We start from the raw sequence: 113,288 nt of genomic DNA on the forward strand, positions 1-113,288 counted from the left end.
CGCACGAGAAGGCCCCGCGCACGAGAACGCGGGCGCCGTACCGGCTACCTCCCCCGAGGACCGGACGGCGCCCGCGTAGGGCGCGAAGCGATGTGGCAGGACGGACGGACACACGGAAAGGGCGCGCCACACGGGCCACTTGGGCCCGACGAGTTACTTGGCGGGCTTCTTCCCGGTGACGCCGAGGTGGACGAGCAGTGCGAGGTTCGGCTTCAACTCGGCCTGTTTCACGCCCCAGCTGGTGAACCCCTTCTGGTGCGAGGCGACGGCGGCCAGCATGGCGACCAGCGAGCCGGCCATCGCGGCCGGACTGACCTCCTTGTCCACCTTGTTCTTGCTCTGGAGATCCTTGATGGAATCCGTGAGCGAGTTGGTGACGGCGTTCAGGATCTTCATGCGGATCTTGTAGAACCGCTTGTCCCCTTCCGCCGCCCCGAGGTCGACGACGCGCAGAATCGCGTCGTTCTTCCGCCAGAAGGAGAGGAAGCCGTCGACCAGTTCCTCCGCCGCGAGGGCGCCGGACTTGCCGATCCAGGAGCGTCCCGCGACCAGGTCGGTGAGGCTCGCTCCTTCCTTGGCCATTTCCTCGGCGAGTTCGAGGACCGCGCCCTCGACGTCGGGGAAGTACTGGTAGAACGTTGCGGGGGAGGTGCCCGCCATCCGGGCCACGTCAATGACCTTGACGTCCCGGTACGGCGACGTGCTGAGCATCTCGCCGAGGCAGTCGAGCAGCTTCTGCCGCGTCGCCTGTCCTCGACGACCGGCAACACGGCCGTCGACGGTGCGAACTTGTCCTGTCATGCCGTCAGTTTACCGGCGGGTGATCAGCGCGCGATTCGGCCTCCTGCAAATGGGGTCGGCCGGTTTCCGGGTGTGTGCGGGTGCGCTCCCGACCGTGTCGGTAGCGATACGCAGAGCGTTTGTCCGCACGCTTTCCGTCGGCTTTCCGCTCGTATTCCGGCGGATAACCGGCCGTCAGTACTATTCGCGGCGCCGCCGCTGCCGACCGCCTTCGGCCCGACGGAGCGGTGGGCCGGAGAGCCGAACAGGATCGGTTCCTGTCCACCATTCGAGCGAATCATCTTATCAACAGCCTGTGGATAACTTCTGTGGGCAGAGATCGGGGCGGCTCAAGAGTCGCCCCGTAACCGCCCCATAACCGGCCCGCAATCGACCTATAAGTCAGCTATCTACCGGTAAGGGCCACTTGCGGTATGTGTACGGCCTCCGGCGCCGCGCGACACGCCGTCCCGACATCGTTCCCCGTCGATTCGTGAACCCGTGGGCCCGGTCCCGCCAAGGATTCGGGCCGCACCCCGCCCACCACCTCCGGAGTCCGGATTTGGCCTGGTTCGGGCCCTGGCCCTGGCCCGTTCCGGGTCCCGTCCGGCTCCGGTCAGCCGTCCGTCCACACCTGACAGAACCCGGGGTCGGTACCGACAGAATCGACAGATGTCGTGTCGTTACGCCCCCGGGTTCGCAACCGGACCCTTCGCCAGGAAGAATCAGCTTTCATATGGGGAACACCCCACGGGGAGGGACGGGCAGTGGTGGAGCAGCTGACGCAGCACGACCCGCGACGGATCGGCCCTTTCGAGGTGCTGGCCCGGCTCGGTGCCGGCGGCATGGGGCTGGTCTATCTCGCAAGGTCGGCCTCCGGCCGCCGGGTCGCGATCAAGACGGTGCGCGCCGAGCTCGCCGAGGACCAGCTGTTCCGGGTCCGTTTCAGCCGTGAGGTCGAGGCGGCCCGCGCGGTCAGCGGCTTCTACACGGCCGCCGTCGTGGACGCGGACGCCCGCGCGGCCGTTCCGTGGCTGGCCACGGCCTACGTTCCCGCCCCCTCCCTCGAAGAGATCATCAACGAGGCCGGGCCGATGCCCGCCCAGGCCGTCCGCTGGCTCGCCGCCGGCGTCGCCGAGGCGCTCCAGTCGATCCACGGCGCGGGCCTCGTGCACCGCGACATGAAGCCGTCCAACGTCCTGGTCGTGGAGGACGGGCCCCGGGTGATCGACTTCGGTATCGCCAGCGGGGTGTCCAACACCCGGCTGACCATGACGAACGTCGCCGTCGGCACGCCCGCCTACATGTCGCCCGAGCAGGCCCGCGACTCGCGCAGCGTGCGCGGCGCCAGCGACATCTTCTCCCTCGGCTCGACGCTGGTGTTCGCCGCGACGGGGCACGCCCCCTTCCACGGCGCGAACCCCGTCGAGACGGTCTTCATGCTGCTCCGCGAGGGTCCGGACCTGGCGGGTCTGCCCAGCGAGCTGCGGCCGCTCATCGAGTCCTGCATGCGGATGGAGGCCGATCAGCGGCCCACGCCCGCCGAGCTGCAGGCGCAGCTCGCCCCGCACCTCTTCTCCACCGGCAGCGACGACACCGGCACGGCGTCCGCGTGGCTGCCGCCCGGGGCGGTCGCGCTGATAGAGCAGCGGCGCAGCGGCCGGCCGGCCGTCGCCGTCAACGCCAGGACCGCACCGCCGCTGCCCCCGCCGCCGTCGGCGCCGCCGCGCACCCCCGACCCGGTCGGGCACGGCCGGCATGGCGGGGCGGGCGGCCGTCAGGGCGGTGCCGGTGGCTTCAACGGTCCCGACGGCTTCAACAACCCGGCCGGGCCGGGCGGCCCCGGCGGGCTGAACGGTCCTGGCGGGCTGAACGGTCCTGGCGGGGCGAACGCTGCCGGTCGTGCCAACGCGCCGGTCGGTGGACGCGGCGCCGCCGCGCCCGAGCCGCACACCCACGGGCCCGTCCGGCTGGCCGGCTCCGCCCCGATAGGGCCGGGCCTGCGCGTCGCGGACGCCGACCACAAGGCGCAGCCGCCGAACGGCGCCCCCGGCACGGACTGGGTGCGGCGCGGTGGCGCGCACCGGGCCAACGGCCCCGGCGCGCTTCCCGTGCAGCCCCAGCCGGCGACTCCGGCGGGGGAGTGGCGGCCCTGGCGCTTCCGCATGTCCAACGACGTGTGGGGCACGCCCGTCGTCTCCGACGGCCGCCTCTACGTCACCTCCTTCGAGGTGCACGCGCTCGACATCGCCAGCGGGCGGCGGCAGTTCAAGACCCGCGACGTCGCCTGGACGATGGCCGTCGCCGACGGCCGTATCCACGCCTCCGACGGACCCAGCCTCTACGCCCTCGACACGGTCGACGGCGGCGACCTCTGGCGCACCGGCGTCGAGGGATGGATCTACTCGCTGCGCGCCGAACACGGCACCGTCGTCACGGGCACGCGCGGCGGCGGCGTCCAGGCCTGGGACGCCGACCGCGGCCTGCTGCGCTGGGAGCGGGGCGGTGCGCAGACGGAGTTCGAGTCCCCCGAGTCCGGGCCGTCGATCGCCGGCGGCACGGTGTACTTCCAGGGCGGCGGCCGGCTGTACGCCGTCGACGCCGGGTCCGGCGCCGAGCGCTGGTCCTACCCGGTCGGTGCGTCGGGCGTCCCCGGCGCGACCGGCAGCGTCCCGACGCGGCCGGTCGTGGCCGACGGCATCGTCTACGTCACCGCCGGCACGCGGGTGCTCGCCCTCGACGCCAGGTCGGGCGCGGAGCGCTGGCGCTTCGACGCCCCCGCCGTCATGTTCGGTCCGCCCGCCCACGTCCCGGGCGCGAGCGCCGCGGGCGGCGGCGTCTACATCGCCGACCACCTCGGCACGGTCTACGCCCTCGACGCGCACAGCGGCCGCGACCGCTGGCGCGTCGCGACAGAGCCCCGGCAGTCCCTCGAACCGGTGCTCGTCGCCGGCGGCGACGTGCTGCTGGGCGCGGGCAGCGCGCTCTACACGCTCGACGCCGTCACCGGCAATCCGAAGTGGCGCTTCGCGGCACAGGGCGAGATCGTCGGATCGCCGGTCGTCGCGGACGGCCGCGTCCACTTCGGCTCCAAGGACCACTGCCTCTACACGGTGGACGCCGGGGGCGGCCAGCTCCGCTGGAAGCTCGAAACGGGCGGCGAGATCACGGGGTCGCCGGTGGCGGCGGACGGTGTCGTGTACGCCTGCAGCAAGGACCGCTGCGTCTACGCCCTGGACGCGGTGAAGGGCACGGGCGCCGCCGCGCGGCGGCCCTAGTACGGGGCGGCGCGGCGACCGGCGGCACGACCACCGGTGACGACCCGGCCACCGGGGCGCGACGGCCTCAACCCGCCTCGGCGTGCCCGCTACTGCGGGCGTTCGTGCACGGTGGGGGGTTCGGTCGGGCGGCTCGGCGGGGTCCAGGCCGGCTCGGGGGTGATCACGGGCTGGGGGACGGTTCCGGTGATGGCCCCGGTCCCGGTCCCGGTGATGGTCTCGGGTGGCGGGGGCCAGGTGGGGGAAGTGGCCGTGCGGTCGACGGTGCGTACGTGATCGACCTGATCGACGTGATCGAGAAGCCCGACGGGCTCGACGCGATGGACGGGCTCGACACGATCAACGGGTTCGACGGGTTCGACGGGATCGAAGGGCACCGCGGGTTCCGCCTCCCGACGCGCCCGGCGGCCGTACCTCGCCCGCCGGTGGTGGCGGCGGCCCGACATCATGGCGGCCGCGATCAGGAGCAGGACGCCGCCGCCGAGGGCGTTGGCGACGCCGATGCCGAGGCCCTCACCTCCCGCCGTGAGGGAGCCGGCGGACAGCCCCTGGCGGACCATCCACAGGATGGTGATGCCGAGGACGACGACGCCCGAGCACGCGACGAGGAACCGGGAGCGCAGCAGGATCCCGAGGAGCGCGATCAGCGCGGCGAAGAGCATGGGGAGGAACAGTGAGCCCATGACGGCGGCCCGGTCGGCGGTGATCCCGTCGAAGAGGTCCTCCGCGCGGATCTCGGTGCCGTTCCGGCCGGCGTACCAGGCCCGGAAGGGGCTCCAGACGGCGACCGCCGCTCCCAGCAGGGCGATCAGGGACCCGAAGGCGTTGCGGATCATCGTGCCTCGTCCCCTTGCGGCGCCACCATGCGTTTCACGCTAAGCCGGGCGGCGTGAGGCCGCCACGCGGGGCGGCCACGGGTGTGAAGACCGGCGTGAAGGTCCGCGTGAAGGTCCGTCTGATGGTCCGTGTGAAGGTCTGTCGCAGAACGCCGACTCGCGCCGGGGGCCCCGCCACCAGGCTGCTAGCCTGACGCGCTCCTGCCAACGACTGGGGATCGTCAGCCATGCAGCTCCGCCAACTGCGACTTGTCGCGGTACTCGCCGTCGTCGTTCTCGCGCTCACGGGTTTCAGCTCGAGCAAGAGCAAGAGCAAGAGTCACAAGGGGGGCGGTTGCAGCAGCAGCCACAGCAGCAGCTCCTCCAGCTCCAGCTCAAGCTCCGGTTCCAGCTCCGGGTCGTCCTCCGGTTCCACTTCGAGTTCCGGTTCCGGTTCGAGCTACGACTCCAGCCACAGCCCCCGCCCCACCACCACCTACCGCCGGGGCACCAGCTCGCCGACGTCCTCGGGCTCGGCCAGCTCGACGTCGCAGCCCGCCGCGATCGACCAGGTGACGGTCCTGCGGTGCCTGAGCTCCGGAGCCGACCCCTCCCGGCCCACGTCGCAGCTGCGGATCGACAACAGCCGGGGCACCAAGGCGTACTACTTCACCGCCGTGGTGCGCCTGAACGACGTCCAGGGCGGGCAGGTCGGCACCTCCAAGCTCTCCCGCACCCTCGTGAAGGCCCGCTCGACGAAGACGGTCGACGTCACCGGGACCCTGGACGCCACCGCCCAGAGGAGCGACTGGGCCGAATGCGTCGTCACCAGTGCCAACCGCACCACCGGCTGAGCCGCCGACCAGCCACGGATCGGTCAGCGCACCCGGAACTCCCCGCCCCGTGAGGTGAACAGCTCCGCCTGCCGCTCCGGCGGCAGGTTCCCGAGGGCGATCAGGTGCGGGGCCTGCGCCAGCGCGTGCGCGCGGGCCGCCTCGCGGGCGGACCAGACGGCGCGGACCGTGCCCTGCACCGCCTCCGTCGGGTAGGAGGCGATGACGGCGGCGGCGCGCAGGGCCGCGTCGAGCAGTTCGTCGGCCGGAACGACCTCGGAGACGAGACCGGTCTCGTACGCCCGTCGCGCGCCGACCCGCTCCGCGGTCCCCATCAGCGACATCCGCATCACCTCGCCGTACGGCATGCGCTGCGCCATGAGGACGGACTCGTAGGCGCTGACCATGCCGTACGTCGTGTGCGGGTCGAAGAACGTGGCGTGCTCCGCGGCGATGACGAACTCGGCCTCGCCCAGCAGGTAGAAGGCGCCCCCGCAGGCCATCCCGTTGACGGCCGCGACGACCGGTTTCCACAGGTCGTTGGACTTGGGTCCGAGCCGCAGCAGCGGATCGTCGATCGAGTACGGGGACGGCGGCTGCGGGACGTCGACGGAACGATCGATCCCGGTGCAGAACGCCTTGTCGCCGGCGCCGGTGAGGACGATGGCGCGGACGTCGTCCGCCATCCGGAACTCGTGCCACAGGGCGGTGAGTTCGGCGACGGTGTCCAGGTCGATCGCGTTGTGGCGCTGCGGACGGTCCAAGGTGACGACGGCGACGCCGTCCTTCGACGTGGGCATGTCGCACGTGACGCTCATGGCCGCTCCAGCAGCCAGCGCGGCACGGTGACGCCGTCGGCCATCGCGTGGAAGACGACCTTCACCCCGGCGCCGATGCGGAGCCGCGACGGGTCGACGGAGTCCAGCGGCGCGTCGGCCGAGGCGACGAGGTTGCCGACGAGGCGGATCTGCGGGGCGTCCAGCAGCTCCACGACGATGGCGTTGTACGGGGCCTGCGCCGCGTACGCGGGCAGCAGGGGCGGGTGCGGGAAGACGTACGACCAGATGCGGCCGCGGCCGCTCATCCGCCGCCACTCGCTGTCGAAGGACTGGCAGTGCGGGCAGCAGGGGCGGGGCGGGAAGCGCAGGGCGCCGCAGGCGGCGCACGCCTGGACGCGCAGCTCCCCGCGGCGCGCGTACTGCCAGAAGGGCGCACCGTCGTCGTCGACCACGGGCAGCAGCAGTCCGTCGGCGGCGTTCACAGCGTTCGCAGCGTTCGCAGCGTTCGCAGCGTTCATGGCGTTCATGGCGTTCATGGCGTTCAGCTCCTCAGCTTCGCAGCAGCAGCGCGGATGTCGGTACGCCCTCGCCCGCCGTGACCAGGCAGGTCGCTGCGTCGGGGACCTGGGCGGTGGAGTCGCCGCGCAGTTGCTTGACGCCCTCGTTGATGAGGTTGAAGCCGTGGACGTACGCCTCGCTGAGGCCGCCGCCGCCGGTGTTGATGGGGAGCCGGCCGCCGATCTCCAGCGCGCCGCCCTCGGTGAACGCGGCGCCCTCGCCGCGCCCGCAGAACCCGTACCCCTCCAGCGAGAGCGGGATGAGCGGGGTGAACGCGTCGTAGATCTGGGCGACGTCGACGTCGTCGGGGGTGAGGTCGGAGTTCTTCCACAGGTGGCGCGCGGTGGCCCAGGACGGGCCGGTCAGCGGGTCGTCGTTCCAGTAGTTGACCATGCCGTGGTGCTGGGCGGGCAGCCCCTGGGCGGCGGAGTGCACGTAGACGGGCTTGCGCCGGCAGTCGCGGGCGCGCTCGGCGCTGACGATGACGCAGGCCAGTGCTCCGTCGGTCTCCAGGCAGTTGTCGAAGAGGCAGAGCGGTTCACTGATCCAGCGGGACGTCATGTACATCTCGCGGGTCAGCGGGCGCTCGTACATCATCGCGGCGGGGTTCTGGTTGGCGCGGTTGCGGCAGGCGAGGGCGACGTTGAACAGGTGGTCGCGGGTCGCGCCGAACTCGTGCATGTAGCGGCGGGCGAGCAGCCCGATCTCGTCGGCGGGGCGCAGCAGCCCGAAAGGGCGCGTCCACTGGCCGGGGGTGGGGAGCTGGACGGCCGTGTTGGTCCAGGGGCGCTTGCCGCTGCCGCGCTTGCGCGACCGCCAGGCCACCCCGACGGTCGCCTGGCCGGTGGCGACGGCCGCCGCGAGGTGCGCCACGGTCGCGCAGGACCCGCCGCCGCCGTACCCGACCTTGGAGAAGAAGGTGACGTCACCGGCGCCGATGGACTTCGCCACCTCGACCTCGTCGGTCTCCTCCATCGTGTAGGAGGCGAAGCCGTCGACCTCGGCGGGCGTGATGCCGGCGTCGTCGAGCGCGGCGATGATCGCGCGGCAGGCCAGGGTGCGTTCGGACTCCACAAGGTTCTTGGCGAACGGGGTCTGGCCTATTCCCACGATCGCTGTCGCGTCCTTCAGGGCAGCGCTCACGGACACCTCCCGGCATGGTCATCACTGCTGACAGCCAGTCAGAGTACCGCTAATCTGACGGACAGTCAGGTAGCAGGTGGCGGGGTAGTTGTGGGTCGGTGGCGGAGGGAAGCATCATGCGCGGTGACCTGGACTGGGGCAGCATCCCGGAGTTGGTACGAGCGGCGGTGCGGCAGTACGGCGACCGCGAGGCCGTCGTGGACGGCCGGACCCGCGTCAGCTACGCGGAGCTGGGCGAACGCGTCGAACGGGCCGCCGCCGCCACGATCGCGGCCGGCGTCGAGGCGGGCGACCGGGTCGCCGTCTGGGCGCCCAACACGCTCGACTGGATCGTCGCGGCGCTCGGCGCGGTGTCGGCGGGCGGCGTCCTCGTCCCGCTGAACACCCGCTTCAAGGGCGCCGAGGCGGCCTACGTCCTGCAGCGCACCCGCGCCAAGCTGCTCTTCGTCACGGGCACCTTCCTCGGGACGTCGTACGTCGCCTCGCTGCGCCGCGCCGACGCCGAGCTGCCGCACCTGCGCGACGTCGTCGTGCTCTCCGACACCGCGCCCGAGGGATACCGGACGTGGCGGGACTTCCTGGCGGGCGGCGAGGCGGTCTCGCGCGAGGCGGTACGCCGCCGGGCGGACTCGCTGCGCCCCGACGACCCCTCGGACATCACGTTCACCTCGGGGACCACGGGCCACCCCAAGGGCGCCGTCATCACGCACGCCCAGACGCTGCGCGTCTACGGCGTCTGGAGCGAACTGGCGGGCCTGACCGAGGGCGACCGCTACCTGATCGTCAACCCGTTCTTCCACACGTTCGGCTACAAGGCGGGCATCATCGCCTGCCTCATGCGCGGCGCCACGATGGTGCCGCAGCCGGTCTTCGACGTCGACACCGCGCTCGCCAACATCGCCGCCGAGCGCATCAGCGTCCTCCCCGGCCCGCCCACCCTCCACCAGTCGATCCTCGACCACCCGGCCCGCGCCAAGCACGACCTGAGCGCGCTGCGCCTGGTCGTCACCGGCGCGGCCGTCGTCCCCCTCGAACTCGTCGAGCGGCTGCGCTCCGAGCTGAAGATCGCGACCGTCCTCACGGCGTACGGCCTGACGGAGGCCGGCGGCACGGTCACGATGTGCCGCCGGGGCGACCCGGCGGAGGTCATCGCCTCCACCTCGGGCCGCGCGATCCCGGACACCGAGGTGCGCGTCCTGTCCGCGGGGCCGGGCGAGCCCGGCGAGGTCCTGGTCCGCGGCTACAACGTCATGCGCGGCTATTTCGAGGACCCGGAGGAGACGGCCCGCGCCATCGACGCGGACGGCTGGCTGCACACCGGCGACGTCGGCGTCATGGACGCCGACGGCAACCTGCGCATCACCGACCGCATCAAGGACATGTTCATCGTCGGCGGCTTCAACGCGTACCCCGCCGAGATAGAGCAGGCCCTGCGCCACCACCCCGACGTCACCGACGCCGCCGTCATCGGCGTCCCCGACCCCCGCCTGGGCGAGGTCGGCAAGGCGTACGTCATCCGCCGCCCCGACTCCACCCTCTCGGCCGACGACCTGATCGCCTGGTCGCGCCGGGAGATGGCCAACTACAAGGTGCCGAGGGAGGTCCACTTCCTGGCGGAACTCCCGCGGAACGCGAGCGGCAAGGTGATGAAGGCGGAACTGCGGGCGGCGAGGCGGTAGCGGGGCGGCAGCGGGGCGCCGCGCACACCCAGCGGGGATCGGGGCGCCACCTCCCGCCCAGCGGGGATCGGGGCGCCACCTCCCGCCCCGCGGGGATCGGGGCGCCACCTCCCGCCCCGCGGGGACCGGGGCGCCGCTCACGTCCAGCAGGGACATGGGGGCGCCGCTCACGCGCCGCAGGGGCCAGCGCGCCGCCGTGCTCTCACGCACCGCCGTGCCCGCACACAACGCCGTGCGCTCAAGCACCGCCGCGCACCGACGTGTCCCCTACAGCGCCACATGCGTCGGCAGCAGGATGCGCCACACCGCGTCCTCCAGCCCGTGCACCGCCGCGATCCACCCCACGTTCTCCTCCTCGGTGCCCAGCCGTACCGCCTGGGCCAGCTCCGCCACCACGTCCGCGAGGTCCCCGTGCCCCATCGCGGGCTCCAGCCGGCCGCCGGCCGGGCCGTCGTCCAGGTAGCGCTGGTAGCCCGGCGCGGTGCGCAGGACGCCCACCGGGCGCCAGCTCTCCGCCAGCCGCCACACCGGCTCACCGCCGACGAGGGTGCCGTCCGCCTCCACCACCTGCGTGCGGGTGCGGTCCACCGCCAGCGCGGTCCAGCCGTCGCCGCCCGTCAGCACCGCCGCCGGCGCGCAGTGGTCGACGCAGCGGCCCACCGCCGACGTCACCCCCGGCGCGGGCAGCACGAGCGGTATCGCCGTCATCCCCGCGTAGAGGCAGCCGAAGAACGCCCCCGCGAGGTCGGCGCCCTCCGGGTAGGCGAGCAGCACCCGGCTGCCGGGCGGCATCAACTGCCCGAGGCGCGCGGCCACCGCCCGCGCCCGGCGGTCCAACTCCCGGTAGTTGCAGCCGGCGGTCCCCGTCGAGTCGCCGTCGGGGAACGGCAGCGCCGGCACCGACTGGGGGGCCCACGCGGCCCTGCGGCGCAGCCACGGTCCGGGCAGCCGGTCGACGGCCGTCAGGCTTCTGGTTCCGGTCCGGGGGCGAGATCCGGACTTTGAACCGTGGCCGGAATTCGACCCCGAGCCCGAGCCCGGCCCTGAACCGCCGCCCGCACCGGATCCGGTCCCGGAACCTGATCCGGAGCCGCTTCTCGTCACCGCCACCGGTACGCATCGTGAACACATGACTGACCTCTCACCTCCCTCGCACCAGAAAACACACGGGCACCACCGAAATGCACACAGCACAATCCGCGGTCACACACAGACGGAACCTCAAATTCAGCACAACTTTCCCCGTAACGCCGGGTCGGGTGCTAGCACGGGGTGACCCCGGCCCTCCGACACGGCAAACTGGCACGGGACGGCGGGCTGAGTGATTGGCCCCACCCGTCATGCGGACACTGTTCCGGTACGCGATGAACGATAGATATACGCGCGTCGCGCCGATTGACACCGCATCGGCCGGCACGCCTCAGGGGGCAGCATGGACAGCGCGACAGGGCCCGACCAGGGCCTGCGGTTCGCAGTTCTCGGTCCGGTACGGGCATGGCGCGACGAGCAGCCGATCGTCACCGGCTCCCCGCAGCAGCGCGCCCTGCTCGCCGCGCTGCTGCTGCGCGGCGGCCGGACCGCGACCGCGTCGGAACTCCTCGACGCCCTGTGGGGCGAGACGGCGCCCACCACCGCGCTGGCTGCCCTGCGCTCGTACGCCTTCCGGCTGCGCAAGGCGCTCGGCGCCGACGCGCTCGTCACCGAATCCGGTGGATACGCCCTGCATGTGGCGCCGGACGGGCTGGACTTCGCCGCCGCGGAGCGGCTCGCCGCCGAGGCCGAGAAGGCCCGCGGGGCCGGCGACCCGGCGCGCGCCCGCGAACTGCTCGCCACGGTACTGGGGATGTGGAACGGCGAGCCGCTGGCGGGTCTGCCGGGCCCGTACGCGGAGGCCCAGCGCACCCGGCTGGAGGAGTGGCGGCTGACCGTCACCGAGACCCGGCTGGAGCTCGACCTGGAGCTGGCCGCGCACGCCGAGGCCGTCTCCGAACTGACCGCGCTCTCCGCCGAACACCCGCTGCGCGAGCGGCTGCGCTGCCTGCTGATGCTCGCCCTGTACCGCAGCGGCCGGCAGGCCGAGGCGCTCGGTGTCTATGCCGACACCAGACGGCTGCTCGCCGACGAGCTGGGCGTCGACCCGTGCGCCGAACTCAGCGAGCTGCACCAGCGGATCCTGGAGGCCGACCCCGGCCTGGCCGCCCCGAACGGCTCCGGCGGCCACACCGCCGAGGTCGTCCGGCCCGCCCAGCTCCCGGCCACCGTCGCCGACTTCACCGGCCGCGCCGCCTTCGTCCGCGAGCTGGGGGCTCAGCTCACCGAGGCGGAGAAGGACGTCATGGCCGTCTCCGCGCTGGCCGGAATCGGTGGGGTCGGCAAGACCACCCTCGCCGTCCACGTCGCGCACGCCGCCCGTGACGCGTTCCCCGACGGCCAGCTCTACGTCGACCTCCAGGGCACCGATGCCAGGCCCGCGGAACCCGAGGCCGTCCTCGGCTCGTTCCTGCGGGCGCTGGGCCTGTCCGACGGCGCGATCCCGGACTCGCTCGCCGACCGCGCCGCGCTCTACCGCTCCACCCTGGACGGCCGCCGGGTGCTGGCGCTGCTCGACAACGCGCATGACGCCGCCCAGGTCCGGCCGCTGCTGCCGGGCACGCCCGGCTGCGCCGCGCTGATCACCAGCCGGGTCCGGATGGTGGACCTCGCGGGCGCCCACCTCGTCGACCTGGACGTGATGAGCCCCGAGGAGGCGCTGCACCTCTTCACCAAGATCGTGGGGGAGGAGCGCGTCACCAGCGAGCGGCAGTCCGCCCTGGACGTCGTCGCCGCCTGCGGCTTCCTGCCGCTCGCCATCCGCATCGCCGCCTCCCGGCTGGCCGCCCGCCGGACGTGGACCGTCGCCGTCCTGGCCCGCAAGCTCGCCGACCAGCGCCGCCGGCTGGACGAGCTGCGCGCCGGCGACCTGGCCGTCAAGGCCACCTTCGAACTCGGCTACGGCCAGCTCGAACCGGCGCAGGCCCGTGCCTTCCGCCTGCTGTCGCTCCCCGACGGCCCGGACATCTCGCTGGACGCGGCCGCCGCCGTGCTGGACATGGACCCGTACTCGACCGAGGAGCTGCTCGAAGCCCTCGTCGACATCAGCCTGATCGAGTCCGCCGCCCCGGCCCGCTACCGCTTCCACGACCTGCTGCGGCTGTACGCGCGCGAGTGCGCCGACCGCGACGAGACCGACGAGGCCCGCTGCCGGGCGCTGTCCCGGCTGCTCGACTTCTACCTCTCCTCCGCCGCGTGCGCCTACGAGCTGGAGAACCCCGGCGACCGCGTCCTGGACCACCTCGCCCCCACCGAACACGCAGGGCTGGCCTTCGGCACCCGCGAAGAGGCCCTGGAATGGCTGTTCTCCGAGGCCCAGGGCCTGCTCGCCGCCGTGCAGCAGGCCGCGGGCGGCGGCTGCGAGGGCCCGATGCGCCGCGCGGTCGACCTGCTGTGGGCGGCGCAGGACCTCATGGAGTCGGGTGTCTACGCCCGCCAGTACGAGCAGGGGGTGCAGGCGCTGGTGCGGACGGCGGGCGACTGCGCCGAGCACCTGGTCGAGGGCCGGGCCCGCGTGCTGCTCGGCCAGCTCCACCGGCTGTCGGGGCAGTTCGTGGCCGCCGATCGGGAGGCGCAGCGCTCCTTCATCGTCGGCCTGGCCGCCGAGGACCCGCTGACCCGCAGCTACGCCCTCAACCTGCGCGGCGGGATAGCTCTGCAGAGCCGCCGCTTCCACGAGTGCGCCGAGTACCACAGCAACGCGCTGGAGGCGTTCCGCGAGGACGGCAACCGGCACGGCGAGGCCGCCGCGCTCAGCAACCTCTCCCGGGCCCAGCTGGAGCTGGGCGACACGGACGCCGCGGTGTCGGCCACCCAGCAGGTGGTGGCGATCTACCGCGGCCTGGGCGCCGGATTCCGGCTCGGCAACGGCCTGTACGCCATGGGCATCGCCCTGACCGCGACCGACCGGCTCGACGAGGCGACCGCGTGCCTGACCGAGGCGCTGGGCATCTTCCGTGAGGCGCGGCAGCGCTTCTGGGAGGGCATGACGCTCTTCCGGCTCGCCAAGGTCCACCTGGCGGGCGGCCAGTGGCGCCAGTCGGCGTCCCACGCCGAGCAGGCGCTCGTCATCCTGCGCGAGGTGGGCGGCGAATGGCGCACGGCCAACGCCCTGACGGTCCTCGGCCGGGCCCTCGCCGGCTTCGACCAGAGCATCCGCGCCCGTGCCTGCTGGCACGACGCCCTGGGCATCTTCACCGCCCTCAACTCCCCCGAGGCGGACGAGGTCCGCGGCCTCATCGACGACCGGCAGACGCCCGCGGTCGCCATATAACCGCAGGTCGCCGCGAGCAACGTGCTCGTTTATCGGTTGATTATCGCGGGATGCCAGGATTCCATTCATCGCACGAGCCACCCGCCCGGTGGCGCACGGGGGTCGCCACCGGGCGGGTTCAACACAGGACAGACAAAACCTGGGGAGTCCATATGACCACCGAGATCCCGAAGCCCAAGAACGACGGCCCCATCGTCAAGCCGGACAACTGGCACAACGACAGCACCACGGAGCCGATCCCGGACGTCCTCCTCGGCGACGGTGGCACCGAGACGAAGCCGGACAACTGGCACAACGACTCCGAGCCCGCCAGCTGACCGGCCGAGCCGCTCGGGGATCCACAGGGGGAGAAGACGTTCCAGGGCTCGGGGGAGCCCAGGAGCGAGCGGCCCGGGGGGACCGCACACGGGGGTAACACGGGGGAAAGACGTTCCGGGGTTCGGGGGAGCCCAGGAGCGAACGGTCCGGGGGGACCGCCCAGGGTTCGGGGGAACCCAGGGACGCACGGGGCTCGGGGGAGCCCACCGTAGAACGGGTCCGGGGGGACCCCAGCACGAATCCAGGGTCCGGGGGGACTCAGCGGGAGGAACGGGACCGCACCAGGGGGAACACGAGAGACCGACCATGGCGTGGAGGGGGCGCCGTGGCCGGTCTCTCTTCTCGTGCGGGAACCTGCGGTCGCGAGGGAAGGGCGTCGGTATTCCGCATGCCGGCTACTCGTACCAGGTGATCGCGCAGATGTGGATCGCCTCGTGGCGCGGCACAGCGAGGAACGAGAAGAAGCCGCGCCCGCTGAGGATGTCGAACTCGCGGAGTCCGCCCTCACGATCCTCCGGTCGTCCTACCTCGACCGCGTCGCGATCAGCGGCCCGTACGGGCCGACGGGCTGCTCGGTCGTCGCACACCTCCGGTAGGAGCGATCAGGGCGATTCACGGTACCGGTCCCGGCGCCGGTGGACAGCGCGACGGAACCGTCCGCCCGTTCGGTGTCCGACGCGCGCCTGGTCCTGCGGGCGAAAGAAGGGCAAAGCGGGCAGGGTGGTCCGCGTGATCAAGAGCTTTGAGGGAATTGTCGAGCGGTACGTGCTGGCCGGGGACGGGTTCGGGCGGGTGTTGCGGGAGGTGCGGGCCGAGCAGTGGGGGTGGCCCACTCCGTGTGCGGAGTGGGACGTGCGCCTGCTGGTCAACCACATGACGCGGGGCAACCTCAGCTACGTGGGCCTGCTGGGCGGCGGCAGCGCCGCCGACTTCCTGCGGCTGCGGGACGCGGACGCGCTCGGCGCCGAGCCGGTCGCCGCGTACATCCGGTCCTTCGAGGAGTGCGCGGCCGCGTTCCGCCGGCCGGGCGCGCTGGAGCGGTTGCTCGACTACCCCCTGGGCAAGGTCACCGGCGCCCAGGCCCTCGCCGTGCGCAGCACGGACAGCACCGTCCACACCTGGGACCTCGCCCGCGCCATCGGCGCCGACGAGACGCTCGACCCCACCCTGGTCGCCTGGATCGACGACCACCTGGACGCGATCTACGCCGACCTGGCCGAAACCCCCACCGCCCCGGAAACCACCCACCGCTTCTTCGCCGCCCCGGCGGAAGGCCTCCCGGTGACCGCCTCCCGCCAGCACCGCCTCCTGAACCGCATGGGCCGCAACCCTGCCCGCCAAGACTGAACCGCCCACCGGAACGGAACCGCCCACCGGAACAGAACCGCCTGCCGGAACGGAACCGCACGGCTACCGCGTACGGATCTCACACCACACCCCCTTGCCGCCCAACCCGCCGATCCCGACCGGCCCACCCGGCTCCGTACCCCACCGATCCGCGAGAACGTCAACGAGAACGAGCCCCCGCCCGTGCTCGGCGGACGCCCGGCTGCCGCTCCGCAGGCGCGGCGCCGCCGGGGAGGAGTCGTAGACGTGGATCCGGACGCAGACGCTCCGGACGTCGAGCCACAGCAGGGAGCCGCCACGGGGGGCGTGTTGGACCGAGTTGGTGACCAGCTCGCTCACGCAGAGCTGCGCCGTGTCGAGAATGTGCGCGAGGTCGAGCGACCGCAGCACGCTGGCGGCGAACTCGCGGGCGATCTTCGGTGACGTGTCCAGCGGCGGGCTGAACATCGTGTACGAGTGCGGGGCGCTGCGGCCGCTCGGCGGCCAGCTGGGGGCGCACGTGGTCGAGCCCATGGGTGATCTCCCTGGGGTGCGTTGGGGGTTGGTCCGTGGCGTGTCAGCGGGACGGTGGCAACGCCCTCTGCGATCGGCCGTTCACAGAAGGTGCACTTCCGCCCTGCGGGCAGCGCAAAATGGAGGCGAGGCACCCTCGGGTGCCCACTCCGTTCAGTGACTGAAGTGATACCCAAGGTAAGGGCCAAGGTTAATCCGGCGCAACCATAAACCGGAGGTTGCCTCGAACGAGGGGCCTCGTCCATGCTGACGCGGCGTGCTCGATCAACCCCCGCGCCAAGGAAGGGAGCCATGCCCCCGAGGATCAATCCCACAGCTCGGCAGGAGCGGCTGGGTCTCGAACTGCGCAGGTTGCGCGAGCAGGCCGACATGACCGCCCGGGAAGCGGCGGCTCTGCTGGCGATCAACCCGATTCAGATCAGCCAGATCGAGTCCGGCCGTGGTGGCATCAGCGAAGAGCGGCTCCGCCGCCTCGCGGGCTTCTATGAGTGCGACGACCCGGCGCTTATCGATGCGCTGGTCGAGATGGCCAACGAACGTGGCAAGGGTTGGTGGGACGACTACCGGGGCGTGCTTCCTCCCGGATTCCAGGATCTGGCCGAACTCGACTGCCGGGCCTCGTTCCTACGGACCCTCGACATCGTGCACGTCCCGGGGATGATGCAGACCGAGGACTACGCCAGGGCGGTCTTCACGTACGTCAAACCAGATCTCCCGAGCCAGGACATCGACGCCCGGGTGGAGCACCGTATGCGAAGGCGGCTGCTCTTCGACAAGGACCGACCCCCGGAGTTCTCGGCGATCATTCACGAGGCGGCGCTTCGCATCATGGTCGGCTCTCGCAAGCTCGCGCGTGAGCAACTGGACCACCTCCTCGACCTCTCGGAGCGCCAGCGGGTTGCCGTGCGCGTCATCCCTTTCAGCGCTGAGGGCTTTGCCGGTGCGGGCTACTCGATGATGTACGCCGGCGGCCGGGTGCCCCAACTGGACACCGTGGTCATCGATGGCGCGCACCACAGCATGTTTCTGGATACACAGGCGCAGCTCCGGAAGCACCGGGCGGTGTTCGCCAAGGTCGAAGGCTCGGCGCTTCATCCCGAAGCGTCGCGCGAGTTGATCCATCGCATCTCTCAAGAACTCTGAAAGGCAGGACCATGCCCTCCATCACCCACTGGCGTAAGTCGTCGTTCTCGGCAGGGGGCGACGGTAACAACTGCGTCGAACTGGCGAAGATAGGACGGACCGTGCACCTCCGGGAGAGCGACGCCCCCGGCGTCGTCCTCGCCACTACGGCCGCGCGGCTCACGTCGTTCATCAAGAGCGTCAAGGCCGGGGCGTACGACCACTTCGTGGGCTGAGCTCAGGGCGGTGCGGAGGGGGCGTCTGCGGCGCTGCGCGCCTTGACCGGGGGGAGGGGAGGCCCCGGCGCGGTGCGCCTGCCAGTGTGGGCGCCCGCTGCGCGGGCTGAGGGGGCGGAGGGGAGCCGGTCCGCTGCGCTTCCCGGGGCGGGTGGGGGTGGCGCCGACGATCAACTTGGGCGCACGGAGCTGCGTCAGGCGGTGTTCTGTGCGTCCTTCGTGGCGGGCGGGCCTCGGCATGCCGCCTCGTGGGTCACGCATGTCGTCTCTCGTCACACCCGCCTCGCTTCCCTGCGGGGAAGGTGGCTGGAGCCCGCTCCGGCCCGGCGTCGATCTTCCGGCGCGGCCGGCTCCACGCCTTGCTCGGGGTGGAGCGGCGGGCGGCCCCGGCGCCGAGCCGGCTCGGCGCCCGCCAGGGGCCGGCTCCCGGCCCGTACGCACTGCCCGCGTCCCCGTAGCTGACGGATCGTCAGATAAACGCTACCTTGGTGGTTATGGAGACCTTCCCGAAGATCATCTCGGTGGACGACCACACGGTTGAGCCCCCCAACGTCTGGCGGGACCGGCTCCCGTCCAAGTACCGCGACATCGGTCCGCGCATCGTGCGGGCTCCCCTGAAGGAGATGACCTTCCTGGGGGGCAAGTTCGCCCCCGTCATGGGGGAGCAGGGTGACGACGGGCCGATCGGCGACTGGTGGGTCTACGAGGACCTGCACCGGCCGCTGACCCGGCTCGACACCGCCGTCGGCTACTCCCGCGACGAGATCAAGCTCGAGGTGATCACCTACGAGCAGATGCGCCCGGGGTCGTTCAGCGTGCCCGAGCGGCTGGCGGACATGGACGTCAACCACGTCCAGTCCGCGCTCTGCTTCCCGACCTTCCCGCGGTTCTGCGGCCAGACGTTCACCGAGGCCAAGGACCGTGAGCTGGGGCTGCTCGGGGTGCGGGCGTACAACGACTGGATGGTGGAGGAGTGGTGCGGACCCGAGGCGCACGGGCGCCTCATACCGCTCACCCTCGTCCCGCTCTGGGACGCCGAGCTGGCGGCGGCCGAGGTGCGCAGGAACGCGGCGCGCGGGGTGCGGGCCGTCTGCTTCTCGGAGATCCCGCCGCACCTGGGGTTGCCGTCCATCCACACCGACGAGTGGGACCCGTTCCTGCGGGCCTGCGACGAGACCGGCACCGTCATCGCGATGCACATCGGCTCGTCCAGCAGGATGCCCTCGACGTCGGCGGACGCGCCGCCGGCGGTCGGGTCCACGATCACCTTCGCCAACTGCTGCTTCTCGATGGTCGACTGGCTGATGTCGGGCAAGTTCGAGCGCTTCCCGAACCTGAGGATCATGTACGCGGAGGGGCAGATCGGCTGGATCCCGTACATCCTGGAGCGCGCCAACGTGGTCTGGGAGGAGAACCGGGCCTGGGGCGGCGTCGCCGACAAGGTGTTCCGGCCGCCGTCCGAGCTCTTCGCGGAGCACGTCTACGGGTGTTTCTTCGACGACGCGTTCGGGCTGAAGAACCTCGACGACATCGGTGTGCCGAACGTGCTCTACGAGACGGACTACCCGCACTCGGACTCCACCTGGCCCAAGTCCAAGGAGGTCGGCGAGGCGCAGATGGGGCATCTGGCCCCGGACGTGGTCGACCGCATCGTGCGCGGCAACGCGATCGACCTCCTCGGCCTGACCCCGGACGGCCTCTGGGCGGGCTGACGGGTCCGGGGCGCCCGGCGCCGCGCCCGCCCGGTCGCGGGGGCGCGGCGCCACGGCCTGCCCTCCCGGCGGCGCGCACACGGAGCGGGTGCGGGACGGGTGCGGGTGGAAAAGCCGGCCTACCCCTTTACTGACGCATCGTCAGATACGACGATGGGCCGCGGAGCCCCGGGCCTCGGCCCGCCCGTCGACCAAGGGAGAGCCGCGCCGTGCGCTACGGGATGCAACTGCCCGTCCAATCGCTGAGCACGATCTACGCCGAGCCATGGGAGCGGGAGGCCGGCCCCGCCGACCTCGTCGAGATCGCGCGGACCGCCGACCGGTGCGGGTTCGACTACATCGCCTCGTGCGACCACGTCGCCATCCCGCGGCGGCTGGCCGACGCGATGAGCACCACCTGGTACGACCCGGTGGCGACCCTCGCCTACCTCGCCGCCGTCACGACGAACGTCCGGCTGCTCAGCCACGTGGCCGTCGCCGGGCTGCGCCACCCGCTGATCACCGCGAAGTCGTACGCGACGCTCGACCACCTCTCCGGCGGCCGGCTGGTCCTCGGGGTCGGGGCGGGCCACGTGGAGGAGGAGTTCGACGCGGTCGGCGCCGACTTCGCGCAGCGCGGGCCGGTACTGGACGAGACGATCGACGCGCTGCGGGAGGCGTTCACCGACGAGTTCCCCGAGCACCACGGGGAATTCTTCGACTTCGCCGACCTGGGGCAGCGCCCCCGTCCCGCCCAGGCCGGCGGTCCGCCGATCTGGGTCGGCGGGTCGTCGCCCGCTGCCGTGCGCCGGGCCGCCGTCCGGGGCGACGGATGGCTGCCGCAGGGCGACCCGCGCTCCAAGCTGCCGCAGCAGATCGCCCGGATCAGGGAGCTGCGCGAGGAGGCGGGCGTCACCGCGCCGATCGAGATCGGCACCATCGCCGAGCCGCTGCACATCGGGGAGCCGACGTGGGAGGTCGGGCGCCGCACGCTGCACGGCAAGCCGGACGCCCTGGCGGCGAGCCTGCGGGAGTACCCGGCGATGGGGGTCGGGCAGATCCAGGTCCGCTTCCGGAGCCGGAGCAGGGCCGAGCTGATCGAGCAGATGGAGGCGTTCGCCGCCGACGTCGCGCCGCACCTGGACGCGTAGCCGCACCCGTCCGCACGGCCACACATCGACCGAGGAGACAGACATGGGCAAGCTGGACGGGCGCGTGGTGCTGATCACCGGCGCCGCGCGCGGGCAGGGCGAGCAGGAGGCGCGGCTGTTCGCCGCCGAGGGGGCGAGCGTCGTCCTGGGGGACGTGCTCGACGAGCAGGGCGAGGCGCTGGCCAAGGAGATAGGGGACAGCGCGCGCTACGTCCATCTGGACGTGAGCCGCGAGGACGACTGGACGGCGGCCGTCGCGGCGACGACGGAGGCCTTCGGCCACCTCGACGGCCTCGTCAACAACGCGGGCATCCTGCGCTTCAACGAGCTGAAGAACACCCCGCTGGAGGAGTACCAGCTGGTGGTGCAGGTCAACCAGGTGGGCGCGTTCCTCGGGATGCGGGCGGCGATCCCCGCCCTGGAGGCGGCGGGCGGCGGCACGATCGTGAACACCGCCTCGTACACCGCGCTGAGCGGCATGGCGCTGCTGGCGTCGTACGCCGCCACGAAGGCCGCGATCGTCGGGATGACGCGGGTGGCGGCGATGGAGACGGCGGCCAAGGGGATCCGGGTGAACGCGATGTGCCCGGGGGCCATCGACACCCCCATGTCCAACCCCTCCCTGCTCGACCCGGACTCCGACCTGGCGTCGTCCTCGGCGGCGCTGGACGACTTCTACAAGAAGCTCCTGCCGATGGGCCGGATCGGCCGGCCGGCCGAGGTGGCGAAGCTCGCCCTGTTCCTGACCAGCGACGACTCCTCGTACATCACCGGGCAGCCGTTCGTGATCGACGGCGGCTGGCTCGCCGGGATCTCGGTCTTCTAGCCGTCCTCCCGCTGTCGCCCGACCGCCTGATCTGACGCAGCATCAGCTATTGACGCTCCGCCGGGGCAGTGCCAGAGTCGTTCGTATCTGACGGAGTGTCAGAAATACTTCAGGACGGTGAACCTCCTTGGAATTCGGGCTCTTTGTACAGGGATATGTGCCTGTCGCGCGCTCCGCGGTCGACCCCCAGGCGGAGCACAAGGTGCTGCTGGAGGAGACCGAGTACGTCATCCAGGCGGACAAGTCCGGCTTCAAGTACGCCTGGGCCTCCGAGCACCACTTCCTGGAGGAGTACTCGCACCTGTCGGCGAACGAGGTCTTCCTCGGGTACCTCGCCCACGCCACCGAACGCATCCACCTCGGCTCCGGCATCTTCAACCCGCTCGCCCCCGTCAACCACCCGGTCAAGGTGGCCGAGAAGGTCACGATGCTCGACCACCTCTCGAAGGGCCGGTTCGAGTTCGGGACCGGGCGCGGGGCGGGCAGCCACGAGATCCTGGGGTTCATGCCGGGCATCACCGACATGAACCACACCAAGGAGATCTGGGAGGAGACCATCGCGGAGTTCCCGAAGATGTTCCTCCAGGACGAGTACGTCGGGTTCCAGGGGAAGCACTGGTCGCTCCCGCCGCGCAAGATCTTCCCCAAGCCGTACGGGAAGTCCCACCCGGCCATGTGGTACGCCGCCGGCTCGCCGTCCTCGTACGCGATGGCCGCCAAGAAGGGCCTGGGGGTGCTCGGCTTCAGCGTCCAGAAGGTCTCCGACATGGAGTGGGTGCTGGAGCAGTACAAGACGGGCATCCGCGAGGCGGAGCCGATCGGTGACTTCGTCAACGACAACGTGATGGTCACGTCCACCGCCATCTGCGCGGAGACGCACGAGAAGGCGGTGCAGATCGCCGTCGGCGGCGGCCTTAACCGGCTCCAGTCGCTGGTCTTCCGCTACCACGACACCTTCCCGCGGCCCGAGGGCATCCCCGAGTGGCCGGAGCTGCTCCCCGAGTACAGCGAGGAGATCATCGAACTCCTCATCGCCGAGGAGCTGATGATCTGCGGCGACCCGGACGAGGTCACCGCGCAGTGCAAGCGCTGGGAGCAGGCCGGCGCCGACCAGCTCTCCTTCGGCCTGCCGATCGGGATCTCGTACGAGGACACGATGAACACGATCAAGCTCATCGGCGAGCACGTCATCCCGAAGATCGACACGGACCCGGTGCACCGCACCACGCGGTTCCGCCAGGCGGCGGGGCAGTAGCAGCGCGGCAGCAGAGCGGGGGCGGCGTCTTCCCGGACCGCCGCCCCGCGCCTCCGGCCGGGACAGGGTGTCGTACGGCAGCGGCCTGCCGACCTGTCAGGACCGGAGGCGCAACCACGTCCGGACGCCTGAACGTCCCGGCTTCACGACTTCACGACTTCACGACCCGGAGAGGTGAGATCGACCATGCTTGACCACCTGATCAAGGGCGCCACCGTGGTGGACGGCACGGGAGCCCCCGCGTACACCGCCGACGTCGGTCTGCGCGGCGGAAAGATCGCCACCATCGCCGAGCCCGGCACCGTCACGGAGCGCGCGCGGACCGAGGAGGACGCCGCCGGCCTCGTCCTGACCCCCGGCTTCGTCGACCCGCACACCCACTACGACGCCCAGCTGTTCTGGGACCCCTTCGCCACCCCGTCCATGAACCACGGCGTCACCACCATCGCGGGCGGCAACTGCGGCTTCACCCTCGCCCCGCTCAACCCCGCCCGCCCCGAGGACGCCGACTACACCCGCCGGATGATGTCCAAGGTGGAGGGCATGTCCCTCAAGGCCCTGGAGGAGGGCGTCGACTGGACCTGGTCCTCGTTCGGCGACTACCTCGACGCCCTCGAAGGGCGGATCGCCGTCAACGCCGGCTTCATGGTCGGCCACTGCGCGCTGCGCCGGCACGTCATGGGCCAGGACGCCGTCGGCGGGCAGCCCACCGAGGAGCAGCTGGAGCAGATGCTCCGGCTCTTCCACGAGTCCATGGCCGCCGGCGGCTGGGGGCTGTCCACGACGCAGTCCTCCACCCACTCCGACGGCGACGGCAAGCCGGTCGCCTCCCGGCACGCGGGCCGGGACGAGCTGATCGCGCTGTCCCGCGCGGTCGGCGAGCACGAGGGCACCCAGATCGAGGCGATCGTGGCGGGCTGCCTGGACCAGTTCGCGGACGAGGAGATCGACCTCTTCGTCGACATGAGCGCCGCCGCCGGGCGCCCGCTCAACTGGAACGTCCTCACCATCGACGCCTCCGTCCCGGCCCGCGTCCCGCGCCAGCTGACCGCCTCGGAGCGGGCCCGCAAGGCGGGCGGCCGCATCGTCGCCCTCACCATGCCGATCCTGACGCCGATGAACATGTCCCTCGGCACGTTCTGCGCCCTCAACCTCATCCCCGGCTGGGGCGAGGTCCTCGGCCTCCCGGTCCCGGAGCGCATCGCCCGCCTCCGCGACCCGGCCGTCCGCGCCGAGATGCTGCGCAGCGCCAACAGCCCGGAGGCGGGCGTCTTCCGGCGCCTCGCCAACTTCGGCCGCTACGTCATCGGGGACACGTACTCGCAGGCCAACGAGGGGGTCAGCGGCCGAGTCGTCAAGGACATCGCCGCCGAGCGCGGGCAGGAGGCGTTCGAGACCATCGTCGAGATCTGCGCCAACGACGACCTGCGGACGGTCCTGTGGCCGATGCCCACCGACAACGACCCGGACAGCTGGGCGCTGCGCGCCCGCACCTGGGAGCACGAGGACGTCCTGCTCGGCGGCTCCGACGCGGGCGCCCACCTCGACCGGATGTGCGGCGCCCCCTACACGACGCGCTTCCTCGGCGACTGCCTGCGCGGGCGCCGCCTGGTCCCGCTGGAGCAGGCCGTCCGCATGCTCACCGACGACCCCGCCCGGCTCTTCGGCCTGCGCGGCCGGGGCCGGATCGCCGAGGGCTACCACGCCGACCTCGTCCTCTTCGACCCCGAGCGCATCGACGCCGGCACCGCCACCCTCGTCCACGACCTCCCCGGCGACAGCCCCCGCCTCGACTCCCGCGCGATCGGCATCGTCTCGGTCCGCGTCAACGGCGTCGAGACGATCAGGGACGACGAGATCACCGGCGCCGTGCCGGGAACGGTCCTGAGATCGGGCCGCGACACGGCGTCCGTGCCGACGCGGTGACGCCGGGGCCTACCGGACGTCCAGCCAGATCGGGTTGGTCAGCGCCGCTGCCGCTCCCGGCAGCCCGCTCGCCCCGCCGTCCGTCACCGGATGCCGCACCTCCGCGCGGACGTACGCCGCGAGCGACGCCGTCGTCCGCCACTCGACGGAACCCGTCCCGGAGGGAGGAAGCTGCGTGGCGTACATCTGGCCCTCGTCCGTCATCAGCCGGGCCTGCGCACCGAACACGCCGCCCGGGTCCGGCACCCCGGACACCTCCAGCCGCACCGTGACGACGTCCTGTGCCCGCACGACCAGCCGCTCGCCGATCCCCGCGTGCTCCCCGTGCGGTCCGGTGGCCGTGAAGGAGAGCTGGACGGCGGAGGACTCGGCGAGCCAGGAGCGGCCCGCGCGGATGCCCGCGAGCAGGGCGGGCCGGTCGAGGCGGTCCGCGAGGACGACCGTCTGGGGGAGGCCGACGACCTGCGGTTCGCGGTGGGCGTCGGAGTTCCCCATGGCGGGGATCCAGTGACCGTCGCGCGGGGACGCGGTGAGGAGGTTGTCCCAGGTGTTGAGGGAGAGCTCGTCGTCGGGGCCCCAGGGGCCGTTCCAGATCTCGATGGCGTCCGCCTGGTCGTAGCCGAACTTCCACTGGCTGGCCGGGAAGATCCCGTACGGGTGGGCGGGCACCACGAGGCCGCCCGCCCCGCGGATCCTGCGCGCGAACCGCGCGTAGGCGTCGTCGCGGGCGCGGTAGCGCCAGTCGAACCAGACGCCGGGGTCCGTGCCGACCGCCAGGTAGTGGCCGTTGCGGGTGGTGATCTCCTCGCCGGTGAGGACGAGGAGGTCGTCGCCGGCGAGGGGCCCGTAGACGGAGTGCGCGGAAGTGGTGTTGTGTTCACTGGTGTTGATGAAGTCGAGCCCGGCGGCCCGCGCGGCAGCGGTGACCTCCGCCGGGGTGCGCTTCCCGTCGGAATGGACGGTGTGCAGGTGGCAGTCGCCGCGGTACCAGGCCCGGCCGCGCCCCTTCGCGTGCTGCGGCGGGTAGGTGGGCGCCGGGGTGGTGCCCCGGGGCCCGTACCGCAGGGTGACGGTGACGGAGTAGTCCAGGCCCTGGGGCGCGACGGTGTACGGGCCGAGGACGACGTTCCAGGTGCCGGCGGAGACCGGCCCCGCGAGGTACCCCGGCGTGGTCTGCTCGGCGCTGATCGCGAACTCGGTGCGGGCGCCGCCGGACCAGCCGCGGAAGCCCCTGCCGCCGAGGGCGGTGCCGTGCTGGTCGAAGATGCCGATGTCGCAGGCGTTGCCGACGGTCCCGACGGGCACGGCCGGCCGGTCGTACGTGTACGAGACGGCGATCTCGCGGACCCCGCGCGGCACGTTCACCGGCAGGTAGACGAAGTCCGCCACCCCGGTGGGCAGGTGCCCGGTGACGGTACGGGTCTCCTCGGCCGGGGGAGCGCCGTCCGACGCGCCGGAGCCGTCCGCCGCACTCGCCGCATCGGCTCCGGCGAAGCTCACGGGGGCCAGCGTGAACATGCCGGCGGCTCCCGCGAGCGCTGTGAACCTGAGAACTTCGCGTCGTTCCATCCGTCGTGCCTCCTGGGCGAGAAGGGTGGGAGGTGCCGCAGCGAACTGTTCTACTCCGGAGCGTCGGAGGCCGGAACAGCGGGCGGCCTGCGGGTGGCCGGATCGCGTGCAAACGCGCACCACCCGGCCTCCCGGCGGCGGCCCGCACGACGTCGTCCCGTCCCGCTCCCCGATGGAGGCCGCTGATGCGGATCAACACCACGATCTTCCTGACCGACGAGACCATCGGCCCCGTGCGGCTCGCCGAGGAGGTGGAGCTGCGGGGGTTCGCCGGGCTGTTCCTGCCGGAGCACACGCACATCCCGGTGGCCAGGACCACGCCCGCGCCGATGGGGGAGCCGCTGCCGCGGGAGTACGGGCGCACGCTCGACCCGTTCACCGCGCTCGCGGCGGCCGCGGCCGTCACCCGGCGGATCACCCTGGGGACCGCGATCACGCTCGTCGCGCAGCACGACCCGATCGTGCTGGCGAAGCAGATCGCCACGCTCGACCACCTGTCGGGCGGTCGGTTCACGCTCGGGGTGGGGTTCGGGTGGAACGTGGAGGAGGCGGCGGACCACGGGGTGGAGTGGGCCGGGCGGCGGGACCTCGTACGGGACCGGATGCGGGTCATGCGGGCGCTGTGGGAGCCGGAACCGACGGCGTACGAGGGCAAGCTCGCGTCGGTGGCGGCGAGCGAGGCCCACCCCAAGCCGGTGGGGCCGCTGCGGACGCTGGTCGGCGGGGCCGCCGGGCCGAAGCTCTTCTCCCACATCGCGGATTACGCCGACGGCTGGATGCCGATCGGCGGCAGCGGGCTGGCCGACGCGCTGCCGCGGCTGCGGGAGGTGTGGGACGCGGCCGGCCGCGGTCCGGGCGGGCCGCAGGTCGTCCCGTCGGCGGTGCGCCCGACCGAGGGCAAGCTCGCGCGTTTCGCCGAGCTGGGCATCGAGGAGTGCGTCGTCCAGCTGCCGCCGGCCGGCGCGGACGAAGTGCTGCGGGTGCTGGACGACTACGCGCGGTTCCTGTGACCGGCCCGGCCGGCGCCGGCCGGCGCGGATCCTCGAAGGCGCCTGGAGACACCCCCCGGGTGGCCAACGCCATAGCGGGCGCCATGACCGCGCCCACCGGGCAGCGACCTATGCTCGGGAGATGACCATGAGCCTGTCCCGCCCCGAGGAGCCGACCCCCACCGCGAACGGGATGCGGCGCGCGCTCAAGCGCGCCCGGGACGGAGTCGCGCTGGACACCGGCGAGGCGGCGGTCCTGCTGCAGGCGCGCGGTGCCGACCTGGTGGACCTGTCGGCGACCGCGGCCCGGGTGCGGGACGCGGGCCTGGAGACGGCGGGCCGGCCCGGAATGATCACGTACTCCCGGAAGGTCTTCATCCCGCTGACCCGGCTGTGCCGCGACAAGTGCCACTACTGCACCTTCGTGACGGTGCCCGGCAAGCTGCGCCGCGACGGGCACGGCATGTTCCTGTCGCCCGACGAGGTGCTGGAGATCGCGCGACAGGGCGCGGAAATGGGCTGCAAGGAGGCCCTGTTCACGCTCGGCGACCGCCCCGAGGACCGCTGGCCCGAGGCGCGGGAGTGGCTCGACGCGCACGGGTACGACGACACGCTCGCGTACGTGCGGGCGATGTCGATCCGGGTGCTGGAGGAGACCGGGCTGCTGCCGCACCTCAACCCCGGGGTGCTGTCGTGGCAGGACCTGCAGCGCCTCAAGCCGGTCGCGCCGTCCATGGGCATGATGCTGGAGACGACCGCGACCCGGCTGTGGTCCGAGCCCGGCGGCCCGCACCACGGCTCGCCCGACAAGGACCCCGCCGTGCGGCTGCGGGTGCTGGAGGACGCCGGGCGCTCCAACGTGCCGTTCACGACGGGCATCCTGATCGGGATCGGGGAGACGTACGCCGAGCGCGCGGAGTCGCTCTTCGCGATACGGAAGATCGCCCGGCAGTACCACGGCATCCAGGAAGTGATCATCCAGAACTTCCGTGCCAAGCCGGACACGGCGATGCGCGGCATGCCGGACGCGGAGCTGGAGGAGCTGGCGGCGGCGATCGCGGTCGCCCGGCTGATCCTCGGCCCGGCGGCCCGCGTCCAGGCGCCGCCCAACCTGGTGGACGGCGAGTACGCGCGGTTCATCGCGGCGGGCATCGACGACTGGGGCGGGGTGTCGCCGCTGACCCCGGACCACGTCAACCCCGAGCGCCCGTGGCCGCACATCGACGAGCTGGCGGCGCAGACGGCCGCCGCCGGATTCGCGCTGCGCGAGCGGCTGACGATCTACCCCGAGTTCATCCGGCGCGGCGAGCCGTGGCTCGACCCGCGCCTGCTGCCGCACGTCCGCGCCCTGGCGGATCCGGCGACGGCACTGGCGGACGAGAACGCGAAGCCCAGCGGCCTGCTCTGGCAGGAGCCGGACGAGGCGTTCACCGCGACCGGCCGTACGGACCTGCACGCGACGATCGACACCACCGGGCGCACCGGCGACCGCCGCGACGACTTCGACGACGTCTACGGCGACTGGGAGTCGCTGCGCGAGCAGGCGGCGCCCGGCATGGTGCCGGACCGCGTCGACGGGGACGTGCGCTCCGCGCTGGCGACCGCGGCCGACGACCCGACGAAGCTCACCGACGAGCAGGCCCTCGCGCTGCTGCACGCCGACGGCCCGGCGCTGGACGCGCTGTGCCGGATCGCCGACGACGTGCGGCGCGACACGGTCGGCGACGAGGTCACGTACATCGTCACCAGGAACATCAACTTCACCAACGTCTGCTACACCGGCTGCCGCTTCTGCGCCTTCGCGCAGCGCCGCACCGACGCCGACGCGTACACGCTCTCCCTGTCGCAGGTCGCCGACCGCGCCGAGCAGGCGTGGGAGGTCGGCGCGACCGAGGTGTGCATGCAGGGCGGCATCCACCCGGACCTGCCGGGCACCGCGTACTTCGACATCGCGCGGGCGGTGAAGGAGCGCGTGCCGGGCATGCACGTGCACGCCTTCTCGCCGATGGAGGTCGCCAACGGGGCGACGCGTACGGGGATGTCGATCCGGGACTGGCTGGCGGCGGCCAAGGAGGCGGGGCTCGACTCGATCCCCGGCACGGCCGCCGAGATCCTGGACGACGAGGTGCGCTGGGTCCTCACCAAGGGCAAGCTGCCGACGGCGACGTGGGTCGAGGTCGTCAAGGCCGCGCACACCCTGGGCCTGCGCTCGTCCTCCACGATGATGTACGGGCACGTGGACCAGCCGCACCACTGGCTGGGCCACCTGCGGCTGCTCGCCGAGATCCAGCAGGAGACCGGCGGCTTCACCGAGTTCGTGACGCTGCCCTTCATCCACACCAACGCGCCCGTCTACCTGGCCGGCATCGCCCGGCCCGGCCCGACGGCGCGGGACAACCGGGCGGTCACGGCGATGGCCCGGCTGCTGCTGCACCCCCATATCCCCAATATCCAGACGAGTTGGGTCAAACTGGGTGCGGAGGGCGCGGCGGAGATGCTGCGCTCCGGGGCGAACGACCTGGGCGGCACGCTGATGGAGGAGACCATCTCGCGGATGGCCGGATCGAGCTACGGCTCCTACCGGTCGATCCAGGACCTGGTCGCCATCGCGGAGGCGGCCGGCCGGCCGTCCCGCCAGCGCACCACCCTGTACGGCGAGGTCTCCGAGGAGCGCCGGGCGGCGGGTCTCGCCTCCGACGGCCACCTCCCGGAGCTGCTGCCGGTGCTCGACGCATAGCCGCGGCAGGGGGTGCGACGGGTGTCGGACACACCTGGCCGGTGCACCCCCTGTGGTGCGGACGACACAGGACGTGAGCGGCAATGTCGACTATCGTGCCTGCGACTGACAGCTGCTGACCGAAGGGGCTCGCTTTGACGGCGGTTTGGGGACGTGCGCAGCAGCAGGATTTCCGCAGCCGCGTGCGCGGCTGCCTGCTCGGCGGAGCCATCGGTGACGCGCTGGGCGCGGGCATCGAGTTCGACTCGCTCGCGGCCATCCGGGCGGCGCACGGCCCCGACGGCGTCACGGACTTCGTACCGGCGTTCGGCCGCCGGGGCACGGTCACCGACGACACGCAGATGACGCTCTTCACCACGGAGGGCCTGATCCGGGCGCAGGTGCGGCGGGACAGCGGCGCCTGGCACCCGCCGACCGACGTGCACCGCGCCTATCTGCGCTGGGCGGCCACCCAGAGCGACTGGGGGCCCGACGAGCGCCGCAAGGACACCGGCTGGCTGGCGCGCGAGGAGTGGCTGTACGCCCGCCGGGCGCCCGGCCGGGCCTGCCTGAACGGGCTCGGCGACGACCGGATGGGCACCGTCGAGCACCCGAAGAACCCCGGCTCCAAGGGCTGCGGCACGGTGATGCGCTCGGCGCCGTTCGGACTGCTGGTCGGCTGGGAGCCGGAGCTGGTGTTCCAGCTCGCGGTCGAGTGCGCGGCGCAGACCCACGGCCATCCCACCGGGCAGCTGGCCGCGGGAGCGTTCGCCGTCATCGTGCACGGGCTGGCGCGCGGGGACGCGCTCGACGGCTCCGTGCAGCACGCGCTGGGGCTGCTCGGCCTGCGCCCGGACCACCAGGAGACGATGGACGCCCTGAAGCGGGCGCTGGGCGCCGTCCGGCAGGGGATGCCGTCGCCGGAGCGGGTGGAGTCGCTGGGGGAGGGCTGGACGGCGGAGGAGGCGCTGGCGATCGGCGTGTACTGCGCGCTCGTCGCCGAGGACGTGCGGCACGGCCTGCTGCTGGCGGTGAACCACGGCGGCGACAGCGACTCGACCGGGTCGGTGTGCGGCAACCTGCTGGGCGCCCTGCACGGCGAGACGGCGCTGCCGCCGTCGTGGACGGCGGAGCTGGAGGGGCGCGGCACGATCCTGCAGCTCGCGGACGACTTCGCGATGGAGATGACGCAGGCCCCGGCGCTGCACGGCCCGCAGGGCTCGTCGCCGTCCTGGCTGGAGCGCTACCCGAACGCGTAGCGGAGGGGCGGGCCCCCGGCCGAGGACCCGCCCCTCCGCTACGCGCGACGTGTCAGTCGGTGGCGGGCACCGCCGCCACGTCCTGCGGCTTGGCCGGCTCGGGGACGGCCGCGGCCGCGGCGGAACCGCTGTCGCCGCCGCCGTCGGTGTTGATCTTCTCCAGCAGCGCGTCCCGCTCCGGGGTGTCCTCGGGCTTGACGTAGCCGATGAGGATGTAGAGGACGAGCGAGACCGCGAGCGGCACCGAGATCTGGTACTCCAGGTTCACCCCGCCCGAGACCGCGTCGTTGATCGGGTAGTTCAGCAGGTAGAACGCGATGAGGCCCATCGCCCAGCTGGTGAGCGCGGCGGTTGGCCCGGACTTACGGAACGGCCGCAGCAGGCCGAGCATGAAGGGGATCGCGATCGGCCCCATCAGGCCCGCCACCCACTTGATGACGATGGTGATGATGTCCTTGAAGGTCGGCGAGTTGACCTGGGTGGCAATCGCCATGGACAGGCCGAGGAAGGCGAGCGTGGTCAGCCGCGCGGCGATCAGCCCGGCGCGCTGGGTCCAGGCCCGTGCCGTCTTGGAGAACGCCGGGGCGATGTCGCGGGTGACGACGGCGGCGATGGCGTTGGCGTCGGAGGAGCACATGGCCATCGTGTGCGAGAAGAACCCGACGACGACCAGGCCCAGCAGCCCGTGCGGCAGCAGCTGCTCGACCATCAGGCCGTAGGAGTCGGAACCGTCGGGCTTCTTGGCGGTCACCAGCAGCGGGGAGACCCACATCGGGAAGAAGAGCACCGCAGGCCAGACCAGCCACAGGACCGCGGAGAGCCGGGCCGAGCGGGTGGCCTCCTTGGCGTTGGCGGTGGCCATGTAGCGCTGGGCCTGGTTCCACATGCCGCCGTTGTACTCGAACGTCTTGATGAACAGGTAGGCCAGCAGGAAGATCAACGTGTACGGACCGGCGGTGCCGCTGGTGTGGCCCTGCAGCTTCGGGTCGTCCCAGACGTTCCAGATCCCGCTGATGCCGCCGATCTTGCTGAGCGCGGCGACGAGCATCGCGAGACCGGCCAGCAGCTGGATGACGAACTGGCCCAGCTCGGTGAGCGCGTCGGCCCACAGGCCGCCGACCGTGCAGTAGACGGCGGTGATCGCGCCGGTGATGACGATGCCCTGGGTGATCGTGACGCCGGTGAAGACCGACAGCAGGGTCGCGATGGCGGCCCACTTGGCTCCCACGTCGACGATCTTCAGCAGCACGCCGGACCAGGCGAGCGCCTGCTGCGTGGTGAGGTTGTACCGGTTCTTGAGGTATTCGAGCGGCGAGGCGACGTGCAGCCGGGAGCGCAGCCGGCTGATCCGGGGCGCGAAGAGGTTGGCGCCGATCGCGATGCCGATCGCGATCGGGAAGGACCAGGTGACGTAGGACGTCACGCCGTACTTGTAGGCGATGCCCGCGTACCCGGTGAACATCACCGCGCTGTAGCCGGACATGTGGTGCGAGATGCCCGCCAGCCACCACGGCATCTTGCCGCCGGCGGTGAAGTAGTCGCCGACGTCGTCGATGCGCTTGTGCGACCACAGTCCGATCGCGATCATCACGCCGAAGTAGGCGATGAGTACAGCCCAGTCGAGATTGTTCATGTCCCCTCCAGGGGGTCCGCCTTGTGAACGTGAATCGCACTTCGCTGTGACGTTCGCTGCGGCGGGCGCCCCCGTGCGGGAGTGGGGACTTCCGGGATTGAACCCCCTGGCGGGGCAGTCGGTCAAGGGCATCAGCGTTCAAGAGTCTGAACGCAAATCAGAAAGCCGAACGATTTTACTCGTTCTTGACCTTCCTTGGCATTGTCGTGAACGTGACGGCGAACACACGATGAGCGGGCACTTCGCTGGACGTCCTGCAGGGCATGACGAAGTACCGCGCGGGAACGGGATCCCGCGCGGTAGAGAGAGGAGGGGCCCGTACGAACCAGTCAGAAGTCAGAACCAGTCCGCACCAGTACGAGCCGGTCCGAACCGCCGGCCCGAACCGGTCCGAAGCCTGTCGGGCCGACGGGTGCCGCGCGCTACCGCATCAGCTCGCCCGCGTTCACCAGCAGCGACTGCCCGGTGATCGCCCTCGCCCGGTCGGAGGCCAGGAACACCGCCGCCTCCGCCACGTCCCCGTCCGTCGCCAGCTCCGGGAGCGCCATCCGCTCGGTGAGCCGGCCCAGCACCTCGTCCTCGGACACCCCCTCCGTGTGCGCGGAGAACTGGACGAACGCCTGCACCGGCGGGCCCCACATCCAGCCGGGCAGCACCGTGTTCACCCGGATCCGGTACGGGCCCAGCTCGCGGGCGACCGAGTACATGGCCGACGTCAGGGCCCCCTTGGACGCCGCGTAGGCCGCCTGCCGCACCTGGGAGGGCGCCGCGACCGCGGACTGCGTCCCGATGATCACGACCGAGCCGCCGTGCGCCTTCAGGGCCGGCAGGCACGCCTTGGTGAGCCGCAGCGTCCCCAGCAGGTTGACGTCGAGGACGCGCTGCCACGTGGCGAAGTCCGCGTCCTCCAGGCCGCCGAAGTAGCCGTCCATGGCGGCGACGTGCACGACCGCGTCGATGCCGCCGAAGCGCTCGACCGCCAGCGCCGCGAGCGCCTCGCACTGGTCGCCGTCCGCGATGTCCGTGGAGAGCCACGCGGTCCGCGACCCGTCCGCGTCGATCTCGCCCGCCACCTTCACGAGGTTCTCCTCGGTGCGGGCCCCCAGCACCACCCGCGCGCCGTCGCGCACCGCGGCCGCCGCCACGCGCTGCCCCAGCCCGGCGCCGACCCCGGACACGACCACGGTCTTTCCTGACAGCAACATGCGGGCCTCCGGTGCGGTTCCGATGCCTGACGGGTCGTCAGGTTAGGGCCCGCACCGGAAGAACGCCAGCCTCGCGTTCGCGGCGGGCGGTCAGCCCAGGGCGGGCGCCGTCGCGGCGGACAGGGCCGCGGACAGGCGGCGCAGCCCCTCCGTGATCTCGGTGGGGGTGTGCGTCGTGAAGGACATGCGCAGGGCGGCCGGGTCGGCGGGGCCCGCGAAGAAGGGGGCGCCGGGGACGTAGGCGACGTCGTGCGCGACCGCGACCGGCAGCAGGGCGGTGGCGTCGAAGCCGTCGGGCAGCCGGACCCACAGGAACATCCCGCCGTCGGGGCGGTTCCAGGTGCTGCCCGCCGGGAGCGCGGCCGGCAGGCCGGCCAGCAGGGCGTCGCGCCGCAGGCGGTACGCGCCGCGCACGCGGTGCAGATGGGCGTCGAGGTCGCGGTCGGCGAGGTAGCGGGCCGCCGCGGCCTGGTCGACGGTGGAGGAGTGCAGATCCGCGGCCTGCTTGGCGATGACGCAGGCGCGGCGCAGCGCCTGCGGCGCCCGCAGCCAGCCGAGCCGCATGCCGGGCGCCATGATCTTGGAGAACGAGCCCAGCAGGACGGTCCGGTCGGCGGCCGCCTCCAGGGAGGCGATCCACGGCACCGGCTCGCCGTCGAAGCGCAGCTCGCCGTAGGGGTCGTCCTCGACGATCCACAGCCCGTGCCGCCCGGCGACCTCGGCCACCGCCCGCCGGCGCGCGAGCGGGAGCGTGCGGCCGGTGGGGTTCTGGAAGTTCGGGATCACATAGAGCAGTTTCGGCCGTTCGCGGACGACGAGCTCCTCCAGCGCCGCGGGATCGATCCCGTCCCCGTCGGACGGCACCGGCAGCACCCGCGCGCCCGTGAAGCCGAAGCACTGCAGCGCGGCCAGGTACGTGGGGTCCTCGACGAGCACGGTGTCGCCCGGCTCCAGCAGCGCGGTGGCCAGGAGCGCCAGGGCCTGCTGTGAACCGCCGGTGACCAGCAGGTCGTCCGGGTCGGTCGGCAGGCCCCGGGTGCGCAGCCGGGCGGCGACGGCGCCGCGCAGCGCCGGGTCGCCCTCGGTGGTGGAGTACTGGAGCACGCGCTCGGGCGCCTCGGCGAGCACCCGGTCGTAGGCGGCGCGGATTCCCTCGGCGTCGAAGAGCTCGGGGGCCGGCAGCCCGCCCGCGAAGGAGATCACCTCGGGGCGCGCGGTGAGCGCGAGGATCTCGCGTACCGGCGACGCCCCGACCGAGGCGGCCCGGGCGGCGAGTGCGGGGACGGCGGCTCGGGCGGCCGGTGCGGGGACGGCGGCTCGGATGGCTTGATTCGGACGCGTCATGCGCGAAGCCTACGAATAATCCGTGGCCTGTCCACCTATTTCGCCGGAGAAGCCCGGGGAGCCGGAGAAGCCCGCGGAGCCGTCCGTGACCGACCCCTCCCCATCTGACGTATCGTCAGCTACACCTGTAGGCATGACAGAAGAGACGCGCAGCGAGGTGTACGCGGAACTGGCCTCCGTCGGGCCCTACGGGGTGCGGGTCGGGCACGCCCTGATCACCATGGTCGAGCCCCTGCCGGGCCACGAGTACGCCTACAACCGGTGGTACGAGGACGACCACTTCATCGCGGGCGCCATGGCCATGCCCTGGATGTACGCCGGACGCCGCTGGGTCGCCACCCGCGATCTGCAGCTGCTCCGCTACCCGGAGAAGTCCGCCGTCGCCCAGCCCGTCACCGCGGGCTGCTACATCTCCACCTACTGGGTCACCGCCGGCCGCTACGACGACCACATGAAGTGGACCGTCGGCATCAACAAGCGCCTCAACCGGGACGGGCGGGTCTACCAGGACCGCACCCACGTCTTCACCGCGTTCCAGGACCACGCCGCCACCGTCTACCGGGACGGTGCCGCCGGCCCCCGGGACTTCCACGCGCTCGACCACCCCTACGCCGGGCTGGTGGTGGAGGTCATCGACGCCGAGTCGGCCGAGCAGCGCGAGGAACTGCTCGAATGGCTGCGCTCCCGGCACCTGCCCAAGCGCCTCGCGGGCTCACCGGCCGCGATGGTGACGGTCTTCAAGCCGACGCCGCTGCCGGGCGACCGGATGACGTACGTGAAGCAGGTGGAGGGGGTCGACACCCGCCTGACGCTGCTCTGGTTCCTCCAGGAGGACCCGCGCGAGGTGTGGGAGGAGCACTTCACCGGCCTGGACGACGAGATCGCCGCCTCCGGACTGGGCCGCGTCGAGCTGGTCGCGCCCTTCGTCCCCACCATCCCCGGCACGGACACCTACGTGGACCGGCTGCGCTGACCGACTGCGCCGGCCGACTGCGCTGACCTGCTGCCCTCACGGGCTGAGCCGAGGGGCCGGGTCGACCGGCTGCCCCGGCAGCCGGTCGCGGACCTCATCCGGTCCGCAGCGAGCCCCCTCGGCCAGGACGGCGGGCCGGACGAGAGGGCTCTTCTGCACTGCTTAACGGCACGACTGCTCCCATCGGGATCAGTCGAGGTCGTAGGAACCCCGGCCGACATCGGTGACGAACGCGGCCCAGGACTCCGGGGAGAAGTCGAGGGTCGGCCCGTAGGGGTCCTTCGAGTCACGGACGGCGACGGCGCTGAAGGTGGGTGAGGCCACCTCGACGCATGCGCCGTTTCCCTGCGACCGCGAGGACTTCGTCCACGCCTTGGTGTTGCCCAGCTGAATGGCCATGATCGCTCCGAGCTATTCGGTAGTGCGGCTCTGACGCGATTGAAGCTACTCGCCAACATCACCCACCGCAGGGTCTATTCACTCGACCGGATGGCATATTCCATGGGACTCTTCCGTATTGAGCCGACGTGGGTGTACTCTCCCGCCTTTTGCGTTGCAGGACGGTTCCGAGGCCCCAGTTGTGGCCCGCTGTCGCACAACTCCGGTCAGCGCGCGTATTCCTTCGCGGCGTCTGCGATGAACTGGCGGCTCGCCTCGGCGCTCAGCGCCTGGGCGCGCAGATGCTCGTACATCACGCTGTATCCGTGGACATCGACCGGCTTCTCCAGATACAGGTCGGACGTCACGCCTTCGATGTACACCACACTGGAATCCGTCGCGTCCGGGAATTCGAGAATCGCGAAGTTCCCCGACATGCCGGGGTGCGCGCCGGCCTCGTACGGGAGCACCTGGACGGTGACGTGCGCCTGCGAGCCCATCTGCACGAGGTACTCGAGTTGCTCGCGCATGACGTCCTTGCTGCCGACCACCCGGCGCAGCGCCGACTCGTCCATGACGACCCAGAACCGGAGCGGCGAGGCGGGGTCGGTGATCCGCTCCTGGCGCCGCAGCCGGATGTCGATGCGCTTGTCGACCTGCTCGGGGGTGGCCTCGGGGAGCGTGCCCTCGATGACCGCCTCGGCATAGTTCCGGGTCTGCAGAAGACCCGGCACCACGAGCGAGTCGTACACCCGGAGTGACTCGGCCTCGGTCTCCAGCCCGATGTAGACGCTGTACGGCACGTCGCCGAACGCGTGCCACCAGCCCTGCTGGCGGGACTCCTTCGCCATGTGCATGAGGGAGTCGACGATGCGCTGGTCCTCCACGCCGTACACGCCGCACAGGTCGCGGACATCGCGCTGGCTGATGCTCCGTCGGCCGTTCTCCAGCCTGCTGATCTTCGACTGGGAGACGAGCAGGCGGGCCGCCACCTCCTCGGCGGTCATTCCCTTGGTCTCGCGGAGTTTTCGCAACTCCGAACCAAGTCGGCGTCGCCTGACGGTGGGATTAACGTTGGCCGCCACGGGTGGTGCACCTCCGGCTCCGGACTACTTCTCGTACTGCTTCTTTTTTCCGCACTGTGCGCATTTCTCCTACCGCGTGCGTACTGCTGGTCAGCAGCCTGCCACTACCGGTCATCGGCGCGCTGGCGAATGGTCGTACGAACGGCGGAAACGCAACGCGCGGGGCGGGGGACCGGTGTTGACCGGTGCCCCACCCCGCGCGTCGCAGCAGTTCCTGTCGTCCCCGCACCGAATGCCGGGGAAGGTCGTTGAGAGGGTGGGCCTGCGCTGTCCGGTCCCTGCCACCGGACACCGTGCCCTGGCCCACCGCCCTCGTTGTCTGCGTTGTGCTTCCTGCGTACCGCTGATCTGCTGGGTACTGCTCACACCTCTCCGGGGCGCCGCTAACGCGCTCCGGCCCGGGCCATGCTGCTGTGCCCGGCCGGCCCCACCGCTGCGGGCCGTCCCTGCACGGGAGCCCGCTTCGGCTGTGCCGCGGCGCCGTTCTGCACGTCCATGACGGCGTGCGCGACGAGGCCGCCCATCGGGTCGTATCTGATCAGGTCCCGCAGGCGCGATCGTGACGACCGGCCCTCGTTCCCCGGATACAGATGCTTGCCGAGGCCCACCGCGTGGGCGAGGGCAGCGAGAGCCGCGGTCCGCGGGTCCGGCGGGACGCCGGTGCGGATCGCGTTGTCGAGCCGGGCCCTGATGTCCCGGCTGACCTCGCTGTCGCTCGCCTGGTAGCGAGTCGTCGGCAGCACCCCGCACATCTGTCCCGCTACGGCATGCACCATGCCGCACCGCTCCAGATGCGCGAGATACGTCTGGCGCAGCCCCAGGCGGGGCCCGCCGATCCAGTGGACCGCGCGAACCGGACTGCCACGACGGCGCAGCAGTTCCAGCGCGGAGTCCAGTGTCGGATCTCCTGTCGGCCGTGGGTGTACCACGGCGATACGATCCCCATCAGGGGCTATCCGTCCAGCCAGGGCCAGCTCGACGAGCTGTGCCCCGGCGAGGCCGAGGTCGAGCGATTGCGGCTGCGCTGTGGTCCCGGTCGTCGGGTCCAGAGCGAGCAGCAACAGCTCTTCCGGAATCGTTCTGCGGCTCTTGCCCATCCATGCCTCCCCGCGTGGATGAATGACAGGGTGACGCCTCTCACATTCATCTGTCGAGAGCGCCTGGAGTGTTCGGGAGGGAACCGACTGGTATGTCGTTCTCGTCTAGGGGGTGAGCGGTGGTGTCGCAGACGGGCCGCGATCGGTTCCGGCGGGTCTGACGGTGGCTTCCAGGCCGGGAACTGGAAACTGGTGGAGTGAGATGGGGCGTCGTGCGTCGCGTACGAGGACGCCCCTCGTGATGTGTGGAGGAGGTCTGCGTGGCGGGCGAGTCCCCCGGCAGGGAGCAGCAGCAGGAGTCGTCGGGGGTGGCGGCCGAGCAGAAGGCGCTCGACCCGAGGCTGACGGTGTTCCGTGGGCCCGATGTGGTGCCTGAGGCCGCACGCGAGGAGCACGGCGGCCTGCCCGACGACCCGGTCCCCGGCAGCGACCCCCGACCCGAAGATCACCCGGTGACCGACGAGGCCCCCGAGGGGGCCGGCGGCGAGGGCGCGGACGGTGGTGCCGGGAGCCTGCCGCGCCAGTCCGGCGCGTCTGCGCCCGGTACCGATCCGGCTACGCCGGATGACGTATCCGATCCGGACGACCCCCCTGCCGAACCTACGGTCCCCGAGGACGCGCACGACGGGCCGGATGACGCAGCGCCCGCCGCCGCGACCGTCTCTCCGGAGGTGGACACCACGGCGGATTCCGTGACGGAACCGGAGCCCGCCGACGGCGTGCCGGTTGACGAACCCGTGGCCGAGCCTGCCGACGAGCGCGACGACGAGCGTGTCGCGGAGGCCGCCGGGGATTCCGCCGAGCCCGAGGACGCGCGCCCGGCGGACGGATCCGGCGCGTCCGGCGGGTCCGACGCGCCGGACGCGGCTGCCGCGCCCCCGGCCGAGCCGGCGGCCGAGCCCGAGGACGAGCCCCGCGACGCTCCGGTGCCCGCGCCGGCCGAGGCGCCGGCGAAGGAACTGCACCGGACGGTCGCGGACCCCGCCGAGGCGCCCGGCGACCGCAAGGCCGAGTGGAAAGCCGCCAGGAGCGCCCCGGCGGACGCCGTGGCCGCCCCGCGCACGGAATCGCCCGCTGAGCCCTCGCGGGCCTCACAGGAGCAGTCAGCGTCTCCGTACGCCCTCGCGTGGCCGGAGGTGGAGCCTCCGGTACGCGGCTCCGCTCCCGCGGCGGCGGCCCCCTCGGCATCGGCAGCTCCGGCGGCCCCGTCCGCCTCGGCCGCCCCTCCGGCATCGGCTTCGGCGCCCGCGCCGGCGCAGACCCCCGCCGCCGAGGAGCCCGAGGCCGGACCGCAGGGCACCCGGCAGATGCCGTTCCCGCTGCCGCCCGCGCCCGCGCAGCCGCTGAAGCTGCTGGCCGAGCTGACGAACACCCCGCCGCCGCCCGAGACGAAGATGCGGACGGTCGTCCGGCGGTTCAAGATCTGGACGCCGCTGGTGGTGCTGCTGCTGATCGGCCTCGCGGTCGCGCAGTCGCTCCGCCCGCTGCCCGCCCCGGCGCTGACCCTGAGCTCGGCCCCCTCGTACACCTTCGAGGGCGGCCAGCCGTCGCTGCCGTGGCCCGTGATGGGCCAGTCGATCGTCGAGCTCGAGGGCATCGGGACCATGGGGGTGCGCGGGGCGCAGACCCCGGTGTCGATCGCGAGCGTCACGAAGGTGATGACCGCGTACGTGATCCTCAAGGACCACCCGCTCAAGGCGGCGGAGACCGGCCCGAAGGTCAAGATCGACCAGACCGCCGCGGACGAGGCGGCGTCGCTGGACGAGTCCACGGTGCCGGTCAAGCTCAACCAGGAGTTCACCGAGCGGCAGATGCTGCAGATGCTGCTGATCCCGTCCGGCAACAACATCGCCCGCGCGCTGGCCCGCTGGGACTCCGGCACGCAGGAAGCTTTCGTCCCGAAGATGCAGAAGGCCGCCGCCGACCTGGGCATGAAGAACACCACGTACACCGGGGCGAGCGGGTTCGAGGAGACGACGAAGAGCACGGCCGTCGACCAACTGATGCTGGCGCGCGCGGTCATGAAGGACGAGGTCTTCCGCTCCGTCGTGTCGATGGAGCACGCCGTCATCCCCGGCGTGGGCACGATCTACAACAACAACGGGCTGCTGACGACCACTCCGGGTGTCATCGGCATCAAGACCGGCTCCAGCACCCCGGCGGCCGGCGCCCTGATGTGGGCGGCGCGCAAGACCGTCGACGGCAAGCCGCGGATGATCCTCGGCGTGGTGCTGCAGCAGCGCAAGGGCTCGACGCCCAACGACATGCTGAAGTACGCCCTGTCCACCAGCGACCCCCTGATCAGGGGCGCGCGCGCCGCGCTCACCTCGGCGGTGGTGGTCAAGAAGGGCGAGGTCGTCGGCTATGTGGACGACGGTCTCGGCGGGAAGACGCCGGTGGTCACCACCAAGGACCTGACGGCGATCGGCTGGTCGGGTCTGAAGTCCGACCTGAAGCTGTCGGCCCTCGCGGCCGGCGTCCCGCACACGGCGAAGGCGGGCACCGAGATCGGCACGCTGAGCCTCGGCACCGGGACGGGCGAGACGAAGGTGCCGGTGGCACTCAAGTCGGACCTGGCGGAGCCGTCCTTCGGGGACAAGCTCATCCGCCTCGGCTGATCCGCCGGGCGGCACGGGAGAAGACGGCGGCCGGGTCCAGGTGACCCGGCCGCCCTCGTGTCAGCGGGTAGCAGGCGAAGCCGAGCAGCACGGCGGTGAAGTGGCCGACGTCGGTGAACGTCCGGCCGTGCACCAGGGCGAGGCCGTAGAAGCCGAGCACGCAGAAGCCGTAGAAGAACCGCCAGCGGAAGGCCAGGAAGTACGTCAGGACGGCCTCGACCACCGCCAGGCCGTAGCTGACGCCCACGTCCAGGGTGTCGACGGAGGTCTCCGGGGCCCTGCCCTGGTGGATCGCCCAGAGCAGTACGCCCTCGCTGATGTAGGTCGCCGCGACGTGGCCGATGAGGACGACGGTCAGCCAGCGCAGGGTGCCGAGCCAGCGCTCGGCGGTGGCGTGGAAGACGGTGTAGAGGAACGCGTAGAGCAGCCAGCCGCCGCCGTCGATCCACAGGGCGCTCCTGATCAGCGCCCTGACTGGTTCCTCCGAGAGGTTGTGCAGGTTGGTCGACCGCTCGCCGAGCATCTCGTCCATCCGGGACGGCGAGACGTGGTGCATGACGACGGTCGTCACGAAGAGGACGGCCAGCCAGAGGTAGGTGCCGGGGGCGCTCCGGACGTAGGACCCCACGGCGTGGAGGAGCGTCGAGAGGCGCGACGTGAGGCGTGACCGCGGGAAAGTGTCCACGATCGGATTGTGTCCGTTAAGTGGCTTTTGTTCATTCCCGGCGCGCCCCGCTCAGGCCGACAGCTCCCGCTCCAGCGGTGTCCGGAACCGCGGCGTCACGCGAACGTCCCCCAGCCATCCGCCGAGCCGCTCCGCCTCGGCGGCGATCGCCGCCACCGCCTCCGTGCCCGGGTCCTTCCCGTCGCCGGGCAGCAGCCGCCACACGATCTCCCCGTCCGGGCGCTGCGCCCAGCCGCCGACGACCCGCCCGTCCCACCACACGGTCGGGCCGACGTTGCCGGTCCTGTCGAAGAGCGCGGGCCGGTGGGCGTCCGGCAGGAACCAGTCGCGCTGCTGCCAGCCCATCGGCGTCGGGTCGAGACCCGGCAGCAGGGCCGCCCACGGGCCCCCGTCCGGCACCGGGTCCACGTCCTCGGGGAGCACGTACCCCGGGGTATCGGTCGCCTCCAGCGCGACCTGCCGGGCGCCGACCGCGGCGAGCGCCTTCCGCGTGTCCGTCAGCGTCCACCCCGTCCACCACTTGAGGTCCGCCTCGGTGCCGGGGCCGTAGGCCGCCAGCCAGTCACGCGCCAGCTCGGCCCGCGCCCCGGCGGCGGGCAGCTCGTCGAGCGGCTCGGCCACCGCCCACCGGAACTGGCTGCTCGTCCACGACCCCACCGGTCTGCGCCGGGTGATCCGGCCCTCGGCCGCGAGCACCCTGACGATGCGGCTCGCCACGTTCTGCCGCGACTCGTACGGCTTCCCGGCCGCCAGGACCACCTGCTCGCGCAGCCGCGGCTCGTACCCGCCCAACTGCGCCGCGGTCGACTCGCCGTGCGCCGCCAGCGCGGCGACCACGGACTCCTCGACCTCCGCCAGCCACGCCGCGTCCCAGCCGCCGCCCTCCGCCAGGTACTTCAGCAGCCCCGCCCGCTCCTTGACCGCGATCGCGCGGGCCGCCGCCGCGTACACCACCGGCGCGAAGTCGCGGGGGACCACGAACATCGTCCGCCGCATCGCCAGCAGCCGGACCAGCGAAACCTCGTCGTACAGCGCCCGCTCGACCTCGGCGAAGCCCGGCTCGGCCAGCCGGGCGGCGGTGGAGAGGTACACCGTCCCGGCATCGGTCGCGTGCAGCGCCACCAGCGAGCGGGCGACGTCCTCCGCGCAGTGCGCGCGCAGCCCCGGCAGCAGCCGGTGCCGCGCCCCCAGCCGCGCCCGCCGCTCGTCCCCGCCGATCCGCCGCACCGCCCCGTCGACCGTCATCCGCCCATGCTCACACGTGCCTCTGACAGCGCCTCGGCGCGGCGCGTGGCGGACATCACAGCGGTCGGAGGCCGAGGCGCGTGATCCCCGGACCGATTTCCCGGTCTAGCAGAGGACTGGATACCACCCAGCGGGAGAGGGACACCTCATGCTGACCGTCATCGACCAGGCCCTTCGGGCCCGGCTCTGCGCGTCCCCGGCGAGGGACCGCGTCATCACCGCCACCTTGATCTACCAGTGCGACGACCCGCTGGCCGCGCGGCTCGCGTTCCCCGCGTCGGCGACGCTCGACGGGGCCGAGGTCACCTGGGCCTTCGCGCGCGACCTGCTGGCGGCGGGGCTGCGGATGCCGACGGGCGACGGCGACGTGCACGTCTGGCCCTGCGGCCGGCGGCGGACCATGATCGAGCTCTCCTCGCCGGTGGGAGTGGCGCTGCTCCAGCTCGACACCGAGGACGTCCAGGACTTCCTGACGCGCTCCTACACGGCGGTCCCGCCCGGCGAGGAGAGCCGGTACCTCGACCTGGACGCGGCCCTCGCGGCGCTCCTCGCGGAGGAGTGACGGGGGAGGGGCGCCCCGCGGGACCGGCTCGGGCGGGACCGTCCGGCGTGACCCCGGCTCAGGCCGCCTTGAAACCGCGCAGCCGCAGGCTGTTGCCGACGACGAAGACCGACGAGAAGGCCATGGCGGCGCCCGCGATCATCGGGTTGAGCAGCCCGGCGGCGGCGAGCGGCAGCGCCGCCACGTTGTAGCCGAAGGCCCAGAAGAGGTTCGCCTTGATCGTGCCGAGGGTCCTGCGCGACAGCCGGATGGCGTCGGCCGCGACGCGCAGGTCGCCCCGTACGAGGGTCAGGTCGCCCGCCTCGATGGCGGCGTCGGTACCGGTGCCCATCGCCAGGCCCAGGTCGGCCTGGGCGAGCGCGGCCGCGTCGTTGACGCCGTCTCCCACCATGGCGACGCTGCGGCCCTCGGCCTGCAGCCGCTTGATGACGGCCAGCTTGTCCTCGGGCATGACCTCGGCGATGACGTCCGTACCGGCGATCCCGACCTCCTCGGCGACCGCCCGCGCCACCGCCTCGTTGTCGCCGGTCAGCAGGATCGGGGTGAGGCCGAGGGCGCGCAGCCGCGTCACGGCCTCCGCGCTCGTCGGCTTGACGGCGTCGGTGACGACGAGGACGCCGCGGGCCGCCCCGTCCCAGCCGACGGCCACCGCCGTACGGCCCTTGGCCTCGGCCGCGGCCTTCGCCGCCGCCAGGTCCGCGGGCAGCGGCTGGGTCCACTCGTCGAGCAGCTTCGCGCGGCCGACCAGCACGGCGTGCCCCTCGACGATGCCCTGGACGCCGAGCCCCGGAACGTTCGCGAAGTCCTCCGGCACCGGCAGCGGTTCGCCCGCCCGCTCCGCGGCGGCGGTGGCGACGGCCCGGGCGATGGGGTGCTCGGAGGCGTGCTCCAGGGCGCCGGCCAGCCGCAGCACGGTCTTCTCGTCCTCGCCCGCGGCCACGTGGACCTCGGTCAGCGTCATGACGCCGGTGGTCACGGTGCCGGTCTTGTCGAGGACGATCGTGTCCACCGCCCGGGTGGACTCCAGGACCTCCGGCCCCTTGATGAGGATGCCGAGCTGGGCGCCGCGCCCGGTGCCGACCATGAGGGCGGTGGGCGTCGCGAGCCCCAGCGCGCACGGGCAGGCGATGATCAGTACGGAGACGGCGGCGGTGAAGGCCGCGGAGGCGCCCTCGCCGGAGCCGAGCCAGTAGCCGAGGGCCGCGACGGCGAGCGCGATGACGACGGGCACGAAGACCGCCGAGATCCGGTCGGCCAGCCGCTGCACGGCGGCCTTGCCGGTCTGCGCGTCCTCGACCAGCCGTGCCATGCGCGCGAGCTGGGTGTCGGCGCCGACACGGGTCGCCTCGACGACGATCCGGCCGCCCGCGTTCACCGTGGCGCCGGTGACCCCGTCGCCGGGGACGACCTCCACCGGCACGGACTCGCCCGTCAGCATCGAGGCGTCGACGGCGGAGCCGCCCTCGCGGACGGTGCCGTCGGTGGCGATCTTCTCGCCGGGGCGCACGACGAACAGGTCGCCGACCGCCAGTTCCGTGGTGGGGACGCGCACCTCGCGCCCGTCGCGCAGCACGACGACGTCCTTCGCGCCGAGTTGCAGCAGCACCTTGAGCGCGGCGCCGGCCTTCCGCTTGGAGCGGGCCTCGAAGTACCGCCCGGCCAGGATGAACGCCGTCACCCCGGCGGCGGCCTCCAGGTAGATGTTGCCGCTGCCGTCACCGCGCGCGACCGTGAACTCGAAGGGGTGCTTCATGCCGGTCATCCCGGCCGTGCCGAAGAACAGCGCCCACAGCGACCAGCCGAACGCGGCGAGCGTGCCCACCGAGATCAGCGTGTCCATGGTCGCCGCGCCGTGCCGCAGATTGGTCCAGGCGGCCCGGTGGAACGGCCAGGCCGCGTAGACGACGACGGGCGCGGCGAGCGTCAGCGAGAGCCACTGCCAGTTGTCGAACTGCAGCGCGGGCACCATCGCCATCGCGATCACCGGCACGGCCAGCACGACGGAGGTGAGCAGCCGCTGCCGCAGGGAGGTCAGCTCGTCGGACCCCGACGGCCCTTCCCTCCCCTCCGGTCCTTCCGCCCCGGCGGATTCCGCGGGCGGGGCGGGCAGCGCGGCGGTGTACCCCGTCGCCTCGACGGTGGCGATGAGGTCGCCGACGGCGACACCGCCGCCCTCGATGCTGACCCGGGCCTTCTCCGTCGCGTAGTTGACGGACGCGGTGACGCCGTCCATGCGGTTGAGCTTCTTCTCGATGCGTGCCGCGCAGGAGGCGCAGGTCATGCCACCGATCTCCAGCTCCACCTGGTGCCCGGCAGGCGCCGTGGTCATCGCCACTCCACTCCACTCCTTCGATCGAGGCCGCACCTACCGCACGTCCTGACGTGTGTCCGGGTGTCCGGGTGTCCGCGTATCCCCTGTGTCCCGTGTGTCCCGTGTACTCCGTGTGCCCTACATGCCCTGGTGCGAGACGGGACGGGGCTCGGGGGCGGCCGGCCCGCCGTCGTCCCCGCGCAGCGCGCGGCCGAGGCCGAACGCGGCGCCGAGGACGACCAGCAGGATCAGCAGGTAGCCGCCGAGTCTGACCGGTGCGGTCACGCCCGGCCGACCAGTTCGTAGCCCGCCTCGTCGACGGCGGCACGGATCGTCTCGTCGTCCAGCGGGCGCTCGGACGCGAGGGTGACCAGCCCGGTGGCGACGTCCACCTTGACGACGGTCACGCCGGGCAGCGTCGCGAGTTCCTTGGTCACCGCGGACTCGCAGTGCCCGCACGTCATGCCCGAGACCGAGTAGACGACGGTGGCCGCGGCCTGCGACTCGTCGGTCGCGCCGTCGGTGTGGCAGGTTCCCTCGGGGGAGCAGCAGGACATGGCGTTCTCCTCGTGCGTCTCGTGCGGTGACGGCTGTCGCCGTCCACTCTCGCCCACCATATACCCCCCTAGGGTATCAAGCGAAGCCCGGATGCCGCCGCGCGCGCCGAGCGCCGTTAGGGCCGCCCGCACGGGGTAGACGACGGCCCGACGGATGCGGACAACGTTTCGGACGACGTCCGGAGCAACCGGAGGTGACTCGGATGCTGTTCCTGGGATTGGTGCTTCTTGCCGCGACCGGAACTCTCACGGCCCTGTTGATCGCCGACAACCTGGGCGGCGGCCCCGACTACACGGTGGCGCTGCTCGGACACGACCTGGTCAGAATGAACTCGCTCGCCATCTTCTGCGCGGGCCTCGCCCTCGCGCTGGTCTTCTGCCTGAGCCTGGCGATGGTGGGCGAGGGCGCGGTGCTGCGCCGCCGCAAGGCCGTCCGGCTGCGGGAGGCGCGCAAGGACGCCGACGCGGCGGTCGCCGAGCGGGACGCCCTCGCCGCCAAGGTCGAGCGCCAGCGCGCCGAGACGGCCCGGCGGACCCCGGCCCCGACTCCGGCGCCGACCGCGGCCCCGACGGCCTCGACCCCGGCCCCGGCGGCTGTCCCGGACAAGCCGCTGCACCAGCCCCGGACGCAGCGCGCGCCGCACGCGTTCGGCAGCTGACCGCGACCTGCGCCCGGTCCCTCCTTCGAGCGCGCGGGAAGCGCGTGGGAAAGGGGGACGGGGGCAGTCGTAGGAACGTGGCAACCGCGTGGCGGGGGCCCGGCTCGGAGGGGAGAGTGAGCGATGGACTGGTGGATCTGGATCGTCGTCGTTGTGGCGGTCCTGCTGGTGCTGGCGGGTACGGCGGCCGGCGTGCAGGCACGGCGCCGCAGTGGCGGCGTGATCGCGGTACGGCGCGGCGCCGTCGGACGGCGGAGCGGGAAGGGGCGCGTCAAGTGACCGTCTCCGACTCCCCCTTCCCCGACACTCCGGCCCCGGACGCTCGCGCCCCGGACATTCCCGCCCCGGACGTTCCCGACGTTCCCGCTCCCGACGCTCCCGTCTCCTCCGCGATGATGCTCGCCTCGGAGATCACCAAGCGGCCGGTCGTGACGCTGACCGGCGAGGCCGTCGCCCAGGTCAAGGACCTGGTCTTCGACGGCACGGTGGGACGCGTCGCCGGCTTCACCCTCAGCGGCCGCGGCCTGCTGTCGGGGCCGCTGCGCCACAGCCTGCCGTGGTCGGGGGTGCACGGACTCGGCCACGACGCCGTGATGATCAAGGACGAGACGGTCTTCGAGAGCAAGGCCGACGTCCTGGCCCGCGGCTCCGGTGACCGCGGCGGCGATGTGCTCGGCTCCCGGGTGCTGACCGACGGCGGCACCGACCTCGGCCGGATCTCCGACGTCGTCGTCGAGGTCGTCGACGGGACGTCGGCGCACGTCGTCGGCTACGAGATCGCCTCCTCCGACGCACTGGAACGGCAGGGCCGCAAGGTGTTCATCCCGCTCTCCGAGACCACCGCCGTCTCCGGCGAGGCGCTCGTCATCCCGGCGGCCGCCTCCGAATTCATCGCCGACGACCTGCCGGGCTTCGCCGCGGCGGTCCAGGCGTACCGCGCCCGGCGCGGAACGGAGGTCTGATGCTCTTCTCCGAAACGGTCGGCCGCCACGTGGTGAGCGCCGCCGAGGCCCGCACGGTCGGCATCGTCGACGCCTTCGTCGTCGACCCGGCGAAAGCCGCGGTCGTGGCGCTGCGGCTGAAGAAGACCGACGGCTCCGGCGACACCCTCGTCTGGGACCACATCCACGCCATCGGACCCGACGCCGTCATCGTCCGCTCCGGCGCCACCCTCGGCACCCCCTCGGGCGACCTGGCCCCCCTCGCCGACAAGCACCGGGCGCTCCCCGGCAAGCGCGTCCTCGACGAGCGCGGAGACGCGCTCGGCACCGTCTCCGACGTCGACTTCGACCCGGAGTCCGGCGCCCTGCTCACCCTCCACACCACCACGGGCGACCACCCGGGCCCCCAGGTCCTGGGCCTGGGCTCCTACGCCCTGATCCTCCGCCGCCCCTGACCGCGCCCCCCGGCGCCGCACACGCGAAAGGCCCTCCTGTCACTGCTGACGGGAGGGCCTTTCCGGCGGTGTGCGCCTCCGTGACTCGCTTTCGAACCCCGGTAAGCCCCTGACACGGCTGCTGAAGGCGCTGGAACAGGCTGGTGAAACGGCGTTGCCGCAGGTGGATCCGGTGTCGACTGGCCCGGCAGTAGTGACGGACATCCGCGAGTGCCGGATGCTGTCACCCGACGAGGTAGCCGAGCTGGTGGAGGCATACCGACACGGGGTCGAGATGAACGAGCTGGCTCGGCGGTACGGTGTCCATCGCCACACGGTCGACCGCCACCTCGAACGCGCCGGCGTCAGTAAGCGGCCCATGGTCAAGATGACAGCGGAGAGAGTAACCAAGGCGAAGGAGCTCTACGAACAGGGCTGGAGCACGCAGCGAATCGGACGAGAGCTCAGCGCCAGTCAGAGCACGATCTATAAGGCGTTGAAGCGGGCGGGAGTCCGGATGCGACCGCCGGTGGCGTAGCGTATCCAACGACCCCGGATATGCCGCACGAACTGGAACTCGCAGCGTAGGGCTCAAGCTGGCGCTACCCAGAATGATCCCGCGCCGTCCTACGGTGTAGTTGCAAGCCCGACCCGAACGGGTCGGGGCAGTAGGGTGCCGCATTTAGTCGAGCGTACAAGCTGTGCAAAGTTGCGCCACGTCTCTTTGCGGACCCCCTCCGGGTCGAGCACATGAATCTGGGCAAGAGCACGTTCGACGTCATCTACCTTGCCGGGGCGGCGACCCTGGCCACTGGACCTGTCGCCGAACGGATGGTCGGTCTCCGGGAGGACCCGGTCGAGCGGCAGGCTCGCCAGTAGCTTGGGCTTCCGCAGCATCGAAGCGTTGACCGAGAAGTAGCAGCCAAGCTCGACCGCCCGCTTGGTCTGCGCTTCGTTGCCAAGCCACCAGTGAAGCACCGGACCGTGGATCGGTCGGGCCGTCAGGCACTCCAAGGTGACATCGATGGCGGCGAAGCTGTGGATACTTGTGAGTCGGGGATTCTGTTGCAGCGCAGCCAAGACCGCATCCAGGGTCGCCTGTTGCGTGTCCAGAGGCACGCGGGACTTGCCATCCAGGCCAACCTCACTGACGTACGGCGTTCGGGCGATCAGCTCGGCAAATCGAGCTGCGTCGAAGGCCTTCTGCGCGCCGACGAGGCCCGGGTGGCAGCCCACACCCCAGATTGTCCACGGATCAGATCGTTTGAGCACACGCTCGGCTTCATCGAGCGAACGAGTCGCGGCGAAGATGAGCGAACCAAGCTCCAACAGATCGCCAGGCGAGATGTCCGGCTCGATGTGGGCGTGCATGTCGATCGGTGGCAGGCGTCTCATAGATAGAGGCTCCGTAGCTCTTGGATCCCACGCTGGCAAAGGTCAATCGCATCGCGCATTAGGTAGTCGTCCGGAAGGCTCAGCGTGGTGAGGTCCCGTGTCCTCGCGCCCCGGCGGATGAAGTTGCGAACCGGCTGCTCGACCGATTTGCCGTCCAGCCACCTCTGCACAGCAGGATCGCTGCTTGGCGCGATGTAATCGCTGAAGTCGTAGACCCCAGAGGCGGTGAAGGATGCCCGCCGCAGCACACACCCGAAACAGACGCCACAGGGCCGGTCGGCTGAAATGCCGTGGGCTCGCTGGCCAGTCAGTGCGCACGAGTGGGTGGCACTCAGAAACGAGGAGGCTTCGTCTGGTCCGACGAGGTCCACAACCCGCCTGTACATCTCGCCCTTGGTGATATGCGCGAAGGGGTTCTCGATGACCGCGTGGGCACCGACTTTGGTAAGCACAGCCGCCAGATCCTGCAGGAACTTGGGATGCGTGGTGCGTGTCGACAGGCTGCCGAGGCGTTCCGGGCCCAGCGGCGGATTGATCGAGGCGAAGCCGTTCTCGGGTATCCACAACGGCACTTGGTGGATGGACGCCACCGCCAGGCCGAGAGCCAGGAAGAGAAGTGAACGCGATCGGGTGGTTGACTCGGACGGATACGACGTGCCGTCGATGCGCTCACTGCGGCGTCCCAGGTGCAGGACCATGTGTTCCTGGCTCGGGCCGGGGATGAGTCGTTCGAGTTCGGCAGCGATATGTCGCTGGATGGGTGCCAACATCGTGTTGTTATAGTGCGACAGCAGGACGTGATGCTGGTCCGCGGCAAGCAACGAGCGGGAGTACAGCCCGCCGATCGCCGAGTCGGCACCGCCGCTGAGTAGGACAACCCGCTGGGGCGTGACGCCAATTTCGTTGGGCGCCTGGGCCTCGGCCGGTTCCGGCTGCTGCGTGAACGACAAACTCCAGCGGTCGCCGCTGAGGAACCCAAGCACACCAGCAAGCTCATCGGCCACGCCGTTCCAAGCTGCCGCGTCGGAAACCGGGATCTCAAGATCGAACGGGCGCCGATTCCAGTTCGCCCCACGGCCTTCGCGCAGCACAGAGCGGTCGGCAGCAAAGGCGGTTAGCGCAACCCGAACCACATCAACGTTCAGGGGCGGAACCGGGCCGAGTGTGGCCAAGCTGGGGCTGAAGCCTCTGGTGAATGTCGACCGCTGGTCGGACAGCCAATAGAAAGATGAGGCGGCCTGATCTGCCGGAATATCGTCGGTTGCACTCAGGCGCAACGTGAACCGGGACATCAGCTGCCACCTCCGACGATGCCACGGATGGTCTCTAGGCCCGCCTCGACGGCGCGGCTGACTTCATCCTCGGTCGCGCCGTCGACCGACAGATTGGCCTGAGCGGCAATCGCTTCCGCGGCGTCACGGATGTCGCTCTCGGCAACGTCGGCCAGATCGTGATTGTTGACCAGATCACCCGACTCAACCAACAAGGTCTCTGCGATGATGACTGCAATGGTCTGACGGACCATCTCTTCTGGAGACAGCCGGTAGCCATCCCGTTCCTGCTCCATCACCCACTCTGCCACCTCGGCGGCCACGAACCGCTGCTCGTGGTCTTCGATGCTGCTGTCCGGCGTGCTGCAGGCCATGTCAACGATGCGGCGCACCACTTCGATGTCGTCCCCGAGACCGCGCAGCTCGTTGTAGTCCAAGCCCAGACGTTGCAGGGTCGCCGTATCACCCGTGCTGTACGCATGAGCCGCTGCCGCCGCGCGGCCGGCAGTGCGAGCTGAGCCAGCGGCCGTACGTTGCGGACCGCCGTTGCTACGCGATCCACCCCCACCGCCGGAGGCGCCTCCACCTCCGCCACCACCCGGGCCGCCTCCACCTCCGCCGCTCGCCACGCGGGGACGGATCAGGTTGATGACTCGCCCGAGTGCAGCCGGATCGAGCGGCGGTCGCTGCCCCTTGGAACCCGACCCGTCCGAACCCGACAGGCCATCCAGGTAGTCGCTGATGCGATCGCGAACCGTTTTGCCGTCCTTGCCACCACTGCCGGAGTAGGCGCCGCTGGTGCCCATCAGGCAGTCCCTCGATTGCCCAGTGCGCTGTCGACTGCCCGCTTGACCTGGCCGTCCAGCAGCTTGCCTTTCCAGGTGGTGAGCACACCGCGAACCGGCGTGGAATCATCCGCCTTGAACTGCATCGGTGTCGCGATGGTGATCTCGCTGGGCGGCAGCATCAGAAGGGCATCCCGAGCCGAAGCCGCGACACTGGGACGGCGACGGGCGATGCGCAGGATGGCATTGACCCCACCCTTCTGCTTGGTCGGTTGGTCGCGCATCGTTCGCCCGATGTGTCGCAGAAGGTCGGTGGCATCGCCGTCACCCAGCTCATCCAGTTCGGCATCAGTGACCGACGCCTGTTCGCGCCGGGATTCCGAGAGTAGATTGGCGGCAATGTCACGAAGTCGCTCGGGCAAGCTGTCATCAATCAGTGTGACGCCGGCAAAGGTGGCAGCCAGCGTCAAGTAGGGCGACAGGTCGAGCCCACGCAGGGGCGGTGCCAGCTTGGCCCACCGCACCATGGCCTGAGAGAACAGACCTGAGGCGACTGGCGTGGCCGCCCGGGTGCGGCGGGTAGACGTGCTGCGCCGTGGTTGTGTACCTGATTCGGCCACATCATCAGGCTCATCCTGCCGCCCGGTGTCGGGCTGCGCGGGCCGCCCGGCTTCCTCCTCCAGCCGTTCCAGGTGGTCACGCATCTCGCCCTTAGCAAACCAGTCAAGCAGCAGCTTGAACTCGGGCTTCATCAGCGCTTCGAGGGTCATGAGCTTGGCGACCACCGCAGGGTTCAGACTGATGCCCCGGCGCGAGGCCACGGACTGACGGACGTGTAGGTCGTTGAGGAAGCGCTTGATGTAGCGCGGGTTGCCATGCAACTTCTCGTAGAGCAGCGGTGTCAGGCGGGCGGCAAAGGCCAGCTCGTCCGCCATGGCCAGTCCGGTGATGTCGCCAATGTCATCGATGGTGCCGCCATCTCGGCGAACCTGGGCGCAGCGCTCGATGAGCGTGGCGAGGTGGTCCTGCTCGGCATTGCCCTGCATCTGGAGCAACAGCAGATATGCCTGGGTGTCGAAGTGACTCAACGCCGGAAGCGGGATGGTGGTCTGCACAATCTTGTGCAGGTAGAGCGTGGCTGGGTCCTGCTGCTCGTCGTCGCTCTCCTCGGGACGACCGGTGGACTTGAAACGGGTGCGGATGGCGTCCGCCACCCGGTCTTCGTCGGCCGCGATGACAAAGGACATTTTCGGCACGGCCAGGAAGAGACGCATGGCTTCCAGGCTCTCCACAACTGTTTCCGGGAGGCAGCGGTCGAGATCGTCGACCAGCACGACCACCGCGCGGACGTGCTTCAGGTCGTCAGAGTCGATGAGTTCCGCGAACTCGTCCCGGAACGCCTCCAGCCCGCGCACCGATTCCTCATCACCCTCCTTGGGCTTCACCAGCTCGACGAGCTTGTCGAAGTCGGGGATCTGCAGGGTCAGCGACGACGTGGCCGCCAGCTTGATCGCCTTGGCCCAGTCGATGCGCTTGCCCAGCCGCATGAGGAGGCTCTTCGCCTTCTCCGTCTTGGTCTCGGACTGGTTGATCTCAGCGCCAAGCGCCGCCAGTACCTCCGCGATGAGGCTCTCTTTGGCCCCCGTAGCCGGGTCATAGCGCCACGGGTCGGTCTGGACGACCAGAACCTTGTTCTCGGGCGTCGTGCGCCGAACAAGCTCCTGAGCAACCAAGCCGAGCACCGTGGTCTTGCCGCTCCCCCAACTGCCAGACAGACCGAGAGCAACTGGATCAAGCGCCTCATCCAACAGCGCGTCGGCGACCGTTTGGGCCACGGCATCGAATGAGAGCAGATCGATCCGGGCCGGATCATCGGACCACAGCGAAAGAGCAGGTGTCGTCACGACGTGCCTCCGAACCAGAGACCGGCGCCGCGCTTGGCCAGCTCTCGCTTTCGCTCGTCGTAGTCAGGCATAACCCGAGCCAGCAGCTGCCAGAAACTTGGGCCGTGGTGGGCCTCGCGCAGGTGGGCAAGCTCGTGCGCCAGGACGTAGTCGACTAGTGACGGGGACAGCTGCAGCGTCGCCCAGTGGATGCGTACGCGCCGTCCGGCCGTTGCACTTCCCCACTTGTGGCCAAGGTCAGCGACCTCGATCGCTCCGGGTTCGACGCGTAGCCGCTCGGCCCAAGATGTCGCGCGGGGGCGCAGCCACGCCTCACCGCACCGCTGGTACCAGGCGATCAGGTGTGCCTCACCTGCTTCAGCGAGCGGCCGTGGAAGAATGAGTCGGCCACGTTCAAGGCGGACAGTACCGTCAACGTCATGGATCTTCAGACGGTGACTTCGGCCGAGGTAGAGGAAGCCCTCGCCGTCGACGAGCTCTTTGGTAACGGGCTCGTGTTGCAGCACCTCCTTCTCCGCCAGCTTGCGATAGACCCACTCGCGTTTGGAGGTGAGGAACTGCTTCAGCTCATCGGTGGCAACGTCCTCCGCGGCGCGCAGACGCAGCGACCCATCGGCCTCAATCGTCAGCTTGGCCTTCCGGCTGGCGCCCCCGGTCTCGACGGGAACGCGCAGGCCGTCAAGGTGCAAGACGGCGGCGTTCACGACCGCCTCCGCGCGTTGATCTGCTGCGTGATCAAGGACTGGTTGGCCCTGGCGAGCTCCATAAGTCTGTCGGCGACGGCAGCCTGCTCGGAGAACGGGAACAGGTCGTGGTCGTCCAGGGTGTGGATGATCTTTTTGCGCAGCTCGTCCTGGGCGTGGGGGTTGTGCCAGAAGCGCACAATCGCGGCATGCTGGGTCACCTCGACGACTATCTCTTCGGCCAAATGCATGATGTTGGCGCGAATTTCATCGGGCAGTCGAGCTTCAGTGGCGAACTCGCTTTCCAGAAGGCCGTAGAACCGGGCAGCCAGCGGATCCTCGTGGACACGCAAGCCGCTGGATTCATCGGTGGCATCGCCGAGCAGTACCTCCAAGGCGAGGCTGAGTTGATCCCACTTGCCGGTGAGCGTCTTGAGGATCTCGTCGAGACGCTCGGAGAGCCTGGTGTACCGAGCCGGGTCCTCGTCAAAGTTCTTCCGGATGTGGAAGCGCAGGGCATGCTCCATCTCGGACGCCTTCGCCTTGTCCGAGGTGAGACCCTTCACTTTCGCCAGGAAGTCCGGCGCCGTGATCGAGATGGGAGGGATCTTGGTGGCGATGTCCAGTGAGGCGACGTGTTCGTCGATCAGGGCACGAACCTTCTCACCGTAGAGCGAGGCGTCGAAGTCCCCCATACCGTCGTCGCGGTAGCGGCGTCGCGCGACCTTCTGGATGATCCCGAGTCGTTTGGCGTCTGCCACGAAAGGCAACGCCTCCGGACGAGGCAGGACCGTGTCCAACGTCGTGAGGAATTGCTTGAGCAGCACGCCGAACCGAGCGCGCAGTGCCTCGTCTGACAGGACATCAACACACGCCTCGATGTCCTCGTCCATGTCGAACGTGTCAATGCCGGCCTGCGCGAAGACTGCCACTACCCGTGCGTGCCGGTCCCGCAACTTCGGGACCTCGTCGGTGATCGAGGCAAGTGCGCCGATCGCGTCCTCGGCATCCTCCGGCGCGTACGCCTGGAGTGCCTTCTGGAGATGCGCACCGACGCCAAAGTAATCGACCATGAAGCCCGCCGACTTCCGTGGTGCCGTGCGGTTGACACGAGCGATGGCCTGCAGCAGTTCAGCGTCTTGGATGAAGCGATCGAGATAGAGGACCTGCTCGACCGGCGCGTCGAAGCCGGTCAGCAGCATAGTACGGACCAGCAGGAAGGCGATCGGGCTGGCGTGCTCGCCTGCCGAGCCAAGTGGCTTCTTAAACTCGGCGATCACTGCGTCCTGGCGAGCCTTGTCAGTCCACGGTGCCCAGGTCGGGTCGTCATTGTTGCTGCTGGAGATGACCGGCACGAAGTCAAGGATGCGGATCAGATCGAGGTGCGGCAGCGCGCGGATCAGTACCTGCTTACGCCGATCGAGCCGATCGATGTCGAGACTGCCATCAGCTGCGCCGCTGACGAGATACTCGGGCAGGGCTTCGATCTGGGCCACGAGGTCGTCGCGGGCGGCTATGAGCGCCTCGCGGTAGCGGACGGTGGCCAGGCGGCTCGTCGCGGAGAGCTGGGCCTTGAACCCACCGGGCAGGACGGTCGACACGTAGTGCCAGAGCATGGACCTTGCCTTGGCAGCGATGAGCTTCGGTGCTTCCAAGACGGCGCTAGTCGTCGCATAGCGGGCCTTGAGCTTCTCCACCTCCTCAGCCGTGTGCTCGATGAACATGTCCTCGAACAGCTCGTCAAGGTCGCTACCACCCGCCACCGCACCCTTGGCGGTACGGCCTTCGTAGAAGATGGGAACAACAGCACCGTCGTGTTCGGCCTGACGGATCGTGTACTTGTCGATGAACGAGCCGAAGATGGCGTCAGTGCGCTTCTTACCCTCACGCATGATGGGGGTGCCAGTGAAGCCAACCTTGGCCGCATTCGGCATCGCGGCCATCAGGTTGGCGTGCAGGGTGGAGGTCTGGGAGCGGTGCGCCTCGTCGACCAATATCACGATGGTCTCGTCAGTGTTGAGGACACCGAGAGCCTCGTTCTTGTCGTCGCCAGCCATCCGCGTTTCGCGCATTCCAGCGCTATCGGAATCCCGGTACTTCTGGATCATCGCGAAGACGAGCGCCGGGCCCTTCTCGGTGAGGATCATTTTAAGCTTGTTGGTGCGCCGAGCACGCTGGACCCCCTCGCCGGAGAGCTTGGCGGTCTCCGACAGTTGCTTCTCCAGGTCGGTCCGGTCGGTCACGATGACCACCTTGAAAGCCCGAAGCGTCGGATCTGACCGCATGGCTCGAACGAGGAAGACCATCGTGAGCGACTTGCCCGACCCTTGGGTATGCCAGATCAGGCCACCGCGACGGTCGCTCTCACCGTCCGCCGCGCGCGTTTTCCCGGTGCGTAGCCGCTCCAGCGCCCGGCCCACCGCACGGTACTGCTGGTAGCGAGCGACGATCTTGATCCGTCGGCCGTCCGCTTCGGTGAACAACGTGAAGTGCCTGACAATATCCAGCAGGTTGGACGGGGTCAGCATCCCTGCGACCAGCAGCTCCTGCCCGGTCAGCTCAGCTGCGGGCTTCCCGAGATGGGCGGCAAGCTGATCACGAGAGACCGGGGCCGCGTCCTTCCACTCCAAGAAGTGCTCTGGCCCAGCCGTGAACGACGCGACCCGAGCCTTGTCCCCGTAGGTCGAGACAACGAACTGGTTCGTCCAGAACAACTGCTCGTTGCCCTCGGACACGCCGAGGTCGCGCTGGTTGGCGTAGCGTCGTAGCTGGTTGATGCCTTCGGCCATAGGGTCGGTGATATACGGGCTCTTGCACTCGATCACTACCAGCGGGATGCCGTTGACGAACAACACGACGTCAGGCGCGACATATTTCTTCGCCTGACCGCCCGGCTCATCTACCCGAAACTGGTTGATCGCGAGGAAGTCGTTACGCTCCGGGTGCTCGAAGTCAATGAATCTGACCCGTTGCGAACGGCCCTGATCCCAGTCCGGAAGACCTGACACCGAAACACCTTCAAGAAGGCGCTCAGTCATCCGCTCATTGAGTTCGATGAGTTTGCCCGCCTCAGACCGTGTCAGCGACGACACAATCTCCGATAGCCGCGACTCGTCCAGCCATGGCGCACCGTCCGGACCAGGATTGACCTTGAGCAACGCTGCTCGCAGCCGTCCCTCGAGGATCGAACCGCGGAACGAACCCCGCTCAGTGACAGCCGGATCGGACTTCGAGCCCTCGATCGTCTGCCAGTCAAGACCTGCCAACTGATCCAACAGTGGCTTCTCCACCTCCGTGTACTCGGGGCCCACGCTCATGACGTGGCCTCCTGCGGAACACGGACACGGCCCGAGAGGAGGTCGCTCACGAGCGCAGTACGTTGAAGTTTAAGCTTTTCGCGGACCGATTTCTCGACCGCCAATCGTTCATCAAAAAGCGCAATCGCGGAGACAATGGATTCCTGCTGCGCAAGATCCAAGTCGGGAATCAAAAATTCACGGAAATGCTCAAGATGAATATGCTGTAGCCCCGAACCGGCAGATAGCACGCGCAACTGGCGTCGAAATTCATTAGTATCGAAGAAGAGTCGCAGAAAGCCCGACCTCAAGATTGATACTATTGGGCGAAGAACCGCTACGGAGACAAATACGCTAGCCTCAGGAAAATCATTCGGAACAAGCCTAGCCACACCTAGCGTGCCATCCTTTGAAACCAGCACATCACCGGGCAAAGGCTCGATCCTCCTGCGGTAGATGGCATGAGCTTGAGGTGAAACATACCGACACGGCGTAAGAGAGATTCCTGGCCCTCTGGTCAAATTCTCAACCGTAACAAACGGAACTCCACTCCGTACATACGTCGGAGTGTGATGAACTCCGTCAACGATTTTACTCGTAGCCGAACTCAACTTCCTCGTTGTTGCCGATTCACTAGCGCGCAACAGAATGTTCTCAAGAGTAGCGGATCGAACGCGCTGAACCTTTTCAATTATATTTTGAGTAGCTCTAATCTGATCGTCCAACGCATTGAGAATCTCGGCAATGGCACGTTGCTCAGCGATAGGCGGCACATTGATTCGGGTCGACAATAGTGCTTCATCAGCAAAATTGGTCTGCGACTCGGCCATTCCGGTTGTACGGCTGTTCAAATACTCCTGAACCTCATTGGTGGACAGCAGTCCAACGAGGACCTCGGGCAGCACAACGGCTTTCTTAGGTCGAAGACCAACCATCTTTCCCGACACCATGAGGTGCGGACGCGTCGCTCCAACATGAACAACGACGCCAACCCGATGGCGAGGGCCGGCCTTCGTAATCAAAACATCGTCTGCCCGGACCTCTATTGCCCCATTGCCCCAGTACCGTCTCGGTGGCACCTTGTGAGCAGCTTCGTTCCATCCATCCCACGTGACCGCAGTGGTTTTGAGTAGCCCCCACTCTTCATCGCTAGCGATCGACCGTTCCTCGCATGTCGGACTCGGGCCCGTGAACTTCTTTTCGATGAGGTCACGCAACGATTCAGGTGACCATCCATAAGGGACCGACGAACTACTCATATCCAAGATCCTTCATGAGCGCGGCCAGATTAGCCGTGGCCTCTTCTTGCTGGACTTGAAGCACATGCAATGGCGCCTGGTACTTGTCCCACCACATCTCGAAGGCCGCGATCACAGCGCGTCGATGTCGGGTGATTCGGTCCTGAGCCTCCACCAACAGGTCATGCTCCATTGCATCGAGGACAATCTGGCGAGCTGACGAGTCGTCGATTGCCTCGCTGGCCTCTGTAAGGCGATGTCCGAACACCGCTTCCTCAGACTTGAGCTGTTTCTTGGCGGCAGTCAGCTTGCTCTTCAGCTTCTTGACCTCTGTCAACGAAAGGACGTCATCGGTTGATTCGTCCTCCTCGTCGGAAGTGGTTGCGGCCTTGATAGTGGCGTCCAACTCCACAACCTCACTCTCAAAAGCAGCGAGCTTGTGGAGATAGTCCGGCAGAAGGGCCCGGGCCACCTTGTGGTCAAGCGGATTGACCTTTGCCTTTTCCTCCGCTAGTGCGTCGAGCACGGTAGCCACCCATGCCTCGATAAGCCCGCGGTAGCCGAGTGTGGCCAGGGCTTTGAGGTCGGGCAGGCTGACGCCCCACCAGGAGGCAACGACACCGCGGACCGCGAAAGTATCCAGGAGTGATGTCTCGGCTAGGGCGCCACGGAACGTCTCGATCAGCTCTTTACGTAGCTTAACCAGGTCCGCTACCGACTCCAGTTCATCGAAACGAGCCTCCTCATCCTTCCACCACTGCTCGATCGCACTCGTGATGGCGGCCTCAGCCACCGTCACGCCTGTATCGGCCTCAACCAGACGACGGAGGTCACGCCGGTCCGTGATGACATCGACGTACTGGAGGTAGTCGCCATCCCTCAAAATGAGCAGGTTGTCGGGCTTCATACCGTGCGCAGCGAAGAGCTCGGCCTTGGCCTTGACCTCAATCTTCGGGATGCCACCATAAAGATGCGCGCGAACATCCTGCGGTTCTGGGTCGGGTGTTGTGTCGACATAGCGGCGGATGTTCAGGTTGTCGTCGTTCTCAGACAGCTCGTCGCGACCGACCACCCGTGCGAAGCCGGGTACATCCTCGAAGGATCGATAGGCCGAGACGATCTTTTCAATGTGCTCGGGCTCCAGATAATTCTGTGCGCGGCCCTCGCGATAGTCGCGATCAGCGTTGATGAACAGCACCTTCCCCTTGCGTCCTGCTGGCTTCGAGCCAACAGGACGAAGAACAAGGATGCAGGCAGGGATGCCGGTGCCGTAGAAGAGCTGAGGGCCGAGCCCGATCACCGCGTCGATCACGTCGTCATTCAGGAAGCCAGTACGGATCCGGCCCTCGTCACCACCACGGAACAGCACGCCGTGAGGCATGACTGTTGTAACCATGCCGCCGTACCGCGTGACCGCCAGCATATGCTGGACGAACATTAGGTCGGCCTTCTTGCCCTTCTCCGGGGTGTAGCCGTAGCGGAAGCGCTCGGGGAAGGGGATGCCGTCAGCGGTGTAGCTCATCGAGAACGGCGGGTTGGTGATTACGCGATCGAACCGCTGCAACTCACCGCCGGTGATGTGCGCAGGATCTTCGAGGGTGCCGTCATCATTGTTACGCAGGTCAGCATCGGGGATGCCGTGCAATAGCATGTTCATCTTGGAGATAGCCCAGACACTGCCGTCCTTCTCCTGGCCGGCAAGTGCAAGGTTGCGGCCGTCGCCACCAGCCTCCTCGACATACTCCTTGGATAGGATCAGCATGCCGCCCGATCCGGTGCACGGGTCGTAGACACTCATCCCAGGGTGCGGGTCGGCGATCTGCACCATCAGGCGAACAACGTCGCGCGGTGTGTAGAACTCCCCGCCCTTTTTGCCCGCCGAGTCTGCGAAGTCGCGAATCAAGTACTCATAGGCTGCACCGAGCAGGTCGGGGAACTCAAAGTCCTTCTGACGGAGCGGTACCTTGTTGAAGTGCATGATCAGCTCGCGGAGCTTCTTATCCGACATCGACGACTGGCCGATCTTGCGGTTAAAGTCGATGTGCTGCAGCACTCCGTCCAGCGAGCGGTTGCTGTGCTCCAGGTCCTCCAACGCCTTGTTAAGGCCGCTACCGACCGCCTTATGGAGATGGTCTCGAATCTGGTCCCATCGGGCTCGCTGTGGCACGTAGAAGGTCTTGTAGAACGACGGCGACTCTGCCCGCTGCTCCGCTTCGGCCTGGGTACGTCCCCGCGACCGCTGGTCGACGATAACCTGCTGCTGCTCCGACTCAAACTGATCAGAGGCGTATTTCAGGAAGAGCATCCCGAAGATGTACTCCTTGTACGCCGAGGCTTCCATCGAGCCGCGGAGCACGTCCGCTGCCGCGAACAAGTGTCGCTCCAGCTGGGGCAACGTCAAGCGAGACATCGAGTAACTCGTCCTTCCTGGTACACGCCAACACCGCACTTTTCCTGAACTGCGGACCTACCGAGCGCATCACTACCCGCTGTCTCGCGGCTTGAAGTAACCCTAGCCGGACGCACTGACAGACCGCGCCCCCGGCGCACACCACCCATGCCATCACGTAGTGTGACCGGCGCGCCCGACAGGCATCTTTCGCGAGCCGCCATAACGTCTCTCAACCAGTTTTGCGACAAAAAATATCTCATATCCTGAAATAACTATAGAGCAATTACCCAAAACCGGAAATACTAAAGTTGAATGCGGCCATTCGTACACCTGCCCTTGTGATTCCTTCAACTCTGTCCTTTCTGCCGAAAGATTGCCTGCGCAGCCAATGCAGGAATCGCCTCGATCTTTTCCGGCGTGAGGTCGTTCCAGACAAGCCCTGGGGGCCGGCGACGCCCAGGGCACTGAATCACCTCGTCGGGTGTGACGATCAGGTCGACACTGAAGTCGTGCTCTGTCTCGGGGATCTCCTCGTCAACCACCTGGAGCTGGTGCACAGGCGCGACGATGACCGTCTCGTCTGTCACGAGGCCCGCCTCGATCAGGAGCGCCACCTCCAGGTCGGAGTACCCGGCACCCTTGCCGATGCGTGCGCCGGAACGGTTGACCGCGACGCTGCCGCAGATCACCACGTCGATGGGGCGCATGTTTTCGACGCCGACCCGGCGAGCAACCTGTGCAGCGCCCTTCTTCTCCGCGGCCTGCTCGACGGGTAGCTCAAGCGTCTCGGGGTCCAGCAAGAAGAACGGTTGGAGGCTCGCCATCCTCGGGACGGCCATATAGAGGAGCTTGCCGTCCTTGAGGGCGCGGATACGGACCGGTAGTTGGGCCCAGTCGGGGTTCGCCTTGATCGTCCGGGCCCGCTTCCACGCGTCCAGCTCGGCCAGGCGGTCGGCCGTCGCCTCCGCCCCGTAGAACCCGGGGATCTTGCCGTACGAGCCTTCTGGCACTGCGCCTTCACGTTCGAGTAGGCGCCACACCTTGTCGCGGACGGCTTCCTTGGCCTGGTCGATGTTGCTCATGCGCCCCTACCGGTCCCGTCAGATCGCCGCCATGAGGGCCAGAAGACGATCGTTGACGTCCTGCACCCACGGCTCGTGCCGCCACTGTCGAAGCTCTCGTCCAGCGGCAAATGCCAGGTTAAGACCCCCGCCACCCCGTGTCAGCTCCACGGCGTCGATCGTCCGGTGCATGGTGGTCGCCGCCTCGTCGAGCTTACGCTGGCGGATCAGCGACAAGGTGAGATTCCCGAGCGCGATGGCTTGGCTCTTCTGCTTCGCGGCGAGCGCCCTGGCGGTCATACGCAGGATGGGCTCGGCACGCTCGGGCAGGTTCAAGAACAGGTAGCACGAGCCCGACAGGCGGCTGAACTCGTTGATCGTGTAGTACTCAGCCGCTACGTCGTCGGCACCGACCTGGTCGAGTTGTGCCTCTGCCTTCGTCAGCGCCTTCTCACATGACTTGAGGTCGCCGCTCATGGCGTAGCCCTCGGCCACGTGAAGCAAACTCAGCCCGGTAAGGGAAGGACTGGCGGATCGTGCGACCTCCGCCGCCTGTCCTGCGAGCGTCGCGCCCTTGAGGGGATCCTTCTCCCCGTAGAGCGCCACGAAGCTCTTGCGCAGCGTCGCGTATGCCTCGGCGTACGGATCACGCACCTGGCGGGCCGCGGTCACCGCCTCATCCAGGTAGGCGACCGGTGCGTCGTGGTCCCGCCGCTGGCTCACGTCCCAGACGAGCTGCCCCATGAACGTGGCCGACTCCGCCTCGACTTCGAAGAGGGCTTTGCGCACGCGGGGGTTGGTTGCGTTCTCTCTAAGGAACTTCACCTGCCCGTGGACCTGGCCGGCGGGTCCGAGCAGGGCCGTCGAGGGTGCTCTGTCGTACCGCTCGTCGAGTTGGCGAATCCGCTCGTGCAGGTAGGCGACTGCCACCAAGTCGACTGACGAAGGGTGTTCCAGGACGTAGCTCATGCGCTGGCTGGGCTTCGCCTGGATGACCATTACGTCGTCGAGCAGAGACTCCAACTCGTCGAGCGTCACGTTGAGCGCGGCGGCGAGCTTGGGACGTACCCAGGGCTGAGGTTCACTCTCGGCCGTCTCCCAGCGCACGACCGTCGAGCGCTCGATGCCCAGTCGCTCGGCGAGCTTCTCTTGGCTGTATCCCGCAGATTTGCGACGCTGAGCGAGCCGCATGCGCTTGGCCGCCATCGCACTTCCCTCCCGGGGCTCGGGGGCGTACCCACCATAGCCACCCGGGGGCCGTTTACGCAGGTCAAGGCCGCCCTTGCCTCATTTTTGCGTCGTTCTTGCCCCTCCTTCGCTCTGGGTTTCCGCAGGTCAAGGGGCTTTTCTTGCCGTTATGCCGGTCCAACGGCGCCTGGCCCCAAGCCCGTCACTGGACCGGCTTCGAAGCGGCGAAAGGGGACTTCATGCGACCTGCAATTTACGGCTACATGCGCGTCGTGAGCATCGAGGAAACGGACGACGAATCCGAGCGCGTGAAGCGAGAGTTGACCGCGTACGCCCAGCGCGAAGGCTTTGCGCTCGACCAGGTGTTCACGGAGAACATCAGGTGTTCGGAATCCGCGTTCTCCGTGATGCTCGACTCCTTGAAGCGCCACGACGTCAAGGACATCATCGTCCCCTCGCTCTGGCACTTCGCTCGGCTGCCCGGCCTCCAGGACGCCATGCGCCAGCACATCGAGCAGGAAACCGGCGCTCGTATCTGGGTAGTTCAGGGGCGGCGCGCGTGATCGACCAAGAACGTCCCCTGATCTACGGGTACATGCGCATCCAGCGAAGCCAGACCGACGACGAGTTGCTTGCACTTGAGCGTGGTCTCCAACTCTTCGCCGTCTCCGAAGGCTACCGGTACGCCACGACCTTTCAAGAGTTCGTACCAGGCTGCACGAGAGTGTTCGGGGCGTTGGTCGCTGAACTCACCCGCGTCGGTGGCCACCACGTGGTCGTACCGTCCATGGACCATCTGGCACTTCATCCGCTGTTGCAGATTCACCTGCTCATGAAGTTGGAACTGGATGCAGACGCTGAGGTCTTCGAGGTGATCGAGTCGTGACCGAGGAGCAGCCAGCGTCACCGAACCGCGGTTGGGTCTACACCAGCAGCCTGCAGTTGGCCGCAGTGCCGACCGCTGCCAACTGCTCGCGCGCGTTCGTCCGTCTGACGCTGACGCGCTGGAAGTTGGCCGACTACGTCGAGACAGCGGAGTTGGTGGTCTCGGAACTCGTCACCAACGCCGTGCAGGCGACGGGACTCACCAACCCGGAACCGAAGTCATGGGACGTCACGGCAGAGCACGTCATCGGGGTGCAGATCCGCTCAACCGGCACGAGTCTGGTCCTGGACGTCTGGGATCGGAGCAGCGAAGCGCCCGTGACCAAGAACCCCGATGACGACGCCGAGGGCGGGCGCGGCCTGATGCTCATCGGGGCGACGTGCAAACAGTGGGATGTCTTCTGGCCGCACGCCGGAGGGAAAATCGTGTGGGCGGAACTCGGACTGGACAGGGCAGCGAAACCGCCGCCGCTCAGCACCATGCCAGTACGCATCCCAGGAGCCACCAAGCCACCCCCGGGGCCAGTCCACACGATGGCAGAGGAAGCGCTGCTGCAACGCTTCCTGGATGCTCTGTACCAGTGGGACAGACCTCGACCTTCTTGAAAGACGCAACTCAACCGCAGGCCGGCGACCATCCTTGATCTGATGCCCCGATTCTCATATACGAAGACCCCGTTGTGATGGCCATCACAACGGGGTCTTCGTATTGCCGCCTATTAATTTCTGTTTTTCGAAGAGATATGTGGTCTAGATTGAGGAAATGCCAGAAATGAGAAAACCCCGCCGTCTTGGTTGGACGGTCGGGGTGTTCCTTTCAACTGTGAGGTTTCCTACCTGATGGGTTCGCCAGTGACGAATGCGAACACCAGGTGAACTGAGTAGTCGGGGGTACTTACGGCATGCTCGATGCCTCGCGGGAGCAGAAGAACGTCACCCGCTTGCGTGAGCACCTCCCGGGGATCGCCGCCCGCTCTTGGCCAGAGCGTCCAGCTTTTTGCGCCACGCATCTGTACGATCTCCCCCAGCCACTCATCCTCATGAGCGCCCAGGTTTCGGTCACCCGAATCGGACTCGTACATGCTGCACACGACGCGACAGCGAGCGAGCCGGGCCAACTGAATGGCAGCAACGCTGTACCAGCCGTCACTACGCACATCCATACCTTCATAGACGCGCGTGCGAGGCCGTTCTTGGTATGCGGTCACGATTGCATCATTGGCGACCTCGCGGTGAAATCCCGCTTCGTCAACCAGCGCCACGGTCTGTTCCGTTGAGCGTTGACCCGCCAAAGGCAGGGGCATGCCGTGAAGACTTGCCACTTCAAACGCTGCGGGAATGTGGACTACTTCTTGCCCTTCCTCGGGCAACCTGTATGTCGGCAGAACTGCCGACCACAGGCGCCCGAGGAAGCGTGATGCAGCCGCGTATTCAGCGGCGTCCACGATCAGTCGTAGATGTGGACAGTCTGGCCGTGCAGGCCCCGACGCTTCAGGCAACTGGCGGCCATCGGCGACGTGGCGTACTCGTTGAACTCGTCGTCCGACGGGTCGAGTACCTGGGTCGCATGGACCATGTCGTCGAGGCTGAGTTCGTTCAGCTTGCGCGGACGCAGCTCGATGACGCCCTCTTCCGCCTTGACGACCTGGACGAGAACCTCGTCCTCGGCGACCGGCAGCCCTTCCGGCACGAACATCAGCCGGAACGACTTACCGGCCGGGTGCTGCGCCAGAACATCGGCGAACCGCCACGGCGTGGTCTACCCGTACTTCGTCTGTCTGGGACGGCACCAAAAGACCACCAGTTGCACCCGCAAGGCACTGCTCATCACCAAGATCGAGAAGATGGTCGAGGACCACTGGAGCAGTGTCCGGCTCGCCCCTGAACTCCGCGAGGCCATCGAGGAGGGACTCCGAAGCGAACTTGCCGCCCACCGCAAGGAAGCCGAAGACGAGCACAAGCAGCTCGTGGCCGAGAAAGCGAAGCTCACCGCGCAGCGTCAGAAGCTTCTCGAAGCGATCTACAGCGGTGCGGTGCCGATGGACCTCATCGCCAGCGAGCAGCAGCGCATCACCGACCAGCTCACGGCCATCGAGGTAAGGCTCGGCGCGGCGACGGCCACCTTCGACGCTATCGAGACCAACCTCACACGCGCACTCGACCTTGCCCGCGACTGTCACGCTGCCTACCTGGCAGCTGATCCTCAGCTACGCAGGCTGTTCAACCAGGCGTTCTTCACGCACCTCATGATCGACGAGGACGGCGTCCACAGCGAGTACGCCGAACCGTTCGACACGCTGCTTGACGGAGACGTCTTGGAGGCGGGGCAGACGGCCCTGGTTGATCGGACCGAGGGGCAGGCCAGGCTGCGTGAAGCCCTGGAGCGCCCGGCCTCGTCCGCCAACAAGAAGACCCCCAGCACGCTGGCTGGGGGTCTCTCTGCTCACCTTCCTACCCCCGTTCGGGGTGTCGAAGGTTCGAATAAAACTACTTTGGTGCCCCAGGCAGGATTCGAACCTGCGACACCAGCTTTAGGAGAGCTGTGCTCTATCCCCTGAGCTACTGGGGCGGGGTGAGGACAGGTTAGCGGATTCGGGGGGTGCGGCGCTGGCGGGTGTCCGGGGCCGCGGTGTCGGGCGGGGCGGGCGGGGTCAGTCGGCCGCCGCCTCGGGGGTGGCCGCGTCCAGGGTGGCCGTCAGGTCGGTGAGGCGGGTGCGGAGGTCGGTCAGGTCGGTCAGGCTGAGGCCGGTGGCCGACGCGATCTGCTCCGGGACCCGCTGGGCCCGCTCGCGCAGGGCGTCGCCCGCGGCCGTGAGGCGGACGGTGACCGAGCGCTCGTCGAGCGCGCTGCGCTCGCGCTGGACGAGGCCGGCGGCCTCCAGGCGCTTCAGGAGCGGGGAGAGGGTGCCGGAGTCCAGGCGCAGGTACGCGCCGATCTTCTTCACGGGCAGCTCGCCGTGCTCCCACAGGACCAGCATCACCAGGTACTGGGGGTACGTCAGGGCGAGGTCGCGCAGCGCCGTCCGGTAGAGGGTGCCGAACGCCCGGGACGCGGCGTGCAGGGCGAAGCAGATCTGGTTGTCCAGGCGCAGGTATTCGGCGGGTGCCGGTTCGGTCGTCCTCATGTGTCCAGCGTACCCTTTAGTTGTGCACAATTTAATTGTGTGCTCTAGTAGTGCCCAGGGCGGCCCGGGGCAACCGGGACGTGACGTGTGGAGAGGGATGGTTCCGATGAGTGCGCTGTACACCGCTGTGGCCACGGCCAACGGACGCGACGGCCGGGCCGTGAGCTCGGACGGTCAGCTGGACCTGCAGCTGGCGATGCCGCCGGCGCTGGGCGGGAGCGGCAAGGGCACCAACCCCGAGCAGCTCTTCGCGGCCGGCTACGCGGCGTGCTTCTCCAGCGCGCTCGGGCTGGTGGGGCGTGAGGCGAAGGTCGACACCAAGGACATCTCGGTGACCGCCGAGGTCGGCATCGGCGCCGACGCCGCCAACGGCGGCTTCGAGCTCGACGTCACGCTGCGCGTGGAGCTGCCGACGGAGCTCGAGGGCGAGGTCGGCCGCAAGCTGGTCGAGCAGGCGCACGGCGTCTGCCCGTACTCGAAGGCGACCCGCGGGAACATCACCGTCGAGATCGTCGTCGAGTAGTCACCGACGTATCGCGTACCGAGGCGCCGATCGGCCCTGGCTCACCGCAGCCAGGGCAGGTCGGCGCCTTCCGGTTGCAGGCCCTCGGCGATGATGCGGGAGATCTCGCCGAGCTGCTCGACCTGTTCGGGGGTGAGGCGGTCGTAGATCGCCGAGCGGACGGCGGTGACGTGCCCGGGGGCGGTCCGCACCAGCACCTCGTACCCCTCGTCGGTGAGGACGGCCATCTGGCCGCGGCGGTCGGAGGGGCAGTCCTCGCGGGCGATCCAGCCGTTCTTCTCCAGCCGGGTGACGGCGTGCGACAGCCGCGAGCGGGTGATCTTCGTCTGCTGGGCCAGCTCGGTCATCCGCATCCGCCGGGTCGGGGCGTCGGAGAGCGTGGTCAGCAGCGCGTAGTACATGTGCGGCATGCCGGCGTCGCGCTGCAGCTGCCGGTCGAGGTGGTCCTCCAGCAGCGTCGTGGCGTGCACGTACGCGCGCCAGGAGGCCTGCTCTTCTTCGGTCAGCCATTTCATGCTGTCCATCCTACGTCCACTTCTTGAAGATTCAATGAAAGCTCTCGAGGTTGCCGCGACCGATCCTTGAGGATGTGCCGCAGGTCACACGGAGGACCTGAAATAACTGGGGACCCTCTCCCCGTTTAGACTGGTGTCAGAACGAAGCGGGGAGTGATTCCCCGCTTCCCATCCACTTCGCCAGAGGGCTGAGAGCCAGAAGGAGTGTCCGGTGGTCGGCAGCGCTGTGACATCGCGTTCCCCCCGGTTGCGGGCAGATGCCACACGCAACCGGGAGCGGATCGTCGCCGCCGCGCGCGAGGCCTTCGTCGAGCACGGGGCCGAGGTCCCGCTGGACGAGGTCGCGCGCCGCGCCGGCGTCGGCAACGCCACGCTCTACCGGCACTTCGCGGACCGGGCCGAACTCGTCCGGGAGGTGGTCCTGTCGGTGATGGCGCGCATCACCGAGCGGACCGAGGCGGCCGTCGCACAGGAGCCGGACGCCTTCGAAGCGCTGCGGCGCTTCGTCTTCGAGTCGGCGGAGGACCGGGTCGGCGCCCTGTGTCCGATGCTCTCCGAGGCCTTCGACGGCAACCATCCGGCGATCTTCGCTGCCCGCGATCGGCTGAACCGCTCGATCGAGGACATAATGGACAGAGCGCGAGCCTCTGGCCAACTCCGCCCCGACATCGCCGTCGGGGATCTCATGGTCGCGATCACGCAGCTCACGCGACCGCTGCCGGGTAAGGCGTGCATGGACATGGACCGGTTCGTGCACCGTCACCTGCAGATCTTCCTCGATGGGCTGCGCGCCCCGGCACGGTCGGCGCTGCCCGGCTCCGCCGTGACCTTGGAGGACCTGCAGCAGCAACGCTGACGAATTCCCACAAACGTCCCCATTTCCCTGCCCCTCCGCACCCTTAGTGAGTACAGCCATGCCTGCAACACCCGAGAAAACCCTGCAGCCGGATCCCCGGCGCTGGAAAGCCCTCATATTCATCGCGATCGCTCAGCTGATGGTCGTGCTCGACGCGACCATCGTGAACATCGCCCTGCCCTCCGCGCAGACGGACCTCGGCATCTCGGACGCCAACAAGCAGTGGGTCATCACGGCCTACAGCCTCGCCTTCGGCGGACTGCTGCTCTTCGGTGGCCGTATCTCCGACCTGTTCGGCCGTAAGAACGCCTTCATCGTCGGCCTGCTCGGCTTCGCCGCCGCGTCCGCCATCGGTGGCGCGGCCGTCAACACCGGCATGCTGCTCGGCGCCCGCGCATTGCAGGGTGCGTTCGGCGCACTGCTCGCGCCGGCCGCCCTGTCGCTGCTCGCGGTGCTCTTCACCGACGCCAAGGAGCGCGCCAAGGCGTTCGGCGTCTACGGTGCCATCGCCGGTGCCGGCGCCGCTGTCGGCCTGATCCTCGGCGGCGTCCTCACCGAGTTCCTGAACTGGCGTTGGACGCTCTTCGTCAACATCGCCTTCGCGGTCGTCGCCGCCGTCGGCGCCTACCTCGTGGTGCACGAGCCGGCCGGCTCGCGCAACACCAACCGTCTCGACATCCCCGGCGTGGTCCTCTCCACCCTGGGTCTGGTCTCCCTGGTCTACGGCTTCACCGTCGCGGCCGAGGACGGCTGGAGCGACACCAAGACGATCGGCCTGCTGATCGCGTCCGTCGTGCTGCTCGCGGCGTTCGTGTTCTACGAGAGCCGTGCGAAGGCCCCGCTGCTCCCGCTGCGCGTCATCTCCGACCGCAACCGCGGCGGCGTCTACCTGTCGCTCGGTATCGCGATCATCGGCATGTTCGGTCTGTTCCTCTTCCTGACGTTCTACCTGCAGAACATCCTGGGCTACTCGGCGATGAAGTCCGGCTTCGCGTTCCTGCCCATGGTCGGCGGCATGATCGTCGGTTCCACCCAGATCGGCACCCGGCTCATGCTCCGCGTGCCGCCGCGCATGCTGATGGCGCCGGGCTTCCTGGTCGCCTCCGTCGGCATGCTGATCCTCACGCAGATCTCGACCACCCCGAACTACGCGGGCATCGTCCTTCCCGGCCTGATCCTGATGGGTCTCGGCATGGGTTCGGCGTTCATGCCGGCGATGAGCCTGGCGACGCACGGCGTCCAGCCGCGCGACTCGGGCATCGCCTCGGCGATGGTCAACACCTCGCAGCAGGTCGGCGGTTCCATCGGTACCGCCCTCCTCAACACGATCGCGGCCAGCGCCACGACCTCCTGGATCGCCTCCAACGCGGCGTCCGCCGGGAAGCTCGGCAAGGTCGGCTTCGTGAACGAGGCGGCCGTGCACGGCTTCTCGGTCGCGATCTGGTGGGCCTTCGGCGCACTGGTGCTCGCGGCCCTCATCGCCGCGGTGCTCATCAACACGGGCGTCCCCGGCAGCGAGGACCAGGGCATCAGCCTGGAGGACGAGCTGGCCGAGGGCCTGCCGATCCCGGTCATCGCTCACTGATCAGGATCAGCGCCGGCCCGTAGTCACTACGCGGTACGCGGTACACGGGGAAGGGCCCCGCCTCCGGATTCCGGAGGCGGGGCCCTTCCCCGTTCCCGGTGGCTTCCCTGTGCCGGGTGGCTGCCCTGCACCCCTTCGGGGCCTTCTTGGTCCGTTTGGGCAACCAATATGCGGTACCGGCCGTCTTGGGGGTAGGAGAGCAGCCACGGGCGACGAGGCCCGGGGCGGGCGACCCGGCAGGGGCGGAACCGGCCTGCTGATGTGAGCGGCATCTCACCGCCGTGGGCGGCGGTGACGGCCGCAAGGCGCCGGAAACGCTCCACGACCGGCCCTGACCTGCACTTCCCGGCCCCTGGCAGCGCTCCGTGCCCCGATGTAGCGGCACAGGGTACTGCAAGATCGCGAGATTCAGTGATCGACATGGGAATTGTGTCCGGATTCCAGTCGTTATCCAGATCAGAGCGGGCAGCCGAAAGGCAGTGTTCGAAGTTCCGCTCCAACCGACACCCGACCGAACCTTCGCAAGGGAGCACGCATGGCAACCCGTGCCGTCGCCCGTCGTTCCGCAGGCGGGACCAGCAGCGTCCGCGCCGTTGGCGGGGAAGCCGCAGACCGTGACCTCGTGGGCATGTACCTGGACGAGATCGCACGCACCCCGCTGCTCGACGCCGCGCAGGAGGTCGAACTGTCCCGGGAGATCGAGGCCGGCGTCTACGCCGAGCGCATCCTCTCCGGCGACGCGCAGCTTGCCGAAGGTGCCGGAGCCGGTGCCGACCGCGAGGAGCTGGAAGCGCTGGTCGCCGACGGCGAGCGCGCCAAGGACGTCTTCATCCGGTCCAACCTGCGCCTGGTCGTCGCGGTCGCCCGCCGCTACCCGCGCAGCGGCCTCCCGCTGCTCGACCTCATCCAGGAGGGGAACGCGGGCCTGGTCCGCGCCGTCGAGAAGTTCGACTACGCCAAGGGCTTCAAGTTCTCCACGTACGCGACCTGGTGGATCCGCCAGGCCATCACCCGCTCGATAGCCGACCAGTCCCGCACGATCCGGCTCCCCGTCCACCTGGTGGAGGAGCTGGGCCGCATCCGGCGCGTGCAGCGCGAGTTCAACCGTGAGCACGGCCGCGACCCGGAGCACGAGGAGATCGCCGCCGAGCTGGACTCGACGCCGTCGCGCGTGCACGACGTGCTCGACTGGGCCCGTGACCCGGTCAGCCTGAACATGTCGGTCGACGCGGAGGGCGAGACCGAGTTCGGGGACCTGGTGGAGGACGGCGCCGCCGCCTCTCCCGAGCAGTCCGTGCTCGTCATGCTGCGCCGCGAGGAGCTCGAGGAGCTCATCGGCCGGCTTGACGAACGCACCGCTTCGATCATCCGGTCCCGGTACGGTATCGAGGACGGCCGCGAGCGCACGCTGACCGAGGTCGGCAAGCAGCACGGCCTGACGCGCGAGCGCATCCGGCAGATCGAGAAGCACGCCCTGGCCGACCTCAAGCGCATGGCCCGCGACACGGGCCTGGAGTACGAGGCAGCCTGACCCGCGGCGGGTCCGTCCCGCCGCCCCTGAACCCGAACCTCGGCGCAACCCCCCCCGCGCCGGGGTTCGGCCATGTCCGGACGCGATCCGGGGCGGTTCGCGGGCGGTCCGGTCGCGGTCCGGTCGCGGTCCGGTCGCGGTCCGGTCGCGGTTCGGGAGTGATCCGGAGCGGTCCGCGGGCCCGTTGCGGGTGCTCTCCTGCCCGATCATGTCCGAATGCATCCGTCGCATGCCTGTTTGTGTTTACTTCGCGTCGAACCGTCGGTACGGTGGCGGCATAGCAACACACTCGGGCATGAGGCGGAGGCAGAACCACATGTACGCCCCGGAACGGCAGCAAGAGATCCTGCGGCGGGCCCGCGATCTCGGCAGCGTCGACGTCCCCTCGCTGGCCGAGGAGTTCGACGTCACGCCGGAGACGATCCGCCGCGACCTCAAGGCGCTGGACCGGGCCGGGGTGATCCAGCGTGTCCACGGCGGGGCCATCCCCGCCGGACGGCTCGACTTCGAGCCCGACCTCGCCGAGCGCGAGGCGACGGCGGCCGGCGAGAAGGACCGGATCGCGCGCGCCGCCCTGGCCGAACTGCCCGCCGAGGGCAGCGTCGTCATCGACGCGGGCAGCACCGCGGCCCGGCTCGCCGCCGTCCTGCCCATCGACTCGCGCCTCACCGTGGTGACGCACGCCCTGCCGATCGCCGCGCGCCTGTCGGAGTACCCGGACCTCACCCTGCACCTCGTCGGCGGCCGGCTCCGGCACCGCACCCGCGCCGCCGTGGACGCCTGGGCGCTGCGCGCCTACAGCGAGATCCACGCCGACGTGCTGTTCCTCGCCGCCAACGGCTTCTCCGCCGACGGCGGGCTCACCACCCCGGACCTCGCGGAAGCGGCCGTGAAGCGGGCGATGATCGCCGCCGCGCGCCGTGTCGTGCTGCTCGCCGACTCCTCGAAGTACGGGCAGCGGAACTTCGCGCGCTTCGGGGACCTCTCCCATGTCGACCTGCTCATCACCGACCAGGGACTCAGCCCCGAAGCGGCCCGCGCGATCGAGAGCGCGGGCACGGAAGTAGTACGCGCATGATCGTGACCGTCACCCCGAACCCGAGCCTGGACCGTACGTACGAGATCCCCGCGCTCGACCGCGGCGCCGTGCTGCGGGCCACCGCGGACCGGGTCGACCCCGGCGGCAAGGGCGTCAACGTCTCGCGGGCGGTGGCCGCCGCCGGGCGGCGCACGGTCGCGGTACTGCCGATGGGCGGCCCCGAGGGCACGCTGCTCGGACGGCTGCTGGGGGAGCAGGGCATCGAGGTCGCCGGCGTCGGCATCGCCGGCTCGACCCGCGTCAACGTCTCGGTCGCCGAGCCGGACGGGACGCTGACCAAGATCAACGCGGCCGGGCCCGCGCTCACCCCCGCGGAGTCCGAGGCGCTGCTGGACGCGGTCGGCGCCCGCTCCGCCGACGCCCGCTGGATCGCCTGCTGCGGCAGCCTCCCGCGCGGCCTGCCGCCCGCGTGGTACGCCGAACTCGTCGCCCGCGCCCACCGCGCCGGAGCCCGCGTCGCCCTGGACACGTCGGGCCCCTCGCTGCTCGCCGCGCTCGCGATGCGCCCGGACGTCGTCAAGCCCAACGCCGAGGAGCTGGCGGCGGCCGTCGGCCGGCCGCTGGCGACGGTCGGCGACGTGCTGAAGGCGGCGGAGGAGCTGCGCGCCCTGGGCGCGCGGGCGGTGCTGGCCAGCCTCGGCGCGGACGGGCAGCTGCTCGTCGACGGCTCGGGCGCGTACTTCGGGCACGCGCGGGTCGCGGTGGTCCGCAGCAACGTCGGGGCCGGGGACGCCTCGCTGGCGGGGTTCCTCGCCGCCGGCGGCGACGGGGAGGAGGCGCTCGCCTCGGCCGTCGCCCACGGGGCCGCCGCCGTGCAGCTGCCGGGCAGCGTCATGCCCGCGCCCGGCGACCTCGACCCGTCGGCGGTCACCGTGACCGCGGACGTTCCCCTCTCCCGTGCGCTGCGGGAGCCGGCATGAGGGGCGCAGGCACGAAGAGCGCCGGTATGAGGGGCGCCGGGCCGGTCCGCGGCCTGCCGGCCGCAGCATCCCGTTCCACCCACAGTCCGTTCCGCCCGCCGGGCGGGGACGCGAGCAATGGAGCCGCGCGATGAGTGCGATGATCACCGCGGAGCTGGTCGACCTCGACCTGGCCGCCGACAGCAAGGAAGCCGCGGCACGTTCGCTCGCCGAGCGGATGGTGGCCGCCGGACGCGTCACCGACCTGGAGGGCTTCCTCGCGGACGTGGCCGCGCGCGAGGCCCAGATGCCGACCGGCCTCGACGGCGGCATCGGCATCCCGCACTGCCGCAGCGAGCACGTCGCCGAGCCGACCCTCGCGTTCGGCCGCAGTGGCGCCGGTATCGACTTCGGCGCCCCCGACGGCCCCGCCGACCTCGTCTTCCTCATCGCGGCACCGGCGGGCGCCGACACCGACCACCTGACGATCCTGTCGGCCCTCGCCCGCCGCCTGATGGACCCGGAGTTCACCGCCGCCCTGCGCACGGCCGACGACCCGGCGCGCGCCGCCGCCCTGATCGCGGGCGAACCGGCGGAGCCCGAACCGGCGGCCACCGAACCGGCGGCCACCGAACCGGCGGCCACCGAACCGGCGGCCACCGAACCGGCGGCCACCGAACCGGCGGCCACCAAACCGGCGGAGACCGAAACCGCCGGCCCGGAGGCCGTCGCGGCCGACGCGACCGGCGTCCCCCAGGAGCGGCCGTTCCGCGTCGTGGCGGTGACGTCGTGCCCGACCGGCATCGCGCACACGTACATGGCGGCGGAGTCCCTGGAGAACGCCGCCCGGGACGCCGGGGTGGAGATCACCGTCGAGACCCAGGGCTCGGCCGGCTTCAAGAAGCTGCCGAAAGCGGCGATCGACGCCGCGGACGCGGTGATCCTCGCCCATGACGTGGAGGTCCGCGACAAGGAGCGCTTCGCGGGGAAGCCGACGGTGGACGTCGGGGTGAAGGCGGGCATCAGCCGAGCCCCGGAGCTGCTCGCCGAAGCGCGCGGCAAGGCCGAGCGCGGCGAGGTGACGGCATCGGCGCACCCCGCGCGCGGCACGGACGCGTCCGACCACTCCGCCGAGGCCGGCGAGGCCTTCGGCACGCGGCTGCGCAAGTGGCTGATGACCGGTGTCAGCTACATGGTGCCGTTCGTCGCCGCGGGCGGGCTGCTGATCGCGCTCGCGTTCGCGATCGGCGGGTACGAGATCAACGCCGCGCCCTCCGTCGCCGAGCACTTCGCCTGGAACGAGAGCGCGAGCTGGGCGGCGCTGCTCTTCCAGATCGGCGACACCGCCTTCACGTTCCTCGTGCCGATCCTGGCCGGGTACATCGCGTTCGGGATGGTGGACCGGCCGGGGCTGGTCCCCGGCGTCGTCGGCGGCGCCATCGCGCTGACGATCAACGCGGGCTTCCTCGGCGGCCTGGTCGCGGGCCTGCTCGCGGGTGCCGTCGTGATGGCGATCCAGCGGGTCGCGATCCCACCGGTGCTGCGCGGCATCATGCCGGTGGTGGTGATCCCGCTGATCTCCTCAGCGGTGGTGGGCTTCCTGATGTTCCTGGTGGTCGGCAAGCCGCTCGCCTGGCTGCAGGACCGGCTCACCGACTGGCTGAACGGCCTGACGGGGTCGAACGCGATCATCCTGGGCGTGATCCTCGGCCTGATGATGTGCTTCGACATGGGCGGTCCGCTGAACAAGGTCGCGTACGCCTTCGCCGTCGGCGGTCTCGCCGACCCCAACGACGGCAGCCTGAAGGTCATGGCGTGCGTGATGGCGGCGGGCATGGTGCCGCCGCTGGGACTGGCGCTCGCGACGACCCTGCGCGGCCGGCTCTTCACCCGCACGGAGCGCGAGAACGGCAAGGCGGCCTGGGTGCTGGGCGCGTCGTTCATCACCGAGGGCGCGATCCCGTTCGCCGCGGCCGACCCGCTGCGGGTCATCCCGTCGGCGATGGCGGGCGGCGCGGTCACCGGCGCCCTGTCGATGGCCTTCGGCTGCACCCTGCGCGCGCCGCACGGCGGCATCTTCGTGGTGCCACTGATCGGCAACCCGTGGCTGTACCTGGTCGCCGTCGCGGCGGGCACGGTCGTCACGGCGGCGCTCGTCGTCCTGCTCAAGGGGATCCGCAGGCCCGCGCGGCCCGAGGCGGCGCTGCCCGTCCCGGACGACGCCAGGACGCCGGTCGCGGTCTGAGCGCACGCGCTGGCGGGCCGAGCGCACGCGGTGCCGGCCCGAGCGCACGCGGTGCCGGCCCGGCCTACGCCGTTCGGGCCGGCGCCGGCGCGCTCCGGCGCGCCAGCGCGATACCGACCGCCACGGCCAGTGCCGACACCACCCCGGTCAGCAGCACCGCCTGCTCCCCGCAGAACGTGCAGGCCAGGATCAGCAACGACGCCACCGGCAGAACGAGTTGCTGCGCGAGACCGCGCTTGGAGTGCCGGGAGTGCAGCAGCCAGACGGTGAAGCACAGGACGGCGGTCGGCACGGTCACCGCCGCGGAGGCGGCCCGCATCGAGATCTCCGCCTTCCCGACGCTCTGCTCCACGGCCACTTCGAGGCCCGCGCCGATCGCCGCGGCGGAGACGAAGACGATGTAGTGGCCGTACCCCCAGGGGATCGCCTCGCGGTTCGAGGTCAGGTGCTCCTCGATGGGCACGGAGAAGTAGATCCACCAGGCCGCGAAGACGATCAGCAGCCCGCCGCCCGCGATGGGCAGCAGCTCGCCCACCGCCTCGTGCTCGTCGAGCGCGGACTGCACGGCGACGGTCGCGGCGGCGATCGTCTCGCCGAGCACGATGATGGTGAACAGGCCGTAGCGCTCGGCGATGTGCTGCGGGTGCCAGGGCGTCTGGTGCCGGCGCTCGGCGAAGATCGGCACGGACAGCTCGACGACGATCATGCAGAGGAACGCCCACACCTTCCAGCCGTCGGGCAGGAAGAGCAGCCCGACCCATCCGAGCTGGCAGACGATGACGCCGCACGCGTAGCGGATCGCGCAGGTGCGGGCGGCGCCGATCTCGCCGCGCGCGGCCCGCAGCCACTGCGTGGCCAGCGCCAGCCGCATCACCGAGTAGCCGACCACCGCGATCGTCCAGTCGTTGGCGTCGAAGGCGCGCGGCACACCGGCGGCGAACACCAGGACGCCGGTGATCTGCACCAGCGTGGTGACCCGGTACGGCACGTCGTCCGTGTCGTAGGCGGACGCGAACCAGGAGAAGTTCATCCACGCCCACCAGATGCCGAAGAACACCAGCAGGTAGCCGACGACCCCGTTGCCGGGGTGGCCCGCGGCCAGTGCGTGCACCAGCCGGGCACCGGCCTGCGCGACGGCGACCACGAAGCAGAGGTCGAAGAAGAGCTCCAGCGGTGTGGAGGCACGGTGTTCCTCGTCACGGCTGCGGGCGGTCATACGGCGGAACGCGGTTCCGTCGGGGTTGCTCATGGAGGCCACCTTGCGCCACAACGCGCGCGGGGAACACCATGGCACGCTGCCGTGTCCGGGTCTTTCGGCCCTGGCGGCCGGTCCGCCCCACCCGGACCCTGGAAGGATCATGATCACTTCTCCACCCGGCACCCCTGACATCGGCGACCGCGCCGACCTCGTCGCGCTGCTGCGCCGTTTCTACGAGGCGGCGCTGGCCGACCGGCTGATCGGCCCGTACTTCACCGAGATCGCGGGCCTCGACCTGGAGGCGCACCTGCCCAGGATCACCGACTTCTGGGAACGCGCCCTGCTCCGTACGGCCGACTACGACGGCAACGCCTTCGCCCCGCACGCGGCGCTGCACGACACCCGGCCGATGACCGCCGAGCACTTCGGCCGCTGGGTCCAGCTGTGGCGCGCGTCCGTCGACGGGCTGTACGCGGGGCCCCGCGCGGACCACGCGAAGGTGCAGGGCGAACGGATCGCGCTGGCGATGCTGCGCCGGCTGTCGGGGTCCGAGGACACCGACGGGGACACCGGCCTCGGCTTCGTGCCGCTCGCCGCGCTACGGCTCCGCACGGACCTCTGACGGCCCCCCTCCCCGACGGGGTCAGGCGGGCGCGACGGTGCTCAGTTCGCCCGTCGCGAGGAAGCGCTCGATGCGCGCGGTGAACGGGGCGATGTCGATGCCCTGCGCGGCGAGCCACTCGTCCGAGTAGTACTTCTCCAGGTACCGCTCGCCCGGGTCGCACAACAGACCCACCACGCTGCCCTGTTCGCCGGCCGCCCGCATGTCGGAGATGATCCGGAAGGCGGCCCACAGGCCGGTGCCGGTGGAGGCGCCGGCCTTGCGGCCCAGCAGCCGTTCCAGCACGCGCACGCAGGCGACGGAGGCGGCGTCCGGGACCCGCATCATGCGGTCGATCGCCCCGGGGACGAAGCTCGGCTCCACCCGCTGGCGGCCGATGCCCTCGATGCGGGAGCCGCGGTCGGTGACGACGGTCGGGTCGCCCGTCCGCCAGCTGGGGAAGAACGCGGAGTTCTCCGGGTCGGCGACGCAGACCCCGGTGTCCTGCTGCGTGTAGTGCACGTAGCGGGCGATGGTGGCGGACGTCCCGCCGGTGCCGGCGGTCGCGACGATCCAGGCGGGGACGGGGTGCCGCTCCAGCGCCAGCTGCCGGAAGATCGAGTCCGCGATGTTGTTGTTGCCGCGCCAGTCGGTGGCGCGCTCGGCGTACGTGAACTGGTCCATGTAGTGGCCGCCGGACTCGGCCGCGAGCCGCACCGCCACCTCGTAGACCTCGCAGGGGTCGTCGACGAGATGACATCGGCCGCCGTGGAACTCGATCAGGTCGATCTTGGAGCGCACGGTGCTCTTCGCCATGACGGCGATGAACGGCACCCCGATCAGCTTCGCGAAGTACGCCTCGGAGACCGCCGTCGAGCCGCTGGAGGCCTCGATGACGGGCGCCCCCGGCCGGATCCAGCCGTTGCAGAGCCCGTACAGGAACAGCGAGCGGGCCAGCCGGTGCTTGAGCGAGCCGGTCGGGTGCGTCGACTCGTCCTTCAGGTACAGGTCGATGCCCCACTCCGGCGGCAGCGGCACCGACAGCAGATGGGTGTCGGCGGACCGGTTGGCGTCGGCCTGCACCTTGCCGACGGCGTCCTTGAGCCAGTTCCGGTACACCGGGTCACGCCGGTCGATGTCGAGTTCCATGGCCCAGGTATAGCCGCAGGGGCCTCCCAAACCGGTGCTTGGGGTTTCTCCCCGCCGACGCTTGGGGGGCCGCCAGGCCGGTCGCGCCCGGCCTGGCGGCGGGGGAGCGGTGACAGGCGCCCTGTAGCCCATCAGGGCGCCAATCACTGCGTTATGTGCTGTTTGTCCGTAGATTGCCTACCACCGGGCCCTGCCGTCCGGCAGGTGCGCAGTCGAACGGAGCCAGCCCGTGCAGCAACCCCCGCCGGAACCTCCCACGGCGCAGGCCCCGACGGCAGGGGACGGCGGCACGGCCACCGCCGTGGCCCCGGCCGGGTCCCGGCCCCCGGGGCCCGGTGGGGCCGGGCGGTCGCCCACCACCCGGGCCTCGCTCGTCGCCACGGCTGTCGCGGTCCTGCTGCTCGCCGCGATCGTGCTCGGCAGCCGGGGGCTCAAGGACTTCGACTCCGCGCTGATCCCCTACACGGTCGCGTCGATCTTCCTCGCCTTCGGCGTCGCCTACCGCTACACGGTCTGGGTGTCGGCGCCCGCCTCCCGGCGGCTGTTCAGGCAGGGCTGGCGCAGCTTCTTCTCCGTCGCGAACTTCCGCAAGGCGCCCACCGCGCTGCCGAAGATGATCATCACGTACCTCGGCTTCCAGAAGTTCCTGGGCGCCCGCTCGCACGGCCGCTGGCTCGCGCACCAGCTGATGTTCTGGGGCTGCCTGCTCGCGGCGGCGATCACCTTCCCGCTCACCTGGGGCTGGTTCACCTTCACCTCCGGCAGGGGGTCCCTCCCAGCGGTAGCTGGGGGAGGCTCGGGACCCGGCTACGAGATGCGGATCTGGGGCGTCAAGGTGCTCGGCTACGACTCCTCCTCGTTCTTCGGCTGGGCGATGTTCCACGGGCTCGACCTGGCCGCGGTGCTGGTCATCCCCGGCGCCGGCTACTTCCTGTGGCGCCGGATGAAGGACCGCGGGGCGATCACCGGACAGCGTTTCGCGTACGACTTCGTGCCGCTCATCGCGCTGATCACCATCTCCGTCACGGGCCTGCTGCTGACGTTCTCCAGCGTGCTGCTGCACGGCGGCGGCTACGAGTTCCTGGCGCTGCTGCACATGGTCTCGGTGGTCTTCACCCTCATCTACATCCCCTTCGGCAAGTTCTTCCACATCGTGCAGCGCCCCGCCGCGGTCGGCATGCAGCTCTTCAAGTACACCGCCCGGCAGGACGAGAAGGTCTTCCGGTGCCGCCGCTGCCAGGAGCCGATCGACACCGCGCCCTACGTGGAGAACCTGCGCGGCACGATGCGCGACCTGAACCTCGGTTTCGACGAGTGGGCCGAGTACTGCCCGCGCTGCAAGCGGGCGCTGCGCGGCAGCGCCTATCTCTCCCATGTGAAGCGGGGCTTCAAGTGACGGACACGCCGACCAGGCCGCCCCTGCCGATCGATCCGGCGATCGCCCCGCCCGGCACCCGCGGCTTCCGGGACGCCGGCGGCATCCCGGCCGACAAGTGGCACGCCGACCAGAACGGCGAGACGCTCGTCCCCACGCACTGCTGCTTCTGCGGGGTGCAGTGCGGGATGTATCTGCGGGTGGACCGGCACGGCAAGGTCTTCGGCGTCGAGCCGCGCAACCACGACATCAACCGGATGCGGCTGTGCCCCAAGGGCATCAACGCCTACCAGCAGGTCAACCACCCCGACCGGCTGACCGCTCCGCTGATGCGGCGCTCGCGCGACGAGCCGCTGCGGGAGGTCTCCTGGGACGAGGCGCTGGACTTCACCGTCTCCGAGATCCGCCGGATCCAGCGGGAGACCGGCGACGACTCCTTCGGGATGCTCGGCGGCGCGAGCCTGTACTCGGAGAAGACGTACCTGGTCGGCAAGTTCGCCCGGGTCGCGCTGAAGTCCAAGCACGTCGACTACAACGGCCGGCTCTGCATGGTCAGCGCGGCGGGCGCCAACAAGCTGGCCTTCGGGATCGACCGGGCCGGCAACCCGTTCTCCGACATCCTGCTGAGCGACTGCCTGCTCATCGCCGGATCGAACGTCGGCGAGTGCTTCCCCGTCATGACCCAGTACATCTGGGGGGCACGGGACCGGGGCGCGAAGCTGATCGTCATCGACCCGCGCGAGACCCCGATCGCGCGCACCGCCGACCTGCACGTGCCGATCAGGCCCGGCACGGACTCGGCGTTCTTCAACGCGGTGCTGCACGTGGTGATCCGCGAGGGGCTCGTCGACGAGGAGTACCTCGCGGCGCACGCCACCGGCTGGGACGCGGTCCGCGAGACCGTCGCCGCCTACCCGCCGGAGCGGGCCGCCGAGACGTGCGGGGTGACGGTCGACCACGTCGAGCAGGTGGCGCGGCTCTTCGGCGGTGCGAAGAACGCGATGGCGTGGCACGCGCGCGGCGTCGAACACCACAGCCAGGGCGTCGAGAACTGCCTCAGCATCATCAACCTGTGCGTCGCCACCGGGAACATCGGTCGGCCGGGCGCCGGCTACGGGACGATCACCGGCCAGGGGAACGGGCAGGGCGGCCGCGAGCACGGCCAGAAGTCCGACCTGCTGCCCGGCGGGCGCTCGATCCTCAACCCGGAGCACCGCCGGCAGATCTGCGAGATCTGGGGGATCGAGGAGTCCGAGCTGCCGCAGGCCGGCACCTCGATGATGGAGATGGTCTACCAGATGCAGCGCGGCGAGATCCGCGGCCTCATCGGCACCTGCAACAACCCGTTCGTCTCGCTGCCCAACCACAAGGTCGTCAAGGACGGTTACGACCGGCTGGAGTTCCACGCCCAGCTGGACTTCTTCCTCTCCGAGACGGCCGAGAACGCCCACGTCGTCCTCCCCGTCACCACCTGGGCGGAGGACGAGGGCGTGATGGCCAACGCCGAGGCGCGCGTCGTCAAGCACAACAAGGCGCAGGACCCGCCGCCCGGGGTGCGCACCGACACCTGGGTGATGTGCGAGCTGGCCCGCCGGCTCGGCGTGGGCGACAAGTTCGCCTTCGCCGGCTCCCGCGAGGTCTTCGACGAGCTGCGGGTCGCGTCCGCGGGCACCGTCAACGACTACTACGGCATCACCTACGAGCGGCTGGAGGAGACCGGCGGCATCGCGTGGCCGTGCCCTTCCACCGATCATCCCGGCACCCCGCGGCTGTTCGAGGACGGCAGGACGTACCACGAGGACGGCATGATCCATCTGCAGACGGTGGAGTGGCACCCGCCGATGGACCCGTACAGCGACGAGTTCCCGCTGTCGCTCACCACCGGCCGGACCGTCGCGCACTTCCTGTCCGGCAACCAGACCCGCCGGCTGGGCGCCCTGGTCGAGCAGACCCCGCGCCCCTGGGTCGAGGTGCACCCCTCGCACGGCTTCCGCAACGGCGACCCGGTGCGCGTGGTCACCCGCCGCGGCAGCACCGTGTACCCGGCGCTGGTCGTCGACTCGATCCGTCCCGACACGGTCTTCATCCCCTATCACTGGCCCGCCCCCACGGCGGCGAACGTGCTGACGATGGACGCCCTGGACCCCCGATCCAAGATCCCGGAGTACAAGGTCTGTGCTGCCCGGGTCGAGGCCGCTGATGCGCTCGACCCGGTCCCCGCGCCACCGGTGCCGCCGGGCCGCGAGGCCTATCCGGAGACCCAGGTCTCCCGTACCGAACCCTTCCCGCCCACGGCCCCCCAGGGCCGGGGCACGTCGGAAAGGAGCTGATCCGGCCATGATGGGACGGACGATCTTCATCGACCCGGGCCGCTGCATCGGCTGCCAGGCCTGCGTCTCGGCCTGCCGCGAGTGCGACTCCCACCGGGGCAAGTCGATGATCCACCTCGACTACCCCGACCAGGGGCTCAGCGTCGCCTCCCTTCCCAGCGTCTGCATGCACTGCGAGGACCCCGTCGCGCCCTGCGCCGAGGTCTGCCCGGCCGACGCGATCCTCATCACCCCGGACGGGGTGGTGCAGGAAGCGGACCTGACCCGCTGCATCGGCTGCGCCAACTGCGTCAACGCCTGCCCCTTCGGCATCCCGAAGATCGATCTGCAGGCGAAGCTCCAGATGAAGTGCAACCTCTGCTACGACCGCACCGAGTACGGCCTCGCCCCCATGTGCGCCACCGTCTGCCCGACCGGTGCCCTGTTCTACGGGACGCTCGAGGAACTGCAGGCCGAGCGGCCCGGGGTGGAGGTCGCCGACTCCTTCGCGTTCGGCGACGTGATGGTCAAGACCGGGGTGGCCATGGTCGTCCCGGCGGACAAGGTCCAGTGGCCGGTGCCCGGCGGGCTGCCGATCGTCGAGGTGAACGGGGTCGATGTCCGATGACAACCACCACTGAGCAGCCGGGCGCGCACCCCGACCCCGAGCAGGACGCGCTGCGCGACCGGATCAGCGCCGACTCGCTGACCACCCGCCGCGACTACCTGCGGATCGTCGCCACCGTCTCCGGCGGCCTCGCCGTCGGCGGGGTGGCCGTCGCGGCGGGAGTGCTGCACCGGCACGGTGACGGCACGGCCGAACCGAAGAAGATCGCCGACCGCATCGCGCGCGGCCAGTCCCTCTCCTTCCGCTACCCGGGCGAGGACGACCGGGCGGTCGCGGTGCGGATGGCCGACGGCACGCTCGTCGGCTACTCCGCGATCTGCACCCACCTGGCCTGCGCCGTGCTGTGGCGCAAGGAGCGGGGCAGCGAGGGCGAGCTGTACTGCCCGTGCCACGAGGGGGTCTTCGACGCCCGCACCGGCGAGGTCACCGCCGGGCCGCCCCCGCGCGGTCTGCCCAAGGTGGTCCTCGTCGAGCGCCAGGACGGCAGCGTCTGGGCCGTCGGCACCGCCCGCTCCGGCGAGAGCGCCGAGGAAGGGCTCTGCCGCCAGCTCCGCACGTCCCGCCCTGAGGTGGCGGGAGAACTCGGCTGCCCGGGCGCCCGGGCGCAGGGCCCCGCCACCGAGGAAGGCCGACGCGTATGACGGACACCCCGCCGCCCTACCACCCCGGCAGCGCGCAGCCGCGGCTGAACCGGCCGGTGCGCGAGCGCTACCCGCAGATCCGCCCGACCAGCGGTTACGGCGACCCCCGTGTGCGCCACACCGGCCCCGGCCCCGGAGCGGGCACCGACCAGGACCCGGAGCGCTCGTCCAAGCTCTCCGCCCGGCTGACGCTGGCGATCACCGTCGTCATCGGCCAGCTGTGGGCGCTGTCGATCGCCGTCAACGAGTGGATGCGGGGCGAGACGACGATCGCCTGGTGGTGCGCCGGCTTCCTCGTGGCGTCCTTCCTGGTCGTGCTGGCCATCTGGCTGCTCGACCCGAAGGACCGCTGACGGGCGGGGACGCGGGCCCGGTCCGGGCCCGCGCGGGGCGGGCCACCACCGGGCAGACGCCGGGAGACCGCCCCACCGCCGTACCCTGGGAGCATGAGCACCGCTCCCGAACCCCGGTCCGACCCCCAGCCCGCGACGCGGCCCGGGAAGCCGCGGCGCGACCCCGCCGCCGCCCTCGTCTTCGACGACCCGCTCAGCCGGCCGTCGTCCGACGACACGGACCGCGGCTGGGGCGACCGCCCGTCGGGTGGCGGGGGCGACGATCTCGCCCGCTTCCTCGACGAGAAGCCCCCGCACCACATCTGACTCAGCCGCGCTGCGCCACCAGCACGTCGCGGATCTCGCGCAGCAGCGCCACCTCGGCGGCCTCGGCCTCCGCGTGCTGCACGGCTTCCCTGCGCTCCCGCGCTGCCTTCCTGGCCAGGTAGCGGGACATCGGCAGCACCATCAGGAAGTAGACCACCGCGGCGGTGATCAGGAACGTCAGGACCGCGCTGAGCACCGTGCCCCACAGGATCGGGATGCCGCTCACCGCGTCGCCCGCGTCGTTCACCGAGCAGGGGCCCTTGAGGCAGGAGCGGTAGTGCTCCAGGTCCTTGGTGCCGAAGGCGCCGACCAGGGGATTGATGACGCCCTTGACCACGGAGTTCACCACCGAGGTGAACGCGGCACCGATGACCACGGCGACGGCCAGGTCGACCACGTTCCCGCGCATCAGGAATTCCCTGAAGCCGTTCAGGACTCCGGCCTTTTTCTCGTCGCTCACTGGGTTCTCTCTTTCCGCACGCACGGTCGACGGCACAGCAAGTGCCGAAACCTACGCCATCGCGGGAGTGGGGTGTCCAATTCGCGCACTCGAAAGAGTGAGTCAACACAGCGTCACCGCCAGGGGAGTTGACGGTGCGGCGTGGCGGTCGCCAGCGCCGCCGCGGCCATCGCCAGCCCCGCCGCCACCGGCCGCCGCCCGCGCCGCGGCACCGTCCACCGCCGGATCCGCCCGCCGCCGCGGCCGGCCCTGATCGGTGGGAAGGGCGGCACCGGGCGGCGCGGCAGCGCGTAGGAATCGGGGGGAGCGTGGCCGGCCGCGCGGCCGGCGGGGCCGGTCGGGGGTGCGGGGGAGGAGTCGGGGTCGGGAAGAACGGGCACGGAGATCACCGCCTCGGAGGTCCACCGCGGTGATCCGGGAGGCTTCCCGCGGCTGAGACCTCTACGATCCCGCATCCCGCGACGGGCCCTCCCGGGCCTGTGGACAACTCAGCGGCTGTGGAGAACCCCATCACCCGTGAGGGTGAAATCCCGCCACAGCGGAACGATCGCCGACACCGGCCGCACGACCGCCCACAGCGGCACACGGCGCGCAGAGCGGCAGCACGGCCACCACGGCCGTACGACCCCCCACGGCAGCCCGACCGCCTACGGCCCTACGGCAGCTCGATCCCCGGCTGCTGCCCGCCCCACGGGTCCACGCACAGGCAGTCGCGCTCCGCGATCGGCGGCAGCCCGCCGACCACGTCGAACAGCACGGTCCGCATCCGGCCGACGTTCGCCGCGAAGACCTCCAGAACCTCCTCGTGGGAGACGCCCTCGCCCGTCTCGGCGCCCGCGTCCAGGTCCGTCACCAGCGTCAGCGACGTGTAGCAGAGCCCCAGCTCGCGGGCGAGGATCGCCTCGGGGTGCCCGGTCATGCCGACCACCGACCAGCCCTGCGCCGCGTGCCACCGCGACTCCGCGCGGGTGGAGAACCGCGGCCCCTCGACGACGACCAGCGTCCCGCCGTCGACCGCGTCCCAGCCGCCGGCCCGCGCGGTCTCCACCGCGACCCGGCGGCCCACCGGGCAGTACGGGTCGGCCAGCGAGACGTGGACGACGTTCGGCCGGCTGCCGTCCGGCAGCGCCTCGCCGTCGAAGTACGTCTGGACCCGCGACTTCGTGCGGTCCACGAGCTGGTCGGGGACGAGCAGCGTGCCGGGGCCGTACTCCGCGCGCAGGCCGCCCACCGCGCACGGGCCCAGCACCTGGCGCGCGCCGACGGAGCGCAGTGCCCACAGGTTGGCCTGGTAGTTGATGCGGTGCGGCGGCAGGTGGTGCCCGCGGCCGTGCCGGGGCAGGAAGGCCACCCGGCGGCCGGCCACCTCGCCGAGGAAGAGCGAGTCGCTCGGCGGACCATAGGGGGTCTCGACCGTGATCTCGGTCACATCCTCGAGGAACGAGTAGAAACCGGACCCGCCGATGACGCCGATATCGGCCCGCGTACCGCTGCTCTCCACCATGCCGATCACCCTAACGGCGCCCGGATACGACGAGGACCCCGCCGACGGTATCGGCGGGGTCCGTCATCGTCACGTAAGCCCCGGGGGCTTACGTGCTCGCAGCGATCAGGCTGCGGAAGACCCGCTGGAAGAGCTGCTCGAACCGGATGAGGAGCTGCCCGACGAGGAAGCCGAGGACGGCGCGGACGTCGTCGAAGGCTTCGCATCCGAGCTGCTCTTGGCCGCGGGGGTGCTCGCCGAGGACGAGCCCCGGCTGTCGGTCCGGTAGAAACCGGAACCCTTGAACACGACCCCGACCGCCGAGAAGATCTTGCGCAGGCGTCCGTTGCAGTTCGGGCAAACGGTCAGAGCGTCATCGCTGAACTTCTGCACCGCCTCGAGGCCCTCGCCGCACTCGGTGCACTGGTACTGGTACGTCGGCACTTGATCCTCCTGGCACTCTCACTCGATGAGTGCTAACGACGTTCAATAGTGCAGCATTCCGCCGCGTCAGTCCACCGCGACCGGCACGCGGTGACCCATCCCACGTGTCGATCCCTGGACGATCCGTCCCTCCGAGTGTGGTTTGAGCCGCTTGCGCAGCGCCACGAGGGTGGCTAGAGCCAGCGCCGTACCGGCCAGCGGCACCACGAAGGCGGCGCTCGCGCCGACCCGGTCGGCCAGCTGTCCCGCGGCGGTCACCGCGATGGCCTGCCCGAACGCGACCGACCCGGTCAGCCAGGTGAAGGCCTCCGTGCGGGTGGCGGCCGGCACCAGGGTCTCGACCAGGGTGTAGCCGGTGATCAGGGCGGGGGCGATGCACAGCCCGATGAGCAGGCCGAGCGCGCCGAGCAGCGGCACCGAGTGCACGGCCCACAGCGCGGAGCAGGCCAGCGCCAGCGCCGCGTACGCGGCCAGCAGCCGGCTCTGCGGGCTGCGGCGCCACGCGATGGCACCGCAGACGACCCCGGCCAGCATGTTGCCCGCCGCGAAGGTGCCGTACAGCAGCCCGGCGATGCCCTGGCGGCCGATCTCCTCGGTGAAGGACGTCAGCCCCACCTGCATGCCGCCGAAGACCGCGCCGATGCCGAGGAAGGCCACGGCGAGGGCCCTGACGCCCGGGATGCGCATCGCCGAGGGGTGCTTCTCGCGGACGCCGTCGACGGTCCTGCCGAGCGGCGGGGCGGTGCTCCGCTGGGCGGCGAAGAGCAGGCCGCCGACCAGGGTGAGGGAGGCCTCGGCGATCAGCCCGGCCGCCGGGTGCACACCCGTGCACAGCGCGGTGGCCAGCACCGGGCCGATGACGAAGGTGAACTCGTCCGTCACGGACTCGAAGGCCGCGGCGGTCGACATCAGGGGGGAGTGCTCCAGCTTCGCCGCCCAGCGCGCCCGGACCATCGGCCCGATCTGCGGCACCGAGGCGCCGGCCGGCACGGCCGCCGCGAACAGCGCCCACAGCGGGGCGTGCGACAGCGCCAGGACGGTCAGCAGCACGACGGAGGCCGTGTGCACGAGGACGCCCGGCAGCAGGACGGCGCTCTGCCCGAACCGGTCGGCGAGCTTGCCGTTCTGCGGCGCGAAGACCGCCATGGAGACGCCGGTGACCGCGGCCACGACGCCGGCCGTGCCGTACGAGCCGGTGGTGTGCTCGACGAGCAGCACGATGCCGATGGTGAGCATCGCGAAGGGCTGCCGGGCGGCGAACCCGGGCAGCAGGAACGTCCAGGCGCGGGGTGTGCGCAGGAGCTGTCCGTAGCCGGGCCGCTTGGTGGCGGGGCTGTCCGGACGGTTGTTCACCGTGGATGCCACGGCTTGGTCCTTTGTGCTGCCTGGTAGCGCATCCGTCACGGAAGTCGCCGAGAGCTGTCCGCTCGCGCAGGACACGGTCGGCCGGGGCCGTACCGTCGCGCCAGCTCTGCGTCAGACAGAGGTCTGTGTACTCAACACGTACCGACCCATCCTAGCGGCACTCCGTGCCGGGCGTCCGGCCGAGCGCCCGGCACGGAGTGAGACCTCCCTCACCCCCCGCCCGGCCGGTCTCACCCCTCGCCCAGCCAGGTCGCGAGCTTGCCGCCCTTGCCGATCGCGCGCAGCCGCCGCTCCGCGGCGTCCCGCACCGGGTCGGTGGCGACGACCAGCAGCTCGTCGCCGCGCCGCAGCACCGTGTTCGGGAGCGGCACGAAGCTGGTCCCGTCCCGCACCACGAGGGTGACGGCGGCGCCGGACGGCAGCCGCAGCTCGCTGACCTCCACGCCGTGCATCCGGGACTCCTCCGGGATGGAGACCGACAGCAGGTGGCCGCGCAGCCGTTCCAGCGGCGCCGACTCGATGCCGAGGTCGGCCGCCCCGTCGCGGACGCCCAGGCGCAGCCGCCGGGCGAGCCACGGCAGGGTCGGGCCCTGCACCAGGGTGTAGACGATCACCAGGATGAAGACGATGTTGAATATGCGCCGGCTGTCGGGCACGCCCGCGACCATCGGGATCGTGGCCAGCACGATGGGCACCGCGCCGCGCAGCCCGGCCCACGACATCAGCGCCTGCTCCCGCCAGGGGATGCGGAACGGCGCCAGGCTCGCGGTCACCGACAGCGGTCTGGCGACGGCTGTCAGGACCAGGCCGATGACGAGCGCGGGCACGATGTCGTCGCCGAGTTCGTGCGGGGTGACGAGCAGCCCGAGCAGGACGAAGAGGCCGATCTGCGCGATCCAGCCGAGCCCTTCGGCGAAGCCCCTGGTGGCCGGCCGGTGCGGCAGTTTGGCGTTGCCGAGTATCAGGGACGCGATGTAGACGGCGAGGAACCCGGAGCCGTGGGCCATGGCGCCGGCGGCGTAGGCGAAGACCGCGATGGCCATCACCGCGATCGGGTAGAGGCCGGAGGCGGGCAGCGCGATGTGCCGCAGCGCGTAGGCGCCGAGCCACCCCACCGCCATACCGATCGCGGCGCCGATCGCCAGCTCCATGGCGATCTCGCCGAGGAGCAGGTACCAGTGGTCGACCGGTCCCGCGGACGAGAACGCCACCACGAGGATGACGACAGGGGCGTCGTTGAACCCGGACTCCGCCTCCAGCACGCCGGTGATTCGTTTCGGCAGCGGCACGTTGCGGAGCACCGAGAAGACCGCCGCCGCGTCCGTGGACGAGACCACCGCCCCGATGATGAGCGCCTGCCGCCAGTCCAGACCCACCAGGTAGTGGGCCGCTCCCGCCGTGATGAAGACGCTCAGCATGAGGCCGAACGTCGAGAGCACCGCGGCGGCGGGCACCACCGGTTTGATCTCCTGCCACTTCGTGCCGAGTCCGCCTTCGGCAAGAATCACCACAAGTGCCGCATATCCCAGGACCTGGGTCAGCTGGACGTCGTCGAAGGTAAAACCGAACGGGCCGTCCTGGCCGATCGCGACGCCGATGCCGAGGTAGATGAGCAGGGTGGGCAAGCCGCTGCGTGACGCCAGTCGCACGGCGACCACCGCGATGAGCAGCACGAGGGCGCCGATCAACAGGAGTTCATTGAGACGGTGGACAGTCAGGGCGCGGTCCTTCCTCGAAGGCCTGGGAGAAGTTCATTGCCTTGCCTAACATTTTACCGGTACTTGAACTTCCGAGGTCAACGATGACTCCGCGTAGGGGTCCCCCGACCGCTGCGCCTATGGTTGCTCCAGCACCAGTCCCAGCACCAAGAGCACCCGGTCCACCCTGCCCCTCGAAGGACAGAGATGCCCGCCAAGAAGAAGTCCCGCCGCCTTCGCCTCTTTGTGATCGCGTTCGTGGTCCTGCTGGTGGGGGGCATCGGTTACGGGTCGTACTGGAGCGTCAGCACCGTGCGCGCCTCCTTCCCCGAGACCACCGGATCGTTGAAACTCAAGGGCCTGACCGGGCCCGTCGACGTGGAGCGCGACGGCAACGGCATCCCGCAGATCTACGCGGACACCTCGGAGGACCTCTTCAGGGCCCAGGGCTTCGTCCAGGCGCAGGACCGGTTCTACGAGATGGACGTCCGGCGCCACCTCACCTCGGGCCGGCTGTCGGAGATGTTCGGATCGGGGCAGGTCGAGACCGACGCGTTCCTGCGCACGCTCGGCTGGCGCGACATCGCGCAGAAGGAGTACGACTCCAAGCTCGACGCGACCACCAAGAAGTACCTCCAGGCGTACACCGACGGCGTCAACGCGTACCTGAAGGACCACAGCGGCGCGAGCCTGTCCGTCGAGTACGCGGCCCTGTCGTTCTCCAACGACTACAAGCCCGAGCTGTGGACCCCGGTCGACTCCGTCGCCTGGCTCAAGGCCATGGCGTGGGACCTGCGCGGCAACATGCAGGACGAGATCGACCGCGCGCTGATGGGGAGCCGGCTCAAGCCCGAGCAGATCGAGCAGCTCTACCCGGGGTACCCGTACCAGCGGCACCAGCCGATCGTCGACGGCGGCAAGCTCGACCCGATCACCGAGAAGTACACGCCGGCCAAGGTCGACAGCACCCCGGTGGCCGCCAACGCCCTGAACACGCAGCTCTCCGGGCTCTCCGAGATCATCGACAAGATGCCCAACCTGCTCGGCCCGTCCGGCAACGGCATCGGCTCCAACTCCTGGGTCGTCGCGGGCAAGTACACGACGACCGGCAAGCCGATGCTGGCCAACGACCCGCACCTGGCACCCCAGATGCCGTCCCTCTGGTACCAGATGGGGCTGCACTGCCGCAGCGTCGGCGCGACCTGCCCGTTCGACGTGGCGGGGTACACGTTCTCCGGGATGCCCGGCGTCGTCATCGGCCACAACCAGAACATCGCCTGGGGGATGACCAATCTGGGTGCCGACGTGACCGACCTCTATCTGGAGAAGGTCACCGCCGACAGCTACCTCTACGACGGCCGCCAGAAGCCGTTCACGACCCGCAAGGAGACCATCAAGGTCGCGGGCGGCGCCGACCGCGAGATCGTCGTGCGCTCCACCAACAACGGCCCGATCATCTCCGACCGGGCCGACGAGCTGCTCAAGGTCGGCCAGACGGCGCCCGTCCAGGACGCCGCCCCGGACCGCAGCGCCGGCTACGCCGTCGCCCTGCGGTGGACCGCGCTCGACGCGGGCAAGAGCATGGACGCGGTCTTCGAGATCAACAAGGCGCAGAACTTCGAGCAGTTCCGGGCCGCGGCGGCCGACTTCGAGGTCCCGTCGCAGAACCTGATCTACGCCGACAAGCAGGGCCACATCGGCTACCAGGCCCCCGGCAAGATCCCGGTGCGCGCCAAGGGCGACGGCCGCTACCCGGCGCCCGGCTGGGACTCGCGCTACACCTGGGAGAGCTACCTCCCGTTCAAGTCCCTGCCCTGGGAGTACGACCCCGCCCGCGGCTACATCGTCACCGCCAACCAGGCCGTGGTCGACGAGGACAAGTACGCCCCGATGCTGACCAAGGACTGGGGCTACGGCGCCCGCAGCCAGCGCATCAACGACCTCATCGCGTCCAAGATCAAGGACGGCGGCAAGGTCTCCATGGACGACATGCAGAGCATGCAGTCCGACAGCAGCAGCGAGATCGCCAAGCTGCTGGTGCCCTACCTGCTCAAGGTCGACGTGAAGGACTCCTACGTCCGCGACGCCCAGCAGCTGCTGGAGGGCTGGGACTTCAACCAGGACGCCGACTCCGCGGCCGCCGCCTACTTCAACGCCGTCTGGCGCAACACCCTCAAGCTCGCCTTCGGCAACAAGCTGCCCAAGGAGCTGCGCCCCGAGGACCAGTGCCTGCGCGTCCCGGCCGCCGACCAGTCGGGCCCGGTCGACGACCTCGACGGCAAGAGCGAGACGGTCAACGAGTGCGGTGAGCGCGACTCCGACCAGGCGCAGCCCGACGGCGGCGACCGGTGGTTCGAGGTCGTCCGCAAGATCCTTCCGGACGAGAAGAACGCCTGGTGGACGATGTCGCCGACCGCGTTCTTCGACAAGGACGCGGCGCCGTCCGCGCACAGCACCCGCGACCAGCTCCTCAAGCAGGCCATGCAGGACGCGCGGTACGAGCTGACCGCCAAGCTCGGCAAGGACATCGACACCTGGAGCTGGGGCCGGCTGCACAAGCTGGAGCTCAAGAACCAGACGCTGGGCACCGGCGGCCCCGCCGTCGTGAAGTGGCTGCTCAACCGCGGCCCGTGGCAGCTCGGCGGCGGCGAGGCGGCCGTCAACGCGACCGGCTGGAACGCGGCCGGGGGCTACGACGTGGTCTGGGTGCCGTCGATGCGGATGGTCGTCAACCTCGACGACTTCGACAAGTCCCGCTGGATCAACCTCACCGGCGCCTCGGGGCACGCGTACAACGCGCACTACTCCGACCAGACGGCGATGTGGGCCAAGGGCGAGCTCCTGCCGTGGGTCTTCTCCAAGCCCAAGGTGGACGACGCGACGAGCGACAAGATGGCGCTGACGCCGTAACCCCCTTTCAGGGGGTGAAGCGGTGGATCCCCCCGGGGGTCACCGCGAGGTGCACGGGGTGGTCGTGCGGTTCCCTCGGGACCCGGTCGACCACCTCGTTCGCGTAGAGCAGCACCATGAGGGCCGGACGGCCGCCATCCCGCTCCAGCCGCGCCAGCACGCGGTCGTACGAGCCTCCGCCGCGTCCCAGCCGCAGCCCGGCGCCGTCCACCGCGAGGCCCGGCAGCAGCACCACCCCGGCACGGGTCACCGCCTCGGGCCCCAGGCGCGGGCCGGTCGGCTCGAACAGCCCCCGGTCCGTGCGCTCCAGGGCCCCGGGGCCCTCGTACGCCGCCCAGTCCAGGTCGTTATCGGCCATCAGTACGGGCAGCAGGACGCGGGTGCCGGCGGCGCGCAGCGCGTCGATCAGCTCGCGGGTGCCGGGTTCTGTGCCCATCGAGACGTAGGCCGCGACGGTCTCGGCGGCGCGGATTTCCGGCAGGTCAGCCACCCGGTCCGCCAGGGCGCGCGCCGCCGCGTCGAGCTCCCGCGGGGTCAGTCCGCGCCGCAGGCGCAGCAGGTCGGCGCGGAGCACCGCCTTGGTACCGTGGTCGTCGCTCATACCCCGCACTACCGCCGCCTATCAGCCGTTATCAACCGGAACTTCATCTTCATCTCACGCCCAGCGGTTATGGTGCACGGCATGACTCAAGCACGTACTCGGATCACCAAAGCCGTCATCCCGGCGGCGGGGCTCGGTACCCGGTTCCTGCCGGCTACCAAGGCCACGCCGAAGGAGATGCTGCCGGTCGTCGACAAGCCGGCGATCCAGTACGTGGTGGAGGAGGCCAGGGCGGCCGACCTCAGCGATGTGTTGATGATCACAGGGCGGAACAAGCGCGCCCTGGAGGACCACTTCGACCGCAACTACGAGCTCGAAGAGGCGCTGACCCGCAAGGGCGACGAGTCGCGGCTGGCGCGGGTGCGCGAGTCCAGCGACCTGGCCACGATGCACTACGTGCGGCAGGGCGACCCGAAGGGTCTGGGGCACGCGGTGCTGTGCGCGGAGCCGCACGTGGGCGACCAGCCCTTCGCGGTGCTGCTGGGCGACGACCTGATCGACCCGCGCGACCCGCTGCTGTCGCGCATGATCGACGTCCAGGAGCGGTTCGGCGGCAGCGTCATCGCGCTGATGGAGGTCGACCCCGAGCAGATCCACCTCTACGGCTGCGCGGCGATCGAGGCCACCGGCGAGGACGACGTGGTGCGGGTGACGGACCTGGTCGAGAAGCCGGCCCCGGGCGAGGCGCCGTCCTCCTACGCGATCATCGGCCGGTACGTGCTGGACCCGGCGGTGTTCGACGCGATCAAGAAGACGCCGCCCGGCCGCGGCGGCGAGATCCAGCTCACCGACGCGCTGCGCGAGATGTCGCACCGCGACGACGACGGCGGCCCGGTGCACGGCGTGGTCTTCACCGGCCGCCGCTACGACACCGGCGACCGCGCCGACTACCTGCGGGCGATTGTCAGACTCGCGTGCGAACGTGAAGACCTGGGCCCGGACTTCCGGACCTGGCTGCGCTCGTACGTGACCGAGGAGATGCAAGATTGAGCACCGCGACCGACCGGATCTGGTCTGTCTCCGAGCACCTCGAGAACATCCTCGGGCAGCTCTCCCCGCTGGAGTCGATCGAGCTGCAACTCCTGGACGCGCAGGGCTGCGTCCTCGTCGAGGACGTCACCGTCCCCGTGGCGCTGCCGCCCTTCGACAACAGCTCGATGGACGGCTACGCGGTCCGCACCGCGGACACGGACGGGGCCACTGAGGAGCACCCCGCCGTCCTGACCGTCATCGGGGACGTCGCGGCGGGCAGCGACCACCTGCCCACCGTCGGCCCCGGCCAGGCCGCCCGCATCATGACCGGCGCCCCGCTGCCGCCCGGCGCGGAGGCCGTCGTCCCCGTGGAGTGGACGGACGCGGGCACCGGCGGGGGACCGGCCACCACCATGCGCTCGCACAGCTCGGACCCGTCGGGCGCGAGCGGCGAGGTCCGGGTGCACCGGCCCGTCGAGGCGCGCCAGTACGTCCGGGCCCGCGGCAGCGACGTCGCCGCCGGGGACCTGGCGCTGGCCGCCGGCACGATCCTCGGGCCGCCGCAGATCGGCCTGCTGGCCGCCATCGGGCGCGGCAGCGTCCGGGTGCGCCCGCGCCCCCGCGTCGTGGTGATGTCGACCGGCAGCGAGCTCGTCCAGCCCGGCGAGGAGCTGAGCCCCGGCCGGATCCACGACTCCAACAGCTTCGCCCTGGTCGCCGCCGCGCGGGACGCGGGCGCCATCGCGTACCGGGTCGGCGCCGTCGCCGACGACGTCGAGACGCTGCGGGCCACGATCGAGGACCAGCTCATCCGGGCCGACATCATCGTCACCAGCGGCGGCGTGAGCGTCGGCGCGTACGACGTCGTCAAGGAGGCGCTCGCCTCGATCGAGGACGACGAGAGCCGCGTCGACTTCCGGAGGCTGGCCATGCAGCCCGGCAAGCCGCAGGGCTTCGGCCGCATCGGCCCCGACCGCACCCCGCTGCTCGCCCTGCCCGGCAACCCGGTCAGCGCGTACGTCTCGTTCGAGCTCTTCGTGCGCCCGGCGATCCGCACCCTGATGGGCGCGGGGGCCGTGCACCGCGAGGTGGTGCGCGCGGTCTGCGACACCGCGATCGACTCCTCGCCCGAGGGCAAGCGGCAGTTCCTGCGCGGCACCTACGAGAACGGCACGGTGACCCCCGTCGGCGGCTCCGGGTCGCACCTGGTCAAGGCGCTCGCACACGCCAACGCGCTGATCGTCGTCCCGGAGGACACCACGTCCGTGGACAAGGGCGCGGAGGTCGACGTGATCCGGCTGGATTAGGCCCGTGCGGTGGCCGCGCGCTCTCCCGTCGAAGGCCCTGCGGCCCTTTCGGCCCGCCCTCCCGGTACGGTGGCTGCCCACAGGACCGGACCGGGAGAACGATGAGCAGCGCGCAAGAGCACCTCACCCACATCGACGAGGCCGGTGCGGCCCGGATGGTGGACGTCTCCGGCAAGGACGTGACCGCCCGCACGGCCCGTGCCACCGGGCGGGTGCTCGTCGCCCCGCGCGTGATCGAGCTGCTGCGCGGTGAGGGCGTCCCCAAGGGCGACGCCCTCGCCACCGCGCGCATCGCGGGCATCATGGGCGCCAAGCGGACGCCGGACCTGATCCCGCTCTGCCACCCGCTGGCCCTGTCCGGGGTGACGCTCGACCTCGCCGTCACCGACGAGGCCGTGGAGATCACCGCGACCGTGCGGACCACCGACCGCACCGGCGTCGAGATGGAGGCACTGACCGCGGTCAGCGTCGCGGCCCTGACCGTCGTGGACATGGTCAAGGCCGTGGACAAGGCCGCCGTCATCACCGACATCCGCGTCGAGACGAAGACCGGCGGCAAGTCCGGCGACTGGCGGCGGTCATGAGCCCGGCGCTGAGGGCGCTGGCGGTCACCGCCTCGAACCGCGCCGCCGCGGGCGTCTACGAGGACCGCGGCGGACCGCTGATCGTCGCGGCGCTGCGGGAGCTGGGCTTCGAGACCGACGGGCCCCGGGTGGTCCCGGACGGCGAGCCCGTCCAGCAGGCCCTGCGGGACGCCGTGGCGGCCTCCTACGACGTCGTCGTGACCACCGGCGGCACCGGCATCTCGCCCACCGACCGCACGCCCGAGGCCACCCGCGAGGTGCTGGAGTACGAGATCCCCGGCATCGCCGAGGCGATCCGGGCCGCCGGGCGCGAGAAGGTGCCCACCGCGGTGCTCTCCCGCGGCGTCGCGGGCGTCGCGGGCCGCACCCTGGTGGTGAACCTGCCGGGCTCGACCGGTGGCGTCAAGGACGGCCTGGGCGTTCTCGCCCCGCTCCTCGTCCACGCCGTCGACCAGATCCGCGGCGGCGACCACCCCCAGTCAGGGAGAGCGAGCTGAACGCGTCCTGGCCGGCCGAGCTGGTGGACGGTGACATCACCCTCCGCCCGATCAGGATGCGCGACCAGCGGTCCTGGCGCGAGGTCAACCGCCGCAACCGCGAATGGCTGCGGCCGTGGGAGGCCACCGTGCCGCCCGCGCCGCCCGGCCACATCGCCCAGCGCCCCACGTACCGTCAGATGGTGCGCCACCTGCGCTCGGAGGCGACGGCGGGCCGCATGCTGCCCTTCGTCATCGAGTACCAGGGGCGGCTGGTCGGCCAGTTGACCGTCGCGGGCATCACGTGGGGCTCGATGTGCTCCGCGCACGTCGGCTACTGGGTCGACCAGGCGGTGGCCGGACGCGGTGTCATGCCGACCTCCGTCGCGCTCGCCGTCGACCACTGCTTCCACCATGTCGGCCTGCACCGGGTCGAGGTGTGCATCCGCCCGGAGAACATCCCGAGCCGGCGGGTGGTGGAGAAACTCGGATTTCGCGAAGAGGGCACGCGGCCGCGCTATCTCCACATCGACGGTGCGTGGCGGGACCACCTGGTGTTCGCGCTGACGACCGAGGAAGTTCCGGAGGGACTGCTCAACCGATGGCGTCGGACCAGGCCGGGGACGCCTCAAAAATAAAATAAACGTTCGAAAATGAACCCAATCACAAAAAAATCTCGGCATATCAGCCAGATCGTGCGACACACCGTGCGGAATTGCGTATGGCGTGTCTCTGCGGCCCCTACCGTGTAATCCGTGAGCAGTAGTGGCCTCATCTACGCAGTCATCGTCGGGGCCTGGGCTGCCTACTTGGTGCCGATGTGGCTCCGTAGGCAGGATGAGCTCAACGAAGCGCGTCCGACGGAACGCTTCAGCACCGCCATCCGGCTGCTGTCCGGCCGGGCGGGGATGGAGCGTCGCGTCGCGAAAGCGCGCGAGGAGAGCGATCAGCCCGATGATGCACCGGTGTCCGCCCTCGACGTGGTGGACGTCCGGGGCCTCGCCGTGCCCGCGACCGAGATCAAACCCGTCCCGGCGGCCCTCCCGGCGCAGCACGCCGCCGCGGGGCACCACCCCGCCCCGGCGCACCAGAAGGCACAGCGGCCCGGCCCGGCGTACAACCCCCGGGCCAAGGTCCTCGCGCGCCGCCGCCGCACCACCACCCTGCTCTTCCTGGCCTTCACCGTCGGCGCGATCGTCGCCGCCGTGGGCGGCCTCGCGTTCCTCTGGGCGCCCGCGGCGCCCGCGGCGCTGCTGACGGTCTACATCGGCCACCTGCGCCGCCAGGAGCGCCGCCGCTACGAGGTCAAGATCGACCAGCGCCGGGCGGCCGACGCCGCGGTGCGGCTGCGCGACCGCTCGCGCCCGCAGCCCGCCGACGAGCCGGACGTCCTGGACGAGCCCGAGCCCGCCACCTCGCCGCGCACCGCGGACCGGCGGGCCCTCGTCGAGCAGACCGACCACGCGGAGTGGGTGGACCAGCAGCAGCGCGAGCAGCACGCGGTCCCCGACGACAGCTGGGACCCCGTACCGGTGCCGCTGCCCACGTACGTCACCGCCCCGGTCGCGCCCCGCACGCCGGGCGGCATCGACTTCACCGCCCCCGGCAACTGGAGCTCGGCCCGCTCCGGCACCACGCCGGGCACGCAGCCCGCGACGCCCGAGCCGGAGCCCGAACGCGAGCTCCCGCGCCCCGCCACGGGCCGCCGCTCCCGCGACCGCTCGCGCACCCCGCTGTTCGATCAGTACGCCGACCCGGACCGGCCACGCGCCGCCAACGAGTAGCCGATCGGTGACCAGCGAGGATCTCGTTAACAACCACCCCCGAGAGGGTGCTATCGTTTTCCTCGTTGCAAGGGCCTGTGGCGCAGTCTGGTAGCGCACCTCGTTCGCATCGAGGGGGTCTGGGGTTCAAATCCCCACAGGTCCACCGCAGCTCAAAGCCCCTGGCGGGGAAACCCGCCAGGGGCTTTTTGGTGTGCCCGGCGCGAGGGCGGCCGCCGGGGCGCGTTCAGGGGTCGCGTCGGTGCCACCTGCGGCGGAGCCAGCCTGTGGTCAGGGCCACGACGGCGATGACGAGGAGGACGATGGCGCCCCAGATCACCGTCACCGTCCCGCCCACGATCAGAAAGATCAGGACGACCGACCACCACGGCGGGTCTTCCTCCATGCGCACCCCCCTTGATCCTTGTTCAGGACGACGAGGGGCGGGGCCGCGGTTCCCGGAGGGGCCGCGCGGCGGCGGTCAGGTGGAGTCGCGGGGGGTGACGACGACTCGGGTCAACTGGTGGGTCTCCGGCGGGGTTTCCGGGGAGCGGATGGCGCGGTCGACCAGGGTGACGAGGCGGGCCGTGGGGATCGTGTCGAAGGTGACGCTGGTGAGGCGGGGGCGGACCAGGCGGGCCAGCAGGAGGTCGTCTGCGCCGACGACGGCCACGTCGCCGGGGATCGTGAGGCCGGCGTCCTGGAAGGCGCGCATGACGAGCATCGCGTACTCGTCGTTGTAGGCGAAGAGGGAGTCGAGGCCGAGGTCCGGCCAGCGGGCGGCGAGTTCGGCCGCCGACTCCTCCGTGCAGTCGAGCGGCAGCGGCTCGACGTGGACGCCGGAGCCGGCCGCCGCTGCCGTCCTGACACCCGCCAGGCGGGGGGTGCTGAAGAGGTCGAGGCCCGGCTCGGTCGGCATGATGACGCCGATCCGGCGGCGGCCGCGGTCCAGCAGGTGGCCGGCGGCGGCGGTGCCGAGCGCCTCCTGGTCCAGGAGCAGGGCGTGCGCGCCCGCCACCGGCCGCATCCCGAGGGTGAGGACCGCGCGGGTGCCCGAGCGCTTGAGCAGCTCGACGGCGGGCGGGGTCAGGCCGGTGCCCGGCAGGGCGAGGACGGCGGCCGGGCGGAGTTCCGCCCAGGCGCGCGCCGCCTGCTCGCCGGCGCCCGCGACGGGGCCGTGCCAGACGCTGGTGTAGCCGAGCCGGTGCAGGGCGCCCTGCAGCTCCATCAGGAAGTCGCCGAAGAGCGTGCCGATCCTGGGGATCGGGCCGCTCGGGGTGGTCAGCAGGACGAGGCCGGAGTGCCCGGCCCGCAGGGCGCGGGCGGCGGCGTGCGGCACGTAGCCGAGCTCCTCCGCGGCGGCGCGCACGCGGTCCTGGGTCCGCACGCTGACGCGTCCGGAGGCCTGCGCGTTCAGGACGTACGAGACCGTGGCGCGGGAGACCCCGGCGAGTCGCGCGACGTCGGCACTGGTCGGCGTGGCCGGGGGATTCGGGGGCTCAGGTGGCTGAATCATACCGAGGGGCATCTTTTCAGAGATCCGGGCTGGCCGAGGGTCCGGGGTGGATGCTAAACAGGAAGTTACACGTGTCATCAACCAAGGTGGACGTGTCGTGGCCGTACGCACTCGCCCCAGCGGGTCGGACCATCGGAAAGGCAGTCACCATGCAGCTCAACACCCGCGAGTGGGGCACCGGCGACCGGGTCGCGCTCCTGGTCCACGGCATCATGTCCGACCACCGCACCTGGCGCCGGGTCGGTCCCGCGCTGGCGGACCGCGGCTACCGCGTCATCGCCGTGGACCTGCGCGGCCACGGCGCGAGCGCGCGCGGCGCGTACAGCCCCGAGCTGTTCGCCGAGGACCTGGTCGAGACGCTGCCGGCCGGCGCCGAGCTGGCTGTCGGGCACTCGCTGGGCGGGCTGGCGCTGTCGCTCGCCGTCGACCGGCTCGCGCCCGAGCGGGCCGTCTACTCCGACCCGGCCTGGTCCTCGGCCGATCCCGCCCAGCAGGTCGACCCGGCGATCTTCGTCCACTTCGCGCAGGCCACCCGGGCGCAGATCGCGGCCCTCAACCCGCGCTGGGAGGAGGCGGACGTGGAGGTGGAACTCGCCACCCTCGCGCTGTGGGACACCGACTCCGCCGCGTTCCTCGGCGGCCGGCCGCTCACCGGCTACCTGCCGGAGAAGCCCGCCGTCCCGTCGCTCGTGCAGCTCGCGGAGAAGAGCTTCCTGGTCGGACCCGAGGACGCCGGGCTGCTCAGCGAGCGCGGCTTCGGGGTCCGCACGGTCGTCGGCGCCGGCCACACCATCCACCGCGACGACTTCGACGGGTTTCTGCGGTCGCTGGAGGGATGGATCTGAACGCTCCGCCGGGCCCTCCCGGCCCGGGGGAGGGCGTAAAGCCGGACGTATGGCCTGCATAAAGACGGACAACGTGACCCACACCACCCATCGAAACGTTGTCGTTTCGATGGAGGGTGTTCTATTCTCGGGGGAGTCAACTGTACGAAACCGTTTCGTTTGGATGGGAGGCCGAGGATGTCGACGGACGCCCCGGCACGCCGCACCAGGCTCACCCCCGAACGCGAGCAGGAGCTCTACGCCGCGGTCGTCGAGTTGCTGCGGGAGGTGGGGTACGAGGCGCTCACCATGGACGCCGTCGCCTCGCGCACCCGCTCCAGCAAGGCGACGCTCTACCGGCAGTGGAAGGGCAAGCCCGAGCTGGTGGCGACCGCGCTGCGGCACACCAAGCCGGTGCGGATCGAGGACATCGACACCGGATCCGTGCGGGGCGACCTGCGCGAGCTGGTGCGGTGCCACGACGCGACCGGCGACACGGAGCGGGACCGCGACCTGATGCGGGCGCTCGGCCAGGCCGCGCACCAGAACCCGGACCTGTTCCAGGCACTGCGGCAACTGCTCATCGAACCGGAGATGGCCGCCTTCGACGGCATGCTGCAACGTGCCGTCGAGCGTGGCGAACTGGCGGCCGACGCGCCGGCCAGGAAATTCGTACCGCACATGCTGATCGGCGCCGCGATGGGGCGGCCGCTGATCGAAGGGGTCGAGACCGACCTCGACTTCGCCCTGCAGTACATCGACGCGGTGGTACTCCCCGCCCTGCGCCTGACCTGATCCGACCGGGTGGACGACTCCGCCTGATCCACATCCGCATACGCCCGGACCCTCGGAACAGCCCCACCTGACACGCCGCTCTCGTCGTCGGGCAGGCACCGTACGCCCTTTTTCCCTCGACCTGACGGGAGCGCCGCGAACCGTGGCCACTTTCCTCTACAAACTCGGCAGGCTCGCCTTCAGGCGTCGCCTCTACGTCACCTTCGCCTGGGTGGCCCTGCTGGTCGTCGCCGGTGTCGGCGCCGGCTCGGCTGCCACCTCCACGTCCAACAGCTTCTCGATACCCGGCACGGAGGCCCAGAAGGCCTTCGACCTGATGGAGCAGCGCTTCCCGGACGCCAGCGCCAACGGCGCCTCCGCCCGCGTGGTCTTCACGGCCGGCGGAAAGAAGGTGGACGTCGGCGCGGAGAAGGCCGCCGTCGAGGACGTCGTCAAGGAGCTGAAGAGCGGCGGGCAGGTCAGCTCGGTCGCCGACCCCTTCGAGTCGAAGGCCGTCAGCGACAAGGGCACCACCGCCTACGCGTCCGTGAAGTACAAGGTCACCTCGATGGAGCTGACCGACAAGGACCGCGACGCGCTCAAGGACGCGGCGCAGCACGGCCGTGACGCCGGGCTCACCGTCGAGATCGGCGGTGACGCGCTGCAGGCGATGCCGGAGACCGGCGCCACCGAGATCATCGGCATCGGCATCTCCGCCGTCGTCCTGCTCGTCACCTTCGCGTCGCTGGTCGCCGCCGGGCTGCCGCTGCTGACCGCGCTGATCGGCGTGGGCATCGGCGTCTCGTCGATCACCGCGCTCGCCAACGTGCTGGACCTGGGCAGCTCCACGTCCACCCTCGCGATGATGATCGGCCTCGCGGTCGGCATCGACTACGCGCTCTTCATCGTCTCGCGCTTCCGGCACGAGCTCACCGAGGGACGCGAACCGGAGGACGCCGCCGGCCGAGCCGTCGGCACCGCCGGGTCCGCGGTGGTCTTCGCGGGCCTGACGGTCCTGATCGCGCTCGCGGGCCTCGCCGTCGTCAACATCCCGATGCTCACCAAGATGGGTCTCGCGGCGGCCGGCACGGTCGCCATCGCGGTCCTCATCGCGCTCACCCTGATCCCGGCGCTGCTCGGCTTCGCCAAGTACCGCGTGCTCGGCCGCAAGGTGCGCAAGGGCCTGACGGGCGCCGGCGCCGGGAGCGCCGCGTCCGCGGCCTCCACCGGCTCCACCGCTCCCGAGAAGAAGCCCAACATGGGCACCCGCTGGGCGCGCTTCGTGCTGCGCCGCCCGATCTGGGTGCTGGTGGTGGGTGTGCTCGGCCTGGGCGCGATCGCCATCCCGGCGGCCAGCCTGGAGCTCGGCCTGCCCGACGACGGCTCGCAGCCCGTCAGCACCACGCAGCGCAAGGCGTACGACCTGCTGTCGGACGGCTTCGGCCCCGGCTTCAACGGCCCGCTGATGATCGCCGTGGACGCCGCGCACAGCGACGACCCCAAGGCCGCGCTCGACAGGATCTCGCAGCGCATCACCACGATGGACGACGTCAAGAAGGTCACGGAGCCCGCCTTCAACAAGGCCGGCGACACCGCGATGCTGACGGTCGTCCCGAAGTCCAAGCCCAGCGGCCTGGAGACCGAGGACCTGGTCCACCAGATCCGCGGCCAGGCGGCCGGGCTGAAGTCCGAGACCGGCGCCGTGACCCTGGTCACCGGCACGACGGCGATGAACATCGACGTGTCGCAGAAGCTCAACGACGCGCTGCTGCCGTACCTGGCGCTCGTCGTCGGCCTGGCGTTCCTGCTGCTGATGGTGGTCTTCCGCTCGGTGCTGGTGCCGCTGAAGGCGGCCCTGGGCTTCCTGCTCTCGGTGGTCGCCGCCCTCGGCGCGGTCGTCGCGGTCTTCCAGTGGGGCTGGCTCGCGAGCCTGCTCGGCGTCGAGCAGACCGGGCCGATCATGAGCATGATGCCGATCTTCATGATCGGCGTGGTGTTCGGTCTCGCGATGGACTACGAGGTCTTCCTCGTCACCCGCATGCGGGAGGCGTACGTGCACGGCGAACGGCCCGGCCAGGCGATCGTCACCGGCTTCACGCACGGCGCCCGGGTCGTCGCCGCGGCCGCGGTCATCATGATCAGCGTCTTCGCGGGCTTCATCGGCTCGTCGGAATCGATGATCAAGATGATGGGCTTCGGGCTCGCCATCGCTGTCGCCTTCGACGCGTTCGTGGTGCGCATGGCGATCGTCCCGGCTGTCCTCGCCCTCCTCGGCAAGGCCGCCTGGTGGCTGCCGCGCTGGCTCGACCGGATCCTGCCCAACGTCGACGTCGAGGGTGAGCAGCTCCAGAAGAACCTGGCCACGCAGCCGGCCGGCCCGACGGACGCGTCCGAGCGGGCGCACGAGCCGAGCCGCATCTGACGCGGCACACGAACCGGGGCCGCCGGTAGGCGGAGAGCTCGACGGCGGCCCCATGACGCGCCTGCCCTCGTGGGGACGGGGGGATGGCGCGCAGGACAGGGCCCGGCGATTCGCCGGGCCCTGTGTCGTACCCCGAGGGCCGCCTGTCGGACCTCGGGCCGTCTGCCGGGCTCCGGGGGCGCCGCCGAGTTCACTCCGACCCCCGGACGCCCCGGCTCAGAACAGCACCGCAGGCTCGTGCGTCCCCTTCTCGAAGGCCAGCAGCCAGCGCTTGCGCTCCAGCCCGCCCCCGTAGCCGGTCAGCGACCCGTCCGAGCCGACGACGCGGTGGCACGGCACGACGATGCTGATCGGGTTCTTGCCGTTCGCGAGCCCGACCGCGCGCGACGCGCCCGCGTTGCCGAGCAGGTCGGCCAGCTGCCCGTAGGAGCGCGTCTCGCCGTAGGGGATGTCGCACAGGGCGGACCAGACGCGCTGCTGGAACGGGGTGCCCAGCAGCGTCATCGGCAGGTCGAACTCGCTGAGCTCCCCGGCGAAGTAGGCGGCGAGCTGCTCCTCGACGGCGCCGAACGGGGAGTGGTCGCGCTCGCCGAACGTCTCCTCGGCCGGCAGGTGCCGCTGCTGCGTCATGTACAGGCCGCACAGCGTCCCGTCGAGGGCGACGAGGGTCAGCGGGCCGCAGGGGGAGTCGATCACGGTGTGAGTGCGGACGGACATCACGCGGCTCCGGTCGTGGGAAGGGTGTTGACGGCATGGTCGCCGGTCGCCCACAGGTACTGGACGGCGTAGGCGCGCCAGGGCGCCCACGCGGCGGAGTGGCGGGTCAGGGCTGCGGGCGTGGTGGGCAGGCCCAGCTCCTTCGCGGCCCAGCGGATGCCCAGGTCGCCCGGCAGGAACGCGTCCGGGTCGCCGAGCGCGCGCATCGCGATCGACTCGACGGTCCACGGGCCGAACCCCGGCAAGGCGGACAGCTGCGCGCGGGCGCGCTGCCAGTCGCTGCCGACGTCGAGGTCGATCTCGCCCCTGGCCAGGGCGGCGACCAGCGTGGTGAGGGTGGTGCGGCGGGTCTGCGGCATCGCGAGCGCCGCCGGGTCGAGGGCGGCCAGCGCCTCCGGCTCGGGGAAGAGGTGGGTCAGCCCGCCCGCCGGGTCCTCGACGCGCTCGCCGTGCGCCGTCACCAGCCGTCCGGCGTGGGTCCGGGCGGCGGCCGTCGAGATCTGCTGGCCGAGCACCGCGCGCACCGCGAACTCCGGCCCGTCCGCGACCCGCGGCACGCGGCGGCCGGGGGCCTTGGCGACCAGCGGCGCCAGCACCGGGTCCGAGCTGAGCTGCGCGTCGACCGCGACCGGGTCCGCGTCGAGGTCCAGCAGCCACCGGCAGCGGCTGATCGCGTGCGCCAGGTCCCGCAGGTCGGTCAGGCGCAGCCGGCACGCGACGTGGTCGGGCTGCGGGCGCAGGGAGACGATGCCGGGGCCGTGCGGCAGCCGCAGGGTGCGGCGGTACGCGCCGTCCCGCCACTCCTCGACGCCCGGCACCGCCGTGGCCGCCAGGTGCCCGAACAGGTTGTCCGGGCAGAGCGGGGCCCGGAAGGGGAGCCGCAGCGACAGCTCGCCGGGGGTGGCGGCCGGGCGGCCCTTGGCGACGCGGGCGCGCAGCTCGGTGGGGGAGAGGCCGAAGACCTCGCGGACGGTGTCGTTGAAGGTGCGGATGCTGGAGAAGCCCGCCGCGAAGGCGGAGTCGCCCATCGGCAGCGTCGTCGTCTCGATCAGCAGCCGGGCGGTCTGGGCGCGCTGCGCCCTGGCCAGCGCCAGCGGCCCCGCGCCCAGCTCGGCCAGGAGCTGCCGCTCCACCTGCCGGGTGCTGTATCCGAGCCGGGCCGCGAGCCCCGGGACCCCGTCCCGGTCGACGACGCCGTCCGCGATCAGCCGCATGGCGCGCGCCACGAGGTCCGCCCGCTCGTTCCACTGCGGGGAACCCGGGCTCGCGTCGGGCCGGCACCGCTTGCAGGCGCGGAAGCCGGCCTGCTGGGCCGCCGCCGCACTCGGGTAGAAGCTCATGTTGCGGACCTTGGGCGGCACCACGGGGCAGCTCGGCCGGCAGTAGATCCTGGTGGTCAGCACCGCGGTGAAGAACCAGCCGTCGAACCGGGCGTCCTTCGACTGCACGGCGCGCACGCATCGCTCGAAGTCGGTGTGCATGACTCCAGGATCACTCCGGGTCACGGCACCGGTCTAGCGAGAATCCGACATGTAGGTCGGGGCGGGGGAACCGACCGCCCGAGCGCCCGCCCGGCCCTCGACGTCCATGTCGCGAAACCGCCGGACGGAGGCCCGCCCCGGCTGATGGACTGTCCCCATGACTACGTCGAACCTCCGTGCCAAGGCCCAGCTCCTCCACTCCCTGCACACCCCCGGCCGTCCCCTCGCCCTCGCCAACGGGTGGGACGTCGCCAGCGCGCGGATCATCGAGGAGGCGGGTGCGGCGGCCGTCGCCACCACCAGCTGCGGTGTCGCCTGGAGCCTCGGCTACGCCGACGGCGACCGGCTGCCCCGCGAGCTCGCGCTCGCGCTGATCGGCCGGATCGCGTCGGCGGTCGGGGTGCCGGTCTCGGCCGACATCGAGAGCGGCTTCGGGGACGACGCGGAGGGGGTCGCGGAGACCGTGCGCGGGGTCATCGCGGCCGGGGCCGTCGGCGTCAACATCGAGGACGCGCTCGCGGACGGACCCGAGCCGCTGCGCACCGCCGCCGGGCAGGCGGAGCGGATCGCCGCCGCCCGCCGGGCCGCCGACGAGGCGGACGTCCCGCTCTTCATCAACGCGCGCACCGACGTCTACCTGCGGGCCGTCGGCGAACCGGGGGAGCGGCTCGGTGCGGCGCTGGAGCGTGCCGCCGCCTACATCGCGGCGGGTGCCAGCGGGATCTTCGTGCCCGGGGTGACCGACCTCGCGGTCGTCGCCGAACTGGCGAAGAACATCGCCGCCCCGCTGAACATCCTCACCGGGCCGGGCGGCCCCTCCGTCGCCGAACTCGCCGAGGCGGGAGCGGCCCGCGTCAGCATCGGCGGGCGGATGGCCGAGGCCGCGTACGGGGTGGTGCGGCACGAGGCCAGGGAGTTCCTGGCCGACGGCACGGTCACCCCGGCGGTGGACGGGCTCGGGTACGGCGACCTCCAGGCGCTGTTCACGCGCTGAGGTCCGGCCACCGGCGGGCCCGGCGGTCCGGCGCCGTCAGGAGTCGTAGTTCTCGACGGTCGACTCGGACCGGACCCGGGCCCGCCCCGGGTCCTCGCCGGCCTCGTTCTTGGCCCGGCGCTGCCGCAGCAGGTCCCAGCACTGGTCGAGTTCGCGTTCCAGGGCGGCGAGCCGGGTGTGCTCGGTGGCCACGTCGATGCTGCCCTCCGCCAACTGCTCGCGCAGGGCCTTCTCGTCGGCGACCATCGTCCTGATCCTGGCGAGGATCGCGTGCTCCGCCTTGCTGTCGTCGGGCTGGGCCATGGGGTGCCTCCTCATATCGGGGATGATGCGGTCCGTGCACGAGCGGAGTCCGTGCACGAGCGAAGCGAACACGGGCGGAGTCCGTACACCAGCACAGGATGGCTCCGTCCTCCCGCGGTTCACAGGGCGGTGCGCTCCCGGTGCGCCTCCTCCTCGTCCAGCAGGCGGGCGGCGATGCCCTCGACGGCCCGGTCGAGCCGGGCCCGGTCCTCCGGATCGGAGACGTCCCAGTCGTCCAGGCGCTCGTCGAGCCAGCGCCGCCACGCCCCGGCGAGCAGGTCGATCTGCGCCCGGCCGGCGTCGGTCATGGCCAGCCGCTCGCCGTCGAAGTCGGCGTATCCGGCCCGGGCGATCGTGGTGAAGGCCGGTTCGAGGACCTCGCCCGGCATCCGGTGGGCCTGGGCGACGGTGCTGAGCCGGGCTCCGCCCTGGAGCCTGCCGCGCCAGTGGACCTGGCCCAGCGCCCACGCCTGGCCGGGCGTCAGCGGGCTGCCGGAGTCGGCGAGGATCCGCAGCGAGACCGGCTCCTCGGCCTTGGCGCGGCGCATCACGTGGGCGATGGAGCGCTCCAGCTGGCGGTCGGCGTCCGCGGAGTTGGGGGCGGCGAAGGCGTCGCCCATGTCGGAGGCGCCGGCCCGCGCGCTGTCGCGCAGCGGCACCTCCTTGAGGAACCAGGCGACGACGAAGCCGACGAGGGCGACCGGTACGACCCACTGGAAGACGTAGTTCACGGTGTCGGCGTAGGCGTCGACGATGTGGGTGATCCGGTCGGCGGGCAGCGCGTGCAGGGCGGCCGGGCTCTGCACGGCGGCGGGGCTGATGCCGGGCGACTGCGCGAAGGCCGCTTCGAGGTTGGGGCCGAGCTGGTTGCTGTAGAGCGTGCCGAAGATCGCGGTGCCGAAGGCGCTGCCCAGCGTGCGGAAGAACGTGACGCCCGAGGTCGCGGAGCCCAACTCGTGGTAGGGCACGGTGTTCTGCACGGCGATGGTGAGCACCTGCATCGCCAGCCCGATGCCGAGGCCGAGCACGAACATGTACAGGGACTCCAGCCACACGCCGGTCGACGCGCCCATCGTGGACATCAGGTACAGGCCCAGCGCCATGACGGCGGTGCCGGCGATCGGGAAGACCCGGTAGCGGCCGGTGCGGCTGACGACGATGCCGGAGAGCATCGAGGTGCCGAGCAGCCCGACGACCATGGGGAGCGTGCGGACGCCCGAGACCGTCGCGGACACCCCGTCCACGTACTGCAGGTACGTCGGCAGGTAGGTCATCGCGCCGAGCATCGCGAAGCCGACGATGAAGCTGAGCACCGAGCAGACCGTGAAGACGGGGCTGCGGAACAGGTGCATGGGGAGCATCGGCTCCTTGGCGCGCAGCTCCACGAGGACGAACGCGACGAGCGCCAGGACGGAGCCGACGAAGAGGCCGATGATCGTCGCCGAGCCCCAGGCGTACTCGTTGCCGCCCCACTCCAGGGCGAGCACGAGCCCCGAGGCGCCGAGCGCCACCAGGACGATGCCCAGGTAGTCGATGGTGGGGCGGGTGGCGGTCCTGATCGACGGGATCGTGCGGGCGGCCATCGCGACCATGACGATGGCGACGGGCACGTTGATGTAGAAGCACCAGCGCCATGACGCGTGGTCGGTGAACAGCCCGCCGAGCGTCGGGCCGACGACGGTGGTGACGCCGAAGACGGCGCCGAGCGCGCCCTGGTACTTGCCGCGCTCGCGCAGCGGGATGACGTCCGCGATCAGGGCCATCGCGGTGACCATCAGCCCACCGCCGCCGATGCCCTGGACGGCGCGGGCGACGATCAGCATCCCCATGCCGTTGGCCAGGCCCGCGACCACCGATCCGGCGACGAAGACCACCGCGCTGACCTGGAAGACGATCTTTCGGCCGAACAGGTCACCGAACTTGCCGACCAGGACCGTGGAGACGGTCTCGGCGAGGAGGTACGCGGTCACCACCCAGGCCATGTGCCCGGCGCCGCCGAGGTCCGCGACGATGGTCGGCAGGGCGGTGGAGACGATGGTCTGGTCGAGTGCGGCCAGCAGCATGCCGAGGACGATCGTCACGAAGACGACGTTGGTCTGGCGGCGGCTGAGCGGGGACGGGCCCGTGGGCGGTCCCGTCGCGGAGCCGGCCTCGGCGAGCGTGGTCATCGGGCCGGTACCTCCTGAGCCGGGGGCGGGTCCCCCTCAGGATTGGACGCGGTACGGCGTTCCGCCACCGCTGGTACGCCCGCCGGGGCCGCCGTACGTCCTGACGGCGGCGTACCCGCTCACGACGCCGTACGTCCCGGTGACGCCGTGAGTCCTCACGCCACCGGAGCGTCCGGGGTGTCCGCGGTGCCCGGCGGGTCCTCCGGTGCCGCGGTGTCCCGCAGCCACTTCTCCAGCTCGATCCGCACCCGCCGGTCCATGGCCAGCGCCAGCTCCGCGTCGACCACGTTCTTCGCCAGCGGGTGCAGCCGCTCCATGGCCTCGGCGAGCCTGGTCACCTCGTCGGGGGGCAGGTGTTCGGCGGCGGAGTCCACCACGTGCTTGCGGATGAGGACCGTGAACAGGTCGGCGAGCGCGTCCACGTGGACGCGTACGGACCGGCCGGTCTCCAGCACGGCGGCCAGCGGCACGCCCTCGCGGACCAGGGCGGCGGACGCGTCGAGCAGCCGGCGGCTGGTGTGGACGACGTCCTCGCCGTCGACGGCGATGTAGCCGATGTCCAGGGCCGCCGTCAGGTTCTCCGGGGTGACGTCCCCGCCGAAGTAGTCGGCGAGCTCCTCGGGGGTGAGCCGCACCGGGGTCTCCTCGGACCACGGCGTGATCAACGCGCCTTCCAGGCCGAGCAGTTCGGCCACGCCGTCGAGCGTCCGGCCGTTCTCCCAGGCGCCGATCAGCTCGGCGATCCCGCCGAGGGTGTGGCCGCGCTCCAGGAGGGCGGCGATCGTGTGCAGGCGGGCGAGGTGCGCCTCGCCGTACCAGGCGATGCGGCCCTCGCGGCGCGGCGGCGCGATGAGCTTGCGCTCGCGGTAGAAGCGCACGGTGCGGACGGGGATGCCGGCCGCCTCGGCCAGCTCCTCCATCCGGTACTCGCGCCCGGAGGGCTGCTCCCCGCCGTCCCGCCCCGGCTGCTCCCTGGTTTCCCGCACGTCCTCGGCCACCTCGTCAGCCTATGCGGTCCCCCGGCGGCGTCGGACTGGTGTGCACGCGGATCGGGTCCGTTCCTTCTTGGGTGGCCCCGACCCCTACCGCCGGTAACCGCGGTGGTCTACGGTACAACCGTGCCAGTGATTGCTGGCGTGATTGAAGGCAGAGAGGCGGCGCCATGGCTGAGCACGTGCGGGTGGCGGTGATCGGATCAGGGTTCGGCGGGCTCGGCGCGGCCGTACGGCTGCGTCGTGAGGGCATCACGGACTTCGTGATCCTGGAGCGCGCCGCCTCGGTCGGCGGCACCTGGCGGGACAACAGCTACCCGGGATGCGCCTGCGACGTCCCCTCCCACCTGTACTCGTTCTCGTTCGCGCCGAACGCGGACTGGCCCCGGACGTTCTCCGGCCAGCCGCACATCCGCGCGTACCTGGAGCGGGTCACCGACACCTTCGGGCTCCGGCCGCACCTGCGCTTCGACTCCGAGGTGCTGAAGGCGGCCTGGGACGAGGACGCCAAGCACTGGCACATCACCACCTCGCAGGGCGAGCTGACGGCCGACGTCGTCGTCTCCGCCACCGGCCCGCTCTCCGACCCCAAGCTGCCGGACATCCCCGGGCTCGACACGTTCCCCGGCGCGGTCTTCCACTCCTCGCGCTGGGACCACGACTTCGACATCAAGGACAAGCGCGTCGCGATGGTCGGCACCGGCGCCTCCGCGATCCAGATCGTGCCGTCCATCCAACCGCAGGTGAAGTCGCTGACCGTGCTGCAGCGCACCCCGCCGTGGGTGATGCCGCGGATGGACCGCGGCATCAACAAGGCCGAGCGGTGGCTGCACGGCACGATCCCCGGCACCGCGAAGGCGCGCCGCGGGCTGCTCTGGCTGATCAGGGAGTTCCAGGTCGGCGCGTTCGTCAAGCGCCCGCAGCTGATGAAGGCGACCGAGCAGATCGCCAAGAACCACATGCGCCGCGCGATCAAGGACCCGGCGATGCGCGCCAAGCTGACGCCGGACTACACCATCGGCTGCAAGCGGATCCTGCTCTCCAACGACTACTACCCGGCGCTCGCCCAGCCCAACACCGAGGTCGTGACCTCGGCGCTCAAGGAGGTGCGCGGCTCGACGATCGT

104 protein-coding genes and 2 tRNA genes (1 of these 106 running past the window's edge) are annotated in these 113,288 nt (G+C 70.5%); 55 read left to right on the forward strand and 51 right to left on the reverse strand.

Annotation, left to right across the window (positions count from 1 at the left end; all coding sequences use genetic code 11):
* Positions 1–153: 153 nt before the first annotated feature.
* Positions 154–801, reverse strand: coding sequence for a TetR family transcriptional regulator (locus ABZ721_RS01015; protein ID WP_269269672.1), 648 nt, complete (start codon positions 799–801; stop codon positions 154–156).
* A 746-nt stretch (positions 802–1,547) separates the two neighbouring features.
* Here ABZ721_RS01015 and ABZ721_RS01020 point away from each other — a divergent pair.
* Entirely contained in the window at positions 1,548–4,058 is a 2,511-nt protein-coding gene (locus tag ABZ721_RS01020) for a PQQ-binding-like beta-propeller repeat protein (RefSeq protein WP_358786401.1), read from the forward strand.
* An 89-nt stretch (positions 4,059–4,147) separates the two neighbouring features.
* Here ABZ721_RS01020 and ABZ721_RS01025 read toward each other — a convergent pair whose 3' ends face one another.
* On the reverse strand, positions 4,148–4,894 hold the full coding sequence (locus tag ABZ721_RS01025; protein ID WP_358786402.1) for a hypothetical protein: 747 nt from the start codon (positions 4,892–4,894) through the stop codon (positions 4,148–4,150).
* A 551-nt stretch (positions 4,895–5,445) separates the two neighbouring features.
* Here ABZ721_RS01025 and ABZ721_RS01030 point away from each other — a divergent pair.
* Positions 5,446–5,727: a hypothetical protein gene (locus tag ABZ721_RS01030; RefSeq protein WP_358786403.1), complete on the forward strand. Its 282-nt coding sequence runs from the start codon at positions 5,446–5,448 to the stop codon at positions 5,725–5,727.
* 23 nt (positions 5,728–5,750) lie between these two features.
* Here ABZ721_RS01030 and ABZ721_RS01035 read toward each other — a convergent pair whose 3' ends face one another.
* Genes ABZ721_RS01035 through ABZ721_RS01045 form a run of 3 tightly spaced genes read right to left on the reverse strand, consistent with a single transcriptional unit; the run spans position 5,751 to position 8,186 of the window.
* On the reverse strand, positions 5,751–6,524 hold the full coding sequence (locus tag ABZ721_RS01035) for an enoyl-CoA hydratase/isomerase family protein (protein ID WP_358786404.1): 774 nt from the start codon (positions 6,522–6,524) through the stop codon (positions 5,751–5,753).
* Positions 6,521–7,012: an OB-fold domain-containing protein gene (locus ABZ721_RS01040; RefSeq protein ID WP_358786635.1), complete on the reverse strand. Its 492-nt coding sequence runs from the start codon at positions 7,010–7,012 to the stop codon at positions 6,521–6,523. The genes ABZ721_RS01035 and ABZ721_RS01040 overlap by 4 nt, the downstream gene beginning before the upstream one ends.
* Before the next feature lie 22 nt (positions 7,013–7,034).
* Positions 7,035–8,186, reverse strand: coding sequence for a lipid-transfer protein (locus ABZ721_RS01045; protein WP_358786405.1), 1,152 nt, complete (start codon positions 8,184–8,186; stop codon positions 7,035–7,037).
* A 116-nt stretch (positions 8,187–8,302) separates the two neighbouring features.
* Here ABZ721_RS01045 and ABZ721_RS01050 point away from each other — a divergent pair, with 116 nt between their 5' ends.
* The gene (locus ABZ721_RS01050) at positions 8,303–9,865 is read left to right on the forward strand and encodes a FadD3 family acyl-CoA ligase (protein WP_358786406.1); all 1,563 of its coding nucleotides are present in this window, start codon (positions 8,303–8,305) and stop codon (positions 9,863–9,865) included.
* A 267-nt stretch (positions 9,866–10,132) separates the two neighbouring features.
* On the opposite strand, the gene ABZ721_RS01055 is transcribed toward ABZ721_RS01050, so the two are convergent.
* On the reverse strand, positions 10,133–10,765 hold the full coding sequence (locus ABZ721_RS01055) for an AMP-binding protein (protein WP_358786407.1): 633 nt from the start codon (positions 10,763–10,765) through the stop codon (positions 10,133–10,135).
* Between the two features lie 532 nt (positions 10,766–11,297).
* Here ABZ721_RS01055 and ABZ721_RS01060 point away from each other — a divergent pair.
* The 4 genes from ABZ721_RS01060 (at position 11,298) to ABZ721_RS01075 (ending at position 15,893) form a co-directional block, all read left to right on the forward strand.
* A complete protein-coding gene (locus tag ABZ721_RS01060; protein ID WP_358786408.1) occupies positions 11,298–14,228 on the forward strand; it encodes a BTAD domain-containing putative transcriptional regulator in 2,931 nt (976 codons plus the stop codon).
* A gap of 152 nt (positions 14,229–14,380) precedes the next feature.
* Positions 14,381–14,545: a hypothetical protein gene (locus tag ABZ721_RS01065; RefSeq protein WP_358786409.1), complete on the forward strand. Its 165-nt coding sequence runs from the start codon at positions 14,381–14,383 to the stop codon at positions 14,543–14,545.
* A 423-nt stretch (positions 14,546–14,968) separates the two neighbouring features.
* On the forward strand, positions 14,969–15,142 hold the full coding sequence (locus tag ABZ721_RS01070; protein ID WP_358786410.1) for a hypothetical protein: 174 nt from the start codon (positions 14,969–14,971) through the stop codon (positions 15,140–15,142).
* A gap of 133 nt (positions 15,143–15,275) precedes the next feature.
* Positions 15,276–15,893, forward strand: a complete 618-nt coding sequence (locus tag ABZ721_RS01075) for a TIGR03086 family metal-binding protein (RefSeq protein ID WP_358786411.1) — start codon at positions 15,276–15,278, stop codon at positions 15,891–15,893.
* A 63-nt stretch (positions 15,894–15,956) separates the two neighbouring features.
* Here the strand turns inward: ABZ721_RS01075 and ABZ721_RS01080 are convergent, their stop codons facing one another.
* Positions 15,957–16,406, reverse strand: coding sequence for an ATP-binding protein (locus ABZ721_RS01080; RefSeq protein WP_358786412.1), 450 nt, complete (start codon positions 16,404–16,406; stop codon positions 15,957–15,959).
* Between the two features lie 291 nt (positions 16,407–16,697).
* On the opposite strand from ABZ721_RS01080, the gene ABZ721_RS01085 reads away from it, so the two are divergent.
* The 7 genes from ABZ721_RS01085 to ABZ721_RS01115 all read left to right on the forward strand — a co-directional run bounded on the left by ABZ721_RS01085 (position 16,698) and on the right by ABZ721_RS01115 (position 24,613).
* Complete coding sequence (locus ABZ721_RS01085; RefSeq protein ID WP_358786413.1) at positions 16,698–17,549, forward strand: helix-turn-helix transcriptional regulator; 852 nt, start codon at positions 16,698–16,700, stop codon at positions 17,547–17,549.
* A gap of 11 nt (positions 17,550–17,560) precedes the next feature.
* The gene (locus ABZ721_RS01090; RefSeq protein WP_358786414.1) at positions 17,561–17,764 is read left to right on the forward strand and encodes a DUF397 domain-containing protein; all 204 of its coding nucleotides are present in this window, start codon (positions 17,561–17,563) and stop codon (positions 17,762–17,764) included.
* 494 nt (positions 17,765–18,258) lie between these two features.
* Positions 18,259–19,476, forward strand: coding sequence for an amidohydrolase family protein (locus ABZ721_RS01095; protein ID WP_358786415.1), 1,218 nt, complete (start codon positions 18,259–18,261; stop codon positions 19,474–19,476).
* Between the two features lie 221 nt (positions 19,477–19,697).
* Positions 19,698–20,606, forward strand: a complete 909-nt coding sequence (locus ABZ721_RS01100; protein ID WP_358786636.1) for an LLM class F420-dependent oxidoreductase — start codon at positions 19,698–19,700, stop codon at positions 20,604–20,606.
* Positions 20,607–20,649: 43 nt separating this feature from the next.
* Positions 20,650–21,432 carry a glucose 1-dehydrogenase gene (locus ABZ721_RS01105; protein WP_358786416.1) on the forward strand — a complete coding sequence of 261 codons (783 nt, stop codon included), beginning with the start codon at positions 20,650–20,652 and terminating at the stop codon, positions 21,430–21,432.
* A 127-nt stretch (positions 21,433–21,559) separates the two neighbouring features.
* Complete coding sequence (locus ABZ721_RS01110; RefSeq protein ID WP_358786417.1) at positions 21,560–22,687, forward strand: LLM class flavin-dependent oxidoreductase; 1,128 nt, start codon at positions 21,560–21,562, stop codon at positions 22,685–22,687.
* Positions 22,688–22,873: 186 nt separating this feature from the next.
* On the forward strand, positions 22,874–24,613 hold the full coding sequence (locus tag ABZ721_RS01115) for a D-aminoacylase (RefSeq protein WP_358786418.1): 1,740 nt from the start codon (positions 22,874–22,876) through the stop codon (positions 24,611–24,613).
* Positions 24,614–24,622: 9 nt separating this feature from the next.
* Here ABZ721_RS01115 and ABZ721_RS01120 read toward each other — a convergent pair whose 3' ends face one another.
* Positions 24,623–26,182: a CehA/McbA family metallohydrolase gene (locus ABZ721_RS01120; protein ID WP_358786419.1), complete on the reverse strand. Its 1,560-nt coding sequence runs from the start codon at positions 26,180–26,182 to the stop codon at positions 24,623–24,625.
* Between the two features lie 185 nt (positions 26,183–26,367).
* Here ABZ721_RS01120 and ABZ721_RS01125 point away from each other — a divergent pair, with 185 nt between their 5' ends.
* From ABZ721_RS01125 to ABZ721_RS01135, 3 genes are all read left to right on the forward strand, one after another.
* Entirely contained in the window at positions 26,368–27,192 is an 825-nt protein-coding gene (locus tag ABZ721_RS01125) for a TIGR03619 family F420-dependent LLM class oxidoreductase (RefSeq protein WP_358786420.1), read from the forward strand.
* Between the two features lie 121 nt (positions 27,193–27,313).
* Positions 27,314–29,908, forward strand: coding sequence for a bifunctional FO biosynthesis protein CofGH (locus ABZ721_RS01130; protein WP_358786421.1), 2,595 nt, complete (start codon positions 27,314–27,316; stop codon positions 29,906–29,908).
* Positions 29,909–30,042: 134 nt separating this feature from the next.
* Positions 30,043–31,146 carry an ADP-ribosylglycohydrolase family protein gene (locus tag ABZ721_RS01135; protein WP_358786422.1) on the forward strand — a complete coding sequence of 368 codons (1,104 nt, stop codon included), beginning with the start codon at positions 30,043–30,045 and terminating at the stop codon, positions 31,144–31,146.
* A 52-nt stretch (positions 31,147–31,198) separates the two neighbouring features.
* Here ABZ721_RS01135 and ABZ721_RS01140 read toward each other — a convergent pair whose 3' ends face one another.
* From ABZ721_RS01140 to ABZ721_RS01150, 3 genes are all read right to left on the reverse strand, one after another.
* Positions 31,199–32,779, reverse strand: a complete 1,581-nt coding sequence (locus ABZ721_RS01140) for a sodium:solute symporter family protein (protein WP_358786423.1) — start codon at positions 32,777–32,779, stop codon at positions 31,199–31,201.
* A gap of 422 nt (positions 32,780–33,201) precedes the next feature.
* Positions 33,202–33,984: an SDR family oxidoreductase gene (locus tag ABZ721_RS01145; protein WP_358786424.1), complete on the reverse strand. Its 783-nt coding sequence runs from the start codon at positions 33,982–33,984 to the stop codon at positions 33,202–33,204.
* 90 nt (positions 33,985–34,074) lie between these two features.
* Entirely contained in the window at positions 34,075–35,328 is a 1,254-nt protein-coding gene (locus tag ABZ721_RS01150) for a PLP-dependent aminotransferase family protein (protein ID WP_358786425.1), read from the reverse strand.
* Positions 35,329–35,461: 133 nt separating this feature from the next.
* Between ABZ721_RS01150 and ABZ721_RS01155 the strand changes: the two genes are divergently transcribed.
* The gene (locus tag ABZ721_RS01155; protein ID WP_358786426.1) at positions 35,462–36,301 is read left to right on the forward strand and encodes a hypothetical protein; all 840 of its coding nucleotides are present in this window, start codon (positions 35,462–35,464) and stop codon (positions 36,299–36,301) included.
* 189 nt (positions 36,302–36,490) lie between these two features.
* Here the strand turns inward: ABZ721_RS01155 and ABZ721_RS01160 are convergent, their stop codons facing one another.
* The 3 genes from ABZ721_RS01160 to ABZ721_RS01170 all read right to left on the reverse strand — a co-directional run bounded on the left by ABZ721_RS01160 (position 36,491) and on the right by ABZ721_RS01170 (position 38,861).
* Entirely contained in the window at positions 36,491–36,700 is a 210-nt protein-coding gene (locus ABZ721_RS01160) for a DUF397 domain-containing protein (protein ID WP_358786427.1), read from the reverse strand.
* A 206-nt stretch (positions 36,701–36,906) separates the two neighbouring features.
* Positions 36,907–37,764: a helix-turn-helix transcriptional regulator gene (locus tag ABZ721_RS01165; protein ID WP_138353592.1), complete on the reverse strand. Its 858-nt coding sequence runs from the start codon at positions 37,762–37,764 to the stop codon at positions 36,907–36,909.
* Between the two features lie 383 nt (positions 37,765–38,147).
* A complete protein-coding gene (locus tag ABZ721_RS01170; RefSeq protein ID WP_277438625.1) occupies positions 38,148–38,861 on the reverse strand; it encodes a GPP34 family phosphoprotein in 714 nt (237 codons plus the stop codon).
* A gap of 260 nt (positions 38,862–39,121) precedes the next feature.
* Here ABZ721_RS01170 and ABZ721_RS01175 point away from each other — a divergent pair, with 260 nt between their 5' ends.
* On the forward strand, positions 39,122–41,479 hold the full coding sequence (locus ABZ721_RS01175; RefSeq protein WP_358786428.1) for a D-alanyl-D-alanine carboxypeptidase: 2,358 nt from the start codon (positions 39,122–39,124) through the stop codon (positions 41,477–41,479).
* Here ABZ721_RS01175 and ABZ721_RS01180 read toward each other — a convergent pair.
* Both ABZ721_RS01180 and ABZ721_RS01185 read right to left on the reverse strand, forming a co-directional pair.
* The gene (locus tag ABZ721_RS01180) at positions 41,463–42,164 is read right to left on the reverse strand and encodes a rhomboid-like protein (protein WP_358786429.1); all 702 of its coding nucleotides are present in this window, start codon (positions 42,162–42,164) and stop codon (positions 41,463–41,465) included. The two genes, ABZ721_RS01175 and ABZ721_RS01180, sit on opposite strands and share 17 nt — an antisense overlap.
* A 51-nt stretch (positions 42,165–42,215) precedes the next feature.
* Entirely contained in the window at positions 42,216–43,409 is a 1,194-nt protein-coding gene (locus tag ABZ721_RS01185) for a winged helix DNA-binding domain-containing protein (protein ID WP_358786430.1), read from the reverse strand.
* A gap of 148 nt (positions 43,410–43,557) precedes the next feature.
* Here ABZ721_RS01185 and ABZ721_RS01190 point away from each other — a divergent pair, with 148 nt between their 5' ends.
* On the forward strand, positions 43,558–43,971 hold the full coding sequence (locus ABZ721_RS01190) for an SsgA family sporulation/cell division regulator (RefSeq protein WP_358786431.1): 414 nt from the start codon (positions 43,558–43,560) through the stop codon (positions 43,969–43,971).
* A 58-nt stretch (positions 43,972–44,029) separates the two neighbouring features.
* Here ABZ721_RS01190 and ABZ721_RS01195 read toward each other — a convergent pair whose 3' ends face one another.
* The 3 genes from ABZ721_RS01195 to ABZ721_RS01205 form a co-directional block, all read right to left on the reverse strand.
* Positions 44,030–46,300 carry a heavy metal translocating P-type ATPase gene (locus ABZ721_RS01195; RefSeq protein ID WP_358786432.1) on the reverse strand — a complete coding sequence of 757 codons (2,271 nt, stop codon included), beginning with the start codon at positions 46,298–46,300 and terminating at the stop codon, positions 44,030–44,032.
* A 120-nt stretch (positions 46,301–46,420) separates the two neighbouring features.
* Positions 46,421–46,567, reverse strand: a complete 147-nt coding sequence (locus ABZ721_RS01200; protein ID WP_358786433.1) for a hypothetical protein — start codon at positions 46,565–46,567, stop codon at positions 46,421–46,423.
* Positions 46,564–46,839 carry a heavy-metal-associated domain-containing protein gene (locus ABZ721_RS01205; RefSeq protein WP_358786434.1) on the reverse strand — a complete coding sequence of 92 codons (276 nt, stop codon included), beginning with the start codon at positions 46,837–46,839 and terminating at the stop codon, positions 46,564–46,566. Before ABZ721_RS01205 ends, ABZ721_RS01200 begins: the two co-directional genes overlap by 4 nt.
* A gap of 203 nt (positions 46,840–47,042) precedes the next feature.
* Here ABZ721_RS01205 and ABZ721_RS01210 point away from each other — a divergent pair, with 203 nt between their 5' ends.
* The 5 genes from ABZ721_RS01210 to ABZ721_RS01230 all read left to right on the forward strand — a co-directional run bounded on the left by ABZ721_RS01210 (position 47,043) and on the right by ABZ721_RS01230 (position 49,411).
* Positions 47,043–47,498, forward strand: coding sequence for a hypothetical protein (locus ABZ721_RS01210; protein ID WP_358786435.1), 456 nt, complete (start codon positions 47,043–47,045; stop codon positions 47,496–47,498).
* A gap of 123 nt (positions 47,499–47,621) precedes the next feature.
* Positions 47,622–47,777: a hypothetical protein gene (locus tag ABZ721_RS01215; RefSeq protein WP_358786436.1), complete on the forward strand. Its 156-nt coding sequence runs from the start codon at positions 47,622–47,624 to the stop codon at positions 47,775–47,777.
* Positions 47,774–48,460 carry a PRC-barrel domain-containing protein gene (locus ABZ721_RS01220; protein WP_358786437.1) on the forward strand — a complete coding sequence of 229 codons (687 nt, stop codon included), beginning with the start codon at positions 47,774–47,776 and terminating at the stop codon, positions 48,458–48,460. Before ABZ721_RS01215 ends, ABZ721_RS01220 begins: the two co-directional genes overlap by 4 nt.
* Positions 48,460–48,894: a PRC-barrel domain-containing protein gene (locus ABZ721_RS01225; RefSeq protein WP_358786438.1), complete on the forward strand. Its 435-nt coding sequence runs from the start codon at positions 48,460–48,462 to the stop codon at positions 48,892–48,894. Before ABZ721_RS01220 ends, ABZ721_RS01225 begins: the two co-directional genes overlap by 1 nt.
* Before the next feature lie 70 nt (positions 48,895–48,964).
* Positions 48,965–49,411, forward strand: a complete 447-nt coding sequence (locus ABZ721_RS01230; RefSeq protein WP_358786439.1) for a hypothetical protein — start codon at positions 48,965–48,967, stop codon at positions 49,409–49,411.
* Between the two features lie 89 nt (positions 49,412–49,500).
* Here the strand turns inward: ABZ721_RS01230 and ABZ721_RS01235 are convergent, their stop codons facing one another.
* From ABZ721_RS01235 to ABZ721_RS01280, 10 genes are all read right to left on the reverse strand, one after another.
* Positions 49,501–50,268, reverse strand: coding sequence for a TatD family hydrolase (locus ABZ721_RS01235; protein WP_358786440.1), 768 nt, complete (start codon positions 50,266–50,268; stop codon positions 49,501–49,503).
* A complete protein-coding gene (locus tag ABZ721_RS01240; RefSeq protein ID WP_358786441.1) occupies positions 50,265–51,560 on the reverse strand; it encodes a hypothetical protein in 1,296 nt (431 codons plus the stop codon). The genes ABZ721_RS01235 and ABZ721_RS01240 overlap by 4 nt, the downstream gene beginning before the upstream one ends.
* Positions 51,560–52,345, reverse strand: coding sequence for a hypothetical protein (locus ABZ721_RS01245; RefSeq protein ID WP_358786442.1), 786 nt, complete (start codon positions 52,343–52,345; stop codon positions 51,560–51,562). The genes ABZ721_RS01240 and ABZ721_RS01245 overlap by 1 nt, the downstream gene beginning before the upstream one ends.
* Positions 52,345–54,228: a P-loop NTPase fold protein gene (locus ABZ721_RS01250; protein WP_358786443.1), complete on the reverse strand. Its 1,884-nt coding sequence runs from the start codon at positions 54,226–54,228 to the stop codon at positions 52,345–52,347. The genes ABZ721_RS01245 and ABZ721_RS01250 overlap by 1 nt, the downstream gene beginning before the upstream one ends.
* Entirely contained in the window at positions 54,225–54,932 is a 708-nt protein-coding gene (locus tag ABZ721_RS01255) for a SprT family zinc-dependent metalloprotease (RefSeq protein ID WP_358786444.1), read from the reverse strand. The genes ABZ721_RS01250 and ABZ721_RS01255 overlap by 4 nt, the downstream gene beginning before the upstream one ends.
* Positions 54,929–58,228, reverse strand: a complete 3,300-nt coding sequence (locus ABZ721_RS01260) for an HsdR family type I site-specific deoxyribonuclease (protein ID WP_358786445.1) — start codon at positions 58,226–58,228, stop codon at positions 54,929–54,931. Before ABZ721_RS01260 ends, ABZ721_RS01255 begins: the two co-directional genes overlap by 4 nt.
* Entirely contained in the window at positions 58,225–59,466 is a 1,242-nt protein-coding gene (locus tag ABZ721_RS01265; RefSeq protein WP_358786446.1) for a restriction endonuclease subunit S, read from the reverse strand. The genes ABZ721_RS01260 and ABZ721_RS01265 overlap by 4 nt, the downstream gene beginning before the upstream one ends.
* Entirely contained in the window at positions 59,459–61,819 is a 2,361-nt protein-coding gene (locus tag ABZ721_RS01270) for a class I SAM-dependent DNA methyltransferase (protein ID WP_358786447.1), read from the reverse strand. The genes ABZ721_RS01265 and ABZ721_RS01270 overlap by 8 nt, the downstream gene beginning before the upstream one ends.
* Before the next feature lie 365 nt (positions 61,820–62,184).
* Positions 62,185–62,919 (reverse strand): 5-formyltetrahydrofolate cyclo-ligase, encoded by a 735-nt coding sequence (locus tag ABZ721_RS01275; protein WP_358786448.1) that lies wholly within the window; start codon positions 62,917–62,919, stop codon positions 62,185–62,187.
* Between the two features lie 18 nt (positions 62,920–62,937).
* A complete protein-coding gene (locus ABZ721_RS01280; protein ID WP_358786449.1) occupies positions 62,938–64,104 on the reverse strand; it encodes a helix-turn-helix domain-containing protein in 1,167 nt (388 codons plus the stop codon).
* A 221-nt stretch (positions 64,105–64,325) separates the two neighbouring features.
* Here ABZ721_RS01280 and ABZ721_RS01285 point away from each other — a divergent pair, with 221 nt between their 5' ends.
* The 3 genes from ABZ721_RS01285 to ABZ721_RS01295 are packed head-to-tail and all read left to right on the forward strand — an operon-like array spanning position 64,326 to position 65,577.
* Positions 64,326–64,649, forward strand: a complete 324-nt coding sequence (locus ABZ721_RS01285; protein ID WP_358786450.1) for a recombinase family protein — start codon at positions 64,326–64,328, stop codon at positions 64,647–64,649.
* On the forward strand, positions 64,646–64,972 hold the full coding sequence (locus tag ABZ721_RS01290; RefSeq protein ID WP_358786451.1) for a hypothetical protein: 327 nt from the start codon (positions 64,646–64,648) through the stop codon (positions 64,970–64,972). The genes ABZ721_RS01285 and ABZ721_RS01290 overlap by 4 nt, the downstream gene beginning before the upstream one ends.
* The gene (locus tag ABZ721_RS01295; RefSeq protein WP_358786452.1) at positions 64,969–65,577 is read left to right on the forward strand and encodes an ATP-binding protein; all 609 of its coding nucleotides are present in this window, start codon (positions 64,969–64,971) and stop codon (positions 65,575–65,577) included. Before ABZ721_RS01290 ends, ABZ721_RS01295 begins: the two co-directional genes overlap by 4 nt.
* 227 nt (positions 65,578–65,804) lie before the next feature.
* Here ABZ721_RS01295 and ABZ721_RS01300 read toward each other — a convergent pair whose 3' ends face one another.
* The 5 genes from ABZ721_RS01300 to ABZ721_RS01320 all read right to left on the reverse strand — a co-directional run bounded on the left by ABZ721_RS01300 (position 65,805) and on the right by ABZ721_RS01320 (position 68,096).
* The gene (locus ABZ721_RS01300) at positions 65,805–66,416 is read right to left on the reverse strand and encodes a cupin domain-containing protein (protein ID WP_358786453.1); all 612 of its coding nucleotides are present in this window, start codon (positions 66,414–66,416) and stop codon (positions 65,805–65,807) included.
* A gap of 2 nt (positions 66,417–66,418) precedes the next feature.
* Entirely contained in the window at positions 66,419–66,667 is a 249-nt protein-coding gene (locus ABZ721_RS01305) for a hypothetical protein (RefSeq protein ID WP_358786454.1), read from the reverse strand.
* Positions 66,668–66,680: 13 nt separating this feature from the next.
* Positions 66,681–67,151 (reverse strand): hypothetical protein, encoded by a 471-nt coding sequence (locus ABZ721_RS01310; RefSeq protein WP_358786455.1) that lies wholly within the window; start codon positions 67,149–67,151, stop codon positions 66,681–66,683.
* 313 nt (positions 67,152–67,464) lie between these two features.
* A tRNA-Arg gene (locus ABZ721_RS01315) sits at positions 67,465–67,540 on the reverse strand.
* Between the two features lie 82 nt (positions 67,541–67,622).
* Positions 67,623–68,096, reverse strand: coding sequence for a MarR family transcriptional regulator (locus ABZ721_RS01320; protein WP_358786456.1), 474 nt, complete (start codon positions 68,094–68,096; stop codon positions 67,623–67,625).
* 106 nt (positions 68,097–68,202) lie between these two features.
* Here ABZ721_RS01320 and ABZ721_RS01325 point away from each other — a divergent pair, with 106 nt between their 5' ends.
* Entirely contained in the window at positions 68,203–68,619 is a 417-nt protein-coding gene (locus ABZ721_RS01325) for an organic hydroperoxide resistance protein (RefSeq protein ID WP_358786457.1), read from the forward strand.
* Between the two features lie 41 nt (positions 68,620–68,660).
* On the opposite strand, the gene ABZ721_RS01330 is transcribed toward ABZ721_RS01325, so the two are convergent.
* Positions 68,661–69,143 (reverse strand): MarR family transcriptional regulator, encoded by a 483-nt coding sequence (locus ABZ721_RS01330; protein WP_358786458.1) that lies wholly within the window; start codon positions 69,141–69,143, stop codon positions 68,661–68,663.
* A gap of 202 nt (positions 69,144–69,345) precedes the next feature.
* Between ABZ721_RS01330 and ABZ721_RS01335 the strand changes: the two genes are divergently transcribed.
* From ABZ721_RS01335 to ABZ721_RS01360, 6 genes are all read left to right on the forward strand, one after another.
* Positions 69,346–69,990, forward strand: coding sequence for a TetR/AcrR family transcriptional regulator (locus ABZ721_RS01335; RefSeq protein WP_358786459.1), 645 nt, complete (start codon positions 69,346–69,348; stop codon positions 69,988–69,990).
* A gap of 58 nt (positions 69,991–70,048) precedes the next feature.
* Positions 70,049–71,575 carry an MFS transporter gene (locus ABZ721_RS01340; RefSeq protein WP_358786460.1) on the forward strand — a complete coding sequence of 509 codons (1,527 nt, stop codon included), beginning with the start codon at positions 70,049–70,051 and terminating at the stop codon, positions 71,573–71,575.
* Between the two features lie 535 nt (positions 71,576–72,110).
* Entirely contained in the window at positions 72,111–73,106 is a 996-nt protein-coding gene (locus ABZ721_RS01345; RefSeq protein ID WP_358786461.1) for a sigma-70 family RNA polymerase sigma factor, read from the forward strand.
* A 316-nt stretch (positions 73,107–73,422) separates the two neighbouring features.
* On the forward strand, positions 73,423–74,184 hold the full coding sequence (locus ABZ721_RS01350) for a DeoR/GlpR family DNA-binding transcription regulator (RefSeq protein ID WP_358786637.1): 762 nt from the start codon (positions 73,423–73,425) through the stop codon (positions 74,182–74,184).
* Positions 74,181–75,125: a 1-phosphofructokinase gene (gene pfkB / locus ABZ721_RS01355; RefSeq protein WP_358786462.1), complete on the forward strand. Its 945-nt coding sequence runs from the start codon at positions 74,181–74,183 to the stop codon at positions 75,123–75,125. Before ABZ721_RS01350 ends, pfkB begins: the two co-directional genes overlap by 4 nt.
* A 130-nt stretch (positions 75,126–75,255) precedes the next feature.
* Complete coding sequence (locus ABZ721_RS01360; RefSeq protein ID WP_358786463.1) at positions 75,256–77,349, forward strand: fructose-specific PTS transporter subunit EIIC; 2,094 nt, start codon at positions 75,256–75,258, stop codon at positions 77,347–77,349.
* 64 nt (positions 77,350–77,413) lie between these two features.
* Here the strand turns inward: ABZ721_RS01360 and ABZ721_RS01365 are convergent, their stop codons facing one another.
* Positions 77,414–78,598, reverse strand: coding sequence for a low temperature requirement protein A (locus ABZ721_RS01365; protein WP_358786464.1), 1,185 nt, complete (start codon positions 78,596–78,598; stop codon positions 77,414–77,416).
* Positions 78,599–78,707: 109 nt separating this feature from the next.
* Between ABZ721_RS01365 and ABZ721_RS01370 the strand changes: the two genes are divergently transcribed.
* Positions 78,708–79,169 (forward strand): group III truncated hemoglobin, encoded by a 462-nt coding sequence (locus ABZ721_RS01370; RefSeq protein WP_358786465.1) that lies wholly within the window; start codon positions 78,708–78,710, stop codon positions 79,167–79,169.
* 21 nt (positions 79,170–79,190) lie between these two features.
* Here the strand turns inward: ABZ721_RS01370 and ABZ721_RS01375 are convergent, their stop codons facing one another.
* Entirely contained in the window at positions 79,191–80,297 is a 1,107-nt protein-coding gene (locus ABZ721_RS01375; protein ID WP_358786466.1) for a PLP-dependent cysteine synthase family protein, read from the reverse strand.
* Between the two features lie 301 nt (positions 80,298–80,598).
* On the opposite strand from ABZ721_RS01375, the gene ABZ721_RS01380 reads away from it, so the two are divergent.
* The 6 genes from ABZ721_RS01380 (at position 80,599) to ABZ721_RS01405 (ending at position 85,909) form a co-directional block, all read left to right on the forward strand.
* A complete protein-coding gene (locus tag ABZ721_RS01380) occupies positions 80,599–81,693 on the forward strand; it encodes an MFS transporter (protein WP_358786638.1) in 1,095 nt (364 codons plus the stop codon).
* On the forward strand, positions 81,690–84,002 hold the full coding sequence (locus tag ABZ721_RS01385) for a molybdopterin oxidoreductase family protein (RefSeq protein ID WP_358786467.1): 2,313 nt from the start codon (positions 81,690–81,692) through the stop codon (positions 84,000–84,002). Before ABZ721_RS01380 ends, ABZ721_RS01385 begins: the two co-directional genes overlap by 4 nt.
* 7 nt (positions 84,003–84,009) lie before the next feature.
* Complete coding sequence (locus tag ABZ721_RS01390; RefSeq protein ID WP_358786468.1) at positions 84,010–84,609, forward strand: 4Fe-4S dicluster domain-containing protein; 600 nt, start codon at positions 84,010–84,012, stop codon at positions 84,607–84,609.
* Positions 84,606–85,250, forward strand: a complete 645-nt coding sequence (locus ABZ721_RS01395) for a Rieske (2Fe-2S) protein (protein WP_358786469.1) — start codon at positions 84,606–84,608, stop codon at positions 85,248–85,250. The genes ABZ721_RS01390 and ABZ721_RS01395 overlap by 4 nt, the downstream gene beginning before the upstream one ends.
* Positions 85,247–85,603 carry a hypothetical protein gene (locus ABZ721_RS01400; protein ID WP_358786470.1) on the forward strand — a complete coding sequence of 119 codons (357 nt, stop codon included), beginning with the start codon at positions 85,247–85,249 and terminating at the stop codon, positions 85,601–85,603. The genes ABZ721_RS01395 and ABZ721_RS01400 overlap by 4 nt, the downstream gene beginning before the upstream one ends.
* Positions 85,604–85,696: 93 nt before the next feature.
* A complete protein-coding gene (locus tag ABZ721_RS01405; RefSeq protein WP_358786471.1) occupies positions 85,697–85,909 on the forward strand; it encodes a hypothetical protein in 213 nt (70 codons plus the stop codon).
* 1 nt (position 85,910) lies between these two features.
* Here ABZ721_RS01405 and mscL read toward each other — a convergent pair whose 3' ends face one another.
* The 6 genes from mscL to ABZ721_RS01435 all read right to left on the reverse strand — a co-directional run bounded on the left by mscL (position 85,911) and on the right by ABZ721_RS01435 (position 91,349).
* The gene (gene mscL, locus ABZ721_RS01410; RefSeq protein WP_358786472.1) at positions 85,911–86,369 is read right to left on the reverse strand and encodes a large conductance mechanosensitive channel protein MscL; all 459 of its coding nucleotides are present in this window, start codon (positions 86,367–86,369) and stop codon (positions 85,911–85,913) included.
* Positions 86,370–86,482: 113 nt separating this feature from the next.
* A complete protein-coding gene (locus ABZ721_RS01415; protein ID WP_358786473.1) occupies positions 86,483–86,749 on the reverse strand; it encodes a hypothetical protein in 267 nt (88 codons plus the stop codon).
* 275 nt (positions 86,750–87,024) lie between these two features.
* Positions 87,025–87,873: an S-methyl-5'-thioadenosine phosphorylase gene (locus tag ABZ721_RS01420; protein ID WP_358786474.1), complete on the reverse strand. Its 849-nt coding sequence runs from the start codon at positions 87,871–87,873 to the stop codon at positions 87,025–87,027.
* A gap of 105 nt (positions 87,874–87,978) precedes the next feature.
* A complete protein-coding gene (locus ABZ721_RS01425) occupies positions 87,979–88,296 on the reverse strand; it encodes an FmdB family zinc ribbon protein (RefSeq protein ID WP_358786475.1) in 318 nt (105 codons plus the stop codon).
* A gap of 66 nt (positions 88,297–88,362) precedes the next feature.
* Positions 88,363–89,661 (reverse strand): MFS transporter, encoded by a 1,299-nt coding sequence (locus tag ABZ721_RS01430; RefSeq protein WP_358786476.1) that lies wholly within the window; start codon positions 89,659–89,661, stop codon positions 88,363–88,365.
* Between the two features lie 230 nt (positions 89,662–89,891).
* Positions 89,892–91,349, reverse strand: a complete 1,458-nt coding sequence (locus tag ABZ721_RS01435; protein WP_358786477.1) for a potassium/proton antiporter — start codon at positions 91,347–91,349, stop codon at positions 89,892–89,894.
* A gap of 216 nt (positions 91,350–91,565) precedes the next feature.
* On the opposite strand from ABZ721_RS01435, the gene ABZ721_RS01440 reads away from it, so the two are divergent.
* Positions 91,566–94,268 carry a penicillin acylase family protein gene (locus tag ABZ721_RS01440; protein ID WP_358786478.1) on the forward strand — a complete coding sequence of 901 codons (2,703 nt, stop codon included), beginning with the start codon at positions 91,566–91,568 and terminating at the stop codon, positions 94,266–94,268.
* Positions 94,269–94,275: 7 nt separating this feature from the next.
* Here the strand turns inward: ABZ721_RS01440 and ABZ721_RS01445 are convergent, their stop codons facing one another.
* Positions 94,276–94,869 carry a 5-formyltetrahydrofolate cyclo-ligase gene (locus ABZ721_RS01445; RefSeq protein ID WP_358786479.1) on the reverse strand — a complete coding sequence of 198 codons (594 nt, stop codon included), beginning with the start codon at positions 94,867–94,869 and terminating at the stop codon, positions 94,276–94,278.
* An 81-nt stretch (positions 94,870–94,950) separates the two neighbouring features.
* On the opposite strand from ABZ721_RS01445, the gene galU reads away from it, so the two are divergent.
* The 7 genes from galU (at position 94,951) to ABZ721_RS01480 (ending at position 100,137) form a co-directional block, all read left to right on the forward strand.
* Positions 94,951–95,859, forward strand: coding sequence for a UTP--glucose-1-phosphate uridylyltransferase GalU (gene galU, locus ABZ721_RS01450; protein ID WP_358786480.1), 909 nt, complete (start codon positions 94,951–94,953; stop codon positions 95,857–95,859).
* Entirely contained in the window at positions 95,856–97,148 is a 1,293-nt protein-coding gene (gene glp, locus ABZ721_RS01455) for a gephyrin-like molybdotransferase Glp (protein WP_358786481.1), read from the forward strand. The genes galU and glp overlap by 4 nt, the downstream gene beginning before the upstream one ends.
* Positions 97,149–97,249: 101 nt before the next feature.
* Positions 97,250–97,732, forward strand: coding sequence for a cyclic pyranopterin monophosphate synthase MoaC (gene moaC / locus ABZ721_RS01460; RefSeq protein ID WP_358786482.1), 483 nt, complete (start codon positions 97,250–97,252; stop codon positions 97,730–97,732).
* On the forward strand, positions 97,729–98,229 hold the full coding sequence (locus ABZ721_RS01465) for a MogA/MoaB family molybdenum cofactor biosynthesis protein (protein ID WP_358786483.1): 501 nt from the start codon (positions 97,729–97,731) through the stop codon (positions 98,227–98,229). Before moaC ends, ABZ721_RS01465 begins: the two co-directional genes overlap by 4 nt.
* On the forward strand, positions 98,226–98,846 hold the full coding sequence (locus tag ABZ721_RS01470; protein ID WP_358786639.1) for a GNAT family protein: 621 nt from the start codon (positions 98,226–98,228) through the stop codon (positions 98,844–98,846). The genes ABZ721_RS01465 and ABZ721_RS01470 overlap by 4 nt, the downstream gene beginning before the upstream one ends.
* Positions 98,847–98,963: 117 nt before the next feature.
* Positions 98,964–99,992 carry a hypothetical protein gene (locus ABZ721_RS01475; RefSeq protein ID WP_358786484.1) on the forward strand — a complete coding sequence of 343 codons (1,029 nt, stop codon included), beginning with the start codon at positions 98,964–98,966 and terminating at the stop codon, positions 99,990–99,992.
* Between the two features lie 71 nt (positions 99,993–100,063).
* Positions 100,064–100,137 (forward strand) — tRNA-Ala (locus tag ABZ721_RS01480).
* A gap of 81 nt (positions 100,138–100,218) precedes the next feature.
* On the opposite strand, the gene ABZ721_RS01485 is transcribed toward ABZ721_RS01480, so the two are convergent.
* Positions 100,219–100,377, reverse strand: coding sequence for a hypothetical protein (locus tag ABZ721_RS01485; protein WP_358786485.1), 159 nt, complete (start codon positions 100,375–100,377; stop codon positions 100,219–100,221).
* A 75-nt stretch (positions 100,378–100,452) separates the two neighbouring features.
* Positions 100,453–101,487, reverse strand: a complete 1,035-nt coding sequence (locus ABZ721_RS01490) for a LacI family DNA-binding transcriptional regulator (RefSeq protein WP_358786486.1) — start codon at positions 101,485–101,487, stop codon at positions 100,453–100,455.
* A gap of 149 nt (positions 101,488–101,636) precedes the next feature.
* On the opposite strand from ABZ721_RS01490, the gene ABZ721_RS01495 reads away from it, so the two are divergent.
* From ABZ721_RS01495 to ABZ721_RS01505, 3 genes are all read left to right on the forward strand, one after another.
* Complete coding sequence (locus ABZ721_RS01495; RefSeq protein ID WP_358786487.1) at positions 101,637–102,332, forward strand: alpha/beta hydrolase; 696 nt, start codon at positions 101,637–101,639, stop codon at positions 102,330–102,332.
* A 177-nt stretch (positions 102,333–102,509) separates the two neighbouring features.
* On the forward strand, positions 102,510–103,106 hold the full coding sequence (locus tag ABZ721_RS01500) for a TetR/AcrR family transcriptional regulator (protein WP_358786488.1): 597 nt from the start codon (positions 102,510–102,512) through the stop codon (positions 103,104–103,106).
* A gap of 142 nt (positions 103,107–103,248) precedes the next feature.
* Complete coding sequence (locus ABZ721_RS01505; RefSeq protein ID WP_358786489.1) at positions 103,249–105,507, forward strand: MMPL family transporter; 2,259 nt, start codon at positions 103,249–103,251, stop codon at positions 105,505–105,507.
* A gap of 216 nt (positions 105,508–105,723) precedes the next feature.
* On the opposite strand, the gene ABZ721_RS01510 is transcribed toward ABZ721_RS01505, so the two are convergent.
* Together ABZ721_RS01510 and ABZ721_RS01515 are read right to left on the reverse strand one after the other, a co-directional pair.
* Complete coding sequence (locus ABZ721_RS01510; RefSeq protein ID WP_358786490.1) at positions 105,724–106,224, reverse strand: methylated-DNA--[protein]-cysteine S-methyltransferase; 501 nt, start codon at positions 106,222–106,224, stop codon at positions 105,724–105,726.
* A complete protein-coding gene (locus ABZ721_RS01515; protein WP_358786491.1) occupies positions 106,224–107,705 on the reverse strand; it encodes an AlkA N-terminal domain-containing protein in 1,482 nt (493 codons plus the stop codon). Before ABZ721_RS01515 ends, ABZ721_RS01510 begins: the two co-directional genes overlap by 1 nt.
* 157 nt (positions 107,706–107,862) lie before the next feature.
* Here ABZ721_RS01515 and ABZ721_RS01520 point away from each other — a divergent pair, with 157 nt between their 5' ends.
* Positions 107,863–108,699 (forward strand): isocitrate lyase/phosphoenolpyruvate mutase family protein, encoded by an 837-nt coding sequence (locus ABZ721_RS01520; RefSeq protein WP_358786492.1) that lies wholly within the window; start codon positions 107,863–107,865, stop codon positions 108,697–108,699.
* A 36-nt stretch (positions 108,700–108,735) separates the two neighbouring features.
* Here ABZ721_RS01520 and ABZ721_RS01525 read toward each other — a convergent pair whose 3' ends face one another.
* From ABZ721_RS01525 to ABZ721_RS01535, 3 genes are all read right to left on the reverse strand, one after another.
* Complete coding sequence (locus ABZ721_RS01525; protein WP_358786493.1) at positions 108,736–109,002, reverse strand: DUF2630 family protein; 267 nt, start codon at positions 109,000–109,002, stop codon at positions 108,736–108,738.
* Between the two features lie 119 nt (positions 109,003–109,121).
* On the reverse strand, positions 109,122–111,170 hold the full coding sequence (locus ABZ721_RS01530; protein ID WP_358786494.1) for an MDR family MFS transporter: 2,049 nt from the start codon (positions 111,168–111,170) through the stop codon (positions 109,122–109,124).
* 155 nt (positions 111,171–111,325) lie between these two features.
* Positions 111,326–112,090, reverse strand: coding sequence for a MerR family transcriptional regulator (locus ABZ721_RS01535; RefSeq protein WP_358786640.1), 765 nt, complete (start codon positions 112,088–112,090; stop codon positions 111,326–111,328).
* Positions 112,091–112,332: 242 nt separating this feature from the next.
* Between ABZ721_RS01535 and ABZ721_RS01540 the strand changes: the two genes are divergently transcribed.
* A protein-coding gene (locus tag ABZ721_RS01540; RefSeq protein ID WP_358786495.1) for an NAD(P)/FAD-dependent oxidoreductase crosses the window boundary here: on the forward strand, positions 112,333–113,288 show its 5' portion. Its footprint extends 553 nt past the window's final position; 956 of the gene's 1,509 nt are visible here — the first part of the coding sequence; the start codon lies at positions 112,333–112,335; the stop codon falls past the right edge of the window.

This window comes from Streptomyces sp. NPDC006733 (assembly GCF_040636125.1).
Classification (GTDB): Bacteria; Actinomycetota; Actinomycetes; order Streptomycetales; family Streptomycetaceae; genus Actinacidiphila.

What these genes read in the sequence shown, in the direction of transcription:
- ABZ721_RS01090 (WP_358786414.1), top strand. Translation starts at nt 17,561, where the DNA reads ATGCCCTCCATCACCCACTGGCGTAAGTCGTCGTTCTCGGCAGGGGGC.
- ABZ721_RS01350 (WP_358786637.1), top strand. Translation starts at nt 73,423, where the DNA reads ATGTACGCCCCGGAACGGCAGCAAGAGATCCTGCGGCGGGCCCGCGAT.
- ABZ721_RS01320 (WP_358786456.1), bottom strand. Translation starts at nt 68,096, where the DNA reads ATGAGGACGACCGAACCGGCACCCGCCGAATACCTGCGCCTGGACAAC.
- ABZ721_RS01535 (WP_358786640.1), bottom strand. Translation starts at nt 112,090, where the DNA reads ATGGAGGAGCTGGCCGAGGCGGCCGGCATCCCCGTCCGCACCGTGCGC.
- ABZ721_RS01170 (WP_277438625.1), bottom strand. Translation starts at nt 38,861, where the DNA reads ATGGGCAAGAGCCGCAGAACGATTCCGGAAGAGCTGTTGCTGCTCGCT.
- ABZ721_RS01160 (WP_358786427.1), bottom strand. Translation starts at nt 36,700, where the DNA reads ATGGCCATTCAGCTGGGCAACACCAAGGCGTGGACGAAGTCCTCGCGG.
- ABZ721_RS01080 (WP_358786412.1), bottom strand. Translation starts at nt 16,406, where the DNA reads ATGGGCTCGACCACGTGCGCCCCCAGCTGGCCGCCGAGCGGCCGCAGC.
- ABZ721_RS01115 (WP_358786418.1), top strand. Translation starts at nt 22,874, where the DNA reads ATGCTTGACCACCTGATCAAGGGCGCCACCGTGGTGGACGGCACGGGA.
- ABZ721_RS01195 (WP_358786432.1), bottom strand. Translation starts at nt 46,300, where the DNA reads ATGACCACGGCGCCTGCCGGGCACCAGGTGGAGCTGGAGATCGGTGGC.
- ABZ721_RS01370 (WP_358786465.1), top strand. Translation starts at nt 78,708, where the DNA reads ATGATCACTTCTCCACCCGGCACCCCTGACATCGGCGACCGCGCCGAC.
- ABZ721_RS01530 (WP_358786494.1), bottom strand. Translation starts at nt 111,170, where the DNA reads ATGACCACGCTCGCCGAGGCCGGCTCCGCGACGGGACCGCCCACGGGC.
- ABZ721_RS01235 (WP_358786440.1), bottom strand. Translation starts at nt 50,268, where the DNA reads ATGAGACGCCTGCCACCGATCGACATGCACGCCCACATCGAGCCGGAC.
- ABZ721_RS01305 (WP_358786454.1), bottom strand. Translation starts at nt 66,667, where the DNA reads ATGTTCGTGCCGGAAGGGCTGCCGGTCGCCGAGGACGAGGTTCTCGTC.
- ABZ721_RS01375 (WP_358786466.1), bottom strand. Translation starts at nt 80,297, where the DNA reads ATGGAACTCGACATCGACCGGCGTGACCCGGTGTACCGGAACTGGCTC.
- ABZ721_RS01390 (WP_358786468.1), top strand. Translation starts at nt 84,010, where the DNA reads ATGATGGGACGGACGATCTTCATCGACCCGGGCCGCTGCATCGGCTGC.
- ABZ721_RS01500 (WP_358786488.1), top strand. Translation starts at nt 102,510, where the DNA reads ATGTCGACGGACGCCCCGGCACGCCGCACCAGGCTCACCCCCGAACGC.
- ABZ721_RS01400 (WP_358786470.1), top strand. Translation starts at nt 85,247, where the DNA reads ATGACGGACACCCCGCCGCCCTACCACCCCGGCAGCGCGCAGCCGCGG.
- ABZ721_RS01345 (WP_358786461.1), top strand. Translation starts at nt 72,111, where the DNA reads ATGGCAACCCGTGCCGTCGCCCGTCGTTCCGCAGGCGGGACCAGCAGC.
- ABZ721_RS01215 (WP_358786436.1), top strand. Translation starts at nt 47,622, where the DNA reads ATGGACTGGTGGATCTGGATCGTCGTCGTTGTGGCGGTCCTGCTGGTG.
- ABZ721_RS01445 (WP_358786479.1), bottom strand. Translation starts at nt 94,869, where the DNA reads ATGAGCGACGACCACGGTACCAAGGCGGTGCTCCGCGCCGACCTGCTG.
- ABZ721_RS01035 (WP_358786404.1), bottom strand. Translation starts at nt 6,524, where the DNA reads ATGAGCGTCACGTGCGACATGCCCACGTCGAAGGACGGCGTCGCCGTC.
- pfkB (WP_358786462.1), top strand. Translation starts at nt 74,181, where the DNA reads ATGATCGTGACCGTCACCCCGAACCCGAGCCTGGACCGTACGTACGAG.
- ABZ721_RS01145 (WP_358786424.1), bottom strand. Translation starts at nt 33,984, where the DNA reads ATGTTGCTGTCAGGAAAGACCGTGGTCGTGTCCGGGGTCGGCGCCGGG.
- ABZ721_RS01085 (WP_358786413.1), top strand. Translation starts at nt 16,698, where the DNA reads ATGCCCCCGAGGATCAATCCCACAGCTCGGCAGGAGCGGCTGGGTCTC.
- moaC (WP_358786482.1), top strand. Translation starts at nt 97,250, where the DNA reads ATGAGCAGCGCGCAAGAGCACCTCACCCACATCGACGAGGCCGGTGCG.
- ABZ721_RS01405 (WP_358786471.1), top strand. Translation starts at nt 85,697, where the DNA reads ATGAGCACCGCTCCCGAACCCCGGTCCGACCCCCAGCCCGCGACGCGG.
- ABZ721_RS01190 (WP_358786431.1), top strand. Translation starts at nt 43,558, where the DNA reads ATGCTGACCGTCATCGACCAGGCCCTTCGGGCCCGGCTCTGCGCGTCC.
- ABZ721_RS01365 (WP_358786464.1), bottom strand. Translation starts at nt 78,598, where the DNA reads ATGAGCAACCCCGACGGAACCGCGTTCCGCCGTATGACCGCCCGCAGC.
- ABZ721_RS01340 (WP_358786460.1), top strand. Translation starts at nt 70,049, where the DNA reads ATGCCTGCAACACCCGAGAAAACCCTGCAGCCGGATCCCCGGCGCTGG.
- ABZ721_RS01525 (WP_358786493.1), bottom strand. Translation starts at nt 109,002, where the DNA reads ATGGCCCAGCCCGACGACAGCAAGGCGGAGCACGCGATCCTCGCCAGG.
- ABZ721_RS01510 (WP_358786490.1), bottom strand. Translation starts at nt 106,224, where the DNA reads ATGTCCGTCCGCACTCACACCGTGATCGACTCCCCCTGCGGCCCGCTG.
- ABZ721_RS01515 (WP_358786491.1), bottom strand. Translation starts at nt 107,705, where the DNA reads ATGCACACCGACTTCGAGCGATGCGTGCGCGCCGTGCAGTCGAAGGAC.
- ABZ721_RS01060 (WP_358786408.1), top strand. Translation starts at nt 11,298, where the DNA reads ATGGACAGCGCGACAGGGCCCGACCAGGGCCTGCGGTTCGCAGTTCTC.
- ABZ721_RS01520 (WP_358786492.1), top strand. Translation starts at nt 107,863, where the DNA reads ATGACTACGTCGAACCTCCGTGCCAAGGCCCAGCTCCTCCACTCCCTG.
- ABZ721_RS01125 (WP_358786420.1), top strand. Translation starts at nt 26,368, where the DNA reads ATGCGGATCAACACCACGATCTTCCTGACCGACGAGACCATCGGCCCC.
- ABZ721_RS01240 (WP_358786441.1), bottom strand. Translation starts at nt 51,560, where the DNA reads ATGTCCCGGTTCACGTTGCGCCTGAGTGCAACCGACGATATTCCGGCA.
- ABZ721_RS01185 (WP_358786430.1), bottom strand. Translation starts at nt 43,409, where the DNA reads ATGACGGTCGACGGGGCGGTGCGGCGGATCGGCGGGGACGAGCGGCGG.
- ABZ721_RS01360 (WP_358786463.1), top strand. Translation starts at nt 75,256, where the DNA reads ATGAGTGCGATGATCACCGCGGAGCTGGTCGACCTCGACCTGGCCGCC.
- ABZ721_RS01285 (WP_358786450.1), top strand. Translation starts at nt 64,326, where the DNA reads ATGCGACCTGCAATTTACGGCTACATGCGCGTCGTGAGCATCGAGGAA.
- ABZ721_RS01015 (WP_269269672.1), bottom strand. Translation starts at nt 801, where the DNA reads ATGACAGGACAAGTTCGCACCGTCGACGGCCGTGTTGCCGGTCGTCGA.
- ABZ721_RS01260 (WP_358786445.1), bottom strand. Translation starts at nt 58,228, where the DNA reads ATGAGCGTGGGCCCCGAGTACACGGAGGTGGAGAAGCCACTGTTGGAT.
- ABZ721_RS01245 (WP_358786442.1), bottom strand. Translation starts at nt 52,345, where the DNA reads ATGGGCACCAGCGGCGCCTACTCCGGCAGTGGTGGCAAGGACGGCAAA.
- ABZ721_RS01420 (WP_358786474.1), bottom strand. Translation starts at nt 87,873, where the DNA reads ATGGTGGAGAGCAGCGGTACGCGGGCCGATATCGGCGTCATCGGCGGG.
- galU (WP_358786480.1), top strand. Translation starts at nt 94,951, where the DNA reads ATGACTCAAGCACGTACTCGGATCACCAAAGCCGTCATCCCGGCGGCG.
- ABZ721_RS01105 (WP_358786416.1), top strand. Translation starts at nt 20,650, where the DNA reads ATGGGCAAGCTGGACGGGCGCGTGGTGCTGATCACCGGCGCCGCGCGC.
- ABZ721_RS01265 (WP_358786446.1), bottom strand. Translation starts at nt 59,466, where the DNA reads ATGAGTAGTTCGTCGGTCCCTTATGGATGGTCACCTGAATCGTTGCGT.
- ABZ721_RS01225 (WP_358786438.1), top strand. Translation starts at nt 48,460, where the DNA reads ATGCTCTTCTCCGAAACGGTCGGCCGCCACGTGGTGAGCGCCGCCGAG.
- ABZ721_RS01465 (WP_358786483.1), top strand. Translation starts at nt 97,729, where the DNA reads ATGAGCCCGGCGCTGAGGGCGCTGGCGGTCACCGCCTCGAACCGCGCC.
- ABZ721_RS01485 (WP_358786485.1), bottom strand. Translation starts at nt 100,377, where the DNA reads ATGGAGGAAGACCCGCCGTGGTGGTCGGTCGTCCTGATCTTTCTGATC.
- ABZ721_RS01330 (WP_358786458.1), bottom strand. Translation starts at nt 69,143, where the DNA reads ATGGACAGCATGAAATGGCTGACCGAAGAAGAGCAGGCCTCCTGGCGC.
- ABZ721_RS01050 (WP_358786406.1), top strand. Translation starts at nt 8,303, where the DNA reads ATGCGCGGTGACCTGGACTGGGGCAGCATCCCGGAGTTGGTACGAGCG.
- ABZ721_RS01395 (WP_358786469.1), top strand. Translation starts at nt 84,606, where the DNA reads ATGACAACCACCACTGAGCAGCCGGGCGCGCACCCCGACCCCGAGCAG.
- ABZ721_RS01095 (WP_358786415.1), top strand. Translation starts at nt 18,259, where the DNA reads ATGGAGACCTTCCCGAAGATCATCTCGGTGGACGACCACACGGTTGAG.
- ABZ721_RS01140 (WP_358786423.1), bottom strand. Translation starts at nt 32,779, where the DNA reads ATGAACAATCTCGACTGGGCTGTACTCATCGCCTACTTCGGCGTGATG.
- ABZ721_RS01490 (WP_358786486.1), bottom strand. Translation starts at nt 101,487, where the DNA reads ATGATTCAGCCACCTGAGCCCCCGAATCCCCCGGCCACGCCGACCAGT.
- ABZ721_RS01100 (WP_358786636.1), top strand. Translation starts at nt 19,698, where the DNA reads ATGCAACTGCCCGTCCAATCGCTGAGCACGATCTACGCCGAGCCATGG.
- ABZ721_RS01440 (WP_358786478.1), top strand. Translation starts at nt 91,566, where the DNA reads ATGCCCGCCAAGAAGAAGTCCCGCCGCCTTCGCCTCTTTGTGATCGCG.
- ABZ721_RS01210 (WP_358786435.1), top strand. Translation starts at nt 47,043, where the DNA reads ATGCTGTTCCTGGGATTGGTGCTTCTTGCCGCGACCGGAACTCTCACG.
- ABZ721_RS01150 (WP_358786425.1), bottom strand. Translation starts at nt 35,328, where the DNA reads ATGACGCGTCCGAATCAAGCCATCCGAGCCGCCGTCCCCGCACCGGCC.
- ABZ721_RS01155 (WP_358786426.1), top strand. Translation starts at nt 35,462, where the DNA reads ATGACAGAAGAGACGCGCAGCGAGGTGTACGCGGAACTGGCCTCCGTC.
- ABZ721_RS01040 (WP_358786635.1), bottom strand. Translation starts at nt 7,012, where the DNA reads ATGAACGCCATGAACGCTGCGAACGCTGCGAACGCTGCGAACGCTGTG.
- ABZ721_RS01275 (WP_358786448.1), bottom strand. Translation starts at nt 62,919, where the DNA reads ATGAGCAACATCGACCAGGCCAAGGAAGCCGTCCGCGACAAGGTGTGG.
- ABZ721_RS01495 (WP_358786487.1), top strand. Translation starts at nt 101,637, where the DNA reads ATGCAGCTCAACACCCGCGAGTGGGGCACCGGCGACCGGGTCGCGCTC.
- ABZ721_RS01280 (WP_358786449.1), bottom strand. Translation starts at nt 64,104, where the DNA reads ATGGCGGCCAAGCGCATGCGGCTCGCTCAGCGTCGCAAATCTGCGGGA.
- ABZ721_RS01120 (WP_358786419.1), bottom strand. Translation starts at nt 26,182, where the DNA reads ATGGAACGACGCGAAGTTCTCAGGTTCACAGCGCTCGCGGGAGCCGCC.
- ABZ721_RS01205 (WP_358786434.1), bottom strand. Translation starts at nt 46,839, where the DNA reads ATGTCCTGCTGCTCCCCCGAGGGAACCTGCCACACCGACGGCGCGACC.
- ABZ721_RS01325 (WP_358786457.1), top strand. Translation starts at nt 68,203, where the DNA reads ATGAGTGCGCTGTACACCGCTGTGGCCACGGCCAACGGACGCGACGGC.
- ABZ721_RS01130 (WP_358786421.1), top strand. Translation starts at nt 27,314, where the DNA reads ATGACCATGAGCCTGTCCCGCCCCGAGGAGCCGACCCCCACCGCGAAC.
- ABZ721_RS01025 (WP_358786402.1), bottom strand. Translation starts at nt 4,894, where the DNA reads ATGATCCGCAACGCCTTCGGGTCCCTGATCGCCCTGCTGGGAGCGGCG.
- ABZ721_RS01065 (WP_358786409.1), top strand. Translation starts at nt 14,381, where the DNA reads ATGACCACCGAGATCCCGAAGCCCAAGAACGACGGCCCCATCGTCAAG.